This is a genomic window from Flavobacterium sp. AC267, assembly GCF_979258715.1.
Genome location: NZ_OZ409875.1, coordinates 1,845,099 through 1,960,441, shown reverse-complemented (window position 1 = coordinate 1,960,441; position 115,343 = coordinate 1,845,099). Strand labels below are relative to the sequence as shown.

Annotated in this window: 100 protein-coding genes, 5 tRNA genes and 22 pseudogenes (1 of these 127 only partly in view); 67 read left to right on the top strand and 60 right to left on the bottom strand. The window is 33.6% G+C overall.

All coding sequences use genetic code 11. The features are described from left to right. Positions 1-57 precede the first annotated feature (57 nt). The 3 genes and pseudogenes from ACZZ95_RS10105 to ACZZ95_RS10095 form a co-directional block, all read right to left on the bottom strand. Positions 58-1,588: pseudogene (locus ACZZ95_RS10105) on the bottom strand (SulP family inorganic anion transporter). Positions 1,589-1,833: 245 nt separating this feature from the next. Next, complete coding sequence (locus tag ACZZ95_RS10100; RefSeq protein ID WP_463468926.1) at positions 1,834-2,046, bottom strand: hypothetical protein; 213 nt, start codon at positions 2,044-2,046, stop codon at positions 1,834-1,836. Between the two features lie 35 nt (positions 2,047-2,081). Then, positions 2,082-3,071, bottom strand: a complete 990-nt coding sequence (locus ACZZ95_RS10095) for a hypothetical protein (protein WP_463468925.1) — start codon at positions 3,069-3,071, stop codon at positions 2,082-2,084. Positions 3,072-3,493: 422 nt separating this feature from the next. Between ACZZ95_RS10095 and ACZZ95_RS10090 the strand changes: the two genes are divergently transcribed. The 3 genes from ACZZ95_RS10090 to ACZZ95_RS10080 all read left to right on the top strand — a co-directional run bounded on the left by ACZZ95_RS10090 (position 3,494) and on the right by ACZZ95_RS10080 (position 5,645). Then, a complete protein-coding gene (locus ACZZ95_RS10090; RefSeq protein WP_253251045.1) occupies positions 3,494-4,255 on the top strand; it encodes a sensor histidine kinase in 762 nt (253 codons plus the stop codon). Beyond that, positions 4,228-4,941: a LytR/AlgR family response regulator transcription factor gene (locus ACZZ95_RS10085; RefSeq protein WP_463468924.1), complete on the top strand. Its 714-nt coding sequence runs from the start codon at positions 4,228-4,230 to the stop codon at positions 4,939-4,941. The genes ACZZ95_RS10090 and ACZZ95_RS10085 overlap by 28 nt, the downstream gene beginning before the upstream one ends. A 263-nt stretch (positions 4,942-5,204) precedes the next feature. After that, positions 5,205-5,645, top strand: a complete 441-nt coding sequence (locus ACZZ95_RS10080; RefSeq protein WP_463468923.1) for a tetratricopeptide repeat protein — start codon at positions 5,205-5,207, stop codon at positions 5,643-5,645. Positions 5,646-5,702: 57 nt separating this feature from the next. On the opposite strand, the gene ACZZ95_RS10075 is transcribed toward ACZZ95_RS10080, so the two are convergent. Next, positions 5,703-5,981 (bottom strand): DoxX family protein, encoded by a 279-nt coding sequence (locus tag ACZZ95_RS10075; RefSeq protein WP_463468922.1) that lies wholly within the window; start codon positions 5,979-5,981, stop codon positions 5,703-5,705. A gap of 532 nt (positions 5,982-6,513) precedes the next feature. Here ACZZ95_RS10075 and ACZZ95_RS10070 point away from each other — a divergent pair. The 15 genes from ACZZ95_RS10070 to ACZZ95_RS10000 all read left to right on the top strand — a co-directional run bounded on the left by ACZZ95_RS10070 (position 6,514) and on the right by ACZZ95_RS10000 (position 18,401). Next, a complete protein-coding gene (locus ACZZ95_RS10070; RefSeq protein ID WP_463468921.1) occupies positions 6,514-6,855 on the top strand; it encodes a hypothetical protein in 342 nt (113 codons plus the stop codon). Between the two features lie 678 nt (positions 6,856-7,533). After that, entirely contained in the window at positions 7,534-7,851 is a 318-nt protein-coding gene (locus ACZZ95_RS10065) for a GIY-YIG nuclease family protein (RefSeq protein ID WP_463468920.1), read from the top strand. A 304-nt stretch (positions 7,852-8,155) separates the two neighbouring features. Beyond that, positions 8,156-9,391, top strand: coding sequence for a TMEM143 family protein (locus tag ACZZ95_RS10060; protein WP_463468919.1), 1,236 nt, complete (start codon positions 8,156-8,158; stop codon positions 9,389-9,391). 22 nt (positions 9,392-9,413) lie between these two features. Beyond that, positions 9,414-9,929, top strand: a complete 516-nt coding sequence (locus ACZZ95_RS10055; protein WP_463468918.1) for a DUF2199 domain-containing protein — start codon at positions 9,414-9,416, stop codon at positions 9,927-9,929. Between the two features lie 231 nt (positions 9,930-10,160). After that, entirely contained in the window at positions 10,161-10,754 is a 594-nt protein-coding gene (locus tag ACZZ95_RS10050) for a cupin domain-containing protein (RefSeq protein WP_463468917.1), read from the top strand. A 45-nt stretch (positions 10,755-10,799) separates the two neighbouring features. Continuing rightward, positions 10,800-11,264 (top strand): Mpo1 family 2-hydroxy fatty acid dioxygenase, encoded by a 465-nt coding sequence (locus ACZZ95_RS10045; protein ID WP_463468916.1) that lies wholly within the window; start codon positions 10,800-10,802, stop codon positions 11,262-11,264. 104 nt (positions 11,265-11,368) lie between these two features. Further along, entirely contained in the window at positions 11,369-13,210 is a 1,842-nt protein-coding gene (locus ACZZ95_RS10040) for a TlpA disulfide reductase family protein (protein WP_463468915.1), read from the top strand. Positions 13,211-13,327: 117 nt separating this feature from the next. After that, on the top strand, positions 13,328-14,008 hold the full coding sequence (locus tag ACZZ95_RS10035; protein ID WP_463468914.1) for a metal-dependent hydrolase: 681 nt from the start codon (positions 13,328-13,330) through the stop codon (positions 14,006-14,008). Positions 14,009-14,157: 149 nt separating this feature from the next. Further along, the gene (locus ACZZ95_RS10030) at positions 14,158-14,973 is read left to right on the top strand and encodes an alpha/beta fold hydrolase (RefSeq protein WP_463468913.1); all 816 of its coding nucleotides are present in this window, start codon (positions 14,158-14,160) and stop codon (positions 14,971-14,973) included. Between the two features lie 235 nt (positions 14,974-15,208). Beyond that, positions 15,209-15,916: a hypothetical protein gene (locus ACZZ95_RS10025; protein WP_463468912.1), complete on the top strand. Its 708-nt coding sequence runs from the start codon at positions 15,209-15,211 to the stop codon at positions 15,914-15,916. Between the two features lie 63 nt (positions 15,917-15,979). After that, positions 15,980-16,225 carry a hypothetical protein gene (locus tag ACZZ95_RS10020; protein ID WP_463468911.1) on the top strand — a complete coding sequence of 82 codons (246 nt, stop codon included), beginning with the start codon at positions 15,980-15,982 and terminating at the stop codon, positions 16,223-16,225. Further along, entirely contained in the window at positions 16,200-16,583 is a 384-nt protein-coding gene (locus ACZZ95_RS10015) for a dihydrofolate reductase family protein (protein ID WP_463468910.1), read from the top strand. The genes ACZZ95_RS10020 and ACZZ95_RS10015 overlap by 26 nt, the downstream gene beginning before the upstream one ends. A gap of 26 nt (positions 16,584-16,609) precedes the next feature. Further along, positions 16,610-16,801 carry a hypothetical protein gene (locus tag ACZZ95_RS10010; RefSeq protein WP_463468909.1) on the top strand — a complete coding sequence of 64 codons (192 nt, stop codon included), beginning with the start codon at positions 16,610-16,612 and terminating at the stop codon, positions 16,799-16,801. 422 nt (positions 16,802-17,223) lie between these two features. Beyond that, positions 17,224-18,105 carry a hypothetical protein gene (locus ACZZ95_RS10005; RefSeq protein ID WP_463468908.1) on the top strand — a complete coding sequence of 294 codons (882 nt, stop codon included), beginning with the start codon at positions 17,224-17,226 and terminating at the stop codon, positions 18,103-18,105. 77 nt (positions 18,106-18,182) lie between these two features. After that, entirely contained in the window at positions 18,183-18,401 is a 219-nt protein-coding gene (locus ACZZ95_RS10000) for an immunity protein Imm33 domain-containing protein (RefSeq protein WP_463468907.1), read from the top strand. Between the two features lie 319 nt (positions 18,402-18,720). Here the strand turns inward: ACZZ95_RS10000 and ACZZ95_RS09995 are convergent. From ACZZ95_RS09995 to mraZ, 17 genes and pseudogenes are all read right to left on the bottom strand, one after another. Then, a tRNA-Arg gene (locus ACZZ95_RS09995) sits at positions 18,721-18,794 on the bottom strand. Between the two features lie 74 nt (positions 18,795-18,868). Next, positions 18,869-19,318 (bottom strand): GatB/YqeY domain-containing protein, encoded by a 450-nt coding sequence (locus ACZZ95_RS09990; protein ID WP_095953488.1) that lies wholly within the window; start codon positions 19,316-19,318, stop codon positions 18,869-18,871. A 266-nt stretch (positions 19,319-19,584) separates the two neighbouring features. Next, positions 19,585-21,580 (bottom strand): annotated as a pseudogene (gene ftsZ, locus ACZZ95_RS09985) (cell division protein FtsZ). Between the two features lie 86 nt (positions 21,581-21,666). After that, complete coding sequence (gene ftsA / locus ACZZ95_RS09980) at positions 21,667-23,076, bottom strand: cell division protein FtsA (protein ID WP_463468906.1); 1,410 nt, start codon at positions 23,074-23,076, stop codon at positions 21,667-21,669. Between the two features lie 6 nt (positions 23,077-23,082). Next, complete coding sequence (locus ACZZ95_RS09975; protein ID WP_463468905.1) at positions 23,083-23,805, bottom strand: cell division protein FtsQ/DivIB; 723 nt, start codon at positions 23,803-23,805, stop codon at positions 23,083-23,085. Further along, positions 23,792-25,142: pseudogene (gene murC / locus ACZZ95_RS09970) on the bottom strand (UDP-N-acetylmuramate--L-alanine ligase). The gene ACZZ95_RS09975 and the pseudogene murC overlap by 14 nt, the downstream one beginning before the upstream one ends. 210 nt (positions 25,143-25,352) lie before the next feature. Beyond that, entirely contained in the window at positions 25,353-26,438 is a 1,086-nt protein-coding gene (murG, locus tag ACZZ95_RS09965; RefSeq protein WP_463468904.1) for an undecaprenyldiphospho-muramoylpentapeptide beta-N-acetylglucosaminyltransferase, read from the bottom strand. Between the two features lie 45 nt (positions 26,439-26,483). Continuing rightward, the gene (locus ACZZ95_RS09960) at positions 26,484-27,794 is read right to left on the bottom strand and encodes an FtsW/RodA/SpoVE family cell cycle protein (RefSeq protein WP_463468903.1); all 1,311 of its coding nucleotides are present in this window, start codon (positions 27,792-27,794) and stop codon (positions 26,484-26,486) included. A gap of 56 nt (positions 27,795-27,850) precedes the next feature. After that, positions 27,851-28,165, bottom strand: coding sequence for a four helix bundle protein (locus tag ACZZ95_RS09955; RefSeq protein ID WP_463468902.1), 315 nt, complete (start codon positions 28,163-28,165; stop codon positions 27,851-27,853). A 121-nt stretch (positions 28,166-28,286) separates the two neighbouring features. After that, positions 28,287-29,620 (bottom strand): annotated as a pseudogene (murD, locus tag ACZZ95_RS09950) (UDP-N-acetylmuramoyl-L-alanine--D-glutamate ligase). Between the two features lie 62 nt (positions 29,621-29,682). Further along, complete coding sequence (locus ACZZ95_RS09945; RefSeq protein ID WP_095953480.1) at positions 29,683-30,033, bottom strand: four helix bundle protein; 351 nt, start codon at positions 30,031-30,033, stop codon at positions 29,683-29,685. Between the two features lie 52 nt (positions 30,034-30,085). After that, positions 30,086-31,318, bottom strand: a complete 1,233-nt coding sequence (mraY, locus tag ACZZ95_RS09940; RefSeq protein WP_463468901.1) for a phospho-N-acetylmuramoyl-pentapeptide-transferase — start codon at positions 31,316-31,318, stop codon at positions 30,086-30,088. An 81-nt stretch (positions 31,319-31,399) separates the two neighbouring features. After that, positions 31,400-32,864, bottom strand: a pseudogene (locus ACZZ95_RS09935) (UDP-N-acetylmuramoyl-L-alanyl-D-glutamate--2,6-diaminopimelate ligase). Further along, positions 32,861-34,867, bottom strand: coding sequence for a penicillin-binding protein (locus ACZZ95_RS09930; protein ID WP_463468900.1), 2,007 nt, complete (start codon positions 34,865-34,867; stop codon positions 32,861-32,863). The pseudogene ACZZ95_RS09935 and the gene ACZZ95_RS09930 overlap by 4 nt, the downstream one beginning before the upstream one ends. Beyond that, positions 34,858-35,204: pseudogene (locus tag ACZZ95_RS09925) on the bottom strand (FtsL-like putative cell division protein). Before ACZZ95_RS09925 ends, ACZZ95_RS09930 begins: the two are co-directional and overlap by 10 nt. 21 nt (positions 35,205-35,225) lie before the next feature. After that, positions 35,226-36,134, bottom strand: a complete 909-nt coding sequence (gene rsmH / locus ACZZ95_RS09920; RefSeq protein WP_463468899.1) for a 16S rRNA (cytosine(1402)-N(4))-methyltransferase RsmH — start codon at positions 36,132-36,134, stop codon at positions 35,226-35,228. Beyond that, positions 36,109-36,582 carry a division/cell wall cluster transcriptional repressor MraZ gene (gene mraZ / locus ACZZ95_RS09915; RefSeq protein WP_095953475.1) on the bottom strand — a complete coding sequence of 158 codons (474 nt, stop codon included), beginning with the start codon at positions 36,580-36,582 and terminating at the stop codon, positions 36,109-36,111. The genes rsmH and mraZ overlap by 26 nt, the downstream gene beginning before the upstream one ends. Positions 36,583-36,959: 377 nt before the next feature. Between mraZ and ACZZ95_RS09910 the strand changes: the two genes are divergently transcribed. Both ACZZ95_RS09910 and yihA read left to right on the top strand, forming a co-directional pair. Continuing rightward, a complete protein-coding gene (locus ACZZ95_RS09910) occupies positions 36,960-37,724 on the top strand; it encodes an alpha/beta fold hydrolase (protein ID WP_463468898.1) in 765 nt (254 codons plus the stop codon). Positions 37,725-37,766: 42 nt separating this feature from the next. Beyond that, entirely contained in the window at positions 37,767-38,399 is a 633-nt protein-coding gene (yihA, locus tag ACZZ95_RS09905) for a ribosome biogenesis GTP-binding protein YihA/YsxC (protein ID WP_095953473.1), read from the top strand. A gap of 881 nt (positions 38,400-39,280) precedes the next feature. Here yihA and gldC read toward each other — a convergent pair. Further along, on the bottom strand, positions 39,281-39,616 hold the full coding sequence (gene gldC / locus ACZZ95_RS09900; protein ID WP_172426682.1) for a gliding motility protein GldC: 336 nt from the start codon (positions 39,614-39,616) through the stop codon (positions 39,281-39,283). After that, on the bottom strand, positions 39,616-40,572 hold the full coding sequence (gene gldB, locus ACZZ95_RS09895; protein WP_095953471.1) for a gliding motility lipoprotein GldB: 957 nt from the start codon (positions 40,570-40,572) through the stop codon (positions 39,616-39,618). The genes gldC and gldB overlap by 1 nt, the downstream gene beginning before the upstream one ends. A 99-nt stretch (positions 40,573-40,671) precedes the next feature. Here gldB and nadE point away from each other — a divergent pair. Next, positions 40,672-41,480: pseudogene (gene nadE, locus ACZZ95_RS09890) on the top strand (NAD(+) synthase). Between the two features lie 93 nt (positions 41,481-41,573). Continuing rightward, complete coding sequence (locus ACZZ95_RS09885) at positions 41,574-42,203, top strand: response regulator transcription factor (RefSeq protein ID WP_008467169.1); 630 nt, start codon at positions 41,574-41,576, stop codon at positions 42,201-42,203. A gap of 100 nt (positions 42,204-42,303) precedes the next feature. Here ACZZ95_RS09885 and dnaG read toward each other — a convergent pair whose 3' ends face one another. From dnaG to ACZZ95_RS09860, 5 genes and pseudogenes are all read right to left on the bottom strand, one after another. Next, complete coding sequence (gene dnaG, locus ACZZ95_RS09880) at positions 42,304-44,376, bottom strand: DNA primase (RefSeq protein WP_463468897.1); 2,073 nt, start codon at positions 44,374-44,376, stop codon at positions 42,304-42,306. Positions 44,377-44,502: 126 nt separating this feature from the next. Beyond that, positions 44,503-45,531 (bottom strand): hypothetical protein, encoded by a 1,029-nt coding sequence (locus ACZZ95_RS09875; RefSeq protein WP_463468896.1) that lies wholly within the window; start codon positions 45,529-45,531, stop codon positions 44,503-44,505. Between the two features lie 124 nt (positions 45,532-45,655). After that, a complete protein-coding gene (locus tag ACZZ95_RS09870) occupies positions 45,656-46,387 on the bottom strand; it encodes a hypothetical protein (RefSeq protein WP_463468895.1) in 732 nt (243 codons plus the stop codon). Beyond that, positions 46,374-46,935: pseudogene (locus tag ACZZ95_RS09865) on the bottom strand (RNA polymerase sigma factor). Before ACZZ95_RS09865 ends, ACZZ95_RS09870 begins: the two are co-directional and overlap by 14 nt. A 201-nt stretch (positions 46,936-47,136) precedes the next feature. Continuing rightward, positions 47,137-48,114, bottom strand: a complete 978-nt coding sequence (locus ACZZ95_RS09860; RefSeq protein ID WP_463468894.1) for a polyprenyl synthetase family protein — start codon at positions 48,112-48,114, stop codon at positions 47,137-47,139. A gap of 160 nt (positions 48,115-48,274) precedes the next feature. On the opposite strand from ACZZ95_RS09860, the gene ACZZ95_RS09855 reads away from it, so the two are divergent. From ACZZ95_RS09855 to ACZZ95_RS09845, 3 genes are read left to right on the top strand one after another with little or no spacing between them, the layout of a single operon-like run. After that, the gene (locus ACZZ95_RS09855; RefSeq protein WP_463468893.1) at positions 48,275-48,547 is read left to right on the top strand and encodes a hypothetical protein; all 273 of its coding nucleotides are present in this window, start codon (positions 48,275-48,277) and stop codon (positions 48,545-48,547) included. Continuing rightward, the gene (locus ACZZ95_RS09850; RefSeq protein WP_463468892.1) at positions 48,471-49,034 is read left to right on the top strand and encodes a hypothetical protein; all 564 of its coding nucleotides are present in this window, start codon (positions 48,471-48,473) and stop codon (positions 49,032-49,034) included. The genes ACZZ95_RS09855 and ACZZ95_RS09850 overlap by 77 nt, the downstream gene beginning before the upstream one ends. After that, positions 48,982-49,137, top strand: coding sequence for a hypothetical protein (locus ACZZ95_RS09845; protein WP_463468891.1), 156 nt, complete (start codon positions 48,982-48,984; stop codon positions 49,135-49,137). Before ACZZ95_RS09850 ends, ACZZ95_RS09845 begins: the two co-directional genes overlap by 53 nt. A 164-nt stretch (positions 49,138-49,301) precedes the next feature. On the opposite strand, the gene rlmN is transcribed toward ACZZ95_RS09845, so the two are convergent. Continuing rightward, the gene (gene rlmN, locus ACZZ95_RS09840; protein WP_463471652.1) at positions 49,302-50,348 is read right to left on the bottom strand and encodes a dual-specificity RNA methyltransferase RlmN; all 1,047 of its coding nucleotides are present in this window, start codon (positions 50,346-50,348) and stop codon (positions 49,302-49,304) included. Between the two features lie 690 nt (positions 50,349-51,038). Between rlmN and ACZZ95_RS09835 the strand changes: the two genes are divergently transcribed. The 8 genes from ACZZ95_RS09835 (at position 51,039) to ACZZ95_RS09800 (ending at position 55,497) form a co-directional block, all read left to right on the top strand. Beyond that, positions 51,039-51,464 (top strand): YceI family protein, encoded by a 426-nt coding sequence (locus tag ACZZ95_RS09835; RefSeq protein WP_463468890.1) that lies wholly within the window; start codon positions 51,039-51,041, stop codon positions 51,462-51,464. Between the two features lie 5 nt (positions 51,465-51,469). After that, entirely contained in the window at positions 51,470-52,726 is a 1,257-nt protein-coding gene (locus tag ACZZ95_RS09830; protein WP_463468889.1) for a hypothetical protein, read from the top strand. 11 nt (positions 52,727-52,737) lie between these two features. Next, on the top strand, positions 52,738-52,863 hold the full coding sequence (locus ACZZ95_RS09825) for a hypothetical protein (protein ID WP_463468888.1): 126 nt from the start codon (positions 52,738-52,740) through the stop codon (positions 52,861-52,863). Between the two features lie 32 nt (positions 52,864-52,895). Continuing rightward, positions 52,896-53,420, top strand: coding sequence for a hypothetical protein (locus ACZZ95_RS09820; RefSeq protein WP_463468887.1), 525 nt, complete (start codon positions 52,896-52,898; stop codon positions 53,418-53,420). Positions 53,421-53,593: 173 nt separating this feature from the next. Beyond that, positions 53,594-53,782 carry a hypothetical protein gene (locus ACZZ95_RS09815; protein WP_463468886.1) on the top strand — a complete coding sequence of 63 codons (189 nt, stop codon included), beginning with the start codon at positions 53,594-53,596 and terminating at the stop codon, positions 53,780-53,782. Positions 53,783-53,847: 65 nt separating this feature from the next. Beyond that, positions 53,848-53,994 carry a hypothetical protein gene (locus ACZZ95_RS09810; protein WP_463468885.1) on the top strand — a complete coding sequence of 49 codons (147 nt, stop codon included), beginning with the start codon at positions 53,848-53,850 and terminating at the stop codon, positions 53,992-53,994. A 112-nt stretch (positions 53,995-54,106) separates the two neighbouring features. Continuing rightward, entirely contained in the window at positions 54,107-54,748 is a 642-nt protein-coding gene (locus ACZZ95_RS09805; RefSeq protein WP_463468884.1) for an O-methyltransferase, read from the top strand. A 26-nt stretch (positions 54,749-54,774) separates the two neighbouring features. Further along, positions 54,775-55,497: a phytanoyl-CoA dioxygenase family protein gene (locus ACZZ95_RS09800; protein WP_463468883.1), complete on the top strand. Its 723-nt coding sequence runs from the start codon at positions 54,775-54,777 to the stop codon at positions 55,495-55,497. A gap of 195 nt (positions 55,498-55,692) precedes the next feature. Here the strand turns inward: ACZZ95_RS09800 and ACZZ95_RS09795 are convergent, their stop codons facing one another. From ACZZ95_RS09795 to ACZZ95_RS09745, 11 genes and pseudogenes are all read right to left on the bottom strand, one after another. Continuing rightward, positions 55,693-56,256 (bottom strand): phosphatase PAP2 family protein, encoded by a 564-nt coding sequence (locus ACZZ95_RS09795; protein WP_463468882.1) that lies wholly within the window; start codon positions 56,254-56,256, stop codon positions 55,693-55,695. Next, a complete protein-coding gene (locus ACZZ95_RS09790) occupies positions 56,256-56,603 on the bottom strand; it encodes a Sec-independent protein translocase subunit TatA/TatB (RefSeq protein WP_095953582.1) in 348 nt (115 codons plus the stop codon). Before ACZZ95_RS09790 ends, ACZZ95_RS09795 begins: the two co-directional genes overlap by 1 nt. 155 nt (positions 56,604-56,758) lie before the next feature. Then, positions 56,759-59,003, bottom strand: a pseudogene (locus ACZZ95_RS09785) (M1 family metallopeptidase). Between the two features lie 65 nt (positions 59,004-59,068). Next, entirely contained in the window at positions 59,069-59,575 is a 507-nt protein-coding gene (locus ACZZ95_RS09780) for a DUF6702 family protein (RefSeq protein ID WP_463468881.1), read from the bottom strand. Further along, positions 59,572-59,973, bottom strand: a complete 402-nt coding sequence (locus ACZZ95_RS09775; protein ID WP_463468880.1) for a hypothetical protein — start codon at positions 59,971-59,973, stop codon at positions 59,572-59,574. Before ACZZ95_RS09775 ends, ACZZ95_RS09780 begins: the two co-directional genes overlap by 4 nt. Next, complete coding sequence (locus ACZZ95_RS09770; RefSeq protein WP_463468879.1) at positions 59,933-60,328, bottom strand: hypothetical protein; 396 nt, start codon at positions 60,326-60,328, stop codon at positions 59,933-59,935. The genes ACZZ95_RS09775 and ACZZ95_RS09770 overlap by 41 nt, the downstream gene beginning before the upstream one ends. Further along, on the bottom strand, positions 60,318-60,776 hold the full coding sequence (locus ACZZ95_RS09765) for a hypothetical protein (protein ID WP_463468878.1): 459 nt from the start codon (positions 60,774-60,776) through the stop codon (positions 60,318-60,320). Before ACZZ95_RS09765 ends, ACZZ95_RS09770 begins: the two co-directional genes overlap by 11 nt. A gap of 22 nt (positions 60,777-60,798) precedes the next feature. Further along, positions 60,799-61,020 (bottom strand): carboxypeptidase-like regulatory domain-containing protein, encoded by a 222-nt coding sequence (locus ACZZ95_RS09760; protein ID WP_463468877.1) that lies wholly within the window; start codon positions 61,018-61,020, stop codon positions 60,799-60,801. A gap of 13 nt (positions 61,021-61,033) precedes the next feature. After that, positions 61,034-61,708 carry a peptidase associated/transthyretin-like domain-containing protein gene (locus ACZZ95_RS09755; protein ID WP_463471651.1) on the bottom strand — a complete coding sequence of 225 codons (675 nt, stop codon included), beginning with the start codon at positions 61,706-61,708 and terminating at the stop codon, positions 61,034-61,036. An 81-nt stretch (positions 61,709-61,789) separates the two neighbouring features. Beyond that, entirely contained in the window at positions 61,790-61,999 is a 210-nt protein-coding gene (locus ACZZ95_RS09750; protein ID WP_463468876.1) for a hypothetical protein, read from the bottom strand. Beyond that, positions 61,974-62,558, bottom strand: a complete 585-nt coding sequence (locus tag ACZZ95_RS09745; protein WP_463468875.1) for a hypothetical protein — start codon at positions 62,556-62,558, stop codon at positions 61,974-61,976. Before ACZZ95_RS09745 ends, ACZZ95_RS09750 begins: the two co-directional genes overlap by 26 nt. A 164-nt stretch (positions 62,559-62,722) precedes the next feature. On the opposite strand from ACZZ95_RS09745, the gene pepE reads away from it, so the two are divergent. Continuing rightward, positions 62,723-63,430: a dipeptidase PepE gene (gene pepE / locus ACZZ95_RS09740; RefSeq protein WP_463468874.1), complete on the top strand. Its 708-nt coding sequence runs from the start codon at positions 62,723-62,725 to the stop codon at positions 63,428-63,430. 148 nt (positions 63,431-63,578) lie between these two features. Here pepE and ACZZ95_RS09735 read toward each other — a convergent pair. Both ACZZ95_RS09735 and ACZZ95_RS09730 read right to left on the bottom strand, forming a co-directional pair. Further along, positions 63,579-63,651, bottom strand: a tRNA-Gly gene (locus tag ACZZ95_RS09735). A gap of 104 nt (positions 63,652-63,755) precedes the next feature. Further along, positions 63,756-63,828, bottom strand: a tRNA-Gly gene (locus tag ACZZ95_RS09730). 136 nt (positions 63,829-63,964) lie between these two features. Here ACZZ95_RS09730 and ACZZ95_RS09725 point away from each other — a divergent pair. Genes ACZZ95_RS09725 through ACZZ95_RS09715 form a run of 3 tightly spaced genes read left to right on the top strand, consistent with a single transcriptional unit; the run spans position 63,965 to position 65,988 of the window. Further along, complete coding sequence (locus ACZZ95_RS09725; RefSeq protein ID WP_172426681.1) at positions 63,965-64,402, top strand: GNAT family N-acetyltransferase; 438 nt, start codon at positions 63,965-63,967, stop codon at positions 64,400-64,402. A 1-nt stretch (position 64,403) separates the two neighbouring features. Next, positions 64,404-65,801: a L,D-transpeptidase family protein gene (locus ACZZ95_RS09720; RefSeq protein ID WP_463468873.1), complete on the top strand. Its 1,398-nt coding sequence runs from the start codon at positions 64,404-64,406 to the stop codon at positions 65,799-65,801. Continuing rightward, complete coding sequence (locus ACZZ95_RS09715) at positions 65,791-65,988, top strand: hypothetical protein (protein WP_463468872.1); 198 nt, start codon at positions 65,791-65,793, stop codon at positions 65,986-65,988. Before ACZZ95_RS09720 ends, ACZZ95_RS09715 begins: the two co-directional genes overlap by 11 nt. On the opposite strand, the gene ACZZ95_RS09710 is transcribed toward ACZZ95_RS09715, so the two are convergent. Continuing rightward, positions 65,977-66,702, bottom strand: coding sequence for a murein L,D-transpeptidase catalytic domain family protein (locus tag ACZZ95_RS09710; RefSeq protein ID WP_463468871.1), 726 nt, complete (start codon positions 66,700-66,702; stop codon positions 65,977-65,979). The genes ACZZ95_RS09715 and ACZZ95_RS09710 overlap by 12 nt on opposite strands. A 300-nt stretch (positions 66,703-67,002) precedes the next feature. Between ACZZ95_RS09710 and ACZZ95_RS09705 the strand changes: the two are divergent. Together ACZZ95_RS09705 and gpmI are read left to right on the top strand one after the other, a co-directional pair. Next, positions 67,003-69,434: pseudogene (locus ACZZ95_RS09705) on the top strand (DUF5916 domain-containing protein). 140 nt (positions 69,435-69,574) lie between these two features. After that, a pseudogene (gene gpmI / locus ACZZ95_RS09700) lies at positions 69,575-71,092 on the top strand (2,3-bisphosphoglycerate-independent phosphoglycerate mutase). Positions 71,093-71,275: 183 nt separating this feature from the next. Here gpmI and ACZZ95_RS09695 read toward each other — a convergent pair. Further along, positions 71,276-72,529, bottom strand: coding sequence for a DUF445 domain-containing protein (locus tag ACZZ95_RS09695; protein WP_463468870.1), 1,254 nt, complete (start codon positions 72,527-72,529; stop codon positions 71,276-71,278). Positions 72,530-72,774: 245 nt separating this feature from the next. Here ACZZ95_RS09695 and map point away from each other — a divergent pair. The 9 genes and pseudogenes from map to ACZZ95_RS09650 all read left to right on the top strand — a co-directional run bounded on the left by map (position 72,775) and on the right by ACZZ95_RS09650 (position 82,227). Continuing rightward, positions 72,775-73,594, top strand: a pseudogene (gene map, locus ACZZ95_RS09690) (type I methionyl aminopeptidase). Positions 73,595-73,846: 252 nt separating this feature from the next. Further along, entirely contained in the window at positions 73,847-74,629 is a 783-nt protein-coding gene (locus tag ACZZ95_RS09685; RefSeq protein ID WP_095953444.1) for a class I SAM-dependent methyltransferase, read from the top strand. A gap of 101 nt (positions 74,630-74,730) precedes the next feature. Next, a complete protein-coding gene (locus tag ACZZ95_RS09680) occupies positions 74,731-75,402 on the top strand; it encodes a hypothetical protein (protein WP_463468869.1) in 672 nt (223 codons plus the stop codon). A 436-nt stretch (positions 75,403-75,838) separates the two neighbouring features. Beyond that, a complete protein-coding gene (locus ACZZ95_RS09675; RefSeq protein WP_463468868.1) occupies positions 75,839-77,632 on the top strand; it encodes a DEAD/DEAH box helicase in 1,794 nt (597 codons plus the stop codon). A 73-nt stretch (positions 77,633-77,705) separates the two neighbouring features. Next, positions 77,706-78,965 (top strand): type IX secretion system plug protein, encoded by a 1,260-nt coding sequence (locus tag ACZZ95_RS09670; protein WP_463468867.1) that lies wholly within the window; start codon positions 77,706-77,708, stop codon positions 78,963-78,965. A 79-nt stretch (positions 78,966-79,044) separates the two neighbouring features. Continuing rightward, complete coding sequence (gene apaG, locus ACZZ95_RS09665; RefSeq protein ID WP_463468866.1) at positions 79,045-79,431, top strand: Co2+/Mg2+ efflux protein ApaG; 387 nt, start codon at positions 79,045-79,047, stop codon at positions 79,429-79,431. 155 nt (positions 79,432-79,586) lie between these two features. After that, positions 79,587-81,215: pseudogene (gene pruA, locus ACZZ95_RS09660) on the top strand (L-glutamate gamma-semialdehyde dehydrogenase). A 281-nt stretch (positions 81,216-81,496) separates the two neighbouring features. Beyond that, complete coding sequence (locus ACZZ95_RS09655) at positions 81,497-82,048, top strand: hypothetical protein (RefSeq protein WP_463468865.1); 552 nt, start codon at positions 81,497-81,499, stop codon at positions 82,046-82,048. Beyond that, positions 82,006-82,227: a hypothetical protein gene (locus tag ACZZ95_RS09650; RefSeq protein ID WP_463468864.1), complete on the top strand. Its 222-nt coding sequence runs from the start codon at positions 82,006-82,008 to the stop codon at positions 82,225-82,227. The genes ACZZ95_RS09655 and ACZZ95_RS09650 overlap by 43 nt, the downstream gene beginning before the upstream one ends. A gap of 67 nt (positions 82,228-82,294) precedes the next feature. Here the strand turns inward: ACZZ95_RS09650 and rsmG are convergent. Continuing rightward, a pseudogene (gene rsmG, locus ACZZ95_RS09645) lies at positions 82,295-82,925 on the bottom strand (16S rRNA (guanine(527)-N(7))-methyltransferase RsmG). Positions 82,926-83,032: 107 nt separating this feature from the next. On the opposite strand from rsmG, the gene ACZZ95_RS09640 reads away from it, so the two are divergent. Together ACZZ95_RS09640 and ACZZ95_RS09635 are read left to right on the top strand one after the other, a co-directional pair. Continuing rightward, positions 83,033-84,130 (top strand): fatty acid desaturase family protein, encoded by a 1,098-nt coding sequence (locus ACZZ95_RS09640; protein WP_463468863.1) that lies wholly within the window; start codon positions 83,033-83,035, stop codon positions 84,128-84,130. Positions 84,131-84,202: 72 nt separating this feature from the next. Next, positions 84,203-85,394: pseudogene (locus ACZZ95_RS09635) on the top strand (pyridoxal phosphate-dependent aminotransferase). Positions 85,395-85,446: 52 nt separating this feature from the next. Here ACZZ95_RS09635 and ACZZ95_RS09630 read toward each other — a convergent pair. Then, a pseudogene (locus tag ACZZ95_RS09630) lies at positions 85,447-86,465 on the bottom strand (serine hydrolase domain-containing protein). Between the two features lie 384 nt (positions 86,466-86,849). Between ACZZ95_RS09630 and ACZZ95_RS09625 the strand changes: the two are divergent. The 3 genes and pseudogenes from ACZZ95_RS09625 (at position 86,850) to ACZZ95_RS09615 (ending at position 90,074) form a co-directional block, all read left to right on the top strand. After that, complete coding sequence (locus ACZZ95_RS09625) at positions 86,850-87,197, top strand: ferritin-like domain-containing protein (RefSeq protein WP_463468862.1); 348 nt, start codon at positions 86,850-86,852, stop codon at positions 87,195-87,197. Positions 87,198-87,607: 410 nt separating this feature from the next. After that, positions 87,608-88,057, top strand: a complete 450-nt coding sequence (locus ACZZ95_RS09620; protein ID WP_463468861.1) for a hypothetical protein — start codon at positions 87,608-87,610, stop codon at positions 88,055-88,057. Between the two features lie 139 nt (positions 88,058-88,196). Further along, positions 88,197-90,074: pseudogene (locus ACZZ95_RS09615) on the top strand (peptidase U32 family protein). A gap of 48 nt (positions 90,075-90,122) precedes the next feature. Here ACZZ95_RS09615 and ACZZ95_RS09610 read toward each other — a convergent pair. Beyond that, positions 90,123-90,566: a hypothetical protein gene (locus ACZZ95_RS09610; protein WP_463468860.1), complete on the bottom strand. Its 444-nt coding sequence runs from the start codon at positions 90,564-90,566 to the stop codon at positions 90,123-90,125. 1,860 nt (positions 90,567-92,426) lie between these two features. On the opposite strand from ACZZ95_RS09610, the gene purT reads away from it, so the two are divergent. The 3 genes from purT to ACZZ95_RS09595 are packed head-to-tail and all read left to right on the top strand — an operon-like array spanning position 92,427 to position 94,486. Continuing rightward, a complete protein-coding gene (purT, locus tag ACZZ95_RS09605) occupies positions 92,427-93,587 on the top strand; it encodes a formate-dependent phosphoribosylglycinamide formyltransferase (RefSeq protein WP_463468859.1) in 1,161 nt (386 codons plus the stop codon). A 3-nt stretch (positions 93,588-93,590) separates the two neighbouring features. Further along, complete coding sequence (locus ACZZ95_RS09600) at positions 93,591-93,911, top strand: DUF6370 family protein (protein ID WP_463468858.1); 321 nt, start codon at positions 93,591-93,593, stop codon at positions 93,909-93,911. After that, the gene (locus ACZZ95_RS09595; RefSeq protein WP_463468857.1) at positions 93,911-94,486 is read left to right on the top strand and encodes a Crp/Fnr family transcriptional regulator; all 576 of its coding nucleotides are present in this window, start codon (positions 93,911-93,913) and stop codon (positions 94,484-94,486) included. Before ACZZ95_RS09600 ends, ACZZ95_RS09595 begins: the two co-directional genes overlap by 1 nt. Before the next feature lie 77 nt (positions 94,487-94,563). Here ACZZ95_RS09595 and aceA read toward each other — a convergent pair whose 3' ends face one another. The 4 genes and pseudogenes from aceA to ACZZ95_RS09575 form a co-directional block, all read right to left on the bottom strand. After that, complete coding sequence (aceA, locus tag ACZZ95_RS09590; protein WP_463468856.1) at positions 94,564-95,844, bottom strand: isocitrate lyase; 1,281 nt, start codon at positions 95,842-95,844, stop codon at positions 94,564-94,566. A 400-nt stretch (positions 95,845-96,244) separates the two neighbouring features. After that, positions 96,245-96,691, bottom strand: coding sequence for a hypothetical protein (locus ACZZ95_RS09585; RefSeq protein ID WP_463471650.1), 447 nt, complete (start codon positions 96,689-96,691; stop codon positions 96,245-96,247). Continuing rightward, a pseudogene (locus ACZZ95_RS09580) lies at positions 96,683-97,445 on the bottom strand (malate synthase A); the annotation flags it as partial. The gene ACZZ95_RS09585 and the pseudogene ACZZ95_RS09580, both read right to left, overlap by 9 nt. 223 nt (positions 97,446-97,668) lie before the next feature. Further along, positions 97,669-97,848, bottom strand: a complete 180-nt coding sequence (locus tag ACZZ95_RS09575) for a hypothetical protein (protein WP_463468855.1) — start codon at positions 97,846-97,848, stop codon at positions 97,669-97,671. A 209-nt stretch (positions 97,849-98,057) separates the two neighbouring features. Between ACZZ95_RS09575 and ACZZ95_RS09570 the strand changes: the two genes are divergently transcribed. From ACZZ95_RS09570 to ACZZ95_RS09545, 6 genes and pseudogenes are all read left to right on the top strand, one after another. Then, positions 98,058-99,539, top strand: a complete 1,482-nt coding sequence (locus tag ACZZ95_RS09570) for a helix-turn-helix domain-containing protein (protein ID WP_463471649.1) — start codon at positions 98,058-98,060, stop codon at positions 99,537-99,539. A gap of 5 nt (positions 99,540-99,544) precedes the next feature. Beyond that, positions 99,545-99,904 carry a hypothetical protein gene (locus ACZZ95_RS09565; RefSeq protein ID WP_463468854.1) on the top strand — a complete coding sequence of 120 codons (360 nt, stop codon included), beginning with the start codon at positions 99,545-99,547 and terminating at the stop codon, positions 99,902-99,904. A 394-nt stretch (positions 99,905-100,298) separates the two neighbouring features. After that, positions 100,299-100,502: a hypothetical protein gene (locus ACZZ95_RS09560; RefSeq protein WP_463468853.1), complete on the top strand. Its 204-nt coding sequence runs from the start codon at positions 100,299-100,301 to the stop codon at positions 100,500-100,502. Continuing rightward, the gene (locus tag ACZZ95_RS09555) at positions 100,459-101,052 is read left to right on the top strand and encodes an ankyrin repeat domain-containing protein (RefSeq protein WP_463468852.1); all 594 of its coding nucleotides are present in this window, start codon (positions 100,459-100,461) and stop codon (positions 101,050-101,052) included. Before ACZZ95_RS09560 ends, ACZZ95_RS09555 begins: the two co-directional genes overlap by 44 nt. 697 nt (positions 101,053-101,749) lie before the next feature. Beyond that, positions 101,750-102,467: pseudogene (locus ACZZ95_RS09550) on the top strand (pirin family protein). A gap of 148 nt (positions 102,468-102,615) precedes the next feature. Beyond that, complete coding sequence (locus tag ACZZ95_RS09545; RefSeq protein ID WP_463468851.1) at positions 102,616-103,149, top strand: YceI family protein; 534 nt, start codon at positions 102,616-102,618, stop codon at positions 103,147-103,149. 174 nt (positions 103,150-103,323) lie between these two features. Here the strand turns inward: ACZZ95_RS09545 and ACZZ95_RS09540 are convergent, their stop codons facing one another. Next, positions 103,324-104,187, bottom strand: coding sequence for a helix-turn-helix domain-containing protein (locus ACZZ95_RS09540; RefSeq protein WP_463468850.1), 864 nt, complete (start codon positions 104,185-104,187; stop codon positions 103,324-103,326). 236 nt (positions 104,188-104,423) lie between these two features. Here ACZZ95_RS09540 and ACZZ95_RS09535 point away from each other — a divergent pair, with 236 nt between their 5' ends. Both ACZZ95_RS09535 and fabD read left to right on the top strand, forming a co-directional pair. Further along, a complete protein-coding gene (locus ACZZ95_RS09535; RefSeq protein WP_095953425.1) occupies positions 104,424-104,786 on the top strand; it encodes a DUF983 domain-containing protein in 363 nt (120 codons plus the stop codon). 72 nt (positions 104,787-104,858) lie between these two features. Further along, positions 104,859-105,736: pseudogene (gene fabD / locus ACZZ95_RS09530) on the top strand (ACP S-malonyltransferase). 90 nt (positions 105,737-105,826) lie between these two features. On the opposite strand, the gene ACZZ95_RS09525 reads toward fabD, so the two are convergent. The 4 genes from ACZZ95_RS09525 to ACZZ95_RS09510 form a co-directional block, all read right to left on the bottom strand. Continuing rightward, the gene (locus tag ACZZ95_RS09525) at positions 105,827-106,153 is read right to left on the bottom strand and encodes a hypothetical protein (RefSeq protein ID WP_463468849.1); all 327 of its coding nucleotides are present in this window, start codon (positions 106,151-106,153) and stop codon (positions 105,827-105,829) included. Beyond that, positions 106,138-106,332 carry a hypothetical protein gene (locus ACZZ95_RS09520; RefSeq protein ID WP_095953422.1) on the bottom strand — a complete coding sequence of 65 codons (195 nt, stop codon included), beginning with the start codon at positions 106,330-106,332 and terminating at the stop codon, positions 106,138-106,140. Before ACZZ95_RS09520 ends, ACZZ95_RS09525 begins: the two co-directional genes overlap by 16 nt. Positions 106,333-106,464: 132 nt before the next feature. Beyond that, entirely contained in the window at positions 106,465-107,478 is a 1,014-nt protein-coding gene (gene galE / locus ACZZ95_RS09515) for a UDP-glucose 4-epimerase GalE (protein ID WP_463468848.1), read from the bottom strand. Positions 107,479-107,646: 168 nt separating this feature from the next. Continuing rightward, positions 107,647-108,777: a DegT/DnrJ/EryC1/StrS family aminotransferase gene (locus tag ACZZ95_RS09510; protein ID WP_463468847.1), complete on the bottom strand. Its 1,131-nt coding sequence runs from the start codon at positions 108,775-108,777 to the stop codon at positions 107,647-107,649. A 135-nt stretch (positions 108,778-108,912) separates the two neighbouring features. Here ACZZ95_RS09510 and ACZZ95_RS09505 point away from each other — a divergent pair. Then, a pseudogene (locus ACZZ95_RS09505) lies at positions 108,913-110,158 on the top strand (3-deoxy-D-manno-octulosonic acid transferase). Between the two features lie 682 nt (positions 110,159-110,840). Here ACZZ95_RS09505 and ACZZ95_RS09500 read toward each other — a convergent pair. From ACZZ95_RS09500 to mutS, 4 genes and pseudogenes are all read right to left on the bottom strand, one after another. Continuing rightward, positions 110,841-111,221: a DUF1508 domain-containing protein gene (locus tag ACZZ95_RS09500; RefSeq protein ID WP_463468846.1), complete on the bottom strand. Its 381-nt coding sequence runs from the start codon at positions 111,219-111,221 to the stop codon at positions 110,841-110,843. Between the two features lie 274 nt (positions 111,222-111,495). After that, positions 111,496-111,581 (bottom strand) — tRNA-Leu (locus ACZZ95_RS09495). A 15-nt stretch (positions 111,582-111,596) separates the two neighbouring features. Then, positions 111,597-111,669: transfer RNA gene (locus ACZZ95_RS09490), tRNA-Gly, on the bottom strand. A gap of 163 nt (positions 111,670-111,832) precedes the next feature. Then, positions 111,833-114,440 (bottom strand): annotated as a pseudogene (gene mutS, locus ACZZ95_RS09485) (DNA mismatch repair protein MutS). A 157-nt stretch (positions 114,441-114,597) separates the two neighbouring features. Between mutS and ACZZ95_RS09480 the strand changes: the two are divergent. After that, positions 114,598-115,029 (top strand): DUF1573 domain-containing protein, encoded by a 432-nt coding sequence (locus tag ACZZ95_RS09480; protein ID WP_095953417.1) that lies wholly within the window; start codon positions 114,598-114,600, stop codon positions 115,027-115,029. A gap of 77 nt (positions 115,030-115,106) precedes the next feature. Then, positions 115,107-115,343: the 5' end (the start) of an RNA methyltransferase gene (locus ACZZ95_RS09475; RefSeq protein WP_463468845.1), read on the top strand. Its footprint extends 300 nt past the window's final position; only the first 237 of its 537 coding nucleotides appear in the window; its start codon is at positions 115,107-115,109; its stop codon lies off the right edge, out of view.

The window sequence follows — 115,343 nt, the reverse complement described above, 5'->3', positions numbered from 1 at the left end:
GCGTAAGATCAATTCATAATTAACAATTTACAATTCACAATTAATAATTAACCATTATCAAGACACCACTTTATAAGTCGGATCTTCAATAACATTGACATTAATAACCGCATCGGCATTTTTAAGTAATTGCCTGCAATCTGCGCTTAAGTGTTGCAATTCTATTGTTTTGTTTTCTTGATTATATTTTTTGGTCAGATTATTCAAGGCTTCAATTGCCGACATATCTGAAACGCGACTTTCTTTAAAGTCAATAATCACATGATTTGGATCGTTTTTTATATCAAACTTTTCCATAAAAGCCGTTATAGATCCGAAGAATAACGGACCGTAAATTTCATAATGCTTTATTCCTTCTTCATCAACATATTGTCTCGCACGAATTCTTTTGGCACTTTCCCAGGAAAAAACCAAAGCCGAAATAATCACACCAATTAAAACTGCCAAAGCCAGATTGTGCGAGCACAATCGTGATTAAAGCAACCAGAATTCCAACGAAAATATCATGTCTTGGCATTTTGTTGATAATCCTGAAACTTGCCCATTCAAAAGTAGTAATCGCAACCATCATCATAACACCAACTAAAGCCGCCATTGGCAGTTTACCAATTACAGGCGCTCCAAAAAGTATGATTATTAAGATCGTTAACGAAGCAATAATTCCAGAAAGTCTTGCTCTCGATCCAGCGCCAAGATTTACCAAAGTTTGAGCTATCATTGGGCATCCTCCCATTCCGTAGAAAAAGCCGTTTAAAATATTAGAGCTTCCCTGCGCAATACATTCACGATTGCTGTTTCCACGCGTTCCTGTAATTTCGTCGACTAAATTCAGCGTAAGCAAACCTTCCGTCAAACCAACGGTCGCTACAATTACGGAATAGGGAAATATGACTTTTAAAGTCTCAAAAGAAATTGGAATATTCGGAATATGAAATGGAGGAAAACCGCCTTGAACCGAAGCAATATCTTCTACCGTTTTGGTTGGGATATTAAACACAATTACCAAAGCAAAAACTACCATAATAGCAACTAAGGAAGCTGGAACTGCTTTTGTAATTTTAGGAAAAACCAAAACAATCGCGACTGTCAGTACAACCAGTCCGAGCATAATATATAAAGGAGTTCCCTGAAGCCAGGAAACCTGACCGTTTACCAGCGTTTTAAACTGCTCCAGTTGCGACATAAAAATCACAACTGCCAATCCGTTTACAAAACCAAACATAACGAGTCGCGGCACTAACCGAATAAATTTTCCGAGTTTAAAAAGTCCGATACAAATTTGCACTACTCCGCCAAGTGCGACTGCGGCAAAAACATATTCTATTCCGTGCGATTTCATCAGGGCAATCAAAACAATTACCGTTGCTCCCGCTCCGCCAGAGATCATTCCGGGTCTTCCGCCAAATATAGCGGTCACTAAACCCGCAATAAATGCGGCATATAATCCGACCAAAGGCGGAAATCCAGCCAAAATAGCAAACGACAAAGATTCTGGAATCATGGTCATTGCTACGGTTAAACCGGCTAAAATTTCATTTTTATAATTGACCTTCTGGGTAAAATCGAAGAGTTGGAACGCTTTTTTCATGGCACAAAATTAGAAAAATAATATGCAAAAAAAGAACAAACCTTTTCGTAGTGAAAAAGCGTCAGGAAATTATGCGATAAGTTAAAACAGCTGTATTATCGTAACTGTTCTAAAAGGAAAATTAAAATCGAAAGAATAAAACCTACCATCTTGACAGCTTATTTATAGAATAAAATTATTAAGCAAAAATACTTACAAAAGAAACAACTAAAGTCGCGTATTTACACCTGTTTTTCAATATAAATTTAATCGAGTCTCACACAGGTATATCCCAGACAATGTACATAATCCATAATATTATCACACTCGAGGTCAATTCCTTCTACTCTTAAAATTTTATCACAATCTTCCAGATCAAAATTAATTTTATAATTAGGAAATTGAGTTTGAATAACGGCGATTATATAGTCTTTATCAGATTCTTTCTGAACATTCGTTTTAAAAATTTCCACAACCATAGATGACCCTTTTAATTCTTGAAACATATACATCCTTACTTTCGATTAAAAAGATTATACGAAACACCAAATCTAAAATACCCTTGAGTATCTTCTTTTTGGTCGTAAACATATCGGTTTGTCCGTTCTCCTTTCTCGGTAATTCGAGCACTTACGACATTATTAAATCCGCCTTTAACAAATGCAATCAGCTTTGGGGTAAAGCTGTATTCGTATGTGATACCCGATTTTAACTCTAACTGGTTGAGTTCGTAAACACCATGCAAATTTGGGGAATTTAAATTTAGGTAAAAACTTTCAGTATTCAATTCTGTTCCTAAGGAAATTCTTCCATTTTCTAACAATTCCCTTCTAAACAATAATCGTTGGGGAAGAATGAAATCCATGTCCCATTTTGAATTTTTAAATTTATGATTAATCGAGAAAAGCGGCGTAAGCGGTACAATAGACGACGGATCCAGTAATACCAAAACACCCGCAGTAATGGTTGTAGAAGGTGTTCTTTTAAGAACCAAAACAGCAGAAGCAAATCCTTTTATACGCTGTAAATCGTCTTCATTTCCATCGACCGTTGCTGTTGCGCTGTAAATAACCGGTTTATTAAAAAGTGACGACATATAAGTGGCACTTACTGCGCCCGCCCAATAATGGATATCCTGATTTTCTCTCGTATAAGTTTGAGTAGTGCCATAATTGTAAATGTCTCCAAAATCATAACTTTCATATTTATAACGCAGTGAAGTTGTCAAAACAAAACGTTTGGATTTTGAAGCATAAAACGGAAGATTAAAAGTCGCTTTTAGTCGGCTGTGGTTTTCGATTCTTCCTCTTTCCAATTTATTTCCAAATAATTCCGAATCGTAATTCGATGGTCCAAGTTGTTCGTATTGTATGTCAAAAGTCCGCGTTGTGGGAAATTTGTCTACAATTGCTTTTCCGAAGGTTTTCATTCCTGGTTCTTTTTCCTGGGCCATGGTCTGCAAAGAGGTAAATACAACGATTAACGAAATGATTTTTGATTTCATAAACTTGAAAATAGGAGATAAATTTGTTTTTGGAATGAATTATAAATTCGATTCAAAAGTAATTTACAAGCTCCTATTATAATAGCAATTTTATACCAGTGGCGTATGATTTATACGAATGGCGTTGGTATAATTTCCCTCTTACAATTGGTTAAAAACTATACTATTATACTATTTTTGCCGTTATGACGCTTCTTAAAATATATCAGAACTTTTTCCTCCGAAACCTTATCGTCCATACTTTCATCTTTTTTGTAATTTTGGCATGCGTGTATGACGAAATTCGATTAGACGGTCATTCGTGGTCGTATATTATTAGCAAAATAAGTGTTGGTTATTTTCCTTGTATCGTCTGGATTACCATTTTTAATCTTTTCATTATTAAGCGATTTTTATTCAAAAAAAGGGTAAAAGTATTCTTTATGCTTTTTGCTGTTTATTGGACTACTTTTTATTTTTTTATGAATTGGTTTTTTCCGCTTATGGGTTTAGGAAATTTCAAAACGCTTCAAATATTATCACTCATTATCAACGGAATGTTCTTTTATTTTATTCATGTCGTGATTACCAAAAAAATCATGGACATGGACAAGGATATTATGAACTTCAAGTCGGAACTTTCGTTTTTAAAACAACAGCTCAATCCCCATTTTTTATTAAATGCCATGAATAATCTCTACGGAGAAGCATTGGCAGAACCTGATAAAGTTCCAGACAGAATCCTGAATCTTTCCGATTTACTTCGCTATCAGATTGAAGCCACTAAAAAAGATTATGTTTTGGTTGAAGAAGAAATTGCTTTCGTTAAAAAATATATTGAATATTACACTTTTAGAAATGAACGTCTTAAAGTAACGCAGTTTTTTGAAGGCGCTTCTGATCAAATTGAAATTCCGCCTTTATTCTTTTTACCTTTGGTAGAAAATGCCGTGAAGTTTTCTGCTGAAACCGAAGCACCTTTTATTAATCTGGACTTAAAAGTAAAATGTCGAAATTTGACTTTTACCATTAAAAACAATTATCTGGATTCGGGATCAAGGCTGTCGAGCACAGGAATTGGAATTGAAAATCTAAAACGACGTTTAGAAGTTTACGGTCTGCATCATGATTTGAGCTGTAAAAAAGAGAAAAATATGTTTGTTGTAAAATTAAGTATATGGCATTTACCTACCGCTGTCTTATAATCGACGACGAGTCGCCGGCACACAAAGCGCTGGCATCGCACATTTCGAAGTTTGACGATCTGGAACACTCCGGAAGTGCTTTCAGCGGAATGGAAGCAGTAAAAATGCTCAACGAAAACACTTACGATATTATTTTTCTGGATATTAATATGCCCGTAATTTCGGGTGTCGAATTAATGGAATTACAACCCAAAAGGCCACTCACGATTGTTACCACAGCCTATTCAGATTTTGCGCTTTCAGCCTATCAAAACGATGCGATCGATTATCTGCTGAAACCTATTTCGCTGGAAAAATTCTCCAAAGCGATCGAAAAAGCCAAAACATACTATTCGGGAAATACGCTTAAAAAAGAAAATATTCTTACTGAAAAAACATTTTCGTACCGCACCAACGGACAAATGTTTACTATGCCTTTGAGTGATATTTTGTACATAGAAAGTCTGGGTAACTACATGAAACTATATAGCAAAAAACTAAAATCGCCCGTTATTATTTATGGTTCGCTTTCTAATATTGGCGAAGAAATTAACTGCTCCAATTTTATACAAGTCCACCGCTCTTTTATTGTAAATACCAAAGAGATTACAACGGTTACTTTTAAATCGCTTACACTATCTAATGGCGAAATGATTCCTGTAGGAAGGAAATATCAGATTTTATTGGATGGTTTGGCAATTAGATAATTTGCCAATTTAGATAATTAGATAATTTTTGAAAAGCTCAACTTTTTTTGGTTGGGCTTTTTTTGTGTTCGATTTATTATAAAAGTTGTAAACTAAAAAATCTGTAGTTTTAATTTCTATTAATTTTTTGTAATAAAAAACTTATATTTGTGAATTAAAAAAATATAAAACATGATTGGAGACGAAAAAAAATTACTCGAAGAGTATATAGAAATTGCGAATAATTATTTAGGAAAAAAAACATTAAAGAAGCTATAAAATCTATGTCAAAAGCTTATGAACTTTTTCCAGATAATATTGGAGTAATTGGATATTTAGCTGGTCTTGAATGCCAAGAAAAAAACTATGACGAAGAAATAAGGCTAAGGTATAAAATGATAGAAATTATAGAAGCTAAACAATATTCTACCGGCTATATCTATAATGATCTTCATCCTTATTTTATGTTGGGCAATACACTTAGCCTTGTAAAAAGATACAAAGAGGCAATAGAAATTACAAAAAAAGCATTAGCTCGAGTTGAGGATGAAGACTTAAATGTAAAAGCTACTTTGCATTCTAGATTGTGTAATGAATATTTTCAATCAGGTGACTATGAAGAAGCATTACTGTATGCTGACAAATCGCTTGAAGTAGATTCTGAAAATCAACATCTTGAAGAAATAAAAAAGACAATTCTTGAACGTGGGAATTCAAAAAAATAATTAAAAAAAAGCTGTAAAACCAAAAATTTATAGCTTTTTTTTAAAGTTAAGAACCTTCTATTTCCTTCTCAAATACCCAATTGCCCCACTCGACCATAAAGCCCAAAGAATCAAAACCGGCTGAAAAAACAATCGTATCAATCGCGCCTCATCTGTGTTCATTCCTAAAGCATCTATTCCGTTTAAATACTGCGCGATATTTCCTGGAAAAACCAGTACATAAAAAATAGCCAAGAAAATCCCCAGTTTCACTTTATGATTCGTCATAAAAACGAGAGCAAGACCTATAGCCATCTCTGCGATTCCAGAGAGAATAACAACAAGATCTTTATCCATCGGGACCCAATTGGGAACCTGAGCCTGAAATTCTTGTCTTTGGTAGGTAAAATGTCCAATTGCTCGCCATGATCATAAAAATCCCTAATAGAATTCTAAAAAAATTCTGCGTCTTTGTAGTTGATATATTTTCCATATATAAAGAGTATTAATTGTAAAGTTTGTTTATTAGTTAAAAAACTGATAATCAAATTTAAGATAATAGTCGCAAAATAATATTTCAAGTTGTCGATATATTAATTGTATAATCCCAATGTTTAGTATAAATAATGGGCGGTTTCATTGGTCTCAGACAAATTATCATTCTTTGTTAATTTTTTTCTTCAAAAAAAGATCTAATCTGAATAACTTTTCTTACTTAATTAGTTAAATTCGCGTGCTACAAAACCACTAAGAATATTTTATAACCAATGAGCATTTTTAATTTATTTAAACGATCAGATATAGAATGTCCGAGATGCCTCGGAAAAGGATTTGTTGACTGGGATGATATTGTTCGTTTAAATAGACAATTAAAATGGGTTCCAGCTCCATGCGCCTATTGCAACATGCAGGAAGGGTTCCTCTAGAAATGCTTTCTAAGGTTGCTGTAGACTGTATGTACCTTACTATTGACCTGCCAGAAGCTGTAATCGAAAAAATAAAAGAAGGCGACAAAGAAACAATAGAAAAAGGACAGCGACGCGAACTTTTTATTGACAATCTTATTCAATTTGCGGCGTATTATTATCTAACCCAAAATATGGATGCAGAAAGTATTGCCAATTTATATCTAAACACAGAAGAAGAATCTGCTCTTTTTTCTGTAACGCGAGAAGAATTAATCAAATACGTTCAAGGCGTAATCGAACTAAAAAGATCAGAACTGAATTAATTCGCCCAAAGTAAAAAAACTTAGAAACTCAGCCTCTCAGAACCTTAGAACCTCCTCGAAAAAAACCCGTATAAATACGCATAGCCACAACTTTATTAAGTGGTAATATTGCTATGAATAATTTTTAGTTAGAATATAAGTTTTCTTCAAGAGAGCTTTTTAAATTTTTTGTCACTTTTTTTTTGGAACACGAAGTGGAATTTCAAATCGCTGGTAACGATTAGAAATTTCACTTTTTTTTTGTTTTTGATCCTCAGTACAAATTATCTTAGAAAATCTACAGCCATAGTTTTGTCATCATGAGGAACGAAGGATCACACTCGGGAATCGACAAAGATTTGCTGTTTAATTTTCCATACTTCGCACGGTTTGTCATCCTGAGGAACGAAGGATCACACTCGGGAATGGACAAAGATTTGCTGTTTACTTTTCCATACTTCGCATGGTTTGTCATCCTGAGGAACGAAGGATCACACTCGGGAATCGACAAAGATTTGCTGTTTACTTTTCCATACTTCGCACGGTTTGTCATCCTGAGGAACGAAGGATCACACTCGGGAATCGACAAAGATTTGCTGTTTACTTTAGGGAATTACTTTATTGAGTTTCTAGTGTGATCCTTCGTTCCTCAGGATGACAAAAAAATAAAACACGTATATTCGTACAAAAAAAGTAAAAATGTTTAATTCTCAAGATGGGTATCATACTTACTATATTTATATTATTACAAACAAAAATCGATCAACGTTCTATATTGGGGTCACTCAAAATTTAAGAGAAAGACTTAAGCGACATAAGGAAAACATTCAAAATAATGTTAAAACCTTCGCTTCTAAGTACGGCATTGAATTTTTGGTGTATTACGAGAAATTCACTTGGATCCAAGAAGCAATTACAAGAGAAAAAGAATTGAAAGGATGGATTAGAGTAAGGAAAATTGATTTGATAAAAGATTTTAATCCAACTTTTGAATTTCTGAATTATCTTTTTGAATAGTTTTATCATTTTTCACACCTTACAATTTGTTGAATAACTTCACACAGTTTTGTCATAGAAATCAGGATGACAAACCGTGTGAAGCATGGAAAAGCAAACAACCGATCTTTTGTCGATTTCCGAGTGTGATCCTTCGTTCCTCAGGACAACAAAATTGTGCGTGGTATGGAAAATAAAAGCAACCAGCCTTTGCCCCTTTGCTCCTTTGTCCCTCTCTCACTTTACTCCTCACCCCTTTGCCCCTCAAAAAAAAGAAGTACTTTTGCGTTTACTAAACGCCACGGAAATAAAGCCCAAAATCAAAATGACACGAGAACATTATATCCCGTTCAACAAAGAATTTTTACTCGAACAGCAAATTGCGGCTTTCGCCGAAGACAAGCAAAAGGTTGAAGATTTTAAAAAGTTATTTGATATAATCGAACATTATTATCATTACGAATCTTTTAATCTTAACCGAAATCTAAAGCAAAACTACGCACTGTATGATCCAGATTTGAGCGAAAAAGAACGTGAAGGTTTTATTGGCAAAAGTGATTTTTCGGTTTTTAAAGCCACTTTGCTTCAGGTGCTGGAACGCGGCAATTATTACCGAATTAACGAAGAAATCTTAAAAGAAGCATTTGAAGAATCAGACTTAATTGGTTTAAGTCTGGCAATTGATTTTAATGCTTTTAAAGATTACGAACTATACGCCCGAGGGCATCACAAAGCAAAAGAAAAGGTCAAGAAATATTTTTTCTGGAAGAAAGAAGTTGAAATCGAATATTACGATCGCGTTCTTATTTACCTCAATTACAGCGACGCCGATTATCTGGCTCAAAAGAAGGTCAAATTAGGTAAAATGCCTATTGACCCAGGTTCTATCGCTTTGAAAATTTTTAAGCGTGTTCCCAAAAATGATCTAGAAACGATATTTCCAAATGCACTTCCTAAAATGTCTTTGAAGGATAAAATGTTGCTTTGGGTTCCTGGAGTTTTTGGTGGAATTTCCCTTTTAAGTGCCAAGGTAGTTCCGGCGCTTATCAATATGTATGATGCGTATCAAACGGGCGAAACGATTGATTTGTTAAACAGTAAAACTTCCTTAAATCAAGGATTAATTGCTTTGGGAATTCTGGTCGCTTATTGTTTCCGTCAATACAACAATTTTATTAATAAGAAAATCAGATATTCTAAAACGCTTTCAGACAGTTTGTATTTTAAGAATGTCGGAAACAACAGCGGTGCATTCTACTCACTTTTAAATTCATCTGAAGAAGAAGCTTTAAAAGAAACAATCTTGGCTTATGCCTTTTTAAACAGAAGTCAAAAACCATTAACTTCTGAAGAGCTAGACTCGCAAATTGAATCTTGGTTTTCTTCGCACTTAAAAACTGAATTGGATTTTGATGTAAATGATGCTTTACTAAAACTAAAAAGTATTGGCATTGGAAAAGAAACAAATGGAAAATGGCAGGTTATTCCGCTAAACGAAGCGCTTGTCAAAATTGATGAATTGTGGGATAATGTTTTTGAGTACAATCAGAAGTCAGTTTAGAATTATTTAAAGAAAACAAAAAATGTATACCTACAAATGCTCTTGTTGCGGCGAAACTTTTGACGAAATGCCCTTATGTTTTGGCAATGAATTTCCTGCGTACTATTTTTCCATTCCGCCAGAAGAAAGAGAAAACCGAATTAAATACGGCGTAGACTGGTGTTATGTAGATGAAGAACATTTTTTTCACAGCGGGCAATTAACTATTCCAATAATCGATTATCATGAAGATTTAGTTTTTAATGTCTGGACAACAATAAGCGAAGACAATTTTTGTCTGCGAATGGATTTATGGGAAGATCCAAACCGAATTAATCAAGAGCCTTATTTTGGATGGATGCAGACCGATGTTCCTACTTACGGCAAAACAATTTCTCTAAAATCAATTGCCATTGAACAAGGCTTAGGATTGATTCCAGAAATAAAAATGATCGAAGAAAATCATCCCTTAACCATCGATCAGGAAAACGGAATAACCTTTGAAAAAGCGGTTTCTATCGTCGATGAAATTATGAAAATCCAGCACGGTAAAAGCTAAAAACAACTTTTTTACTGATTTCTTTAATCTGTAAAATTAGTATTGAAGCTGTATTCAAAAAAAAAACATATACATCTGAATATCAGCGTTTTTAAATTAAAATAGAAACGATTTTTTACCTAACTTCGTTTCTACTCCCATCAGTATTTTAATTTAAAACCACTTAAATTATGAAAACTCCGTTAAATTCCAGACGTGAAGCCATACAGCATATAAGTTTATTTTCTCGGCGTGCCTGTTTATATCCTTTACTTTCTTCTTGCGAGCAATCCAAAAACAGATAAATCAGATAACACTATTGCATTAAAACCTCCCGTTCCTTTTCTAATTCCTCCTAAAAAGCCCTTAGAAATTGGAGATTTAGGCAGTAATATGAGAACGTTAATTCATAGTTCTCAAACCAATAAGCAATTTTCTTGTGTTGAAGCAGTTCTAGCGCCGAAAAAAATTGCAGGTTCTCCTCATAAACATGATAATCTAGACGAACTGATGTATGTTCTTGAAGGCACTGCATCCGTTTTATTGGGCGACGAAGTAATAAAAGTTTCTGCTGGAAGCTGGCACTTAAGACCCCGAGGAATAGTTCATGTCATTTGGAATTCAGAAAACGAAAACTTACGATTGATTGATATGTATTTTAACCAAAATTTCGAAGATTATCTAGAAGAACTGTATCATAAAATTATACCCGAAGTTATAGAACGTAAAATATCTTTTGAAGATCCAGAAATAGCAAAACGTATCGCCGAACTAGATAAAAAATTTGGATTAACTTATTATCCCGAAAAGAGCGAACCGCTGATTAAAAAATACGGATTAAGCTAAAAGAAATTTTATTAGATTTACCTATCTAACCTTAAAACCAAAACAATGAGAACATTAGAACAATGGTTTGCAGAATATGCCGTAAGTCATCAAAATCCAACAAACAAAGCGATACATTATATTTGTGTTCCCGCGATTTTCTTTTCGATTGTGGGTTTATTAATGAGTATTCCGAGTGGAATTATTGCCAATACTTTAAAACTAAATCTGCCGATTATTGAAAATTGGGCTTTTGTAGTTTTACTTTTTGTTCTTATTTTCTACATTAGATTATCGTTTGCAATGGCTTTTAAAATTGCTGTCTTTTCAGGAATCTGTTTGGTTGTAAACTATTATATCGGACAAGTTGTTCCGCTGTGGGCATTTTCTATTGGAGTTTTCATCATTGCCTGGATCGGACAATTTTACGGACATAATATCGAAGGAAAAAAGCCTTCTTTCTTAAAAGACCTTCAGTTTTTATTGATTGGACCGGCGTGGGTGGTAGAGAATTTGTTTTCAAAAAAATAATTTTTGCTAATATTTTCTTAATAAAACAACAACAGATGTAATAATACATAATTTTACATCACGTTAAACAATTAAGAAATAAACAAACAAAAAACCAAAAACAGATGAAAAAATTTACCATTTTGTTATTCTTTACCGTTGTTAGCACTCTATTTTCTCAAAACGGAAAAATCTATTTAAAAGATTCTAAATTTAAAATTGGTCTTGCAAACACCTATGTTTACGAACCTCCCAAAGGGCTTGTGATAGAAGAAAATTCTAAAGCAAATGTTCTGTATGTTACCGATGATGATTTTTCTGCCGATTTAAATACTCTGAAAAAAAGTGGCAAGTTTTATGAATTCACTACAAAAGTTCCAGATTCTGCCAGACTGATTATGGTAACCATAACCGATTTGCAAAAAGTTGCCGACAACAATAACGATCAAGGTTATTCTGTACTTCTAAGAACTCAAAATGAAACAGAACTGGGTAAAACTTTAGTTAACGAGATTTTCGTTAGAGGTTATAGCAATTATTTTTTAGGCTTAAAAATAGATGTAAAACCAGAAAACCAAGTTGCTAAATATGAAGCAGTCTATGCCAAATATCCGAAATTAAAAGATGATAAAGTTTCTGTAAATTATCTATACATCAAAAAAGCGCTCAACAAAGAACAAGGCGATAAGGATTTATTGGCTTTTGCCGCTAAATGTCTCGAAAAAAATACTGAAGAATATTTAAATCTGGCTTACAGTATTTACCAAGGCAGTAATATGCCCGAAGAAGCAGAAAAACTCGGAAAAGAAATTTCGACCAGATTTCCTGAAGGCAAAAATGAAAGAATGAATTTTATTAGAAAATTCTATGAGCGACCCGATAAAACTGAAGCTTCAATTTTGGAAAGTATAAACGCCTTTAAAACTAAATTTAAAAATTCCCCAAAAGAATCATTAAATTATTTTTATCAAAGTCTGCTGACCGTCTATCTGGATAAAGGCGAATTTGAAAAAGCAATTGCACTTGAACCCCACCTTAAAAATGCCAGCGATATTTACAACAATTTCGCCTGGGGACAATCGGGCGGTGATTTGACTACGCCGGTAAAAAACATTGATTTTGTAACCAAAATTTCTCAAAGATCCGTTTATCTTCTGGAAGAGAAAAGCAAACAAAGTTTCAGTAATCAATATCGTGACCAGTTTAATATGTATGCAGATACTTATGCGCTTTTACTTTACAAACAAGGTAAGTATCAAGAAGCATTTAAATATCAAAATGCAGTTAAAGAAAAAAACGGATTAGACGCTGGAGGAAAAGATCGTTATCTGGCAATGCTTTCTAAAGTTAAAAGTACAGACGAAGTACAAGTTTATGTTGAAGATGAAATCAAAAATAAAGGAGTTACCTCTCCAGCATTTCTTTCGAAACTAAAAGAAATTTATATCGAAAAAAAGGCGCCAATTGCAGAATATGATGCAATTAAGCAAAAATCGGATGTCTTAGCAAAAGAAAACAAAAACAAAGCCCTTCTTGAAAAATTTGGAAGCACAAATGCATCTGATTTTACTTTAAAAAATATGGAAGGAAAAGAAACTAAACTTTCTGATTATAAAGGTAAATTGGTCGTTCTTGACTTTTGGGCGACATGGTGCGGTCCCTGCAAAGCTTCTTTCCCAAAAATGCAGAATTTAGTAACCAAATATAAGGGTAAAGATGTTGAATTTTTGTTTGTTAACACTTGGGAAAATGGCAAAGAAGATGAAATTTTCAAAAAAGTAACCACTTATATAACAGACAAAAAATTTGATTTTAATGTAGTATTTGATTCTAAAGCCGAAGTGGTAGCTAATTATAAAATAGAAGCAATTCCAACCCGTATTCTTATTGGCAAAGATGGAAGCATTTTATTCTCTGATAATTCTAATACGAATCTAGGAGACCTAATTGACGAACAATTAAAATAAATATTTTTTACAATTTTAAAAATTCAAATGCGCAGTACTATATACTGCGCATTTTTTATTGGTATCTTTATTGAACTGAATATCAATAAATTATTAATTTAAAAAAATACATTTATTATGAAAGTAACCTATTACGGTCATTCGTGTTTTTCTGTTTTTGCCAATGAAAAACACCTCCTCTTCGACCCTTTTATTACACCAAATGAATTAGCAAAAGATATTAATGTAGATGAAATAAAAGCCGATTACATTTTTATCTCACACGCGCATTACGACCATATTCTTGACGTTGAAAGAATTGCCAAAAATACTGGAGCGAAAGTTCTTGGTAACTTTGAAATCTATAACTGGCTTTTAAAAAACGGAATCGAAAATGCACATCCTATAAATCCCGGCGGAAAATTAAGCTTCGATTTTGGAACCGTAAAATGTGTAATTGCACAGCATCCAAGCAGTTTCATGGACGGAAGTTACGGCGGTATTGCCTGCGGTTTTGTATTCACGACTTCTGACGGAAATTTTTATTACAGCGGCGATACGGCGCTGACTTTAGACATGAAATTAATTCCCGAATTTACCAAACTTGACTTTGCTGTATTTCCAGTTGGCGACGGTTTAACAATGGGAATTGAAGAAGCAGTCAAAGCCGCAAGACTTGTAGAAGTCAATAAAATATTAGGCGTTCATTATGACACTTTTGGTTTTATCAAAATGGATCACCAAAAAGCTCTAGATGAATTTCAAAAGGCAGATCTTCATCTTTTTTTACCAAAAATTGGCGACACAATCGACTTATAACACTTTTTAAATATCGTGAAAAAATATTTTTTTAGCGAAATAAAACGGAACGATAACGTTGCTTTTTCGTTGAAAGCTGATTTCTAAATATTTTTTCAAAAGGCACTAAAATTGTTTCTTATTTCATTATTAACCAAAAACTTAAAGTAATGAACACATCAAAAATAGACGCTTCAAATTCAGAAACCCAAATTGCGGCTTTCGCCGATAAAAAAATTGCTTATCGTTCTATTGGCAGTGGATTTCCTATTATCTTAATTAATCGTTTTAGAGGAACTCTAGATACGTGGGATCCATTATTTTTAGAACTGCTGGCAGAAAATTATCAGGTTATTACTTTTGATTACTCAGGAATTGGGTATTCGACCGGAAAATTACCAACCGATATTAAAGAAGTCGCCACAGACGTAAAAGATCTTGCCGATTTTCTAAAAATCAAAAAAGCCGTATTAATGGGCTGGTCTTATGGCGGATTAGTAACGCAGGCGGCAACATTTCAATATCCCGAACTTGTAACGCATACTGTTTTACTGGGAACTGGTCCCGTGGGAGAAAGAGTCGTTCCGCTGGAGCAGGCTTTTCTTGATTCTGCCTTAAAACCTATAAATGATTTTAATGATGAAATTATACTTTTCTTCGAACCTGAATCTGAAGAAAGTAAAAAAGCGACAAAGGCTTCTCATGACCGAATTGCCAAAAGAATTGACGTTTCTAAGATTCCATCCACCATGGAAGTATTTCAGCTTTATTTTGCAGGAGGTGAAGGTGCAGTTGCAGACAAAGATAATTTTAGAGATAAACTAAAAACAACACAGACACCTATTTTAATTATTTCCGGAGACCATGATATTAGTTTTGCTGTAGAAAATTGGTACACGCTGACCAAACAGCTTCCAACGTCACAGTTAATTGTACTACCAAAAACAGGGCACGCTCCGCAAAGCATCAAAATATTCCACTGGTAGTAAATTACATCGATAATTTTTTACAGAACACGCAATAAGTTTAATTTTCGGAAAAGTTAAAAAGCTGGGCAAAAGTATTTTTATACTTTCTGCCCGTTTTTATTTCGTTAAAAACCAATTAAAAAAAACAGTACATTAGCAAAACAATTCACTCAAAATCAACAACATAAACAAAACACATATTCTAAAAAAAGTAAAATTCACTACTATTAACTCTTACTTAAAAAAATATCTAATGAAAAGTAGAATAATTATATTGATATTATTTTGTTTTTGCATAACAGCAAAAGCACAAAATAAGTATTTTGAAATTTACACAGATTCTATTGCGCTGAAAAATCAAAACAATGAACTGATTCAGGATATTGAAGCAAAAATAAAACGCATTGAACCTGCTTTTAGCTTTAAAGGACTTACTACAGAAATTCCCACAACGTTCATGTACGGACAATACCGAACCAAGACCAACAAAATCTACCTGCGACCTTGGCAGATAGGCGGGCCGCCTATGGAAAGTTTCCTGACTGAAATTTCGGGAAGTCTTGAAAAAGGAAATTCGCTGGTCGCTTTGTTTTTTTATGGTTATTTTTTACCTCATGAAGTGGGACACGCCTTTCAATACCACGCCAAAAACCTCCCTAAAAATGCCTATGATGAAGAATATCAGGCAAACGAATTTGCAGTTTTATATTGGAGAAGTGTGGGAAGACAAAAAGAATTAAAGCAATGCTATGAAATGGCAAAATTGGTACTCACAAAACTAAAAAACCCAATACCTGAAAATGCCGAACCAAAAAAGTATATGACAGAGCATTATGAAGAATTGGTAAAAGATCCTTACAAATACGGTTATATTCAATTTTCTCAAATCGTAAAAGTAATGGAAGACAAGTCACTGTCTAGTTTTGATAGTTATGTGAAGGAAAAACTCACTAAGAAATAACCGATTTCATCTATTTAAACTGATTTGTTTTTTAAATTTGAATATAAACAAAACCAATATATTATGAGAAAAATAATTGTTTTGTCAATGATTTCATTAGATGGCGTCATGCAGGCGCCAGGCGGACCAAAAGAAGATCAATCAAACGGATTCAAATATGGAGGCTGGGTGGCACCATTTGGGGACGAGGTTTACAATACAGCTGTAAAAAATGAAACAAAACCAGCCGATTATCTTTTAGGCAGAAAAACTTTTGAAATTTGGGAAGACTACTGGCCGAAACATGCTTGCAATTTGGCCGGGAATTAATGAAGGTAATAAATATGTTCTCTCTACAACCAGAAAAGAATCAGACTGGAAAAATTCTAATTTCATCAAAAGTGTTGTCGCTATAAAAAAACTAAAAGAATCCGATGGCGCAGATATTCAAGTTTGGGGAAGCAGTGAACTTGTTCATTTATTATTAAAAAATGATTTAGTAGATGAGCTCCGATTTAAAATTCATCCGATATTATTGGGTAAAGGAAAAAAACTTTTTGATCATAATGCGCATCCGTCAGGATTTACTTTAATAGAAAATACAGTTACTACAACTGGAGTAATTTTAGCCAGTTATAAACGTGCTGGAGAAGTAAAAACAGGAAATGCAGGACAAACTGATAAGTAATTTATTTAAAGTTAAAACATACAACCATGGAAAACAACAAAACTCTTTTATTTACTTTTAGAATTATAGCAATCATTTTAGGCGTCGTTTTATTCAAACAGTTCGATTTTCAAACCCTAAAATTTGAAAAACCAGCTCTGGCAATTGTGTATGCCATTGTATTTGTATTTTCAATTTTTGTTTTGATTAAAAACAGTAAAAAACGAATTGATAAATAAAATTGCGTATTCTGAAAAACATAAAAAAGCCTGTTTCTATTATGAAAGAGGCATTTTTATTTTATTGTGACCTTGGCGGTACAGAATTCGAACCATTTAATGGAAGATTTGAAAATTTTAAATGATGTTTAATTTTTTAATTCGACGTTAATATTATTATTGATTAATCGTGTTTGTGCTGATTCAATAAAGCAACAAGTCCACTGAATTTTATACACTGTCAGTACCAAAAGCATTCAACGAATTAAAAGTTCTTTTGATTATTTATAAGTTTATTATTATATATTTGATAATAAATAAACCCTGACCCTTGTCAGACATATCTACCCAATTTTGGGGTGATAAGTCTGATGTTGTCAGTAGTATAAAAAAGTTATAGGCTATGGCAGAACGTGACAACCACCAAATAACATCTTGACTAAATGATTCCACAAAAAATACAAGCATTATTTGAGTTTATCGATTTTTTGGACAAAAACAAAGCTGAATACATTCAAAAATATATTCCTCTTTGCAATGAACTTAAAGAACTTGATAAACAAAGAAGCGTATTAAAACCAAACGAAAATTATAAAGACAAACAGTCTTACGACAGCATTCAAAAACAAATAGAGGAGAAATTTCAACCTATTACAGATAATATTTACAAACCTATCACAAGTAAATTACGAGAATTAGAAATTTGGTCAGGTGATGATGTTTTTACAAGTATTTGGAACAACAATTTTTCTGAAATATCAGATTTCAAAAGAAATTTTTCAGAAGAAGACTTAATACAAATTTTTCAATACAAACAAAAGTATCTGAGTTTTAGAGCTGAAGCTAACAGCGATTTTCTTTGTATTTCATTTTTACTTTTCAACTTAGACGAAATACTGAAAGAACTTTTTAATTTTTTTAAAGACACAAACGAAAACGAATTTGACAGTTTTGAATCTAAAATAATTGAAGTTAAAAATTTTGCTGAAATAGCAAAAAACCTAAAAGAAAACATCGGAAAAAATGTAAAATATTCTATTCCTAGTGAAACTATTTTTGGAAAAAAACACACAACACCACCGACAAAAACCGCAGACATAAAAAATGAATTTAATGTTTATAATTATAATATGAGAGATAAAATTGAAGTAGGAAATATTTCTAATAACAGCGGACAAATTACTTTAGGTAAAGACAACAAAATAGATGTAAACGCTAATGACGAACTTTCTAAGAAATCTTATAATTGGCAAAAATGGGGAATAATAATAGGTACTATACTTACATTTATCGGAATCATAGTTGCAATCATTTATTCAAATTAATAAAACAAACAACTCAACAAAAACGGAAAAGCCACAGCCCATAACAGCCATTACAACGGATTTGGGCAATTAGCTTAATGGAAAAAGACGAAAACAGAGATTATGTTGACACAGGTTGGAGAATTTTATCAGGAGACGAATCAGATGAATATATGGATAACTCGGAAAATGTAAGTTTAGTTTCTCTTGGAGCTGTTTTATCAATAGACGATTCCTTTATATATTTATTGGAATCTGAAGTCGGAACAAGTTTTGAGCGAAATGAAAAAGGAATTTTTGAAAAAATTAATGAATAAAAATAACTACGGCTAACAGCGGTTTGGCGAGATTAAGACTTTAGGGTTAAGGGGAAGTTGGTTTTGTATTTGGAATAATTTGCTTCGCCTGTTCGCTATCGCTCGGGTCGCAAATCCGAAGACTGGGCGTAATTTAGTCTCAAACCCGCTATGATATTAATTAGATCATCTATGCAGAAAACAAAATCCTTAATGGGATTCGAACCAAAATTACTTGCAAACATTGAGACTTTATACAATTAAAGAAATCACTAAGGGTTTTCGAAACCATAAAAAAAGCCTGCAAAATATACACTTTGCAGGCTTTCATTTTTTATAGTGACCCCGGAGGGGTTCGAACCCCCAACCCTCAGAGCCGAAATCTGATATTCTATCCAGTTGAACTACGAGGTCAATATTTAAAAAATCAATTTTTTAAATTCCAAATTCCAATACTAAATTGGAATTTGGAATTTCTATTTTGGAATTTAAACTAATAATTTCTTTACAATTGCAGAGATTGTTTTTCCTTCAGCAGTTCCGCCTAATTGTGCAGATGCTAATCCCATAACTTTACCCATTGATGCAATTCCAGAAGCTCCAGTTTCAGCAATGATTTTCGCTACAACTGCCTCTACTTCTTCTTCGCTTAATTGAGCTGGTAAAAACTTCTCTATTACAGCAACCTGAGCCAATTCTGGTTCCGCTAGATCTGGACGGTTTTGCTCTGTAAAGATTCTTGCGCTTTCTTTACGTGTTTTTACTAATCTTTGAAGTAATTTAATTTCTTCGTCTTCTGATAATTCTTCTTTAGAACCTGAAGCAGTTGAAGCCAATAGCAATTCAGATTTAATTGCTCTTAATGATTCTAATGCTACTGTATCTTTTGCTTTCATGGCCGTTTTAATCTCGTCCATGATTTGTGTTTGTAAACTCATCTTTTATTTTTTTTATTTAAATAAGCAGTGCTTATAAATTGATATTTGTACTGAAAGCATTTCAACTTTAGATTATTTATTTGTCAGGCTGAGCGAAGTCGAAGCCCTTCTATACTAATACTCCTTTTTAATAAGTTAGGAAGATAATATTTCTTTTATAAATAACCTTTAAAAGTCAAATTTTAAAATTCTGTGCGAAGATAAAAAAAATAACCCGAAAATTAAATCCAATTTTCGGGCTATCCTAATATTATGATGCTAAAAAATTAATCTACGTTGTCGTGCAAAAATGAATTGTTTGAACGTAGTTGTAAATCGTTGTTACTATCTGTTCCAACAGAAATTCTAGAATTCGTATTATTTGATTGTGAATTCGATAAATCAATTCCTAATCTTTTGTAAGCTGGTTCTTTTTCCAACTCGTCAATTCTAGAAACATTATTGTGGAATTTATAATTAAACTCTTTTAGTTTTTTTCTTCTTTCTTCAGCTCTTAAACGAAGTGTTTCTTCAATTGTCAATTCCATTGGAGAAACTTCAGAAGTTGTTGTATAATCAGCCTGGCTTGCAAAATCAGGTCTTGGTTTCAAAGTAATATTTAATTCCTCTGGAACAACATCTTCAACCACTTTTTCAACTGGTTTAGACTTCATTAAATCATTTTCAACTTCCATATATTCTTCTAGAGAATATTTGATAATTCCGTTATCAGAAACTTCTGTTACCGGTACAAACTGTACAGGATCATTTACTTTTATCTCACGAGTTTCATTTGTCAATTCAAACAAAACTTTGTTATCCTCAACAACTGGTTCTCTTTTTACAGGTTCTTGCTTAAACAAAGGAAGATCAAAAGAAAAAGTAGTTTGCTCTTCTCTTTCAAATACTCTCTGTTGCTTGCACAGGCTGTTGTTGTTGTACTGGCTGTTGCTGTACTTGTTGTACAACTGGAGTTTCTGGTGCAGAAATTGTAAAATCAATATCTGTAATTGGCGAAACAATTTCAAAAGTTACATCCAAATTCTTGATAAACTCAGACATTACAACTAACTCTTCCTGATTGATTGCTGGAGCAACAGCTTGAGGAGTTGGAGTAAATGTCTCATCTTCATCCATTAAATCAAACACAACTTTATCTTCCGTTTTTGTTGTAGGTGTATCAACTGTTAAGTCGAAAGAAGTAAGAGGTTTGTTAGTTAAATTATGAACACTTCTCTGCTCATCTTCTAACGTATGAATAATTTTTTTAGGTTCTGTGTTAACGATTTCATTTTGTTGTTCTACATCAAAACCTGTAGCGATAATAGTTACTGCAATAGCTTCACCAAGAGTTTCGTCTTCACCAACTCCCATGATAATATTTGCGTTGTAACCTGCTTCGTCTTGAATGTGATCGTTGATTTCTCCGATTTCATCCAGAGTAATCTCATTAGTTCCAGAAACGATAAGCAACAATACGTTTTTGGCACCTGTAATTTTGTTGTCGTTTAACAAAGGAGAATCCAAAGCCGAAACGATAGCCTCTTTTGCTCTGTTTTCACCTGTTGCCACAGAAGATCCCATGATCGCAGTTCCGCTGTTCGCTAAAACAGTTTTTGCATCACGTAAATCGATATTTTGAGTATAGTGGTGCGTAATTACTTCGGCAATACCTCTAGAGGCAGTTGCTAAAACTTCATCCGCTTTTGAGAATCCAGCTTTAAAACCAAGATTTCCGTATACTTCTCTTAATTTGTTGTTGTTGATTACAATTAAAGAATCGACTTGCTTGCGCAGTTTCTCGATTCCAATAAGTGCCTGCTCCTGACGTACTTTCCCTTCAAATTGAAACGGAATCGTCACGATACCAACAGTTAGTATTTCTCTTTCTTTTGCTAGTTGCGCGATAACCGGAGCAAGACCTGTTCCTGTTCCTCCACCCATACCAGCAGTTATAAATACCATCTTAGTATTTCTATCTAACATTTTTTCGATATCAGAAATACTTTCGATAGCAGACTGTCGCTCAACATCTGGGTTTGCTCCCGCTCCTAATCCTTCAGTCAAATTAACCCCTAACTGGATTTTATTTGGTACTGAACTATTTTGAAGCGCTTGCGAATCGGTATTACAAACGATAAAATCTACGCCTTTAATACCTTGCTTAAACATGTGATTGATTGCGTTACTTCCGCCTCCACCTACACCTATGACTTTGATTACATTTGATTGATTTTTTGGTAAATCAAATGAAATACTTCCAAATTCTGAGTTGCTCATCATCTTTTTGGTTTTTGAAATTCTTATTTAGTACATTTTTTACTTCTTGACTTGGGGCAAAAAGTAATTTCCTTCTCTTATTAATCTAATTATTCTGCGTTGTCTAAAAATTCTTTGATTTTATCAACGTATCGATCAAAAAATGATCTTCTTATTTTATTTTCGGTAGATTCATCCTTAGGTGCGTTGTGGGTCACAACCTCTCTAGTGTCTTCGATAGTTTCTACTCTTTCAACGTAATTTTCTTCTACTTCGTATCGTCGCGTTGGAGTCGGCACATTTCTGTAAACAACTTTTGTTTGTTCATTAACCAATTCCATTCTAACAGCACTTTGCGAACTGTTTTCGATACTGTTCATTACTAATCCAACTGCTGTTGCAAACAACGGACTAGAAATTTCTTCTCCAGAATTTCCAGCTAAGTGCTCATTCGGATATCCAATTCTAGTATCCATTCCTGTGATGTATTCTACCAATTGTTTGATGTGCTTCAATTGTGCGCCGCCACCTGTTAATACAATACCAGCAATCAGTTTTTTGCGAGGATCCTCATGACCGTATGCTTTTATTTCTGCAAAAACCTGTTCTACAATTTCCACCACTCTGGCATGGATAATTTTAGATAAGTTTTTAAGTGAAATTTCTTTTGGTTCTCTTCCTCTTAAACCAGGAATCGAAACGATCTCATTATCTTTATTTTCTCCAGGCCAAGCCGATCCGAATTTTATCTTTAAAAGTTCTGCTTGTTTTTCGATAATCGAACAGCCCTCTTTAATATCATCTGTAATTACATTTCCTCCAAAAGGAATCACCGCTGTATGGCGAATGATACCATCTTTGAAAATAGCCAAATCTGTTGTACCGCCACCAATATCGATAAGTGCTACACCAGCTTCTTTTTCTTCCTGACTTAAAACTGCATCTGCCGAAGCTAAAGGTTCTAAGGTTAATCCAGACAATTCAATTCCTGAACTCTGAATACATCTTCCAACATTTCTGATTGAAGAAGCCTGACCAACTACTACGTGAAAACTAGATTCTAATCTTCCGCCGTACATTCCGATTGGCTCTTTAATTTCAGACTGTCCGTCAATTTTAAATTCCTGTGGTAAAACGTGAATAATTTCTTCTCCCGGTAACATCGCCAGTTTGTTTACCTGATCAATTAGGAGCTGAATATCATTTTCACCAATTACTTCCTCTGGATTATTTCTACTGATGTAATCCGTATGCTGAATACTTCTGATGTGCTGTCCGGCGATACCCACAACCACATCTTTTATTTTGTAACCCGAATTATTTTCTGCTTCGATTATCGCTTGCTGAATCGATTGAATCGTCTGCGTAATGTTGTTTACTACTCCTCTGGCAACACCCAAACTTTTGGATTTACCAATGCCCAAAATCTCCAACTTACCATATTCATTCTTCTTGCCAATCATGGCAACGATTTTGGTTGTTCCAATATCTAGACCTACTGCAATGTTATCTTTTTCCATTTTCTATTATTTAGTGCAAACTACTTGTTCCGTAAACCTAAGGTCAATTTTTTTGTATTTGTATAACGAACTATCTAAAACTGCTTTTTGAAAAAACGCTTTATAGTTTCTAAATTTCTTATCAACATTCATTGTTCTGCCGAAATCTATGAAGTAATCATAGTTTCGATTAAACATTTTTAAGCTTCCATTCGGCATAATCTCTATTGCAATGATGTTTTTTTTCAAAAACGCATCGTCAAAAATTGTGCGAAATAAAGTCGCTAAATCTTCGTTATTTTTTTCATTAATTGCCCCTGAAACAAGAGGAACTCTCGCAGTAAAATTGTCAGACAACGGCATTTTATTACCCTCGTAATCAATATAAAAAGAAGAACCGCCGTCATAAACTCTTGCTATGGGCGTCTTCTGTTTTACTACTGCTTTTAGGACTCCATCAATACTTACAAAAACATTTGACTTCTCAATCATCTCCTGCGTATCGAGGGTTTTCTCTATCTTATTCAAATCTACTTCATCTTTTCTAATACTGGAAGCATCTCTTTTATTTTCTATCAACAATTTATTAACCATTTCCGGCTTCACAAAAAGCGTATTTTCTCCTACAAAAACAACCATGGATTTTTTCAATTTTCGATCGCCGTTTCTATGTCGCGCGAAAGAAAACAGGAAAAGTACTAGTCCGAAAATTAGTATTAATCGAATATTTGTCCAATTAAATATTTTCATTTAAAATCTTTTTAATTGAAGGAACCATTTCTCCAAGATCACCAGCTCCAATTGTTACAATAATTGGTGCATCACTGGCTTTGATTTCACCTAATAAATCGTTTTTTGCAACAATTTTTTTGTTCGAATTCGTCATTTTACCCAAAAGCCACTCAGAAGTCACTCCTTCCATCGGAAGCTCTCTTGCAGGGTAAATATCCATTAAAAATACTTCGTCAAACTGAGACAAACTTGCCGCAAATCCGTCTATAAAATCTCTTGTTCTGCTGAATAAATGCGGTTGAAAAACCGCCAGAACTTTACGCCCTGGATACAACTCTCTAACTGCTTGATGTACAGCATTTATTTCTGTTGGATGATGTGCATAATCATCGATATATACTAAATCTTCAGTCTTAATCTGGTAAGAAAAACGTCTTCTGATTCCGTTGAATGAAGCAATGGCTTTTGCAATAGAGTCGGTCGGGGTGCCAAACGTCTTAGCCATTGCAATAGCCATTAATCCATTCATTAAATTATGTTTCCCTGGCAGTCCAAAATGAAGATCTTTCATAACTTCTGACGGCGTCTGCACATCAAAAACATAACTTCCATCTTCTATTCGAACATTAAAAGCCTTATATACAGCATCTTCATTTATAGCACATTGAACACCTTCTAAAGGCAGTTCTTTTGTAATGAAGAGATTGTTCTTATCTTCTACTTTTGAAGCGAATTCTCTAAAAGAATCTTCAATTGCATCACTTGTTCCGTAAATATCCAAATGATCGGCATCCATAGAAGTCACACATGCGATATCCGGACGTAAATGCAAAAATGATCTATCAAATTCGTCGGCTTCTACAACGGTTACTGTTTTTCCGCTTCCAATTAAATCTCGAATTATAATTTTCGACAATTCCTCCAATGAAAGCTGTTACATCAACACCGCTTTGGAACAAAATATGTCCAAGAATACTAGATGTTGTGGTTTTTCCATGCGTTCCTGCAACTGCAAAACAGAAAGTATCTTTACTTATGATTCCCAGAACTTCAGCGCGTTTTTTAACCTCGTAATGTCTTTCAATAAAATAATTCCATTCTGAATGTGTTTTTGGAACAGCCGGTGTATAAATAACCAGCGTATTCTCTACATAATAGTCGGTTGGAATTAAACCAATGTTTTCTTCAAAATGAATATCAATCCCACTTTCAATCAATTCATTAGTCAGCATAGAAGGTGTTTTATCGTAGCCTGAAACTTGTTTTCCAATAAACTTGAAATAACGAGCCAAGGCACTCATTCCGATACCTCCAATACCAATAAAATAAACGTTTTGTATTTGATTTAAATTCATTTTAATTTTTGCTTTAAGCATTATGTTTTAGGCTTTAAGCCATAAAACTTTATCCTTTAATTTTATTTTTAAAACTAGGTTTCAGTTGGAATTTTTCGTAAAAAACTCATCTTTAAACCCTTATGTTTTCTTTGTTCTAATTAGACTAAATTGCCTAAAATAGCATTCTACTATTTTGTTTCTGTTGTATAATTTTCAATTTAAATTACATTATAACAACTTCTTAATCTCTTCTACAATTTGTTTTGTAGCATCTGGTCTTGCCAGTTTTTTAATATTTGCACTGAGTTGTTTTTGCTTTCCATCGTCTTTCAGCAGTGCTTCAAAAACAATGCTAAATTGCTCGTTTAACTCAGATTCTTTCAACAAAATCGCACCTTTTGCATCCACTATTGCCTGTGCATTTTTAGTTTGGTGATCCTCAGCTACATTTGGAGATGGAATAAAAATCACTGGTTTTCCAACAATACATAATTCTGATACTGATGAAGCGCCTGCACGCGAAATAACCATATCTGATGCCGCATAAACAAAATCCATTCTTTCAATAAAATCAACCACTCGCACATTTTGCTGATTGTGTTTTTTATAATCTTCAAAATATAATTTTCCGCACTGCCAGATTACCTGAACATCCTGTGAAAGAAAATTTTGCAATTCTTTTTCAATTAACTGATTGATTCTTCTAGCTCCTAAACTTCCTCCTAAAACCAGTAATGTTTTTTTATTCGGATCTAAACCATAAAAAGCAACTGCCTCATCACGTTTACTGTCAATATCTATTAAATCCTGACGAACTGGATTTCCAGTGAGAACAATTTTTTCTTTTGGAAAAAATCTCTCTAAATTTTCATAAGCCACACAAATTGCATTAGCCCTTTTACTCAACAATTTGTTCGTTATTCCAGGAAACGAATTCTGCTCTTGAACAACCGTTGGAATTCCTCCCGAAACTGCCGCTTGAAGTAATGGTCCGCTGGCAAAGCCTCCCGTTCCTATTACTACATTTGGTTTAAATTTTTTAATAATTCTTCTTGATTCCAATAAACTCGTTGCTAGTTTAAGAGGAAACATCATATTTTGTAAAGTCAATTTTCGCTGTAAACCAGCAATCCAAAGACCTTGTATTTCGTAACCTGCCTGAGGTACTTTCTGCATTTCCATTTTATCTTTGGCACCTACAAAAAGAAATTCAGCATCTGGAAATTGTAATTTTAATTCATTCGCAATAGCAATCGCAGGATAGATATGTCCTCCTGTTCCTCCTCCGCTAAGTATGAATTTATACTTTGTCATCTTTCTAAAAATTACAATGTTCTAAAATTTATTCTGTTTTCTATTTTATTTGTTTAAAACGGCATTCATCGGATTTCTCGAATTATCTTCTATCGAATACATTTGCTCTTCTTCATATATTTCTTCAGAAACCAAATCTTCTTCTGCTAATTCTTTATCAATTAATCGCCGCAATGCTTCTTTTCGTCTTTCTTTTTCTTGCTTTTCTTCGGCTATTTCTTCGTCTTTTTTCGTCACGCTGATAATTATTCCTAAAGAAAAACACGTCATCCAGATTGAACTTCCCCCACTACTTATTAATGGAAGTGTTTGTCCTGTAACTGGTAATAATTCGACTGCAACCGCCATATTAATCATGGCCTGAAATATCATTGGAAAGCCGAGTCCGACGACAACCAGTTTACCAAATAGCGTATTCGCCTTATGCGAAGCGATCACAAATCGGAACAATAACAACAAATACAAAACTAATATTGAAACCCCGCCTACTAAACCATATTCTTCCACTACAATTGCATAAATGAAATCGGAAGATGATTGCGGTAAAAAATTCTTTTGAACACTTTTACCTGGACCTAATCCGCCAAATCTTCCAGAAGCAATTGCAATTTTCGCTTTCTCAATTTGATAGTCATCTTCATCAGGTTTATCTGTTGTAAAGTTCATAATTCGACTTTCCCAAGTTGACACCCTGCTGAAGAATCTTGAATCTGGAAAAGCTTTTGCTACTAAAAGGAAAAACGCCAGTGCCAAGATTCCCGAACCGATAATAAAACCAATATATTTTAAGGGATATTTTCCAATAAATGTCAGCATAATTACCATTGCAAAAATCAACGCTGTAGTCGAAAAATTGGCTGGCAAAATTAATATCAAAGTAATAAATACCGGCGACCAAAGTTCAATCAACGAAGCTTGAAACGGCTCATTTTCTTCTTTTGTTTTTGACAAATAACGTGCAACATAAATAAACAAAACACTTGTTGCTAAAGTCGAAGTCTGAAACGTAATTCCAATAAACGGCACTTGAATCCAACGACTTGCATTGGCACCTGCAATTACGGTTCCTTTCAACAATGTATACAGCAACAAAAGCCAAACTACTGGAAGCGCAATTTTTGAAATCGCTCTAAAATAATGATACGGAACTTTGTGAACCAAATAAATTATAAGGAAACCTATACAAACGTGCGCTAAGTGTTTTACCAAATAGCCCAAAGTATTTCCTGTTCCGTGCCCTATGTATGCCAGATTACTACTCGCACTAAAAACAGGCATAAACGAGAACAGCGCCAATAAAGCCACAAATGACCATATTACCCTATCTCCTTTTAGTTTGTTTACCAGCTCTTTCATAATCTCAATTTTAGATTTCTGATTTTAGATTTTAGATTACTTAAAATCTAGATTTTTTATTTATTGATTCTTTTATTTACTGTTTTTAAACTGCTTACGAAAATGGCCGTTAATTCATTTCCTTCTTTCCAAATTGTTTCTAATTCAGATCTTGCAATCCACATTTTTTCTTTTATAATTTCTAACCAGAAAAGAGTTTCATCAGCTTCTTCTATAACTATATTCATTTTAGCTATAAACTCTCTTTCGCTTCTTGCTCTGCATACTGCCCTATAATTCGCACCAACAGATGTTCCACTCCTTACTATCTGATTAGTTATTGATCTAATCACATTTGTATTTGGCAATTTTTCAGCCAATTCAATTATCATTAATGAGAATTTTTTTGTTCTCAATTTCATTTCATCCGTCGTCATAATCAAAAAAGAACTTAATATTTTTATAAATCTAAAATTTCAAAGTCTAGAAAAATCTAAAATCTAAACTCTAAAATTATAAATTGTGAACCGCTTGTTTAAATTGCTTTCCTCTGTCTTCATAGCTTTCGAATAAATCGAAACTTGCGCAGGCTGGAGATAATAAAACAGCGTCACCTTTTTCTGTTAATCTTTGAGCAGTTTTTACTGCATCGTTCATATTGTTTACTTCAACCATAATATCAACAACATTTCCAAAAGCATCTATAATTTTACGGTTGTCAACGCCTAAGCAAATTATTGCTTTTACTTTTTCGCGCACCAATGACATTAACTCGTTATAATCATTTCCTTTGTCAACACCTCCAACAATCCAAACGGTTGGAACATTCATACTATCCAAAGCAAAGAAAGTAGCATTTACATTTGTTGCTTTTGAATCGTTGATGTATTGCACGTTTTGTATTTTTAGTACTTTCTCTAAACGGTGCTCAACACCTTGAAAATTAGATAAACTTTCGCGTATTGTTGCATTTCTAATTTGCATCAATTTTGCTACAGAGCTTGTCGCCATTGCGTTTTTCATATTATGTTTTCCTTCTAACGCAATGTATTCTGTTTCCATTGTAAACTCTTCTTGGTTGATCTTTATTTCCATTTTGTTGTTATTTATAGAAGCCCCTTCATCGAATGTTTTAGTCAATGAAAAAGGAATTAATTTTGCTTTTACTTTGTTATTATTCAACCATTCTGCACTTGCCTCATCATCTGCATCGTAAATGAGATAGTCACTTTCGGTTTGATTCATCGTTATCCGGAATTTCGAATCGATATAATTTTGATATTTATATTCATATCGATCTAAGTGATCTGGACTAATATTGGTTATTATTGCAATATCTGGTCTGTAATCTATTATTCCGTCTAGTTGAAAACTGCTTAATTCAAGAACGTATGCATCAAATTTATTTTCGGCTACCTGCCAGGCAAAACTTTTTCCAATATTACCTCCCAAACCAACATTTAATCCTGCCGATTTAAGCAAATGATAAGTCAGCATTGTTGTTGTTGTCTTACCATTACTTCCTGTAATTCCAATAGTCATTGCTTCTGTAAAAGGCGCTCGCAAATTCTATTTCAGACATTACTTTTACTCCAGCCGCAATCAGCTTTTTTACTATTGGAGATTTCTCTGGAATTCCTGGGCTTTTCATCACCACATCTGCATTCAAAATCAAATCTTCTGTATCGTCGCTCCTCTTCCCAGTCAATTTTATTAATGATAAGAACTTCTTTGTAACTCTCTTTTATCTTTCCGAAATCTGATACAAAAACATCATATCCTTTTTTCTTTCCAAGGATCGCGGTTCCTACACCGCTTTCTCCTCCTCCAAGTACTACTAATCTCATAGTTCTTTAATTAAAAATTCAGAATTAAAAATTAAAAATCAGTTGCGACTTTCAATGAATTCCTATTTTCCTTTTAGGGTTAGTATAATTTTCGCTAATATTCTGCAAATTTCATCAGCCTCACCAAAGATGCTGTCGAATTCATTTACAGAGATATAATCTGTTGCTTTTAATAATTTTAACCAATAAATCGTTTCTCTAGCTTCTTTATATGAAATTTCAAGCTTAAATAAAAACTCTTTATCAGAACGTCCTCCAATCGATTCTTCAATGTTTGCTCCAATTGAAGTTCCGCATCTTAAAAGTTGCTTGCTTAAAACAAACTCCTTTTTAGTATTAGTTAGATATTTATATAAATTGATTATTCTAACCGCAAAGAGAAATGATTTCTCTTGAACAATATTCTCCTTCATCCACAAGAACGTGCAACTTTTAATTTTTAATTCTCAATTTTTAATTTAAAATTTATCTCAGTTTTAAAGTAATGATTGATAATATGGCCAACATTACGGCAACAATCCAGAAACGGGTTACAATTTTACTTTCGTGATATCCTTTTTTCTGATAATGATGATGAAGCGGTGACATCAGGAAAATTCTTCTGCCTTCTCCAAAACGCTTTTTTGTGTATTTGAAATAAGTTACCTGTATAATTACCGATGCACTTTCTGCCAAGAAAATACCACAGAATAAAACAATCAATATTTCTTTACGAACTGCAATTGCTAAAACTGCTATAATTCCTCCAATTGTCAAACTTCCAGTATCTCCCATAAATACAGATGCGGGGAATGAATTGTACCAAAGAAATCCAATCAGCGCACCAACAAATGCGGAAATAAACACGGTCATTTCTCCCGAATTGGGGATATACATAATGTTTAGATAATTCGAGAAAATAATATTTCCAGAAACAAACGTAAAAATTCCGAGTGCGAGGACAGAAATTGCCGAGGTTCCAGTCGCGAGTCCGTCGATTCCATCGGTTAAATTAGCGCCGTTTGAAACTGCAGTTATGATGAAAATTACAACTGGAATAAATATTAACCATGCCCATTTTTCATATCCTTCTCCCATAAAAGATAATACTTCAGCATAATCAAATTCGTTGTTTTTTACGAACGGAATTGTTGTTGCTGTAGACTTTTCTTCAATAGGTGCCGGAAGCACAACAGTTGTATTTGCGACCGTTCTAAAAACATCTGTACGGCCTGTATCTGTTCTTACTGTAACGGCAGGATTAAAATAAAGAACTGCTCCAACAATAATTCCTAAACCAACCTGACCAATAACTTTAAAAATACCTTTAAGCCCTTGTTTATCTTTTTTGAATATTTTGATATAATCGTCAACGAAACCAATTGTTCCCATCCACAAAGTTGTTACAATAAGTAAAACGATGTAAATGTTATGAAGCCTCGCAAATAACAAAACTGGAACTAAGGTTGCAAAAATGATGATCAATCCACCCATTGTCGGCGTACCAGCTTTTTCATTTTGACCTGCAAGACCAAGTTCACGCACCGTTTCTCCAACTTGCTGACGGCGAAGAAAATTAATAATTCTTTTACCGTAAATTGTTGACAAAAGCAATGAAAGCATAAATGCCAAAGCTGATCTAAATGTGATATACTGAAACACTCCTGTTCCTGGTACATCTAATGTTTTGTCAAAATATTCAAATAAATAGTATAGCATATATCTTTTATTTTAAATTCCAATTTTGAAACTCCAAATTCCAATTCATTCTGTGGTACTTTCGGATTTAAAAACTGATTGTTATTTATTTAGTTGATTTAAAATTTCTTTTACTGTTTCCATATCATCAAAATGATGGCGAACACCACTTATTTCCTGATAGGTTTCATGTCCTTTACCTGCAATCAGAATAATATCTTTTGGTCGCGCCAATTGACAAGCGGTTTTAATTGCTTGTTTTCTATCCGTAATACGCAGCATTTTTTTGTAATTCTGAGGCTCAACCCCTTTCTCCATTTCGTCCAAAATAACTTCTGGATCTTCATTTCTTGGATTATCCGATGTCAAAATAGCCTTATCACTCAAATCCGAAGCTATCTTTGCCATAATTGGGCGTTTCGTTTTATCACGATTTCCACCGCATCCAACAACAGTAATTAATTGTTCGTTTTTTGTACGAATGTCATTTACTGTTTTCAAAACATTTTCAAGTGCATCCGGTGTATGTGCGTAATCCACGATTGCAGTTATGTTTTCATCTGAAACAATATACTGAAAACGACCCGAAACACTTTCTAAATCAGACAATAAGCGCAACGCTTCAAGACTATCAATTCCAAGCTCTACAGCTGTTCCATAAATAGCTAAAACATTGTAGGCATTAAACGTTCCAATCAGCTTTACCCAAACTTCATTATCATTAACTTTTAACAATAATCCAGACAATTGACTTTCTAAAATCTGCGCTCTGTAATCGGCGTAGGATTTTAAAGCATACGTCAGTTTTTTAGTCGCTGTATTTTGCGAGCATTACAGTTCCGTTTTTATCATCGATATTAGATAAAACAAAAGCTGATTTTGGAAGAGAATCAAAAAATGATTTTTTAACGTCTCTATATTCTGCAAAGGTTGGGTGGTAATCTAAATGATCGTGTGAAAGATTCGTAAAAATCCCGCCCACGAAATGCAAAGCTTCTGTTCTCTTTTGATGAATTCCGTGTGAACTCACTTCCATAAAACAATGTGTAACTCCAGCTTCAACCATTTCATTTAAATAATGGTTAATCGTTAACGAATCTGGTGTTGTATGCGTTGCTGGATATTCTATTTCATCGACCATGATTTTTACAGTTGATAACAATCCAACTTTAAAACCTGCTTTTTGAAATAATTGAAATAATAATGATGCAATTGTTGTTTTTCCGTTTGTACCCGTTACGCCTACTAATTTTAGTTTTGCAGATGGATCTTCAAAATAATTAGCGACCATAAAAGCCAAAGCTGTATTGGTATCTTTTACTTGAATATAAGTAACTTCTTTAACCGTATTTTCTGGAAGCGTATCGCAGATAATTGCTTTTGCCCCTAACTGAATTGCTTTTTCGATGTAATCATGTCCATCTGAAAGTGAACCGCGAATTGCCACGAAAACATCATTTGCTTCAACCTTACGTGAATCGAATTCAACTTTTTGAATAGCAGTTTCTGTTGAACCTTTTACAGATTCAATGGCTACTTTATATAATATGTCTTTTAATACTTTCACGATAATTCTAATACAATTGTTGTGTTCTTGCTAATATTGGTTCCTGCTTGAATCGATTGATTCTTTACTTTCCCCATTCCATTTACTTTTACTTTTAAACCTAAATTCTCCAGTAAAGCAATTGCGTCCATTCCAGGCATTCCTTTTAAATTCGGAACCTGATTGCTTTTTTTATTGGCCTCAACAGTATATTTATCATAACTAGAATCTTGTTTTGGAACGCGAGAATCTAATTTTTTAATTTTATTTGTTGAAGGCGCGTCTGTAAATATTTTTTGAGCGATTCTTTTAAAAACCGGTCCTGCAACATCTGCTCCATAATAATTATTTCTTGATGTATTTGGTTTATGAACCACTACAATACAAGAATATTTAGGATGATCGGCTGGAAAATATCCTGCGAAAGAAGAAGCATAATACATTCCTTCTCTTCCTGCTTTACCATAATTTACCATCGCTGTTCCCGTTTTTCCTGCCATCGAAAAATCTTTCGAATACAACTTAGAACCTGTTCCTTTTTTTACTACATTCTGCAAAACTGCTCTCACTTTTTTAAGTGTTTCAGGCGAACAAACCTTTGGATTAATCACTTCTGTATCAAACTTTTTAATGGTTTTATTCCATTCTTTAATTTCTGATACAAATTGTGGTTTTACCATTACACCATTATTTGCAACTGCATTATATAAGGTCAAAGTCTGCATTGGCGTAACGGAAACTCCATATCCAAAAGCCATCCACGGAAGTGAAACTCCAGACCAGTTTTTATCTTTCGGATGTGGAATAATTGCTCTTCCTTCTCCTTGAAAATGCAATCCTAACGTTTTATTCAATCCAAAATTCTTGATGTGATCTACAAATTTTGCCGGGTTGTTTTTATAGTTTTCATAAACCGCCTGAACCATTACGGTATTTGACGACAGCTCGAATCCGCGGGCTAAAGACACTTTTCCGTAACCGCCTACGTGCGAATCACGAACAGAACGTCCATAATATTTTACTATACCGCCGTGGCTGTCGTAAACCGTACTTGTATCTGCAACTTTGTCTTCTAAAATTGCCATTAAATCAACCAATTTAAAAGTCGATCCCGGCTCGTGAGATTCAGCAATTGCGTAATTTGTTGTTTCGTAATAAGATCCGTCTTCTGCTCTTCCTAAATTTGAAATCGCTTTTACATAACCCGTTTCTGTTTCCATAACGACAACACAACCGTGATCTGCCTCGTAATCTTCCAATTGCTTTAACAAAGCATGATGCGCAATATCCTGAATAAAAACATCTATTGTAGAAATAACATCGTAACCATCAACAGGATCAACTTCATTTAAATCGCGAATTGGTTTCCACTGTCCTTTTGCAATTTTTTGTTTTAAAATTTTACCGTCTTTTCCGTTCAAATAACTTTTAAAAGCCCACTCAATTCCTTTTCCAACTTCTACTCCTGTTGCCGGATCAATTTTATCGTAACCAATTGTTCTTTCAGCAATTTTCCCTATTGGATGTTTTCTAACTGTTTCCTGTTCAACAATAATTCCTCCTTTAAAAGCACCTAAATTAAAAAGCGGAAAACCTTTAATTTTTACATATTCCGTATAACTCAATTTGCGTGCAATCAAGTAATAACGGTTTTTATTTTCTCTGGCTTTTCTTAATTCTTTTTCATAATATCCGCCTGGTCTATCCAAAACAGTTGCCAATGAATCTGATAATGCTTTTACATATTTTTCAAAAGTTTCCTTTTTTGGCGCTTTTGCATCAAATCGAATTTCATAATTCGGAATTGAAGTTGCTAATAAACTTCCATCAGCAGAATAAATATTTCCTTTGTTTGCCGGAATTACAAAATTTCTAACCGTACGCTGTTTGGCCAGTTTTCTATAATAATCTCCTTCGACCCATTGAATATTGGTTAATTTAACAACAATAGCAATTGCCATCAAAAAGATGAAAACTGCTACGAGGTAAATTCTGTAGGATATATGTTTATCTTCTACTGCCATATTCTTTTAAAGAAACTTTTTCTTCTTCTTTTTTAACTTCTATTTTCGTTGGAGGAACGGTTGACGGAAAAATTTGTTTTTCTAACATTTTATCCGAGATCGTTGACTCCATTTTTAATTTCATCAATTCTGAACGTCGATCTACAAATTCAGATCGCAATTCTTTTACTTCATTGTTTAATTTCGCAATTTCAAAAACCTTTTGTTCGTATCGCTGTGTATTTGCAATCATCAAAATGGCCAGCAGAATTATAAAAACAATAAAACGCCAGTTTTTTACCGCATCTTCATGGATCAGAAATCTTGCTTTTAATATGCCAAATACTCCACTTTTCATTTTTTCCTACCTTAATATATATTAGATCTTTTCAGCAATTCTTAATTTGGCACTTCTTGCTCTATTATTAATTTTGATTTCCTCGTTATCTGGGACAATCAATTTTCCAATAGTTTTAAATGGGACTGAAAAGTTTCCGAAAAAATCTCTCTCTGGTTCTCCTTCAAACATTCCGTTTTTGATAAATCTTTTTACCAGACGATCTTCTAAAGAATGATAGGATATTACAGAGAATCTTCCTCCTGGTTTTAAAATTTCTAATGACTGCTCGATAAATTCTTTCAAAACATCCATTTCCTGATTTACCTCAATTCGAATGGCCTGATAAATCTGAGCTAATATTTTATTTCGAACTTTCTCTGGTAAAAATTTCTTCAGAACATCTTTTAATTCGTCTGTTGTTTTGATCGGATAATCTTTTCTCGCCTCCACAATTGTTCTTGCCAAAACCGGCGCGTTTTTCAACTCTCCATAATCAAAAAAAACACGACGTAAATCCTGTTCTTCATATTCGTTAACCACACGATAAGCATTTAAATCATTTTTTTGACTCATCCGCATATCAAGTTCGGCATCAAATCTGGTTGAAAAACCTCTTTCAGGAACATCAAATTGATGTGATGAAACTCCTAAATCTGCCAAGATTCCATCTACTGATTTTACTCCGTGAAAACGTAAAAATCTTTTTATAAACCTAAAATTCTCATTTATCAGCGTAAACCTTTCGTCTGGCAATGCATTTGCAAGCGCATCTTCGTCTTGGTCAAATGCAAACAGCTTTCCGTTTGGCCCTAATCTTTTTAAAATCTCTTTTGAATGACCACCGCCTCCAAACGTAACATCTACATACACACCATCAGGTTTAATATTTAAACCATCTACTGTTGGATGAAGCAAAACCGGATTATGATATTCCATTGTCGTCGTCATTAATATTTCCCATTACTTCTTCGGCTAAATCTGCAAAATCCATATCTTCGCCGCTAATTGATTTTTCGTATAAATCTTTATCCCAAATCTCCACAATATTAACCGCAGATGAAAAAACCACATCTTTAGAAATACTTGCAAAAGCCACCAAATCTTTTGGCACCAGCAATCTTCCTAACGCATCAACCTCAACCACTTTAACACCAGCAGTAAACCTCCTAATGAAATCGTTATTCTTTTTTACAAAGCGATTAAGCTTGTTTATTTTTTTCATCATTACATCCCATTCTTCCATAGGATACAACTCTAAACACGGCTGAAAAACAGAACGCTTCAAAACGAATCCGCTTTGAAGGGAAGCTGTCAATTGCTTTTTCAAAGGAGCAGGCATCATCAGCCTCCCTTTAGCATCGACTTTACATTCATATGTTCCAACAATTGTGTTCAAAAAAACTAGTTAACATGTTATACAGCAAAAATATAAAAAAAAATACCACATTTTACCACTTTATACCACTTTGTTAATAAGTTTAACCACATTCCTACCACTTTTCATAATTCACGTGCAATCAATACCTTAACTATTAATTAACAGATTATTAAATACGTTATTCATTCAAAAAAATAATGCGCTAAATTTCTTAAAAAATTGATTATAATGCAGATTTCTTAACATTTGAAGATTTTAACAAATAGCGCATTAAATACTGATTTTTAGCTAATTATATATTCTACTGAAATTATCTAGTTAAAAAATGGCGACAAAAATTCATTTTTATTTATTTAACCCTATATTTGTCGAAATTGAAATTGGCATTAGATTAGATGGACAAACACTATAAAAAAGAAGGCAAATACAGCTATTTTGAAGCTGGAGAAGGTACACCTATCGTTATTCTGCATGGGTTAATGGGAGGTCTAAGTAACTTTGATGGTGTAGCACAATATTTCCCAACAAAAGGATATAAAGTTGTTATTCCAGATTTGCCAATATATACTCAAAGCATTTTAAAAACTAACGTAAAAAGTTTTGCCAAGTACGTAAAAGATTTTATCACTTTTAAAGGATTTGACAGAGTAATTCTTCTAGGAAATTCTCTTGGAGGACATATTGCTTTATACCATACAAAACTTTATCCTGAAAAAGTTGCCGGACTTGTAATTACCGGAAGTTCTGGACTTTACGAAAGCGCAATGGGAGACAGTTATCCAAGAAGAGGCGACTATGAATACATCAGAAAGAAAGCTGAAGATGTATTTTATGACCCAAAAATTGCAACTCCTGAATTGATTGATGAAGTATACGCAACTGCTAATGACCGGATCAAATTAATCAAAACTTTAACGATTGCCAAAAGCGCAATTCGTCATAATATGGCCAAAGATTTACCTAAAATGGATGTAGAAACCTGCATTATTTGGGGTAAAAATGACTCTGTAACTCCTCCAAATGTTGCAGAAGAATTTGATAAATTATTACCAAACTCAACGTTGTACTGGATTGACAAATGCGGACACGCGACGATGATGGAGCACCCTCAGGAATTTAATGAAGTTCTTAAAAAATGGCTTACTGAAAAGAATTTATAAGTCATTAAATTTATTTTTTAGGAGGTTTTAAAACTAAGAACCATGAAAATTAACACCGCCGAATTTATTATCAGCAATTCTGATGCATCAAAATGTCCGAAGGATTTTTTGCCGGAATACGCTTTTATAGGAAGATCAAACGTAGGTAAATCATCGTTGATAAACATGATTACCAACCATAAGAATTTAGCAAAAACATCTGGAAGACCAGGAAAAACGCAATTAATAAATCACTTTAAAATCAACAACAATTGGTTTTTGGTCGATTTACCTGGTTACGGTTATGCTAAAGTTTCAAAAAAGACAAAATCAATTTTCCAGCAGTTTATTACTGATTATTTTGAAAACAGGGAACAACTAGTTTGTGCTTTTGTTTTGATTGATATTCGTCATGAAGCTCAAAAAATTGATATTGAATTTATGTCATACATGGGAGAAAGCGAAATCCCGTTTTGCATTATTTTTACCAAAGCTGACAAAATCAGTAAAGTAAAAATAGATTCTCATGTTGCCGCTTACAAAAAACAAATGTTTGCTAATAACTGGGCCGAAATGCCTCAGTATTTCATAACCTCATCTACAGAATCAGTTGGTAAAGAAGAACTCTTAACTTATATCGACGAAGTAAATCAGGAAGTTTTTAAAAATAACAGCGACTTTTTGAGTTCTCTTTAAGAGGTTAAATTCCAAAATATAAAAAATCCAAATTCCAATCGTAATGATTCGAATTTGGATTTTTTTATTGAACTATTTTATAATGATACTATTTTAAAATTGCCTAAGTGATTTTTTGAGCCTTTCTTTTATAGTCAGCGCTTTCCATTCCTTAAAGATCAAAGCTTGATATAAAATATAAAACAACGAATTAAAAAACCAAAAATCAAGCAGGAATGGTTCTGTAAAAATTACCGAATCGGTATTACCCGTTAAAAATATACTCAAACTGCTCATTAGATAAATTACCAATCCATTAGAAAAATATAAATAATTAGATTTTACTTTTTTGAAATTCTGGATTAAAAATATTAATCCATATAAAATCAATAAAGCTGTAGTAACACCAATTTCAAACAAATTAAACCTCCAGTAAAGATCGGGCGTTCTATAATATTGTATCGCCAATGAAATCAAAACAGTTATCAGAAAAAACAGAATAACCTGCTTCAATACGACATTGGTAAATAAACTTCGAAAAAAAAATGCTCAGGATAATGAATTGGAAAATAAAATAATAGTGCGAAAGGAAAAAATTTGTCCCCGGCGCCGCAAATCCAATAATATTACAAAGCAGTTCATGCACAAATAAACCAATCAAATAAATCGTAATGATACGATATTGAAAATCTTTGTTTGTTCGAGTGGAATAAAAGAGAATACTATTTAACAGCAAGAAAAATAATCCTACGAGACTTACTAGAAATGGGAACAACATACAATGGGTTTTACGTCACTAAAATAGTCTATAAATTCAAATTCCAATCTTTTATTTAAAAACAAAATTCCAAACTCCAATTATTACGATTGGAATTTGGAATTTTTATTTTTAGGAATTTCTATTATTTCGTCAAATCCAGTTTTTCTGCGAAGTAATCACAAAAATCTTTCATTGTATCTGACATTTTTTCGTCGTCTGTTGCGCGTTTAAAAGTATCCGCCATAGCAACTAAAGTCTGGTGGAAGAAAATTTTCATTTCGTCTACGGGCATATCTTTTGTCCATAAGTCGATACGCATTGTTTCTTTTGCTTTACTGTCCCAAATAGACAGCATAATTGCTTTTGCCTCTTCTGCCTGCACGCCTCCGTCTTGTGCGCTCCATGTTAGTTTTTCCGGAACACGGTTCTCGTCTAATTCTATATTGAATTTAATCTCTGAATTTATTGTATCTGCCATTATTTTTTAGGTTTATATTTTGATTTTTCGAAAATTTCTTTGGGCTCCACTTTAAATAATTCAGCCAAAGAAACACTATTGTTTTTCATGTAAGAACGTACCATCTGCCAGCCAATCCAAGCTCCCACTCGACCCGGAGAATCATTATCTATTTCCAGATAGAATTTTGAAAAAGGGGCCGGTGTCATAAATCGTGTTGTTAATTTTGGATCATCGCTGTAAAGCATTTCTTTTTCTATAAAATAACGCCACATATAGGCTTCATTTTCTTGGCACCATTTAATCTGTTCTGGTGTATATCCTATTTTTTCTGCATCAGTATACTCTGGAAGAAGCAAATCTTTTGCATAAAGTTGTTTTCCTTCAAAAACCATTTGCGCCACTAAGCTTCTATCCGGCATATTTGGAATATTTCGGTAAGAAAAACTAGAAACTACGTCTGGCATTATTTGTCTTTCTTCAAAATTTTCTTTTAAGTAGTTTGGAAACTCATAAAACTTATGATCTTTTCCTAAGTACAATTCCAAAGCCACGATTACCAAACTATCTGCATAAATTGCTTTTGCAGTATAATCCATCTCTCCTATAACTGTAATCACTTTTGGAATTTTAGTTTTAGGAAAATAATATTTTACGTGTTGAAAAAGAGCATCAAATTCTTTACGAACCGGCTCAAAATTGCTGTATTTCTTTTGTACTTCTTCATAAACTTCTTTCCAAATTGGATCGTTCATTTTCTGAAGCCAGATATTATCATCATTACCCGCAGGAAAGAAAAAAGGATACTGCTTTTTTACCTTTGCAAGATCTTGAGGTTTTGTCTCAAAAAACACTTTATCAAAACGTTCTACTTTAATATCTACAGGAATTTCTTCTACTTCTTTTTCTACCTTAGATTTTTGGTCGCAAGACAAAAAAAACAGGCACAGAACCACTGCAAAGCGATAAATTTTCATTTTATTTTAATTAGATTTGTGTTAGCAGAATTTAAAGTAAATGTATACTTGAAATAATTCTGCAAATATACATCCCTGCATTTTAAAACTTAAACTATTATGGCTAAAAAAAGTACAATTCAGACAGAAAAAGTAAATACGCATATTGTAGAGTGGTTAAAAAATTACGCTGGCAGCGGCAAAAGTGAACGGTTTTGTAATCGGAATCTCTGGCGGTGTTGACTCTGCAGTAACTTCAACTTTATGCGCGCAGACAGGACTGAAAGTATTATGTGTAGAAATGCCTATTCATCAGGCAGAAAGCCAAGTGAGCAGAGCAAAGGAACATATTGAACAGCTAAAAAAACGTTTTCCGAATGTTTCTGAGGTTCAAACTGATTTGACAGCAGTTTTTGAATCCTTTAAAAGTGCTGTACCAAAAACGGATGATGACGCAAAAGTAAGCTTATCATTAGCCAATACCCGAGCTCGTATTAGAATGACTTCTTTATACTATTTAGCAGGTCTTCACGGTTTATTAGTTGCCGGAACAGGAAACAAAGTAGAAGATTTTGGAGTAGGTTTTTATACCAAATATGGAGATGGCGGCTGTAGATTTGAGTCCAATTGCCGATTTAATGAAATCTGATGTATATGCTTTAGGAGAATTTTTAGCAATTCCTCAATCAATTTTAACAGTCGCACCAACAGATGGATTATTTGGCGACAATCGTACCGACGAAGATCAATTAGGCGCAAGTTATGACGAACTCGAATGGGCGATGTTAGCCGCGGAGTCAGGAAAAACGGCGGATGACTTCGAGGGGAGAGAAAAATCTGTCTTTGAAATTTATAAAAGATTAAACACCAGCAACAAGCATAAAATGGACCCAATTCCGGTGTGTATTATACCAAAAACGTTAAAATAATTTTTTTTAACATTTGTCTGCAATTAATTACAGAATTTATTTATTAATTTTACAGTTCCAAAAACATGAACAATTCTAAAAAAGGTAAAAATTATGATTAAAGTATGTCTAGCAGACAATCATCCTGTGACGCACTTTGGCGTTAAGTCTTATTTTAAAGACCACGATCAAATTTCAATTGTTGCCAACGTAGGCAATTTTTCAATGGTTAGAGATATTCTTCAGACGAAGGAGATCGACATTTTAATTCTAGATCTAGAATTAGAAGGTCTTTCAAGTATCTTTGAAATTAAATCTATCCTAAAAAATTTCCCAAAAACAAAAATTGTTATTTTCAGTGATCTTGCTGAGCAGATGTACGCTCCAAACGCAATTAAAGCAGGAGTTTCCGGGTATGTGCACAAAACAGAAAAACTAGAAACTCTAGGACATTCTATTATTAAAGTACACGAAGGAAAAATTATCATCAACGAAACAGTACGCAAAAACATGGCACTTATTGCTAAACAAAGCAAAAGCGAGCGTCTGTACAGAAAACTTTCGAATCGCGAGATCGAAGTTTTGCGTTACTTAAGTGATGGAAAGAAAAACAATGAAATCTCTAAAATCTTAAATCTGAACGAAAAAACGATCAGTACTTACAAACTAAGATTATTGACTAAATTAAATGTTACTAATTTAGTTGACTTAGTGAATAAAGCGAAGACTTTAGAAATTATTTAATCCCAAATCGAAGATCTTAATTTTTATTTTTTTAAGTAAATCGAAAATCTTTATAAAAACTCTATCTTATGATTTATCATTCGATAGAGTTTTTTTCTTTTTAATGATAATGATAAGGCACCACTACACGTCCTAATTTCTTTGAAAAATTAACCAGCAGTTTAGAATAATCGACAACCATACCCATAACTTCTGAATTGTCTTCCTGTGGATCTGTCATTATAGAATTTTTCAATTCTGAAATAATTCCAGATACCAAATACCATCTCATAGAAAAGATAGTTTCAGAAACATTCTGCTCAATGGTTTCGCTTTTATGTTTTGGAAAAATATTCTGTCCTTCCCAATTATGAATGGTTAATTTTTCATCTTCCATTAAAATATTGGTTACTTCCTGAGCAAATTCAGGCTGTAAGTGCATCAGATATTTATCCAGACTAAAGGTTTCATTTTGATTGTAAAAATCAATTATATTGGTATAAATATCTTGAAATAATTTATTAGACAATTCTACCTCATCTTCCTGCAGACTTAAATATACTTTTTCGAATACTTTATATTCTCTTTTTTCAGAAACTTCTTTTACATTTCCTTCTTCATCAGCTTTTAGGAAAACGTCTTCAAAATTTTCAACCACACTTCCGTACAAAAGAAGAATTTCAATAATTTTTCTTTCAAAATTGTATAAAATATCTACTTTTTCTTGAGGCGCTTCTGGATAATAGCCAGGTTCTCCCGGATAATCGTCTGGCGGTCCTGTTCTTGGATCTTCTGGATCTCCACCTGAAAAGTTACCTTGGCTTTGTTTTTGGTTTCTAACGACTTCAAAAGGCTTTTGTTCCTGCTTTTGCTTTTTGTTCGCTTCTGCAATATCTTTTTGAATTAGTCGCGCCAAAGTACTTACCAAAACCTGCTCCGAAATATCCATAATTCGGGCACATTCCTGTATATATACTTCTCGTTGAATACGGTCTGGTATTTTAGAAATACTCGTTACCATATCACGAATCAAATCTGCTTTTTTGATTGGGTCATTTTTAGCTTCTCCCATCAAGATCGAAGCTTTAAACTGTATAAAGTCTTTGCTGTTTTCTTCTAAGTAAGCAACTAAATCATCATGTGAATTTTTACGGGCGAAACTATCTGGATCTTCTCCGTCAGGAAAAGAACAAACCCTAACATTCATTCCTTCTTCCAGAATTAAATCGATTCCTCGAATAGAAGCACGTAAACCCGCCGCATCTCCATCAAAAAGTACGGTAATATTTCTGGTCAGACGATTTATTAAACGAATCTGGTCTGGCGTTAAAGCGGTTCCAGACGAAGCCACAACGTTTTCGATTCCGGCCTGGCTAAACTGAATAACATCTGTATAACCTTCAACCAAATAACAATTATTTTGTTTGGCGATAGATTGTTTGGCATGGTAAATTCCGTAAAGGACTTTACTTTTATGGTAAATATCACTTTCTGGTGAATTCAGGTATTTTGCCGCTTTTTTATCATTGGTTAAAATACGCCCTCCAAAACCTAAAACACGCCCCGACATACTTTGAATAGGGAACATTACACGCCCTTTAAAACGGTCAAACGGACGGTCTTCTCTAGCAATGGTCAAACCTGTACTTTCTAAAAACTCTAATTTATATCCTTTCCCGAGGGCTTCTTTCGTCAAAGCATCCCAAGTTTCTGGAGAATATCCTAAATTAAATTTTTTGATGGTTTCATTGGTAAATCCCCTTTCTTTAAAATAAGAATATCCAATTGCTTTTCCTTCTTCTGAATTTAAAAGAACATCTTGAAAATATTTAGTCGCAAATTCAGAAACCAAATACATACTCTCGCGAATATCTGTATTTGCTTTTTCTTCGTCGGTCTGCTCTGTTTCTTCAATTTCAATATTGTATTTTCTGGCTAAATACCGAATCGCTTCTGGATAGGTAAATTGAGAATGTTCCATTAAGAATTTAACAGAATTCCCTCCTTTTCCCGTACTAAAATCCTTCCAAATTCCTTTTGCCGGCGACACCATAAACGAAGGTGAGCGTTCATCAGAGAACGGACTCAATCCTTTGAAATTACTTCCTGCGCGTTTTAAATTCACAAAATCGCCGATAACCTCCTCTACTCGAGCAGTTTCAAAAACAGTATCAATGGTATTTTGAGAAATCAAAGTGTAAAATATTTTTAAAGTTGAGAGCTTGCAAAAATACGCAAATCCTGCTGGAATTTGAATGATTTTTTAAACAAAAAAGCATCTCTATTGAGATGCTCTTTTAACTAACTAAACGACCAATTTTTAGTTTAAATCTAATCGAAGTCCTAACGAAATATTATTCTCTTTGATTAAATTGTTCTGAAATAATGGATTTAAATCGTATTTAAGATATAAACTTAATTCTCTATAGCCGATATACGAACTCAGACCGTAAATAAAGTTATTTACATTGTAATCGCCTTTTATTGTTGTTTTATATTTTAAATCTTCATCTTCAAATTTTAAAATCTGTTTAGATTTCACATTGATTCCAGCATAACCTCCTATTCCAAAACGGAAACTTTTATGAGTTTTAAAATATGTTTTTCCGTTACTTTCAACTGGTTTCGAAAAATCAAATTCTAAATGTACTGGCGCCACCAAATATACATTTCTAAAACGGGATTCGTTTAAATTAACCGAATTAACTTCCAGATTAGTTTGATCTCCATTTACAACAAAACTTCGGTTATCTGTCGGACGAATATTGTTGTACATTAATGAAAGTCCGTATTTTGCGTGAAGCAGGTTATCGTTTTTCATTAACCTTGAGTTATACGTAAAACCCCATTCGTAAAAATGCGACCCTATAAAACTATAGTTGGAGTCCTGAAGTTTTCCGTCAACCATCGTATTATTCAATCCCATTGCGAATACGAATTGCGACGTTGTTCTTTTTTCTCCATGAATAGAATCTTTGTTGTGTTTATAAGACTTCCAGCGAATCATATACACTTTTGACGAATCTTCTTTGATTTTTCCGTCTACCTTTTTCTGCACCAAATCATTCAGTTCATTTTGTGCCAAAGTAATTTTTTCTTCGATAATTACCGCTCTTGCTTCTGCCAGTTCTTTTTTGCGTTTATCGGCCTGTTCTTGTGTAATTTTGCCTTCAGACAATTGAACGTTTACCGCTTCAACTTCTTCCTTTAAAGTTTCTTTCTCTTCTTTGGTAATTTTTTCAATTTTTTGGGCGATTCTTTTCGCTTCCGATTCAAAGGTTTCCTGTCCTATTACTTTACTTACTATTAAAAAGAAGAAAAGTGTAAGATAAATGGTAAAATTTTTCATGATTGATTGTTTTAAATGATTGACTATTGATTGATGATGTATTTAATATTAATTTTTAATTGTGATTGTTAATGATTAATGGTCGCTATTATTCTCATTGATATTGTTATTGAAATTCCCGCCCCTATTCTTGCTGATTTCTATTAGACAAAGCAACTTTAACTTCTTGGAAATTTTTATTGACTTTGGTGATCATTTTTTCTCTAAAAGAAAGTTCGAGTTCACCGTCGACTTGATTTAGCAAATCGGAAGCGTTGATTTTTATTTTTGCTTTTTTAACAGAACTTTCAGCCATAACTTTATGTTCTGCCGTTTGAAGCAATTGATCTACATTCTCTTTTTTAGGATTTTCAGCAGTTATTATTTGATTCGTATTTGATTGATTTTCTTGATTTTTTTTGATGATGATTGAAGACTCCGCTATTTGATTTGATTCCTTTTTAATGGTTTTATTTGAAATTTGATGGTTTGGTTTTTCTGGTTTATTTAAAGTTTCTTCTGAATTTTTAGCCGCAATTGCATTTTTCGTTTCTATTGAGTCAACACTGTTTAAAATTGGCTCTGCAACCGATTCTTTTTCTGCTTCTTTTTCAACAACGACAGTTGTAGGCACTTCTACCGTATTTTTAGTTTGATTAAAAAAGAGAGTTCCAACCAATAAAAATCCGATAAAACTTGCGGCGATGTACAGCCATTTTTTCTTCGGATCTTTTAGTGAGCGAAGTGGAACTGCAGGTTTCTTTTCTTCTGCTACACTCAACATCGCGTCCAATCGATCCCACGCTTTGTCGCTTGGCTCAATTTTTCTCTCGTTTAGTTTTTCACGGAAATCCTTTTCAAAATTATTCGGTTCCATTATCTTGTTTTTTTAAAATAGTAATTTGTGTTTGCAGCATTTTTCTAGCGTGCGATAATTGCGATTTCGATGTACCTTCATTTATTCCTAACATCTTGGCAATTTCATTGTGTTTGTAACCTTCGATTGCATATAAATTAAAAACCATTTTGTACCCGTCCGGCAAAGCATCAATTAAATACTGAATCTGTTCCACTGTAAACTGACTGTCGATTTCGTTAAAGCTTTCTTCCACAAAAAACTCATCTTCGGCAAATTTTACTTTTTTCTGAACTCTTAAATAGGAAATACATTCGTTAACCATAATTCGGCGGATCCAGCCTTCAAAACTTCCTTTGTGTTCGAAATTTTTCAAATTGGTGAACACTTTCATAAAAGCCGTAATCATTACATCTTCTGCCAGCTGAATGTCTCTTATATATTGACGACAGACACTCAACATTTTTGAAGAAAAACGGCTGTAAATCTGCTTGCTGTGCCTGCCGATTATTTTCGACAGCCAGCTTTATGATTTTGGTTTCTTCTTGATGTAAATGAATAATTTTCATTTATAAGCTTTTGGTTTTTGGTTTTAGAAATAGACTTCTATTAGCATAGACGATTGTCGATTTGAAATGGTTGCATCGGTTTTAGAAAATTTCAATAAAAATAAATTCCAAATTCCAACCTATACAAATACACGACTGATTTACAACAAAGTAAACCAATTATCTAGTTAATAAATTTTCTAATTATCTGATTAAAAAAAATTATTTTTTTCTCTCAATAACATAATTCACCATTAAAGTAAGGGCATCTTTGTATTCAGAATCTTCGAAGTTTTGAAGTAAAGAAAGTGCTTCCTGCTGGAATTCGACCATTTTGTTTTCGGCGTAAGCCAGACCATTATTGTTTTTTACAAAGGCAATCACTTCTTTAACGCGTTTTTTGTCTTTGTTGTGGTTTTTGATGGAGTTTATCAGCCACTTTTTTTCTTGCGGCGTACAAGTATTTAAAACGTGAATTAAAGGCAAAGTCATTTTTTGCTCTTTAATATCAATTCCTGTTGGTTTTCCGATGGCTTCTTCGCTGTAATCGAATAAATCGTCTTTGATTTGAAATGCCATTCCGATTAATTCACCAAACTTGCGCATATTCTCAACCTGAACATCGTCTTCAATTACAGATTTTGCTCCAAGTGCACAGCAAGCCGCTATAAGGGTTGCAGTTTTTTTTCTGATAATTTCGTAATACACATCTTCGGTAATATCGAGTCTTCGGGCTTTTTCTATTTGAAGTAATTCACCTTCGCTCATTTCGCGAACAGCAACAGAAATAATTTTCAGTAAATCAAAATCGCCATTATCAATAGAAAGCAGTAAACCTTTTGACAGTAAATAATCACCAACTAAAACGGCAATTTTATTTTTCCAAAGTGCATTAATCGAGAAGAATCCGCGATGGCGATTACTATCGTCTACCACATCGTCGTGTACCAAAGTTGCGGTGTGAATAAGCTCAATTACCGAAGCACCGCGATAGGTTCTTTCGTTTACAGTACCGCCTGAAACCATTTTTGCAGTTAGAAAAACAAACATCGGACGCATTTGTTTTCCCTTACGGTTTACGATATAATAAGTGATTCTATTGAGCAATGCAACCTTCGAAGTCATCGATTCATGGAACTTTTTTTCAAAAAGTTCCATCTCGTTAAAAATAGGTCGCTTTATTTGAGACGTAATATTCATTTAGACTCCAAATATACTATTTTAAATAAAAATACGTTGTGTATTTTAGGTTAGGATTATATTTTTTTATGTCTTAATCTGAAAAAAAACACCAAAAATAGCTCTAACTAATATTGATTTGAATTCATTAATTTAAAAGAAGAACCCAAAACTATTATTTATGAAAACAAAATTTTTATTACTTAGCACTTGTATTACTATGTCTTTTCTCATCAGTTGTAATTCTGATGAAAAAACAAATGACGGAACGGAAACAGCGATTACCAACGAAGAAATTATCAAAAATTCTCAAATCGATGCGACTGTAGATGATGTTACCAATATTGCCGAAGATCAATTTAGCTCACAGTTAAATATTGCTCGCAAAGGCAAGCGGACCAATAAAAAATTTTCTTCCAAGCTGTGCCACTGTTACTACAGTTTTAACCAATAATACTTGGACAAAAACGGTAGATTTTGGTGTAGAAGGCTGTACTTTGAATAAAGGAAATACGGTGAAAGGAAAAATGGTTGTTTCTTTTTCTAATGATTTTAGCGCGTCTACTCAAACTATAAGTTACACTTTTGAAGGTTTTTACCATGACGGAAGAAAACTTCAGGGAAGCAAAAGTATTGTGAGAACAATTAAAGAAACAAGTTTATTAGTGACAGCGCACCCAGTTTCGACGGCTTCAATAGATTTAACCATAACTTTTGATGACGGCGGCGTTTATACCAGAAAAGGAACTTTAATTAAAGAAATGACTTCTGGTTACGATACCTGGTTTGATTGGGACGATAATGTATTTGTTGTTACAGGAAGCGGTTCGACAACTTTCCCGAACGGAGATACTTTTTCGGCAGAGATTACAACTCCTTTGGAATTTAATGCGTACCTGCAGAAAATCTTTCGCAGTAAAAGGAATTGTTTCGGTTACTAAAAATGGTGCATCTGCGACTTTAGATTATGGAAACGGTGAATGCGATACTCTTGCAACAGTAACAAAAGATGGAGTTACAGAAGAAATAGATTTGAAAAAATAAGAATCCTTTTTGCCCAAAAAAAGCATTAAAAACCATTTGTGGCTTTTAATGCTTTTTTTTAAAATCTATTTGTTTCATCAAATGTCCCGACGGGACATATATTACATATAAACATTTTTTTCTACCGATGAAATACTCCTACGGAGTATATTCTGGCGAATATTTTATTCTGCTTCTTTGTTGGCTAGTTGACCACAGGCGGCGTCGATATCTTTTCCTCTGCTTCGTCTTACTTTTACCACTATTCCGCTATTTTCTAATGCTTTTATATAAGCGGCAATAGATTCTTCTGAAGCTTGTTGAAACTCACCATCATCAATTGGATTATATTCAATTAAATTAACCTTACAAGGAACATATTTACAGAATTTTACCAATGCATCAACAGAAGCTTTATCATCATTAATTCCCTTCCATACTACATATTCGTATGAAATTTTACTTTTGGTTTTTCTATACCAATATTCTAAAGCTTCTCGTAAATCTTTTAAAGGAAAGTTTTTACTAAAAGGCATGATTCGCGCACGTGTTTCGTCGATTGCTGAATGCAGGGAAACGGCTAATTTAAACTTCACGTCATCATCTGCCATTTTTTTGATCATTTTAGGAATTCCAGAAGTCGAAACCATAATTCGCTTTGGAGACATTCCTAAACCTTCTTCAGAAGTAATCATATCGATTGCTTTAATGACATTATTGTAATTCATTAAAGGCTCTCCCATTCCCATAAAAACAATATTTGAAAGCGGATGATTGTAATACAAACGGCTTTCTTTATCAATTGCCAGAACTTGATCGTAAATTTCGCCCGGCTCCAGATTACGCATTCTTTTTAATCTTGCTGTAGCACAGAAATTACAATCTAAACTGCGACCAACCTGACTAGAAACACAGGCTGTAGTTCTAGTGTCTGTTGGAATTAAAACAGATTCAACCACAAGTCCGTCATGAAGGCGCACTGCATTTTTTACAGTTCCGTCACTACTTTTCTGCATTGTATCAACTTTAATATGGTTGATTACAAAACTATTTTCAAGCATCGATCTTGTAGTCTTTGCTACATTGGTCATATCCTCAAAACTGTGAGCGCCTTTGCTCCATAACCACTCATAAACCTGATTACCGCGAAAAGCTTTGTCTCCATTTTCAACAAAAAAATCGCGAAGCTGGTCTTTTGATAAGGCCCGTATGTCTTTTTTCTCCATTTGCATGCTCGCAAAGTTAATCACTTTTGTCATTTTTTATCGCTTTTTAGTGCATTCTTAACAAGAGCGCAAAATCGGGAAAGAAAATCGGCTTAAAATTCAAGTATAATTAAGGTATTCATTCTTACTATAAAAATTTAATAAAACTTCGGTTATGATTTTTATCATTCTAATCAAATCACTTTCGGTGATTTTGAAATGGCTCCTCCAAAAGCGACGACTTGGAATTGTTAAAGCTGGAAAAGATTTAACTGTGATTTTAAATATCATTTTAAGCTAAAAACAGCCTTACTCTTATATAGCAAAAGTTCAAAAATTGAGATTTCAACAAAAACTCATAATCTTTTTTACGATAGTAATCGATTTCGAAAAAATGAAAACGATGTAGTTATTAAATACTTATTTAATAAAATTTTAACAATGATTTTTATCATGTGTCAACCTGGTTTATAGGTAGATCTTTGATACAAGTTAACACAACATTCTTAGTACTAAATACAGAATCGACCTAGGTATCAACTTATTTTTTAAAATCAAAAACATGATAAAAATGAAAATTAACAAGATAAAATTATTCGCACTGGCAATAGCATTTTTCGGAATTACGTCATTTGTCTGCAGACACAAAAATCATATACACTAGATGCCAAATCAACTTTTTCTGTTGCAGGCACATCAACACTTCACGATTGGGAAATGAAGTCGGCTTCGGGAACGGGAACAGCGTCACTAAACATCTCAAACGGAAAACTAACAGAGATTGAAGCATTGTCTATAAATCTTTTAGCAGAAAGCATTAAAAGTGAGAAAAAAAGCATGGACAAAGTAGCTTATGAAACTTTAAAGACGGATAAAAACAAAAACATCAAATATGTTTTGAAATCTGCAGAAAAAGTGAATGAAACTACTTGGGAACTAACCGGAACTTACACCATTGCTGGAGTTAGCAAAGTATACAAAACAAATGTAAAAACTACTGTAACAAAAGATGGCTTAAGCCTTCAGGGATCTAACAAAATCACTTTTACAGAATTCGGAATGAAGTCACCAACTGCAATGCTTGGAACTATTAAAACAGGACAAGACTTAACCATAAAATTTAATTTGAACTTTAATTTATAACCGCCATGAAGAAAATTTATAACCTATTTATAACATTAATAAGCACATTTGCAGTTAATGCACAAGTAAGTTTTGGACATATTCAAAATCAAATCCCAAGGAGCCAAAAAGGTATTAATCAGTTTGATGTTAAAAAAGACACTGTTGCTTACAAAGGATTAAGTGTAGATATGGGTGCAGCATTTGCGCTCCAATTTCAAGCTGTAAATTCGTTCAACGATCAACAAAATCTGCCTACAGCGCCTGGTTACAGATTAAATAATTTAGAAAATAATTTCAATTTACCAAATGCCAATTTTACAATTGGAGCACAATTATATGATGGTGTGCGCGTAAATTTAGATGTTTATTTAGCATCTAGACACCATAACGAAACATGGGTAAAAGGCGGTTATTTACAAATTGACAAACTTGACTTCATTAAGAAAGACTTCCTCGCCGATTTCATGCAGTACACAACTATTAAAATCGGTCAAATGGAGAACAACTATGGTGATGCACACTTTAGAAGATCTGATAACGGAAATGCTTTTATGAATCCGTTCGTAGGAAATAATATTATGGATGCATTTATCACAGAAATGGGAGCTGAAGTATATTACAACAGATCAGGTTTTGTCAGCATGATTGGAATTACGAATTCTAAACTAAATCAAAATGTTCAGGAAATTGTGCAGGCAGCGCCAACAGCGACTAAACCAGATAACAATACAACGATCAGTCCTTCAATCCTTGCAAAATTGGGCTGGGACAAACAAATCAACGAAGATTTGAGAATTAGATTAACGGGGTCTTATTATCATACAGCAAATTCTAGCGGAAACTTATATTCTTCAGATAGAGCAGGAAGCCGTTTTTATGGTGTAATGAGCCATTCAGATTATAATATTATAGATCCAGCTACTGGTACTGTTGTTAGTACTGTTGCAAATAATTTTGATCCAACTGCCAACAAGGACACAGGAAGATTTAATCCTGGCTACGGAAACTGGGCAACATCATACATGATAAACCCTTTTATTAAATATAAAGGATTCGAATTCTTTGGAACATTAGAATTTACTTCTGGAGGTGATTTTAAAGGGACAGATGATACGCGAAAAGTAAATCAATACGTTGGAGACATTGTATACCGTTTTGGTGAAAATGAAAGATTTTATGTAGGTGGTAAATACAATTTAGTTGATGGAAAACTGGCAAATGCAAATACCCAGAATATCCAAATAAACAGATTCGAAGTCATGCGGCTGGATGGTTTATGACTAAAAACGTTTTGGCAAAATTAGAATACGTTGATCAAAATTATAAAAACTTCGCGCAATTTAATGGTGCAACACCAAACGACCTTTTCGGAGGAAGCTTTAAAGGACTGATGTTCGAAGCAGTAATTTCATTCTGATACAAATGCTAAGTAGATTTCAAATATTAAGTATGGGTTTAGTAGTTTTCTTTTTCTTAGGAAGTGCTAAACCCACTTTTTTTACAGAAGATACAACCGTGGTAATAAACAAAATTAAAATAGAAATTACCGGACTATCAACTGTGGGCAAATACAATTGCTCTAATACCTTTTCGATAAAGGATACTGTTTATGTAAACTCCATTAAAAAGAACACTTTTAATACCGATATCAAAATGTCAAACTTTGACTGCGGCAACAAAATAATGACTAAGGATTTACAGGGAACTGTAAAAGTGAAAAAATTCCCCAATAGTACGGTCAGCATTTCGGACATTAAACAAAACGGTAAAAACTACAAATGTCGTCTCAACTTTTACATTACAGATAAAACATTGAAATACAAAGATTTTATTTTATACAATTCTGATGATAAAATTCAGGGAACACTTAATTTGAAGTTTTCGGATATAGAATTGGAACCACCAACAAAAATGGCGGGATTAATTAAAGTTAAAGATGACATTGTGATTAATTTCAGTTTATATAAGAACTAAAAAAAAATCTAAAAAAAAATTGAACAGCAGACTTGAAAAGTGAAATTTTGGCACAAGAATTGTTTTGCTCTCAAAAGAAAAATAATCTTACAAAGAGCTCAATCATTTTAAAATGTGTACTTTTATTTTTCAGCCATATAACCTTTAAGTTTATCACCTAAAAAAATGTAATTATGAAAAAACAAATTTTAAGTTTAGCTGTTGTTGCTTTATTAGCATTTGCTGTTCAATCATGCGAGAAAAAAGAACCGAAACCAGCAGAAGACGAATTAACTCTTGGTAACAAAGTTGACTCACTAACAACAGATATTGAAGAAGTAACAGACAGTGCAGTCAGCAAAGCAGAAAGCGCTCGTTGCTAAAGCAAAAGATGCTACACAAACTGCGACCGGCGATGTAAAAGACGCTACTAAAAAAGCAACATCTGATGTTGAAAACAGCCGCAAAAAAAACAGCAACTGATGTAAAAGATGCTACCAAAAAAGGAGCTGAAAAAGTAGAAAATGTCGCTAAAGCCGCAAAAGACGGAACTGTAAAAACAGCCAAAGATGTAAATGAAGCTTTGAAAAAATAAATTTCATCAAAATCTATAGGGAAACCATTCGCGAAAGCGAGTGGTTTTTTTATGCAAAATAGTGCGACAATATTTTTTGTACTTTTGTTATCAAATTACAAGATACTACAACATGCATTTTATATCACAAGAATTAGAAGATTATATTGAACAGCATTCTGAAAACGAACCAGAATTGTTAGCAAAGCTGAATAAAGAAACGTACCAAAAAATACTTTTACCACGAATGTTAAGCGGACATTTTCAAGGACGTGTTTTAAGCATGTTATCTAAGTTGATTCGTCCGGTAAATATTCTTGAAATTGGAACTTACACAGGTTACGTCGCTTTATGTTTATGTGAAGGAATGCAGGAAAACGGACAATTACACACTATTGACATTAAAGAAGAATTAGTTGATTTTCAGCGCAAATATTTTGATGCATCTCCTTGGGGAAAACAAATTTTTCAGCATTTAGGAGAAGCAGTAGATATTATTCCAGATCTAGATGTGAAATTTGATTTGGTTTTTATTGATGCCGATAAAGAAAATTACCTGAATTACTGGGAAATGATTGTTCCGAAAATGAATAAAGGCGGTATTATTTTATCTGATAATGTTTTATGGAGCGGAAAAATTCTTGAACCTGTTCATCCAAATGATGTAAGCACAAAAGTACTCCTAGAATATAATCTTCATCTAAAGAATGACCCGAGAGTTGAAACAGTTTTGTCGCCAATTCGTGATGGCCTGACGGTTTCTAGAGTTTTATAAAACGGCAATTCAATAACTTTTTAAAGATGAATTATAACGTCGAAATAAACACCGAAGGTTTTACAATTATAAATAATGTTTATACCGAAAATGAAATCGAAAAACTGATTTCATTAATTGAAAACACAACTAATAACGACTCTGATAATGCGACATTTAGAAAGTCTCAAGATTTATTTGCTATCAGACAATTTCATAAAGAAATTCAAGAAACCCTGCCGTTTATTTTTAATGCTAATTTGAAAAACATTATCGAATCCAATTTTGGAAAAGGATATTTCATAACCAAATCCATTTATTTTGACAAACCTGAGAAATCAAACTGGTTTGTTGCTTACCATCAGGATTTAACTATTTCTGTTGACAAAAAAATAGAGGTTGAAAATTTTGAAAATTGGACTGTAAAACAAAATCAGTTTGCAGTTCAGCCACCAAAAGAAATTTTAGAAGACAATTTTACGATCAGAATTCATATCGATAAAACAACTAAAGATAATGGAGCTTTAAAGGTTATCAATAATTCACATTCAAAAGGAATATTGAGAATTGAAAACCTTGATTTTGAAAATGAAATAGAAACCATTTGTGAAGTTGAAAAAGGCGGGATTATGATCATGAAACCACTGCTATTTCATGCATCAAACAAGACCACAAATAACGAACGCAGAAGAGTTATTCATATTGAATTCAGCAAACAACAACTTCCAGAAGGATTAGATTGGAGTGAAAAGACAATTCTTCAAAATTAAAACAAAACAGTTAAAAAAGAATAAGGCTTTAGCCAAATACCCGATGTATTTTGGCTAAAGCCTTATTCTCATGAAACTCATTATGTCCAGCTAAAGCTGGAGTCAATTCATTAGGTATATTTTAATATCTTTTCAAAAAACTCAGTCCCGAAATCTGGGGATAGTGTCTTAGAACCTCAGAAACTTTAAAAAAACCTATCCAGGAAAATACTGCGGTTTTAATTTTCTATACACTAAATAAAGTAAAGATCCGAAAACTGCTCCAAAGAAATATCCGGCAAGAATATCGCCTGGATAATGCAAACCTAAATAAATACGGCTGTAAGCAAAAATCAAAGGCCATAAGAATAAGAATCCTAAATATTTGAAGTGGCGTCTTAAAACTAAAAATAAGAAAGTCGCAACTGCCATTGTATTTGTCGCGTGGCCGGAGAAAAAACTATATGATTTTCTAACCTGTACAATTCGAATAACCGAAGCTAAATCTGGATTATTACAAGGACGTAAGCGTTGAAAAGTATGTTTAAATAAATTACAAGTTTGATCTGTAAAAGCAATCAAAATTGCTATAAAAAGCAATAAATATAAAGTTTGTTTACCACCTATTTTTTTATAAATAAAGTAAAAAACTAACAAGAAAAATGGCGTCCAATACAACTGGTTGGTAATGATAAGCCAAAATGTATCATAAGTTTCAGAACCTAATCCGTTAAGATACACAAGAAGATTTATGTCTAATTCCTGTATTTTTTCAAGCATTATCTTTGGCGTTTAATAGGTCCGGAAATGGTGTCAATATCTTCTTTTACCTTATCGATTTCATTGGCCGTGTCTCCTAAAAGACTTCCATTTTCTCCAAGTAAATTAGATTTTGCATTATTAATTTCTGCATTGATGTTTCCAGTAATATCCGTCAAAGATTTAGAGTCAAGACCATTAGCCTCTGCTCCTTTTTGAATTTCACTTTTAATATCATTAGTTGCATTTTTTAATTGAGCCATAGCTTTACCCATAGTACGTGCAATTTCCGGCACTTTATCTGAACCAAAAAGCATTAATACAATAAACAGTATAAAAACTAATTCTCCTCCTCCTATACCAAACATAACTTTTATTTTTGTTGTCGCAAAGATATTAAATTTTGCGACTGTTGAGTTTTAAAATTAACTTAAAAAGTCCTTTAAAATGCATTTTAATAAAAAAGAAAAAGTTCATCAAGCTTTTAAAACCTGATGAACTTTTTTATTATCTTTTTATTTATTTAGTCAAATTTAGATTTTGCTTCTACTTTTGGCCAAGAATTATTAGTAACATCGATGTCTGCTGTTAACAGTTTTGGATCGACTTGGATACTCTTAATTGCTTTAGTTGCAAGCATAAACTTTTTTAGCCGTTTCATTACTTTTTCTCCAGATTTGAGCCGGATATTTGTAATTGTCTTTAGAACCGTCTTCATAAGTAATCTCTACTAAAATAGGCATAATCATACCTCCTGGCTTATTAAACTCTACTTCGTAGAAATATTTAGGAGATTTTATACCCGCTTTTTCCTCAGCAGTAAAAGTCTGATCTACATAATCTGCCAAAGGTTTAAAATCTTCTACTTTTAAAGCTTTTTTCTTCGATGAATTTACTTCAGCATTATCTCCCGAAACTAGATATACGAACGGACCTTTTTCATATCCAAAACGTCCTTTTCGTACTTTAACATCTTTAAGATCTGCTGTTGGTGTATCTGATACGTAATATTGTTTTACTTCTTTAATTCCGATATCTACAAAATCAGTTGAATAAAACCATCCTCTAAAAAACCAATCAAGATCTACTGCAGAAGCATCTTCCATCGTTCTAAAGAAATCTTCAGGGGTTGGATGCTTGAATTTCCATCTGTTTGAATATGTTTTAAAAGCGTGATCAAACAATTCTCTTCCCATAACCACTTCTCTTAAAATATTAAGACCTGTTGCTGGTTTTCCGTAAGCATTGTTACCGAATTGGTGAATTGTTTCTGAATTAGACATAATTGGCTCCAAAAACTTTTGATCACCACTCATGTAAGGAACAATATTTTTTGCAGGGCCTCTTCTAGAAGGGAAATTTGGATCTAATTCTTGCTCTGCTAAATATTCTAAAAACGAATTTAATCCTTCATCCATCCATGTCCACTGACGTTCGTCAGAGTTTACAATCATAGGAAAAAAGTTATGTCCAACTTCGTGAACCACAACACCAATCATTCCGTTTTTAACTTCTTTAGGCGTAACTCCATTTTCGTCTGGACGACCGTAGTTCCAGCAAATCATTGGATATTCCATTCCCTGATCTTCTGCAGAAACAGAAACTGCTTTTGGATAAGGATAATCAAATGTATGAGAAGAATAACTTTTTAAAGTATGAGCGACTGTCATCGTAGAAGTTTCTCCCCAAAGCGGATTTGCTTCTTTTGGATAAACAGATTCTGCCATCACCACTTTGTTATTCAATTTAACAGCCATTGCATCGTAAATAAATTTTCTTGAAGAAGCAATTCCGAAATCACGAACATTTTTAGCGCTGAATTTCCAAGTTTTTTTCTTTTCAGAAAAACCTTTTTCAGTCGCTTCTGCTTCTGCCTGCGTTACAATAACTACAGGTTTATCAAAAGATTTTTGAGCCTGCTCGTATCTTTTTACTTGTTCTGCTGTAAATACTTCGCTTCTATTCATTAATTCTCCTGTAGCATCAATTACGTGATCTGCCGGAACTGTAATATTTACATCAAAGTTTCCGAAAGGAAGAGCAAACTCTCCGCTTCCCCAAAACTGCATATTCTGCCAGCCTTCAACATCATTATAAACTGCCATTCTTGGATAGAATTGCGCAATTACATAAAGTTTATTACCGTCTTTTTCGAATAATTCATATCCAGAACGACCGCCTTCTTTTCTATAATTATTAATATTGTACCACCATTTTATCGAGAAAGAAATTTTTTCGCCAGGTTTTAAAGGAGACGTTAAGTTAATACGCATCATTGTTTCATTGATCGTATACGAAAGAGCATTTCCTTTAGCATCTTTAACCTGCTCAATATTAAAACCACGCTCTAAATCTTTCTTTAAATATTTAGAAGAAAAACCATCAAGAGGAAGTACCTGATTTATTTTTTCACCCTCTGCCAATGAAGATTGTCCATTTACTTTTGCTTGGTTTTGATCCAATTGCACCCATAAATACTCCAGACTGTCTGGTGAATTATTGGTATACGTTACAGTTTCAGATCCGCTTAATTTTGATTTTTTATCGTCTAATTCAATATCAATTTTGTAATCTGCCTGCTGTTGGTAATAAGCAGGTCCTGGAGCTCCAGAAGCCGTACGAAACATGTTGGGAGTTGCCAGCAAATCGTACATTTGGCTAAACTTATTGGTATCGTATTTTCCCTGTTGTCTAACAGGCGGGGTGGTTGCTTTTTCCTGAGCGACCAACATTGCCGGAAAAAGTAATAATAATGAAAGTTTTTTCATAAAAATGTAATGGTAATTTATCAGGTCGTGAAAATAGTAATTAAAATAATAAATTTTAAGATCTACTAATATTTTAACACTTCTTTCCTTGAAGATTCTGTAAAAAGAACACTTCTTTTGGTATCAAACGCTGAAATATGTGTAATGTTTTGCTGTTCTGCATTCCAATCCACTAAAATTGTGTTTGAAATTTCTAATGTTTTCAATTTATCTACATCCTTAATTCTGGAGTAGCAGACCAAAACATCATCTGCTTCAACTTCTTTAGACAAAAAAACAATAGTTTTTGCCTGTCCATTAACTTTGATTGTAAAGTTTTCGGAGAGGTATTTTTTCAATAAATCAATATCTGCCTGTGTTTCTTTACTGGTGCCTACAAATGTTTTTTTACGATATTTTTTTTCCATTGCATTGTTTAAATCGTCAATAAAAATGCGGGAAGTTATCTGCGGCATTTTTTTTTCTGAAGCATAATTTACCTGAAAAACACCAACATAAAACTTATGAAAAGTAAAGGCAGAAGACAATACAAAAACAACTGCCAGCAGACAGTAAACTAATTTATTTCTCATTTTTGAACAGCAGTGACTTTCTTAAATTCTTTATTCTTATTCACCATAAAATCTATCAGCATAAATTTTTGATCCGGATTTACAAGTTGTTTTGAATGTGCATCGTTTGAACAGTACATTAAAAACAATTCTATTTCATCTGGTTTCAGGTTCAATGTTTTAGTGTAAAAATCTTTTGTGAAATTATCTTTAGCATATTCCACAAAAGCAATATCTGTAACTTCTTCTTCTTTTACATCCTCTTTCTTGCTTAGAAGCTTTTTAACATCTTTAAATATTCGCACAAAATCAGTTCCATATTTAATGGTTTGATCAGAAAGCATGGCTTTATTCTCAGGAGTTGAAAGTTTATCATCTTCAAACTGCATATCTACATAATGCTTGCGAATTTTGATCAAGTGATTTTACTCTTAAATCTTTATGAACCACAACTTCTTTAAGCTGATTATTAACCAAATCCAGTTTAAGTTTAAACAGCACCTCAGCACAATCTTTTTCTGTTAAAACGATTTTTTTTGATTGAAATGCCAAACCAGAAAACAACAAAGTGTCTTTTGGGCGTGCCATAATATCAAACAAACCGCCCGCGCCGATAAATGTTCTGACATTTGCGTTAATATTCATTACATAGCCGCTTTCTATAGCTAAAAAATCATTTGTAACTTGACCATGTAATGGTTTTCTTGAACCGTTTTGCCCTAATACAATTTGACAAAATAAGCAGACAACGAGTACTCCTAAATTATTTTTCATTTTCGAGAATTGTTAGATATTTTCTTGCTAGATCTGTGATTAAAAACATACTCATTGTTTTGTTTTTAGTATTCAAAGATACAGCAAATTCAGCATCTTCTATACAAAATAATTGAAATCCTTTTATATAATCCACAGGTATTTTCAATCTTTGCGTATAATAATTCTCATCAAAAAGATATTCTAATTTTCTAAAAAGCGCTTCTTTTTTCTCCACATTTACCTCTTTTTTCAGCATCGCAGTGCGTCCAGAAATTCCATTTAACAATTTATCAACCGAGGTCGAATTTGCTGTGTAAACTTTTCTTTCTGCTGGAGTATATTTTTTCTGTCCGTACGGAATTATTCCCAAATTTTCGGCGGTGATATTTGCATTTTCATTTACAATTACCTCTTTTAATTCCATCTCTTTTACTGCCATTTTAACAAGCAGTAAATTGGTATTCATATCCTCTAATGTAATTCTTCTTTTAAGCGGCTTCTAAGTTTACCGCAGAAAAAACCAAAACCTCTCCTTCTCTGACTGCAATAGAAAAATTACCATCAGAATCTGAAACTGCTGTTACTTGAGTTGTATTATTAATGATATTAACACCTTCAATTGGCGTTGACTGTTCCATTATCTTTCCTAATAATTCTTTCGAATTGTTCTTTTGTCCAAAACCAATTTGAACAAAAATTAGAAGCGACATAATGGATATATTTTTATTTATTTTCACCAGCAATTATTTCTTTATACTTTTCCGCCAATTCCCCTAAAAGAAATTCCATAGAAGTTTTATTCTTAGAATTCATAACAGCACAAAAACTGTCATTTTCGACCGCATAAAATTTAAATTCATTTACATTTTCTTTAGGTATTTTCAACTGTTGAATGAAATAAACCTCATCAAACAAATAACCTAATTTTAAAAAATTCTTTTCTTTTTTTTCTATTTCAACATTTGCCTTTAATCTTTTAGTTCTGCCATTTATTTTATTAATTAAAGGATCAAGTCGCATAGATCCTCCCAAAAGCCCCAACAACATAACAGGTTTAAAATCTCCTGCTGTTGCCAATTGCCTTTCTGCTTGCGTATATTTTCTTTGCCCCCGCGGAATAATTCCTAAATTTTCTGCAGTAATACCCGCATTCTCATTTATGACAACTTCATCCAAAAGCACTTCTTTTGTTGTCATTGCCACAATCAGAATTTCTGAAGACGCCATATCTTCTTTTGTAATTCTTTTTCTAACAGGATTTAAATTAACCGAAGAAAAAACCAAAACCTCATTTTCTCTTATAGGAATAGAAAAATTACCTTCGGCATCTGAAATTACGATCGCCTGAGAATTATTATTAACAATAGTAACACCTTCAACCGCTTTTGAGTTCTGCATCACCTTTCCATACAATTGCTTAAATTCTGTCTGCCCAAAATTAGTTTGAGCAACAAAAAGAAAAAAGCAACTGATATGGTTTTATTTGTTTTCACCAGCAATTATTTCTTTATACTTTACTGCCAGTTCTCCCAATAGAAACTCCGTAGAAGTTTTGTTTTTAGAATTCAAAATCACGGTAAACTTATCATTTTCTACAGCATAATATTCAAACCCTTTTACATATTCTGCCGGAATTTTTAATCGGTCAATAAAATGTTCCAAACTAAACATATTTTCCAAAAGCTTCATGAAAAACTCTTTTTTCTCCACCGCTACTTCTTTTTTCAGCATTGCTGTTCTTCCTGAGAAAAAATTCAACAGCGGATCTGCAGAAATTGAGTCGCCAACCATTCCGCCTCCATTTGCCGTGGCGTTCAGCGCAGTTGCCGTTTCCAATTTTCGTTCGGTCAGCGGTATATTTTTTCTGCCCTTGCGGAATTATTCCTAAGCTTTCGGCATTAATATTATCATATCTTTTTATTACAACTTCTTGAAGCTGATACATGACCATATTAAGATTTACAGTAAAATTAAGATTGGAAAAATCTTCGGGTTTCAGCATAATTCTTTTCTCCTTAAATGTTATTGAAGAAAAAACCAGCACATCATCTGCTTTTGCCAAAATAGAAAAAGAGCCAGAATCACTTGTTGATACCGTTTCTTCTGTCTGCGCATTAATCACATAAACACCATCTAAACTTGAAGTGTTAGCCGCTATTTTACCAGTAAAAAGAGAGCGTTCTTGAACCTGAGATAAGCAAGCCTGCCCCACAATAACAAATAAAAAACAAGTAATTTTTTGAATCAAAATGAAATATATTAGAAATATTCTTAAAACGGTAAAAATATCTTAATATCCTCCAAATTTAGTATTAATGACATGGTAAAAATATGTTAATTAAAACAATAAAAAAACATACAAAAACAGAGTTTTTAATATCTTTAACCAACAAAATTTGAGTTAAAAAAATCATGAAAAGTATCATTATTGCAAGCACATCTACTTTGCACGGAGGTGAATATTTAGAATACCTTTTACCCACTTTAGAAGTACATTTTAAAAACTGCAAAACAATATTATTTATTCCTTATGCACGCCCAAGCGGTATTTCGCATGACGAATACACACAGAAAGCCGTACAAGCATTTGCTAAAATTAATATTGACGTTAAAGGAATTCACGAATTTGAAGATCCGCAAACCGCTGTAAAAGAAGCAGAAGGAATATTTACAGGAGGCGGAAACACTTTTTTACTGGTTAGTCAGCTTTACAAAAATAACATCATGCAGTTAGTTGCAGAAACAGTAAAAAACGGCACTCCTTATTTAGGATCAAGCGCAGGTAGTAATATTTGCGGTTTATCGATGCAGACTACAAACGACATGCCTATTATCTACCCGCCAAGTTTTCAAACCTTAGGATTAATTCCTTTTAATTTAAATCCGCACTATTTAGATGCCGATTTACAGTCTAAACACATGGGTGAAACACGCGAAACACGAATCAAAGAATTTCATGCATTCAATTCGATTCCGGTTTTAGGTTTAAGAGAAGGAAGCTGGCTGGAAGTTAAAGGTGAAAAAATAATCCTGAAAGGCGATTTGAAAGCGAGACTTTTCAAGAAAAACGAAACACCGCAGGAATTAGAAACAGAAAGTGATTTGAGCGGCTTAAAATAAAATTCCAAATATTTTTTAAATTCCAAATTCCAAATCTTTAGAATTTACTTCTTTATTAAACTTGGAATTTGGAATTTAAAAATATTGAAATTTAAGTAAATTGGTTTAAAAACAAAAAAGCCTCAAACAATGTTTGAGGCTTTTGAAGAGCGAAAGACGAGGCTCGAACTCGCGACAACCAGCTTGGAAGGCTGGAGCTCTACCAACTGAGCTACTTTCGCATTAACAGGGTGCAAATATAAATAATTAAATCTTTAAAAAAAAATAAAATCAAAAATCATTTACTTTGACAAAAAAACCGAAACTAAAAATTCTGGTTTCTTAGAGCGAAAGACGAGGCTCGAACTCGCGACAACCAGCTTGGAAGGCTGGAGCTCTACCAACTGAGCTACTTTCGCATTGGTGGTGCAAATATAAAAAAGAAAGTTAAGTTCAAAACAAGCTTTTTCGCAAAAAAAATCAATTAAAATCAACATTTTTTTATAACTTATTTAAAATTAAAAAGTTATAAAACCAATATTTTTCAAAAAAATCATGATTACAATCAAAGAAATTACATCAAAAGAAACTTATGCCGTACGTCAGCCTGTTTTAAGAAAAGGAAAACCTATAGAAAGCTGTATTTTTGAAGGAGACGACTTAGAAACCACACATCATTTTGGTTTATTTGATAATGAAAATTTAATAGGAATTATTTCCTTATTTAATAAAATCAACACTATATTTGCCGAACAAAATCAAGCTCAAATTCGAGGGATGGCAGTTTTAGAAACGCATCAAAAAATGGGATTTGGCGAGGCTTTGGTTAGACATTGTGAAACCTACTGCAATGAAAACAAAGTCGATTTGATTTGGTTTAACGCCAGAACAACAGCTGTTGGCTTTTATCAAAAAATGGATTACCAGCCCCAAGGTGAGCCTTTTGATATTCAAGACGTTGGCGAACATTATTTGATGTTTAAAAAATTATAGAATGAAAAAACTTTACTTCGTATTAGTAATATCTGTTTTAATGGGATGCAAAAAAGATGTCCCGAAACCTGCTCCTATCGTCAAAAAAACGGTACCAGCAATCATACTTACTGACGAAAGAAAAGTTGAAATAGATACTGCAGTAATAAGCACTTTTAAGAGCGAAACGCTAAAACAATTCTATATCGCATCTGAAAACAAAACGGTTTGGGGAAATCTGGAAAAGAGAACTTATGTCTTGTCTCAATTACAAAAATCAGATGAATTAGGCTTAGAACCAGAAGATTACAAGGCATCACAGTTAAAAAAGTTTGAAAGCAAAGTAAGTTCCCTGAGCGATTCTGACTTAGCTACTTATGATATATTGCTGACTTATAATTTTGAAAAATATTTAAATCATTTACACAAAGGAAAACTTGATCCTAAAAAAATCTACACCGACTGGGATTTAGATGAAAAAGTACTTGACATTAATTCTGTTCTTATCAAAGCCTTCAACAACAATAAACTAGATAGTATTGTTAAAAATGTCCAGCCTAAAACTCAAATCTACAAACAGCTTTTGAAAGCACTAGAAATCGTAAATACTTTTCCAGATGATGAAATAGAAGATATTAAATCAGCTGAAAAAATCACTTTAAACGATACCAGCGCCGCTTTAATAAACATTAAAAAAAGACTGTTATTTTGGAAAGATATGTCTGGAAAAGACAGCCTTACAAGAATTTACAACAAAAAAACTTTTGAAGCAGTTAAGAATTTTCAAGAAAGACACGGCTTGGCTTCGGATGGGGTTATTGGCGCAGGAACAATCAGTGCCTTAAATTATTCTAAGGAAAGAAGAAAAAAGCAGATCATTGCCAATCTCGAACGCTGGAGATGGTATCCTGATGAATTAGCCGAAAACTATTTTATCATTAATATTCCCGATTACAATTTAAATGTAGTTGAAAACCAAGACACAACTTTGGTTCGAAATGTTGTTGTTGGAACAAGTAAAAGAAAAACACCTATTATTACCTCTGTCTTAAAAACAGTAGTTTTTAATCCGACTTGGACAGTTCCTCCAACAATTTTGAAAGAAGATGTTGTTCCCGCAATGAAACGAAACCGAAATTATCTGGCTAAAAAAAACATTACTATTTATGATACGTCTGGAAATGTCGTTGAACCAATAGCGTGGAATGAAAACAAACCTAATAATTATCGTTATGTACAAAGTCCCGGCTACAATAATTCGCTGGGCTTAATGAAAATTTTATTTCCAAATCATCATAGTGTTTATTTGCACGATACCAATCATCGTAACATCTTCGGGCGAAATAACCGTTCTATGAGCTCAGGTTGTGTGCGTGTTGAGAATCCGCTGGAACTGGCGCAAGCATATTTTGGATGTTGAGGGAAATTGGCCTCAAGACAGAATTGATACTATTATTGCTTCTAAAAAAACAATGAGTTTCAAAATCACAAAAAAATATGCTTTGTATCAATGGTACTGGACAGCATGGAGCAAAAAAAATCAGCTCTTTTTTAGAGCTGATATTTATAATCTAGATTCGGATTTATATGCTAAATTAAGAAATTAGCCTCTCTTCCATCGCGAAACTTCTTGATGGATGATAAATGTATAAACACGATTTATCTCTTATTAACTGAATAATTTCACTTGTCATTTCTACTGGAAGAGCAGGACAACCTTGGCTTCTTCCTAATCTTTTGTGGTCTCTGATAAATGATTCAGATACATAATCTGCACCGTGCATTACAACACCTCTTTGGCGTGCGTTGTCATTCACTCCATCTTCCAGACCATCCAAACGTAGAGAAGCACCATGTTTTCCTTGGTATATTTCTCCAGTAGAATAGAAACCTAAACTACTCTTGAATGAAGAATTAAGATTTGAAAATGCAGAAGCAAATTCTTCTCCAGTATTTCTTCCATGAGCTACAAGCGAATTAAACAAGATGGTATTGCTTGTCAAATCAATTACCCACAAACGTTTTGTGTTTGAAGATAAGCTGAAATCAATAAGCGTTAAAATATTTTTCTTGATAACTCCTTTTTCTTTCAATAAGTAAAATCCCTTTAAAGCTTCCGAGAAAGTTTTAAGCTCAGGCATCTTGTAGTTATTGGAATTTAAAGTGTTATAAACGCTTTCAATTTTCGAATCAACTGTAACTTTTTCAACTTTAGCAATTGACTTTACGACAGCGTTTGTTTTAAGATCGGTAGTGTTCTTTGAATCTTTTCCAAAAGATAACAGCAAAAACACAAATAGTGGATAGATTTTGTAAATCATTGAATTTCTTTAGGTTAAACAAAAACTTGGGTATGGCAAAAATATAAATAATTCATTCCTTGCAAAATACAATCCTGATTTTCAGGCCTTTTTTACTTAAACTTTAACATTATTAACATAAAAACGCTGGTTATGTAAGATTTCTTCTTACGCTAAAAATCATAACATTTCGACCAATTTTCTTAAAAAAAGGTGAATAAAATGGAAATTTTGAAACGAAAAGTGTAACAAGTGAAACAAATTCTAGTCTATTATTTCTATATTAAAGTAATTTTGTCACTATTTCCCATCAAAATATTCATGAAAAAAATAATTTTCTTTAGTTTTCTATTATCCGCTCTGTGCAGTTACGGTCAAAAAAAAGCAATTCAGGCAAAAGTAACTTCACAAAATATTTCTATTGACGGAAAATTGGATGAACCAGCGTGGGAAAATGCATCGATTGCTTCTGACTTTATAATGCTGGAACCAGACAACGGAAAATCTATTCCTTTTGAAAAAAGAACAGAAGTAAAAGTTTTATATGATAATGATGCTGTATACATCGTCGCTATGATGTATGATGATGAACCTTCTAAAATTTTAAAAGAAATTTCACAGCGAGACAACTTTGGTACCGCAGATCTTTTTGGTGTTTTTATAAATGGTTTTAATGATGGTCAGCAGGATTTTATGTTTTATGTTTCTGCCGCAGACGTTCAGGGAGATTGTATTATGACCGATGCCAATGGTGAAGATTATTCGTGGGACGCTGTTTGGATCAGTAAAGCTTCTATAAAAGAAAATGGATGGGTTGTTGAAATTAAAATACCATATTCAGCATTACGCTTTTCTGCCGAGAACAAACAAACTTGGGGAATTAACTTTTTCAGGGAAATAAAACGAGAGCGCTTTAAATATACTTGGAATTTTATAGACCGTAAAATAGGAACTTTTACGCAAAGCAGGCGGGAACTTTAGAAGGAATCGAAAATATTAAACCTCCTACTCGATTGTTTTTAATGCCTTATGCATCGTATTATTTAAATGCAGGAGACGGACAAAAGACTTACGGAACTCTAAAAGGCGGAATGGACATTAAGTACGGAATAAATGATGCTTTTACTATTGATGCGATTTTAATTCCTGATTTTGGACAAACAAAATACGACGATCAGATTTTAAATCTCGGTCCTTTTGAACAGCAGTTTAATGAAAACAGAGCTTTTTTTACAGAAGGAACAGATTTATTCAGCAAAGGAGAGATGTTTTATTCGAGAAGAATTGGAGGCGCGCCGTCAACCGATCCTTCATTAAATGAAAATGAAGAAATTATCGAATTACCAGTCGCTGTAAATCTTGTAAACGCATTAAAGGTCTCAGGAAGAACCAAAAACGGACTGGGAATTGGAGTTTTAAATGCCGTAACAGAAAAGACTTTTGCCACCATAAAAGACAATACTACCGGAGAAACGAGACGCGAAATTGTTGAACCTCTTACTAATTATAATGTATTGGTTTTGGATCAGCGTTTCCGCAAAAACTCATCTGTTACTTTTATTAATACGAATGTTAGCCGTAATGGTCATTTTAGAGATGCAAACGTTACGGGATTGGCGTGGGATTTAAATACAAAAGCAAATACCTATAGTTTATTTGGAAATGCTAAATACAGTTTTATCAATGATATTGAAGATAAGAAAGGTTTCTATTCTACAGTAGGACTGTCTAAAACAAGCGGAAAATATAGATACAGCTTTGGTTCTGATTTTGTTAGTAAAGACTTTGATCCTAACGATCTCGGAATTAATTTTTACACCAACTATTATAATTTTTACGGAAATGCCAATTATAGAATTCTGAATCCAACCAAAAAGTTCAACACTTTTAGAATTAACTATAATATGTATACAGAATTCAACAAAGAATCTGGAAAATTACAGGACAATAGTATCAATACCAATCTAAATTTAACAACAGTAAAAAACAACTATTACGGAACTGGAATTACTTTTTATCCAATGGAAATTTGTGATTATTACGAACCGCGTGCAGAAAATAGATACGTTACCATTCCACGAAAAATAGAAACTTGGGGAAGTATTTCGACCAATTATAACCATAAATTTGCCGTTGATTTAAACGGAACTTTTAATGTTTTTGATGAATCTGAAAGAATAACGTACGGTTTTGATATTGGCCCGAGATATCGTTTCAGTGATAAATTACTATTGACTTACTTCTTTAGTTATTTGAGAAAAAACAACAACAAAGGTTATATTGATCAAATCGATGCTGATGACAACCAAAGCACTCCAAACGAAATAATATTTGCAAACAGAAATGTGATTACGTATTCGAATACTTTAGGAGGTAAATATGCGGTAAACAGTGCGATGACAATTAATTTATCTGTTCGCCAATATTGGTCTTATGCCGATAATAAAAACATTCTAACTCTAGAACCAAACGGAGATCTAACTCCATATCCGGAATATACAACGAATAAAAATTCAAGTTTTTATTCTTGGAATGCCGATTTATCATTCTCTTGGTGGTTTGCACCTGGAAGTCAGCTTTCTGCATTATACAGAAACAATGCGTCTAATTTTGAGCGAATTATTGATAAAGATTTCAAACACAATGTTTCTGGACTTCTAAATAATGACGCCCTAAAACACATCTTTTCTGTAAGTGTCAAATATTTTATTGACTATAATGCTGTCAAAAATAAAGTCGGAAAAAGAGCTTAGTGTGAATTAATTTTAAAAAATAAAGACTTCTATAATTAAATTAGTATTTTTTATAAGACTTCATTTTATTAAACATAAATGTAACAAAGCTTTCTTTGCCAATTTTAGAAATGACTTATCTTTGTAGAAAACAAAAAGTAATGAACAAAAAAGTTATCCTTATGATTTTAGATGGTTGGGGAAAATCTCCTGACCCTAAAGTATCTGCAATAGACAATGCAAATGTTCCTTTTATAAACAGTCTTTACCAAAATTACCCAAGCGCGCACTTAGAACTGACGGTTTAAATGTTGGTTTACCAGACGGACAAATGGGAAACAGCGAGGTTGGACACATGAACCTTGGCGCTGGAAGAATTGTTTATCAAGATTTAGCAAAAATTAACTTAGCGGTAGAACATAAAACTTTAGCAAAAGAACAAGTTTTAATTGATGCTTTTACTTACGCTAAAAACAATAATAAAAAAGTACACTTTTTAGGATTAGTTTCAGATGGTGGTGTTCACTCACATACTTCACACCTTCAGCGCTTAATCGATGCTTCACAAGAATATGGTTTAGATCAAGTTTATGTTCACGCATTTACAGATGGACGTGACGTTGATCCTAAATCTGGAGCAAAATATATTCATGATTTAGACGAATATATTAAAGATACGCCGGTAAAAATTGCTTCTATCATTGGACGCTATTACGCAATGGATCGCGACAGACGTTGGGAGCGCGTTAAATTAGCTTATGATTTAATAGTTAACGGAATAGGAATTCCGTCTACAAATCCAGTAGCAAGCGTTCTTGACAGCTACGCACATGAAGTGACTGACGAATTTATCGCTCCAGTTGTAATTGTTGATGAAGAGCAAAAACCATTAGCAACAATTGTTGAAGGCGATGTGGTAATCTTCTTTAACTTTAGAACTGATAGAGGTCGTGAACTTACAGAAGTACTTTCGCAAGAAGATTTCCACGAGCAGAACATGCACAAACTAAACTTGTATTATGTAACATTGACAAACTACGACGAAACGTACCAAAACGTAAAAGTGGTTTACAATAAAGATAATATTACTGAAACCCTTGGTGAAGTTTTAGAGAAAGCAGGTAAAAAACAAATCAGAATTGCTGAGACAGAGAAATATCCGCACGTAACATTTTTCTTTTCTGGCGGAAGAGAAACTCCTTTTGAAGGCGAATCAAGAATTTTGAGAAACTCTCCAAAAGTGGCTACTTACGATTTACAGCCTGAAATGAGCGCTTATGAATTGACAGACGCTCTCGTTCCTGAATTAAACAAAGGTGAAGTTGATTTCGTATGTTTAAACTTCGCAAATGGCGACATGGTTGGACATACTGGAATTATGGAAGCCGCAATCAAAGCTTGTGAAGCTGTAGATGTTTGTGCGAAACGAGTTATCGAAGTCGCTCTTGCTAACGATTATACAACTATTGTAATTGCCGATCACGGAAACTGCGAAACGATGATTAATCCTGACGGATCTCCAAATACAGCACACACAACAAACCCAGTGCCGATTATTTTAGTTGACAAACAATTGAAAAGTATTCAAGATGGTGTTTTAGGCGACATCGCTCCTACTATTTTAGAATTGATGGGCGTGCAGCAGATCAAATGCAATGACTTGTCATTCATTATTATAGAAAACAAATTTTAACTATACAAAAAGAGGCTAATTTTTTAAATTAGCCTCTTTTTTTTATAAGCTTTTTTGTCATTTCGACTGAAAGGAGAAATCACACTCGGGAATCGACATGCAAAATCGCCAATCTTTGTAGAGCTTCTAGTGTGATTTCTCCTTTCAGTCGAAATGACAAAAATTGTGGTTACATTATAAAATAATGATACAACTGCTCAACACCATAAATAATTAATCCAATAATTCCGCCAACTAAAGTTCCGTTGATTCTGATATATTGAAGATCTTTTCCGATTTCCAATTCTAATTTTTCCGAAACCTCTTTTCCGTCCCAGCTTTTTACAGTTGAAGAAATTAAATCTCCAATTACTTTTTTGTTATTCAAAAGAACCGAAAGCAAATCGTTTTTAATGAAATTATTGATTTTGTCAATCATAATCGGATCTTCTTGAATTCCGTTTCCGAATGTTTGAATTAAATTCGAAATACTGTTTTTAATAGAAGATTCATCTCTTTTATTTAAATCATTTGTTATGGAGAGTTTTATCTCATCCCAAATTCCGTTGATATAATCCTGAACTTCCTTTTTTCCAACAAAACCAAGAATCATGTCATTGATTTTGACCCTCATTTCTTCTGAGTTTTTCACCTTTTCCAGAAAATCAAAAATATACTCATCAATCTTTAAACGAACAGCACTTTCTGGTTTCTTTGCTTCATTTAAAAAATCCTGTAAACCGTTAAAAACACCTTCTGTAATGCTTTTATCAGCCAATCCGAAGCTCAAAAGCGGTGTAGATGCCTTTACTTTCTGTCTGATTAAGTCTTTATTATTGGTCAATTCATCACTGATGACTTCGAGAAGATTGGTCAGCATTTGATTTTTCAAATCACCTTTCTGCAACGGTTCTAATGCAACGGCAACCCAATTTCCAAAATTTATTCCTTCCATTTTTGCCGCAAATTGAACCTGAATAAACCTTTTAACATCTTCATCTTTTATTGTTCTTAAAATACCTGGAATAATATTGACCGCAACCGCATCTGCAATTTTATTGGCATTTTCTGACTGCGAAAGCCAGTCTGATGCTTTTGTGGCAAAGTTGAATTCGTCCAGTTTAATTTCTAATTTTTCCCGATTCAAGAATTCTTCAGAAACAAAATTTCCGAGATTTTCGCCTATCTCGTTTTTCTTAGTCGGAATAATTGCTGTATGCCAAATGGGAATTCCTAAAGGATGACGAAATAATGCTACAACTGCGAACCAGTCTGCAATACCGCCCACCATCGCCGCTTCACTAAAAGCCTGAAGAATTGGTATTTTAAAATAAATGGCAATTATGAATAGTAAAACTGCGACACCTAAAAGTGCCAAAGCATTTCTTTTCATTTTCTTTAAAGCCTTTACCTTTACTATATCTTGATCTGTAGTAGTTTCCATGATTACAAAACGTTTTTACTACTAATTTAGGGCTTTTTTCTGAGATCGCTCTTCATTCTTAGTCTTTAAATAGCCACGAATTCACGAATTTTATTTAAAAACTGTGGTCAAAAATTTGAAATAAAAAAAATTTGCGAAATCAACATTCAAATTTAATTTGTCTAATTCGTGAATTCGTGGCAAAAAATAACTCGAAAAATTTTAATTAAAAATTGTACTTTTGCCAACTGAAAATCTGAAAAAATATGATCATCCAAAAAACCAGAGAGGAAATCGAATTAATGCGCGAAAGTGCTTTGATCGTATCAAAAACATTAGGAATGATTGCTTCTGAAATTAAAGAAGGAGTTACTACATTATATCTTGACAAATTAGCCGAAGAATTTATTCGTGATCACGGTGCTGTTCCAAGCTTTTTGGGATTGTACGATTTCCCGAATTCTCTTTGCATGAGTCCAAATGCTCAGGTTGTTCATGGAATTCCTAATAATGTTCCGCTAAAAAATGGTGATGTAATTTCGGTAGACTGCGGGGCTTTTAAAAATGGTTACCATGGAGATCACGCTTACAGTTTTGAGATTGGCGAAGTTGCTCCAGAAGTAAAAAAACTTTTAAGAGTTACTAAGGAATCTTTATACGTTGGAATTAGAGAATTTAAAGCAGGTAATCGTGTTGAAGATGTTGGAAATGCGATTCAAAAATATACGGAAGCTCACGGTTACGGAGTTGTTCGTGAATTGGTAGGACACGGTGTTGGGCAAAAAATGCACGAAGAACCAGAAATGCCAAACTACGGAAAACGCGACTAGCGGAAAACTTTTTGTTGAAGGAATGGTTGTTGCAATTGAACCTATGATTAACATGGGAACAAGAAACATCAAACAATTAAAAGACGGCTGGACAATCCTGACTGCTGACGGAAAACCAAGTGCACACTTCGAACATGATGTAGCTTTAATTGATGGAAAACCAGAATTATTATCGACTTTCCAATACATCTACAAAGCTCTAGGAATCGAAAGCAAAGAAGAAGATGAATTCAGACAGGTGCCTTTAGTATTATAACATGGTTTTCAAGAATTAACACGAAATAACATTTTGTCAACTTTTTTATTTTTGATGAAATTATTTTAGAACTAAAAGAAAACATTAAACTATTTAGATGCCTCTAAAAAACAAATTAGGATTACTAATTAATTTGGAGAGGATAGGAATACAAAAAAATAATACTTTAACCCCAAATCAAGGTTCGTGAAATTTCACCCGTAAAATTAATTCGTGTTAATTTGTGAAATTCGTGTTCAAATTTATTTAACTGTGAAAAAACTATTCAAATTAGTACTTAATACAATCCCGCGTCCATTATTAATTCGTTTGAGTTATGTGGCGCGTCCTATTTTAGCTTTCTCATTAAGGGGAGATAAATTTACTGATCCTATTGATGGCAGAAGCTTTAAATCTTTTTTGCCATACGGATACGGAAAACAGCGTAATAATGTGCTTTCGCCAAGTACACTTTCTTTAGAAAGACACCGTTTGCTTTGGCTGTATTTAAACGATCAGACTGATTTTTTTACAGCACCAAAAAAAGTACTTCATTTTGCTCCGGAACAAGCTTTTTACAAATTATTCCGCAAGCAGAAAAACTTGGATTATACCACAACCGATTTGTTTTCGCCTTTGGCAGATGTAAAAGCAGATATCTGTAATTTACCTTTTAAAGACAATGAATACGATGTGATTTTATGTAATCACGTTTTAGAACATATACCAGATGACACTAAAGCGATGCAGGAATTATTCCGCGTTTTAAAACCAGGCGGAATGGCAATTTTGCAGATTCCTCAGGATTTAAACCGTGAAGTCACTTTCGCAGACGATTCGATTACAGATCAAAAAGAGCGCGCTAGAATATTTGGGCAATACGATCACGTTCGTATTTATGGACGCGATTATTTTGACAAATTAAGAAGCATTGGTTTTATTGTAATCGAAGAAGATTACACCAATAAAATTGCACCAGAATTGGTTGAAAAATATTGTTTGGCAAAAGGCGAAATTATTCCGCTTTGCTTTAAACCTGAAAACCAAAACAATTAGATTTTCACCATATAAGTTCATTTAAAAAGGTTTTCAAATAGTAGTATTTTGAAAACCTTTTTAATTTATAAGCCTTCCCAAATCAAAACTAAACCCTACTCTTGAAACCTTCAAAATCATTTCAATTTTGTTTTGACATCAGTTTTGAAAAAAATCTGAATGCCTTTATTCCAACAGCATATATTGTTGAGAATACAACCGAAATCAAATATCTAGACAAAAAAGCAACTGCCGGCGTACTTGAAAGTTTCGGACTTGTTTTTGAAAATCTGGATTCAAACACCAAAAGAATCCTCACAGCCTGTGAATCTTTAAAACCTGAATTCATTTTTAAAAAATTCAGCGCCAAAATCAAATCGGCAAAGACAATTACTGATTTGCAAAAAGATTCTAAAATTGATTTTGCAATTCGGCACCATCTAAAATTTAACTTGAGCTCTTTTTTCGCTTTAATTGTACAAGAGCAATTTCCATTATGTGTAAACATTGGACCCGAAAAGGATTTTTACCGTTCAAGAGTCGATGTAAGTCCGCTTTATTTTGAGCCTCAAATTCAATTTGACAAACATATTAAAGGAATAACATATACCCTTTCTTTAAAAGAAAACGAAACTTCTTTTTTACCCATGAACAGCAATGTTGATATCCTTTTGGATGAACCAGGCTGGTTAATTGTAAATAAAAAATTAGGTCAGTTAAAAGATTTAAACGCAAAAAAGCTTTCTCCATTTTTAAAGAAAAAAATCAATCGAAATTCCATCAAAATTAGTTGATGATTATTTCAAAAGCTTTATACCAGAAATAGCCAAAAAAATAGACATTGAAGCAACAGGTTTTGAAGTCGAAAATCGCGATAAAATTATTTCATGCGCGATTCAGCCTGTTCATGACTTTTTCAAAAACTGTTATTATCTCAATCTTTATTTTGATTATAATGGTTATTCGTTTGATGCCTCTAAAACAAAAAAAACACATTCGTTTGTTGATTTTAGTATTGCCAATCAGCCTAAAATCATTCAATTTAAAAGAAATGCAGACGAAAGTTTATATACAGACAAATTAACTTCGCTTGGTTTAACAATAATCAAAAATGAATTCTATGGACTGAATTCAAAAACTGAAAATCCCGATCCCTATAGCAACATTCAATTTATTATAGATCATAAAGAAGAACTGGAGAATTCAGGATTTACAATTCAGAATCTAAAATTGGAAAGCAAAGAAATCGTTACTGAAAACCATGCTATTTCAGCTGCAAAAGAAACAAAAGAAGATTGGTTTGACATTAAAATAATCATTACAATTGGGACTTACACAATCAATTTCAGCGAAATTATTCCCAATATAAAAAGTAAAGAAAGACTCTTTTTACTGCCTGACGGAAATTACTTTTTGATTCCGTTAGAATGGTTCAGCAAATACGGTTCTATGGCAAAATTGGCCAAAACAGAAAACGGAAAGTCGCTTTTGCGTAAAAGCAATTTTACCGCTTTGGATGCCATTCCCGAAATTAAAGACGATGTTACTTATAAAGCTGAATATAAAGCTTCAGATTTACTAAAAGCAACTTTGAGACCTTATCAAATTGATGGTGTAAAATGGCTTTTAGGACATTTCAACTCCAACTTAGGAGCCTGTCTTGCTGATGATATGGGACTTGGTAAAACATTGCAGACTTTAGCCGTTTTGGTTGCCGTACAAGAACAATTGGGTTTTACGACCAGAACCAGCAATTTTGATTTGTTTGCAAACGAAACCACCATAGAAAGAGAACCGCTTAAAGCTTTGATTGTTTTACCTTCTTCATTGGTTTTTAACTGGTACAATGAAGCGGGAAAATTTACACCGCACTTTTCAAAAATGCAGTATGTGGGGAACGACAGAAAATTACTAGCGCATCGGTTAGCTTCAACCGATTTAATTTTTACGAGTTACAGCATCATTCATCGTGATATTTCGGTTTTAGAAAAATATGATTTCCGCTATTTAATTTTAGACGAAAGTCAATACATTAAAAACAAAAATTCTAAGATTTTCAAGGCGATTAACAAAATAAGTACTGCGCATAAAATTGCATTAAGTGGTACTCCTATCGAAAATTCGCTTGACGATTTATGGTCGCAAATGCAGTTTATAAATCCGGATATTCTAGGAACTTATAATTTTTTTGCAGAAAATTTTAAAATTCCGATTGAGAAAAAACAGGACGAAAACAGCTTATTTGAATTAAAAAATCTTGTTCAGCCCTATATTTTACGCCGAACGAAAGAACAGGTTTTAAAAGATTTACCCGAATTATCAGAGCAGATTTATTATTGTGATATGGATCCTGAGCAGGAGAAATTATACGAAAAAGAAAAATCTAAAGCTCGTAACTTTTTATTGAAAACAGATGGTTCAAGTCCTGATAAAATCAGCATTATTAATACGCTGATGAAATTAAGACAATTGAGCAACCATCCTAAAATGGTAGATCAGGAATCTGAAATTGATTCTGGAAAATATATTGCGGCAACTAATTATCTGGATAATTTAGTCAAAGCAAAACAAAAAGTGATTATTTTCAGCTCATTTGTTACTAACCTGAAGTTTTATACCGATTGGTGCAGGGAAAATAAAATAGAATATTGTGAAATTACAGGTGAAACTCCTGCGGGTAAAAGAGAGCAACAGGTAAACTTATTTCAGGAAAAAGAAAATCCTTTATTATTTTTTATTTCACTAAAAGCTGGAGGCGTTGGTTTAAATATTACCAAAGCTTCTTATGTTTTATTTTTGGATCCTTGGTGGAATCCTTTCGCAGAAAAACAAGGCGTTGGAAGGGCGCACCGAATTGGACAGTTGAATAAAGTAAACGTTATACGATTTATTTCTAAAAATACGGTAGAAGAGAAAATAATCAAATTGCAGGAAAATAAAAAACTGCTGTCTGATTCGCTTTTAGAAGAAAGTTATATTAATGATGAAATTGAAGCAAATTTAGAATACATTTTGAATTCGTAATAGGCGAACCAATAATACCGCTTCTTTTTCGTTATATAAAATTGTTATATTTACAATCTTACAACGTAATGAGATGTCAAAATTTTTATATACAAGCTTTATTCTGCTTTTTATTTTTACTTCGGCGAAAGCCCAAGAAATACAAACTGAAGTAGTTCCTCCGTACAATATCAAAACCGTTACTTTTGTTCAAAATGGCGGGAATGTTGTTCCTATATTTCCATTAGGTTCAACATTTGAGTTCCAGTTTGATGATTTATTTGCAAGTGAAGCCAATTATTATTTTGAAGTTACTCATTGTGATTACAACTGGAAACCATCGGATATTCCGAAAACAGATTATTTAAGCGGTTTTGACGGCCAGAGAATTACAGATTATTCTAATTCTTTTAATACCCTTCAAATTTATTCGCATTATCGACTTCCATTTCCAAATCAATTTGCAACACAAATAAGGCTTTCAGGAAATTATATTCTAAAAATATTAAATGAAGATAAAGAAGTTATTTTTTCTAGAAAGTTCATTTTATACGAAGAACATTCTACGGTCGTCGCTCAGGTAAAACGAAGCCGAAACCTCAGCAATATTGATTTTAAACAAAATATTGACTTCGCGATTGTTTCAAACGATATTACTTTTCAGACTCCAACACAAAACGTAAAAGTACTTTTATTACAAAACGGAAATTTTAATACTGCCATTAAAAATATTGTACCGCAATACACTATAGGAAATCAATTAGTATATAAATACGACAAAGAAACCCAATTCTGGGGCGGAAATGAGTTTTTATATTTTGAAAACAAAGACATTCAGGCGACAAATAATAATGTTGGCCGTGTAGGTTCTAATAATGATATTTATAATGCTTATTTGTACACCAATCAGGCCAGAGGAAATCAGATTTATACCAATTACGAAGATGTAAACGGAAACTTTGTGGTTAAAAACATCAATGGTTCTAACAATGATATTGAAGCAGATTATGCATGGGTTTATTTTACACTTTCGGCACCTGCTTTCAGATTAAACAAAGACATTTATATTACTGGAATGTTCAATAATTACAGCCTTTCGCCAGAATATAAAATGGATTATAATACAGACAAAGGAGTTTTTGAAAAAGCCGTTATGATTAAGCAGGGATTTACAAATTTCCAATACACTGTTGCCAATAAAAATGGGGTTATAGACTACGAAAATGCTATCGACGGAAACTTTTATCAAACTGAAAATGAGTATACAATTCTGGTCTATTATAGAGAAGCAACAGATCGTTATCAGCGTGTTATTGGCAAGGGAAATGCTAACTCTATCAATATAGTCAACTAAAACAAATGTTAAGGTTCTAGATTAAATGATTTTTTTTTGTAGCTTTGCCATATAACACTCACATATATACGGCTTTAGTATGGTTTCTCAGATAACAAGAGGCATAAAAATATCTGTTTTGACTAGTTTTGAAGGTACTTACTTCAAAAACTACAAGATTCATTTTGCTTTTAGTTATGTAGTTACAATCGAAAACCATAGTAAAGATTCTGTGCGACTGACTTCACGTCATTGGGAAATTTTCGATTCACTAAACGATTTAGAAGTAGTAGACGGCGAAGGTGTAATTGGTAAAAAACCAGTTTTAAAACCTGGCGAAAACCACACTTATAGTTCAGGCTGTTTATTATCCTCTCCTTATGGTGCTATGAAAGGTCATTTTAATATGATCAATTTTACTACAACAAAAACATTCAAAGTAATTGTTCCTACTTTTAGAATGTGTGCTCCTTTTGCTTTAAATTAAGGCATCGCCTGCGAGCAATCTTTTTTATCGTTATCTTAATCATAAAATTGTCAATTTATTAATTTATCCTTTGTACTTTTGTGCACCGTTAGATTATTCGTAACAAATCAAATTTTCTAACATTTAAATTATCTAATAATCTAATTTTAAATAACATGCTTAAAGGATTTTTTCATGTACCAAAAGCGGTAAACGAGCCTGTAAAGAGCTACGCACCGAACTCCCCAGAAAAAGCGACTGTTCAGGCAGACTTACACTACATTGTGGAATTCTCAAATCGACGTTCCTTTATATATTGGAAGCGAAGAAATCAAAACTGGAAACACAAGAAACATTACAGCTCCCCATGATCACAAACACGTAGTTGGAAAATATCATTTAGCTGAAAAACAACATATTGAAAAAGCAATTGCTAATGCACTAGAATCTAGAAAAGCATGGGCAGATATGGCATGGGAACAACGTGTCGCTATTTTCTTAAAAGTCTGCAGAACTTATCGCAGGACCATACAGAGCTCGTATCAACGCGGCTACAATGATTGGTCAATCTAAAAATATTCACCAGGCAGAAATCGATGCTTCTTGCGAATTAATCGACTTTTTACGATATAATGTTGAGTTTATGACTCAAATCTACAACGATCAGCCAAAATCAGATTCAACTGTTTGGAATCGTTTAGAATACAGACCTTTAGAAGGTTTTGTTTATGCAATTACTCCTTTTAACTTTACTGCTATCAGCTGCAAACCTTCCTGCAAGTCTTGCTATGATGGGTAATGTTGTGGTTTGGAAACCAAGTGACAGCCAAGTATTCTCTGCAAAAATCATTATCGATGTTTTCAAAGAAGCTGGAGTTCCTGACGGAGTTATCAATGTAGTTTTTGGAGATGCTTTAATGATTACAGATACTGTTTTGGCAAGCCGTGATTTTGCTGGTATCCACTTTACAGGATCAACTCATGTATTTAAAGATATTTGGGCTAAAATTGGAGCAAACATTCACAATTACAAAACATATCCAAGAATCGTTGGTGAAACTGGAGGTAAAGATTTTATTATTGCACACCCAAGCGCAAACGTAAAACAAGTTGCTACAGGAATTACTCGCGGTGCTTTTGAATTTCAAGGACAAAAATGTTCTGTTGCTTCAAGAGCTTATATTCCGCAAAGTTTATGGCCAGCTGTAAAAGAACAATTGATTGCTGATGTAAAATCTATGAAAATGGGTTCTCCTGAAGATTTTGGAAACTTTATTACAGCAGTTATTCACGAAGGTTCTTTTGATAAATTAGCAAGTTATATCGACCAAGCTAAAAAAGACGCTGATGCAGAAATCATTGTTGGTGGAAATTACGATAAATCTGTTGGATACTTTATTGAGCCAACTATTATTGTAACGACAAACCCTAAATATACTACAATGGCAACCGAATTATTCGGACCAGTAATTACTATTTATGTTTACGAAGATGCTAAATGGGAAGAAACTTTAGAATTAGTTGATACTACTTCTGAGTATGCTTTAACTGGAGCAGTATTTAGCCAAGATCGTTATGCTATTGAAGTAGCAACAACGAAATTGCAAAATTCAGCTGGTAACTTCTACATTAATGACAAACCAACTGGAGCAGTTGTTGGAATGCGACCATTTGGAGGCGCTAGAGCTTCTGGAACTAACGATAAAGCAGGTTCTGCATTGAACTTACTACGTTGGGCTTCTCCAAGAACAATTAAAGAAACTTTTGTAACTCCAGAAGATTACAGATATCCATTTTTAGGATAATTTTGTTTCATCCCGATAGCCGGGAAAGGTTTCAATATATAAAGCCGAATCTTAATAAGATTCGGCTTTTTGCATTTTATCTCCATTTGAATTCATACAAAATACTCTGTAAAACGAATGAATTTATTTTTTGTAGTACTTTTCTTATTTTATTGATTTCCAGTGAACTAGCTCTCTCAAAAAGCTTATTCTGATACTTTTAAAACTTTTTGTGCCTTTAAAAAAAAAAACACCACTTTAAATTTGTCCAATAAAATTCAACTTAACAAAAAGAAAAAAATATGAGAAATTTAAACAATGTTCCAAAGGTAATAATGGAATCAAAAAGTATTGGACACCCAATTGATTTTAGCTGGACAAAAAAGAAAATTGATAAATTCCTAGATCCAATTGAAGGAAATGAAGATTTAGAAAATCTTTTAATGCAGATCAATCACAAAGCTTCTATGGGATTGACTGCGGCATTACTAGAATGGATTTACTGGCGTTTTACTGGTTATACAGTTGCAACAAATGATACTCAAAAAAGAATTGAAGCGCTTTGGTGCTCGGTTAATAATCGAGAGCAGACAAATCCATTGCTATTTGATCTTGATCTTAACCTTCCTGCATCGGGTTCAGTAAATGGCGTTTTATGGATTGCGTTAATGAATGTAAGAATGATTGATGTTCGATATAGAAAGGGTTCTTATTTTTTACAAAGTGAACTTATTGGACTTGTTCTTCTTGCCCGCCACATTACTCCAAAAAGAAAAAATTTGATAACTGGTTCAGTCAGGTTATTACAGAATTGGTTCATTCCCATTCTTGTACTTATAGAAATCTTGAATTAGACGAGACTGATGAAGCAGTATACGACTCATCTAATGAACCTGTTTTATGCCGTGAATTTTTCTTTGATTCAGAATTTAAATATAGTAATGAAGAAGCTGAAAATGCACTTCATAATTTTATTGATAATTTAGACCTTAAATCGAATCCTTTTTTAGTCTTTTCTAGAAAAGCATCTTAATAGTAAAACTATTAATTCAAAAAATAACCCGAAAGAATTCTTTCGGGTTATTTATTTTATACTGAATTTAAGCTTTAAATTTTAGAGGAACATGCACCACTTTTTTTGGTTTCAAAAAATTCATCATCAAATAATGCCGCTAAATCATACAAAGTCGCATTTGGAAAATCTTTTAATTCTTCTTCTAAATCTCCTCCTTTTAAATATAGGATTCCGTTTTTCAAAGTATGTTTATGCTGTTTTTTGATTTTATCTTTTATCCAAGAAACAAAATCAGGCATATTGGTTACAGCACGACTTACAATAAAATCGAAATCACCTTTTACCAATTCGGCGCGTTTTTGTTCTGCTTTTACATTTTTTAATTCCAATGCATCAACGACACCTTGAACCACTTTTATCTTTTTAGCAATAACATCAATTAAATAAAAGCGCGTTTCTGGAAAAAGAATAGCTAGCGGAATTCCAGGAAAACCACCTCCGGTTCCAACATCCAAAACTGTTGCTCCAGGTTCAAACTTCATGATTTTAGCAATTCCTAAAGAATGTAAAATATGTTTTGTATACAAGGAGTCAATGTCTTTACGAGAAATCACATTGATTTTCTCATTCCAATCGTGGTATAAAAAGTCTAATTTTTGAAATTGTTCGATTTGAAGATCGGTCAAATCAGGAAAATATTTCAATATCTCATCCATTGCTGTAAATTTTTAACAAAAGTACTACTTTACGATTGAAATATTTAACTCAATTTTGCAAATTGAGAATTTATAATAATTACCTTTGAAAACTATTTAAATTTATTATGAATAACACTGCACCTACATTTGCAAGGCAAGACAATCTGAAATTTTTCAGAACACTTAACTCACGGGTAAACAATTACTTTAAGGAAAATAACATTCAGAAAACTGGAAACTGGAAGCTACACTTAAAAGCCGTTATTCTATTCGCAGTTTTTTTAACTCCGTATTTTTTAATCCTTACATTAGAAATGCCTTTCTGGGTAATCTTGCTTTTATCAATCGTAATTGGTATTGGAATGGCTGGTGTTGGAATGAATGTTATGCACGATGGTAATCATGGTTCCTATTCAAATAAAAGCTGGATCAATAAATTTATGGGAGGAACAATTTATGTTCTTGCTGGAAATGTTTACAACTGGCAGGTACAGCACAATGTACTTCATCACACGTATACAAACATTCCAGGTCACGATGAAGATCTAGATGCAGGAAGAATTATCCGTTTTACAAAAGATGCAAAATGGCATAGTTTCCACCGTTTTCAACATTACTATTCTGTTTTCTTATATGGTTTATTGACTTTCAATTGGGCAATCACAACCGATTTTAAGCAAATGAGAAATTATCTTAAAAGAAAATTATCTTATGGAGAACCAAAAAGCCCAAAAATCCTTTGGACAACTTTAATCATTACAAAAGTAATCTACGTTTCAATCTGGATTGTATTGCCAATGGTAATTGGAATTACATGGTGGAAAGTTTTAATTGGATTTTTTGTTATGCACTATACAGCTGGATTAATCTTGAGTGTTGTTTTTCAATTAGCGCACGTTGTTGAAGAAACTACAAATCCTTCTCCAAATGAATTAGGAGAAATGGACAATACATGGGCGGTTCACCAATTGTATACTACAACTAATTTTGCTCCAAAAAATGCAATTGTAAACTGGTACACTGGCGGATTGAATCACCAAATCGAACATCATATTTTTCCAAATATTAGTCATATTCACTATGGTAAAATTGCAAAAATCGTAAAGGAAACTGCAAAAGAATGTAATTTACCATACTACGAATATAAAACAATGAGAAGTGCTATCGTGACTCACTTCAAGCATTTACGTGACTTGGGAATGAAACCTGAATTATCTGTTTAAACTAAAAAAATCTATTAATAATTAACCTTCCTTAATTAGCGTGGAAAATTAAGGACATTCAAAAATTTTATAATGAATCATATTCTTTCGGACAGAATCAACAACTTAGCGACTTCACAAACATTAGCTATGGTCGCTTTAGCTCGCGAACTAAAAGCTCAAGGAAAAGACATTATCAGTTTAAGTTTAGGTGAGCCTGATTTCAATACGCCTGACTTTATTAAAGAAGCCGCAAAAAAAGCAATCGACGATAATTACAGCACATATTCTCCAGTTGATGGATACCAAGATCTAAAAGAAGCAATCTGCAGAAAATTCAAAAGAGATAATGGTTTAGAGTACAAACCATCTCAAATCGTAGTTTCTACAGGTGCAAAACAATCTTTATACAATATTGCACAAGTAATGTTAAACGATGGTGACGAAGTTATTTTACCAGCACCATACTGGGTTTCTTATTTCGAAATCGTAAAATTATCTGGCGGCTGTTCCTGTTGAAGTTCCAACGTCTGTAGAAACAGATTTCAAAATTACTCCAGAACAATTGGAAGTCGCGATCACGCCAAAAACAAAAATGATGTGGTTTTCTTCTCCTTGTAATCCTTCAGGTTCTGTTTACAGCAGAGAAGAATTAACAGCTCTTGCAAAAGTTTTAGAAAAACACCCAAATATTTACGTAGTTGCAGATGAAATTTATGAGCACATTAATTTCTCTGGAACTTTCTGCAGTATCGGTTCAATTCCGGGAATGTTAGAAAAAACAATTACTGTAAACGGAGTTGCAAAAGCATTCGCAATGACAGGATACAGAATTGGATATATTGGTGCTCCTGAATTTATCGCAAAAGCGTGTACAAAAATTCAAGGACAAGTAACATCTGGAGCAAACTCTGTGGCACAACGCGCTACAATTACTGCTGTAGATGCTGATCCAAGTGTATTAAACGAAATGGTTCAGGCTTTCCACGGTCGTAGAGATTTAGTTGTTGGATTATTGAAAGAAATTCCAGGAGTAAAAATCAACGTTCCAGAAGGTGCTTTTTATGTATTCCCAGACGTTTCTTCTTTCTTCGGAAAAACATTAAGAGGAACTGAAATTAAAGATGCAAACGACGTTTCGATGTATCTTTTAGCAGAAGCAAATGTTGCAACTGTAACCGGAGACGCTTTTGGAAATCCAAATTGTATTCGTTTCTCTTACGCAACAAGCAACGAAATTTTAAAAGAAGCATTACGCAGAATCAAAGAAGCTTTGACTGCTTAATATCATAAATAATAAACTAAAAGGGTGTTTTTTCGAAAACACCCTTTTTTAATTAGTCAATTAACAGTGAAGCAATCTCTGTTGTAATTGCCGTTGGAGAATTACATTCGCAGTTACTCAAACCAACCACATAAATTTGTTCCGAAGGTTCGTAAATTCCCATCGATTTAAATCCAAAAATACTACCGCCGTGTTCGCGTACGGTTTTATTTTTCACTTTTTCTAAATGCCAGCCATATCCATAATCAATTTTTGTCCCGTTATTTAAGTTATAATTCGTAAATGCTTTTTCGGTAAAAGAAGAACTTAATAAGACATTCTCATTAAGCGCATTCTGCCATTTCAACATATCATCAACGTTAGACATGATTGCGCCCGTAGCATACGGAATAGAAAAGCTAATATAATTCGTATTTACATAACCTTGCTTATCACGATAACCCGAAACCCTGTTTTTAATAATTCGCTCGTGGCTTGCATAAGACGTATTCTCCATTCCTAATTTCCTAAAATACGTTCCGTGATAAAATCACGATACGTTTGTCCAGAAACAATTTCGATAATATAACCTAAAAGCACATAACCAGAATTACAATATTTATACTGTTCTCCGGGCTTAAAATCCATTGGTTCGTTTTTAAAAAAATCTACCAACTCTTTTGGAGACAAATCCTCTCTGGCAATATTTTTTATTGCTTTCATACTCGTAAAATCCTTAATGCCTGAAGTATGCGTCAGCAAATGATGAATCGTAATCACATTCCCATTCGTTGGATAATCGGGAATAAACTTTGTGATTTCATCATTCAAGTTAAGCTTTCCTTCCTCAGCCAGCATTAAAACAGAAACAGCCGTAAACTGCTTCGTCATAGAATCAATTTCAAAAATAAACTCGGGTTTCATTTTTACATTCAATTCCAAATCTGCCATTCCAAACGCTTTTCTGTAAACCACTTTTCCGTTTTTCACAGCCAAAAAACCAGCTCCGGGAATTTCAGGTTTAAATTTTGTACTTATTACACTATCTATTCTACTTTCTAAATTCTGCGCCGACAAACCCGAGCAAGCCATTACAAATAGAACAATAAACGATCTTAAGATTTTTTTCATTTTGCGATTATTAGTTTGATTGATGAAAGCTTTGACGGCATCAATCAACTAAAGGTTACAACAAAAAAGCATTTAGAAATTAGGGGCGTGTCCCTCCGGGCCGGGCTATTCGTTACAAGTCCTCGCACTTCCTTCGTCAGGCTGTGGGCTTTCCACTGCTATCCCTCACGCAAAACGTAAAACGAGAAGATTCATTTTCAAAAAAACTCCTACATCTTTATAAAATAAAAAACAACTTTCAAAATTCCCATTCCACAATATTGTAAAACAACAAGTACAATCCTGTAAAACAGAACACTTTATAATCGCCAACTTTGTAATGTATTAATTTAAAAACTATTAGTCATGATACATACAGATGAAACCACAAAAGAAACAGTTAAAACTTTAGAAGGATTAATTTCAATTCTAGAAGACGGAAAACTAGGATATACAAATGTTGCAGAACACGTAGAAAATCCAGCAATGAAAACTGATTTTCTGGAATACGCACGTGAAAGAGCGTTATTTATTGTAGAGTTACAAGACGAGATCAATAAATTAGGAAAATCGACAGATACTTCTGGAGGCGGACCATTAGGAGCTTTACACAGAACTTGGATTGATATTAAATCATCTTTTACAGGCGGAGATACAGAAGCAATTATTAATGCCTGCGTAACTGGTGAAGAAGTCTGCAATCGAAAAATATAAAAATGCACTCGAAGAAAATCACCTTGAACACAATCAAGTTTCTATTGTTTCAAAACAATTAAACAGTATTCAAAACACTTTATCACAAATTAAAATAAAAGCGAACTAAACGATTCATGCTTTTTTTTTGGAAAACTGCTCAGTCTTCGGATTGGGCAGTTTTTTTGTTTTGCCAAATTGAAAAGAATTCCTAGATTTACTTCGTTTAATTTAATAAAAAGCATCGAATGAATTTAACTTACGGAGCTTTTTTAACTCTTTAATTATCTGATATTATAAATACACAGCCCAAAGTAGGTAAATCTATTCAGGCTTCAATTGGTTTCGCATCCTATATATTTGTATTTAATTTTCCTATCAATTAATCTAATCATAAACAATATATCTTTGGGAAATGATCAGGAAAAAATATGAGAACAATTTTAAGATTATCATTTCCTTTAGCAATTATCTTTTTTATACTTTTTACAAAATGGTGGATTGCTGATATTGTTGATGGAGCTGATGCCATTATGTATGGATTTCCCTTAGTCTATAAATCACCAGCATTTCATACTTCTATGGCTCAGCAATACTTTATAATTGAATTCGTAATTGATTTTCTTTTTTATTTTATAACTGTTTCAATAATATTATTTCTTATAAACAAATCGATATCCAAAATAAGACGAAAACGAACACTACTTATAACCATTTACATAATTGCAGGATTATTATTTAGCATAGAGATAGTATTTGCAACCATTTTTGAAACAAATTTTTCAATCAAAAGAGATTTTGATATAGAGGTAAAACATACCGGATTTAAATTTTATTTCTCCAATACAGAAAGAGTAAAATTTAATAAGATTCATCAATAAGAAAATATCTTACTCATCATCATTCCATATTAAGTTAACAATTTCAAAAAAATCGCTTCAGCATTAGCAAACTCGAAATATTTATAAGAACTTTGCACACTTTTTTCCGTGAATACCACAAAAGCCTAAAGTTCTAAAAATGAAGAAGAAAATTGAAATATTAGCTCCTGCTAAAGATTTAATTGGAGGAATGGCACGCCATAAATAGTGGCGCCGATGCAGTTTATATTGGTGCGCCGCAATTTGGAGCACGTTCTAACGCCAACAATTCTATTGAAGACGTTCTCGCTTTAGTACAATATGCGCATTTATTTAATGCTCAGGTTTTTGTTGTTATGAATACCATTTTGTACGATAACGAACTTGAAACGTGTCGCTCAATGATTTGGGAATTATACGACATTGGTGTCGATGCTTTGATTATTCAGGATATGGCGATTATGGAAATGGACTTACCTCCTATCGTACTTCACGCCAGCACACAAGCCAATAATCGTGACGCCGATAAAATTAAATTCCTTAAAGATGCCGGAATCAAACGTGTGGTTTTAGCCCGAGAATTAAACCTGCATCAAATTAAAACAATATACGACGAGGCAGATGTTGAATTAGAATTTTTCGTAACCGGTGCTTTATGTGTTTCTTTTAGCGGAAACTGTTATATGAGTGTGGCTAACGGAGAACGCAGCGCGAACCGTGGCTCTTGCGCACAAAACTGCCGTTTACCCTATAACCTTATCGACGGAAACGGAGAAACTTTAATCAAAAACAGTCACTTACTTTCTATAAAAGATTTAGATATTTCAGAGCAGATTCCGAATCTTATTGAAGCCGGAATCGTTTCTTTTAAAATTGAAGGAAGATTAAAAGATGTCGTTTACGTAAAAAACAACGTTTCGTATTTACGTCAAAAACTAGACAGCTATTTAGAAGGAGCCGGAAGCGAAAAATACATGAAAGCTTCTTCTGGAACTTGTACGTATACTTTTGACTCTTCTTTAAACAGAACCTTCAACCGCGGCTATACGGATTATTTTGTAAACGAAAGACACAGCTCAATTGGTTCTTGGGAAAGCCCAAAATCAAAAGGACAATATATTGGTAAATTAATTAGAACTGTTGGAAACGCTTACGAAATCGAAAATGGCGAACTATTAAACAACGGTGACGGACTTTGTTTCATCAACGAAAATAACGAAGCCGACGGAATCTACGTAAACAAAGCCGAAAACGGTAAAATTTACCCGAACGTCCTTAAAGAAGTAAAAGACGGAACTTTCATCTACAGAAATAACGATGCTCGCTTTCATCAAAATTGTGGAAAGAGAAGATAGTGCCGTTCGAAAACTAAGCACAACTTTATTACTTACAGAAACAGAAACTGGTTTCGAATTAATCGCAACCGACGAAGACGGAAATGTAAGCGTCGTAAATTTAGAACACACAAAAGAGCAGACAAAAACTGGCGAATCAATCGAAGAAAACATCAAAACACAATTAGCAAAAACAGGTTTCACGCCTTATACAGCTAATGAAATTAATATTATGTTTTCTCAAAACTGGTTCCTTCCTATTTCTAAAATCAACGAAATGCGAAGAACCGTTTATGATCAGTTAACCGAAATTCGTTTAAAAAATTACAAACGCGAAGAACACCAAATAGTAAAAACCTCACATCCGTATCCTGAAACTAAACTTGATTTCATGTACAATGTATCAAACAAAGTCGCTCGTAAATTCTACGAACGCCACGGTGTTACCGAAATCGAAAAAGCATTCGAATTACAATGGGATCCAGGAAAATCTCGTGTAATGACAACCAAATACTGTATCAAATACGAATTAAAAAAATGTCCGATACATCAAAAAGACATTGTAGGCGTTAAAGTAAAAGAACCATTAGTATTGAAACAAGGCGAATTGGAGTACAAACTAAAAATTCAACTGCAAACCCTGCGAAATGGAAATTTGGGAAAAAGATGCCGAATTTGAAATCGAGGAAGATCACTTCCATTAAAATAAAAAAAAGCGATACTCAAAAAGTATCGCTTTTTTATTTACCAATTTATTTCTTCTTTGTGGTTTTCGCTTTTGGCGGTGTCACCTTTATTTTTGTAGCTTTTAATTCTGATTTTGGTTCTGCTTTTGGTTCAGCTTTCTTCGCCGGTTTCATATTATACAAATTCACAACTTTCTCAATATCCTCATATTTGTATTCCTTATCTTGTATTTTTTTTACAATTTCAGGTTTATCACTAAAATAATAAGCACCATATTCTTTAAAAAAAACATTAAAACCAATAGATGCACCATTTGAACTTACAGAAACCAATATAGGATAATCTTCATTACTCCTTTTCATATAGTGGTTAACTTCTTTACTAACCACTTCCATTTTAGATTCTTTTATCTTTTCATTAGTCACTTCATCCTTTACCTTAACTTCCTTAATTCCGTATTCCAAGTCGCCTAAATACAAAGACACTTTTCCAATAATAGTTTTACACAACCAGTTTTCCTTAATAACCTTAAATGCTGTACCCTTCTTTTTGTATACTTTCGTTTTCGTCCATAAAAAAGTGTAAGATAATTTTTTATCCGCATCAAAAATCTGAATCGAATCTATCTCTTTGGTCGCATATTTTTCATTCTTATCTCCTACTTTAATTTTTACTTTTTTATCTTCAAAATCAGGAAAATGAACTATACCGCTAACAGTTTGTTTGTCTTTTTTAAAAATTACAGCATCTGCTTTCTGCTGTCCTAATCCAAACCTATATATTACGATTTGAGAACTAGCTTTGCTGATGTAATGAACAAAGCGCTCATTATCAAAAAAAATTTTACTTTCATTATCTTGGGGTTTAATTTGTAAGCCGGCAAATATATAAATATAGAATCGCTTTAAACAACCTTTTAAAACAGTAATGAATTAAGTTATGCCATAATTATTAACAAAAATTTCTTCACAAAAATAATCTGGGCGTGTCCCTCCGGGTCGGGCTATCCGCTTCAAGTCCTCGCACTTCCTTCGTCAGGCTGTGGGCTTTCCACTTCTATCCCTCACGCAAACGGGTAAACAAGAAAATTCATTTAAAAAAAAGTGTCACCCTGAGCGAAGTCGAACGCTTGCATAACTAGAAAGGGCTTCGACTCCGCTCAGCCTGACAATAAAAAAGTCACAAAAATGAATTGCCTCCAGCTTTAGCTGGAGCTCAAAAAGAAGCTCAAAATTAGGCTTTAGCCAAACCACGAATTTTGGCTAAAGCCACTAACTTAATAAATTACCAACCTCCAGCTAAAGCTGGAGGCAATTCAATCAACCAAAGTATAAATCTGCGAGATCTGCGAGAAACTCTCAGCATCCTATTTTAATAATAAAAAGGACAATATATGATAGCTTTTTTGCGATCAGACATACGGTACGCAGACGCACTGCAGTGCGTCTCTACATCAATACATACAAATATTTTACTTTGCGTTTTACATAATTCTTTGCGAACTTTGTGGCTGAAAAATTAATCTGCTGAATCTGCAAAATCTGCGTCAGATTCTTTGCGAACCTTGCGATTAGACACTCATTAAGTAGACACACAGCAGTGCGTCTCTAAATCAATACATACGAATATTTACTTTGCGAACTCTGCGTAATTCTTTGCGAACTTTGCGGTTAAAATATTAAATCTGCCGAATCTGCAAAATCTGCGTGAGATTCTTTGCGAACTTTGCGACTAGACACACATTACGCAGACGCACTGCAGTGCGTCTCTACATCAATACATGCGAATATTTCCTCTGCGTGCTTCGCGTAATCCCTTGCGACCTTTGCGGTTAAAATATTAAATCTGCCGAATCTGCAAAATCTGCGTGAGATTCTTTACGAATTTTGCGACTAGACACACATTACGCAGACACACTGCTGTGCGTCTCTACATCAATACATGCGAATATTTTCCTTTGCGTGCTTCGCGTAATCCCTTGCGAACTTTGCGGTTAAAATATTAAATCTGCCGAATCTGCAAAATCTGCGTGAGATTCTTTGCAAACCTTGCGACTAGACACACATTACGCAGACGCACTGCAGTACATCTCTACATCAATACATACGAATATTTTCCTTTGCGTGCTTCGCGTAATCCCTTGCGAACTTTGCGGTTAAAATATTAAATCTGCCGAATCTGCAAAATCTGCGTGAGATTCTTTGCAAAACTTGCGATTAGACACCCACTAAGTAGACGCACTGCAGTGCGTCTCTACATCAATACATACAAATATTTTACCTTGCGAACTTTGCGTAATTCTTTGCGAACTTTGCGGTTAAAAACATTTTTCGCTACTTTTACTACTCCATTTTTTACAACACTCCAAAATGAAAATACTACTCCTAGGTTCAGGTGAATTAGGCAAAGAATTTGTCATCGCCGCACAACGAATCGGACAAACCATAATTGCTGTTGATAGTTACGAAAATGCTCCAGCAATGCAAGTAGCTCACGGATTTGAAGTTATCAATATGCTCGACGGCGAAGCGCTTGACCGAATCGTAGCCAAACACCAACCAGATTTTATAGTTCCCGAAATAGAAGCCATTCGTACCGAACGTTTTTACGATTACGAAAAACAAGGTATTACTGTTGTTCCTTCAGCGAAAGCGGCAAACTTTACCATGAATCGCAAAGCCATTCGTGATTTAGCTTCAAAAGAACTTGGCTTAAAAACAGCCAAATATCAATACGCAACATCAGCCGAAGAATTGCAAAAAGCCGTTCAGGAAGTTGGAATTCCGTGTGTGGTAAAACCTTTAATGTCTTCTTCTGGAAAAGGACAATCGACAATCAAAACAGAAAGTGATATTGAAAAAGCGTGGCAATATGCCGTTGCAGGTTCGCGTGGTGACGTTATCGAAGTAATTGTAGAAGCTTTTGTAGATTTTCATTCAGAAATTACCCTTTTAACGATTACGCAGAATAATAATCCCACTTTGTTTTGCGCGCCAATTGGCCACAGACAAGAACGCGGCGATTATCAGGAAAGCTGGCGACCGGCACAAGTTTCTGAAGCTGATTTATACGAAGCGCAGGACATGGCAGAAAAAATTACCGAAGCGCTCGGAGGTGCCGGACTCTTTGGTGTTGAATTTTTCTTAACCAATGACGGCGTTTATTTCTCTGAACTTTCTCCGCGACCTCATGATACCGGAATGGTAACTTTAGCCGGAACGCAGAATTTCAATGAATTTGAATTGCACTTAAGAGCGATTTTAAGCCTGCCAATTTTTGAAATTACTCTAGAAAAAGCCGGAGCAAGTGCCGTAATTTTAGCATCTGAAGATTCTACAAATCCCACTTTTACCGGAATCGAAAAAGTAGTCGCTTTACCCAAAACCGATTTCAGGATTTTTGGTAAACCAACTTCAAGACCCTATCGCAGAATGGGAGTTGTTTTAAGCGACGATACATTGGCTACTCCAATCGAAAAAGTAGTAGAACGCGCCAAAGAAACGGCAAAACTAATAACTGTAAATTCTTAAAAAATGAAAAAACTAATATTCATGATTTTCCTGTTTATCGGAATTTCAGCTCAAGCACAAGACAAAAAGAAATTTGATAAACCAACAATTGTAGAAGCTTCTTGCGGAGAATGCCAATTTGGAATGAAAGGCAAAAGTTGTGATTTAGCAGTTCGCATCGACGGAAAAACCTATTTCGTTGACGGCACAACTATTCATGATCATGGCGACGCACATGCCGATAACGGATTTTGTAATGCTGTTAGAAAAGCTTCTGTAACAGGAACAATCGAAAAAGATCGTTTTAAAGCAACTTCATTTACCTTAATCGACGATAAAAAATAATGGAGTTAATTCTTGAAAACATTGCCAAACACGTTTCATTGACGCCAGAAGAGCAAGCACTTTTTTTATCGAAACTAGAAACGAATATTTATAAGCCTAAAACAATTTTATTAAATGCCGGCGAAGTCTGCAAACATTCTTATTTTGTAAATTCAGGAATTTTAAGAAGCTTTAACATCAACGATAACATTGTAGAACATGTTTTATCTTTTGCCTGCGAGGGCTGGTGGATGAGCGATATGTACAGTTTTTTTTCGCAAAAACCCGGACAACTTTTTATTGAAGTTTTAGAAGAAGCAGAAGTAGTTTCTTTATCCAAAGAAAATCAGGAACAATTGTATTTAGAGATTCCTAAATTAGAGCGCTTCTTTAGAATTTTAATTGAGAATTCATTAGTTGCCAATCAACAGCGATTAATGGACAATTTAAGTTTACCAGCCGAAGAACGTTTTGAAAAGTTTACCACCAAATATGGATCTCTTGTTCATAAAGTTCCTCAAAAACAAATTGCTTCTTTCATTGGCGTAACGCCAGAATTTTTCAGCAAAATGAAAGCTCGACTTTTAAAAAAATAAGATTTTCCGCCACGAATTCACGAATTTTACTCACAAAGATTGTCAAAAATAATTCGTGAATTCGTGGCGGAAAAAAATTAAAATTGCTCAACCTCCGTAGAATGCTTCATCGCTGTTATTGAAGATCTTCCTATCATAACCGTATTTTGAACGGCGTCAAAATAAGAAGTCCCAACGAACGCTTGATGTTTTACCGCTCTAAATCCGTTTTTCTGTAAAGCAAATTCACGTTCCTGCAATTCAGAATATCCCGCCATTCCGCGTTCTTTGTATGCTTTAGACAATTCGAACATACTCGTATTCAAAGCATGAAATCCTGCCAAAGTAATGAACTGAAATTTATAACCCATTGTCGCCAAATCTTCTCTAAAGGTTTCCATTTCTGCAACCGTTAATTTTGCGACCCAATTAAAAGACGGAGAACAATTGTATGCCAGCATTTTATCTGGAAATTCTTTTATCATAGCGTCTGCAAACTTTTTCGCATAAACCAAATCTGGATTACTGGTTTCCATCCAAATCAAATCGGCATAAGGCGCGTAGCTTAAACCTCTAGCAATTCCTTGCTCGATTCCGTTTTTTACGTAGAAGAAACCTTCAGCAGTTTTTTCGCCAGTTAAAAATTTCCTGTCTCTTGGATCAGCGTCGCTTGTTAATAAATTTGTTGCATCAGCATCTGTTCTGGCAACGATTAAAGTGGAAACTCCCATAACATCTGAAGCCAAACGTGCCGCTATTAATTTATTAATCGCTTCTTGTGTTGGCACCAAAACTTTTCCGCCCAAGTGTCCGCATTTTTTGGCAGAACTTAGCTGATCTTCAAAATGCACTCCAGAAGCTCCAGCTTCAATCATTGATTTCATTAATTCGAAAGCATTTAGGTTTCCTCCAAAGCCAGCTTCGGCATCAGCCACAATTGGAACTAAATAATCTTTTTTATCCTCACTATTATTTACGGTCTGAATTTGGTCAGCACGCAACAAAGCATTATTGATTTTTTTCACTACCATCGGTACGCTGTTTACTGGATAAAGTGATTGGTCCGGATACATTTCTCCTGCCAGATTTGCATCAGCCGCAACTTGCCAGCCGCTTAAATAAATCGCTTCTAAACCCGCATCGACTTCCTGAATTGCCTGATTTCCAGTCAATGCGCCCAACCCGGCAACATAATCCTGACTTTTTAACTTTCTCCATAATTTTTGCGCTCCCATTTTTGCAATAGAATGCTCAATCTGATAAGAACCCTGAAGCGTTACTACTTCACTCGCAGTGTATGGGCGTTCAACCCCTTTCCATCTCGGGTTCGTAATCCAATCGTTAATCAATTCCTGAATTCTGTCTTCTGTTGTTTTCATAAATAGTTTAAGTTAAAGTGGTTAGTAAGTGTATAGTTTTCAGTCTCAGTTTTCAGTTTTGAACTGAGACTTATTTTTTCTTTGAGTTTAATTTTTAAACACATAGAGACATAGTCCATCTTTCTGGTTAAAGGTGTTTCACTTGTTTAAACAAACATAGCTATGTGTGAAAAACTAGTTTTTTTTAAAATTCTCTAAAAATTTAATTTTAAAGAACCATAAACCTATGTTTCTATGTGTTTAAAAAATAAACGCAACATTTATAAAAGAATTAAAATCTGCGTTATCTGCTACGCGAGCGATAGCGAACTGGCGAAGCAAATCTGCGTAAAAAAATATTCTCTCGCAGATTTAGCAGATACTGCAGATTTTTAATTTCTAATTCTCAATTTTTAATTGTTTATAGGTATTTGTAACATGGAATCGTCAAGAAATCGACGAAATCAGTATTTACAACTAATCTTTCCAATACTTTTTCAGCCAATGGAAATTGCTGTTTTTCGTGATTTTCTTCACCCAATTCTTCTTTGATTTTTCTGAATTCTTCTAAAGCTAATTCGTGATAATAAGCCAAATCTAATTTTCGTCCATTATCTAAAACCACTTTATTCTGAAGCCATTGCCACAATTGCGATCTCGAAATTTCAGCCGTTGCGGCGTCTTCCATTAAATTATGCAATGCGGCGGCGCCTTGTCCATTCAGCCATGAAGCGAGATACAAAACGCCAACATTTATATTTTTACGAACACCGTTTTCAGTAATGATTCCGATTGGTGGTTCAATCAGATCCCCTTCTGTGATTTTTCGATATTCTCTTTTAATATGAATCTGATTTGGAGTCGGCATTCCTTTATCAAAAATTTCTTTTGCCAGTGACACTAAATCCGGATGCGCCACCCAAGTTCCGTCGTGACCGTTTCGAACTTCACGTTCTTTATCGGTTTTTACTTTCGCGAAAGCGACAGCATTTGCTTCTTCATTATTGCGAATTGGAATCTGCGTGACCATTCCGCCAATCGCATGAATCCCGCGTTTATGACATCTTTGAATTACCAAATTGGAATAAGCATTCATAAAAGGCGAAGTCATATTTACCTGATCGCGATCTGGAACGATGAATTTTGGATTTTTTTCTAAACTTTTTGATGTAAGAGAAAATATAATCCCAGCGTCCGCAATTCAAGCCTACGATATGCTCTTTCAATTCATAAATAATTTCATCGAGCTGAAAACTTGCTGTTATGGTTTCAATTAAAACCGTCACTTTTATGGTTCCTCTTTTCAGTTTCAAATAATCCTCAGTAAAATTAATTACAGTATTCCACCAGTGCGCTTCCAGATAATGTTCTAATTTCGGAATGTAGAAATAGGGTCCTGAATTATTTTCTAAAAGTCTTTTATGATTATGAAAAACATACAAACCAAAATCTACTAAAGACCCCGAAACTTCTTTCCCTTCAATTAAAAGATGTTTTTCAGGCAAATGCAATCCTCTTGGTCGAACAATCAGTGTTGCGATTTTTTCATTTAAATGATAGGACTTTTGTTTCACCAAATTAGTAAACGTAATGGTTTTGTTGACTGCATCAATTAAATTCATTTGCCCCTCCATTAAATTTTGCCAGGTTGGAGAAGTACTGTCTTCAAAATCGGCCATAAAAGTCTTTGCTCCCGAATTCAAAGCGTTGATAATCATTTTGCGATCAACCGGTCCGGTGATTTCTACTCTTCGATCCAACAAATCTTTCGGAATTTCGCCTGCTGTCCAATTGCCTTCTCTAATACTTTTGGTTTCTGGAATAAAAACCGGCATGATTCCCTGATCAAAATTGACTTGTTTTTGATCGTAGCTGCAAAAGCAATAGTTTTCGCTGTGATTCGAATTTTCTATGCAGTTCAGTTATAAAAGCAATTGCTTCTTCGGTCCAGATCTTTGGATAACGAAGCTTCTTTTCGGCTAAAAACTCCATTGCCGTTTCGGTAATTTCTAATTGGTTTTTCATAGTCGCTGGTTTTTATTTTTAATTGGTCAGCTATGCAATCGCTTAGTCTATTTTGCCTTCCAAAAGACAATAATTTAATTAGCGATGTCATAGCTAATATATTTTATACTACAATGTTACAAAAAGTTTTTTATAAAAATAGCGAACGTTCGCTAAAATTTAAAAATATTTTTTTGGCGATTATTTGTAAATCAGTTACATTTGATATTATGGATATCGAAAAAGACTATATAAAGCTGATATTTGGACTTAAACTCAAGCAGGTCAGAACCCAAAAAAATCTTTCTCTTTTTGGTCTGGCCAAATTGACGAATCTTTCAAAATCGTATTTAAATGAGATTGAAAAGGGGAAAAAATATCCAAAAACAGATAAAATTCTTCTTTTGTGTCAACATTTAGATGTTCCTTACGATCAATTAGTGTCTTTAAAACTCGATAATAATCTCGCTCCCATTGGCGAAATTTTAAAATCTGGAATTTTAAAAGAGATTCCGCTTGAGCTTTTCGGAATTCAAGAAGCCGATTTAATTGATATTATTGCTAATGCTCCAGCAAAAGTCAACGCCTTTATTAGTACAATTATTGAAATTGCCCAACATTATAATTTAAGTCGCGAAAGCTTCTTTTTAGTCGCTTTGAGATCGTATCAGGAAGCGCACAGTAATTATTTTGAAGATTTAGAAGAGAAGGTAATTGCGTTTTCGAAATCCTTTCAAATTAATTTAGATTCTAAAATAAGGATTGAAGAATTAGAAGCGATTTTAAAAGAAGAATACGAATACAACATCAAAGAAATTGCTTTTACAGATCAGGAAGCTTTGGGTGATTTGCGATCGATTTATGTTCCGAAAAGCAAAACTTTATTACTTTCAACAGAACTCGACGGGTCGCAGAAAGCTTTTATTTTAGCAAAAGAAATTGCTTATAATTATTTAAAAATTTCAGACCGATTATTGACTTTCAGCTGGATTAAGTTTGAAAATTTTGATCAGGTTTTGAATAATTTTTACGCTTCTTATTTTGCAGGCGCTTTGTTATTGCCAAGAAAATTGGTTGTAGACAAAATCAACAATTTCCTAACTAATGAAAAACCGAATCCAGAAGAATTTGTTTCGTTAATTGAAAGCTTTGAGGTTTCGCCAGAGTCCTTTTATCAGCGCTTAACCAATTTATTACCGAAAGATTTTCAGCTGAAAAATTTATTCTTTTTAAGAATGTCACACCCCATTGGCTCGGATATTTATCAGATAAAAAAGGAACTTCACATTACGAATCAGCAGGAACCGCACGCTAACGAAACTAACGAGCATTATTGCAGAAGATGGGTTTCTGTAAAAACCATAAATGAAGCTATAAGTCAAAACAAATCTCATTTTTTTGATGCTCAAATTTCGAGTTATGTGCATAGCGGTAATGAATATTTGGTTTTTTCATCAGCAACAAAAGACCCTTTTGTAGAAAATAATATTCGCGACATTTCTGTTGGAATTTTAATTAATCCAACAATGAAAAAGAAATTTAAATTCATTGAAGGAAAACCTCTTATTAAACGAATTGTTGGCGTTACGTGCGAAACTTGCTCCGTGAAAGATTGTTTAGAAAGAGCCGCTCCTCCAATTGCCTTGGAAATAAAAAAACGCCACGACAACACGGATTTTGTTGTCCAGCAGTTTATTAATCAATACAGTTAGAAATCATGAAATATTTATTTATAATAGTAACCCTGCTTTCTATTAGCATAAACCAGAAAACAGACAAACTTAACGGGCGTTATAGTTATTTTATAGAAGAAAACAATTCGTATATCCAAAAAGATAAAATTACTTTTAAGGATAGTATTTTTGTGTTTGATAACAAGTTTATGCCCAAAGGAAAAATTTCTTATGGTAATACAATACTATTGGACAATTTCATCAATACAGATTTGATTATCAGCATTTCGAAAGATCAAATTCAAAAAGATACGATTCCGTTTTATATGCATGACAGGAAAAGTTCCTCTGTTAATTATCTTGATGAAGTGATTGGAAAAGGGAAATTGGTTAAGATAAAATAGTTTAGTTTTTTATATAATCTTGCAAAGTCGCGAAGTTTTATTTTCTTTGAACGCAATTGCTTAACGCAATCTTGTCATCCTGAGGAACGAAGGATCACACTCGGAACTCGGCAAAGATTGGCGATTATGCAGGTGGAATTTCTTGTGTGATCCTTTGTTCCTTAGGATAACAAATTGGAACCTTAAAGCCTTCTTGTTTTGAATTCAGGCAACTTCTTAAAACAAAAACTTCTCATTTAGCCCTGATACATCAGCTTATAGTTAATGCCGTTAAATCATTTTTTAATCTTTTATTTTTTGTAGTTTCGCTTCTTAAAAAGAAAGAATAATTTTACAAAATTTAGACGCCTAAAAAGTAACATCTAAATATAACCTGATTAAACTGTTTTTAATTATGAAAAAATTGAATGACACTATTCCTGAATTATTACAAAGAGGTTTAAATGCACAAGACGACCATTTACGCACTCCGCTAATTTTGGCAGTAATTACGAACGATATAGAAAGAGTTAAAGAATTATTAAAGCTTGGTGCTGACGTTTCAATTGTTGATTATGGAGGAGAAAATATATTACACTGTCGTCATTGCACGGGATAATTTAGAAATACTAAATATTATTCTTGACACAAATATCGATGTCAACCTGAAATCTATGGGTAAATATTTCAGTAGTACTGCCCTTCATTGCGCATCTGCAAAAGGATCACCAGTATCGGTACCAGTACTTCAAACGTTGCTGGAACATGGAGCAGATCCAAACATACAAGATAAGAAGAAAATGACTGCTTTGCATTGGGTTGTAGCATTTCAAGAGGAATTGGAAGCATTAAAAATTCTTTTGAAGTTTGGAGCTAATGTGAACAATAGAAACAATCAAGGAGTTACAGTATTAATGTCAGCGGCTATAAATGGAATTTTGGAATGTGTTCAAATTCTCGTTCTGGCTGGAGCAGAAATGAATGTTGCGGCAAAAGATGGTTTCACCGAACTTATGTGTGCCGCTTATTATGGCCATGAAGAAATTGCAAAATACCTGCTGGCAAATGGCGCAGACAAAAACGCGATAGCAAAAAAAGGAGAAACAGCACTTTCTATTGCTAAAAAGAAAAACTTTAATAGTATTGTTGATATACTCGAATCAAACTAAAATTTATTAATTTACAGATGAACTAATTCCATCACAATCTTGTAATCCTGAGGAACGAAGGATCACACTCGGAACTCGGCAAAGATTGGCGATTATGCAGGTGCAATTTCTTGTGTGATCCTTCGTTCCTTAGGATGACAAAACCGCGTGCTTACTTTGAGACTAAATGATTTTTTAGCAAAAACGTTGAAGGAACAAATCTTTGTCGAGTTACTTGCGGATATCTTTCCTTGGTCGAGATGACAAAACCGTGTGGTTACTGTGAGACCAAATAATTTTTTTAGCAAAAACTTTGAATAAACATATCTTTGTCGAGCTTCGAGTGTGATCCTTCGTTCCTCAGGATTGTACAAACTGGAACCTTTGAACCTCTGCAACTTTGAGTCTCTGCACCTTCTTATAAAAATGAAACTTCTAATTTAGCCCCGATAGAACTGGAAATCCTTTTATGCTGGGGTTCAGCATAAAAGATTGGAAGGTATAGCGGGACTTCAGGTCTTTTGAAAACCAAAATTTCTGTCGCCAAAAAACAAGAAAAACCTTTGAACCTTTGTAAATTTAAGTCTTTGCACCTAAAAACCTTAGCCTCTTAGAACCTCAGAAACTTAGAGCCTTAAAGAACTTAATCTAGATTAAGTGCTTTTCCTTGATGTTGGTCGTAAATTTGTACCATAATAATAACACAAAGGAAAACATCATGGAAAATATAGTATTACATAAAGCAGAAACAAGAGGAAACGCAAATCATGGATGGTTGAACGCTTATCACAGCTTTAGTTTTGCGAGCTGGTACAATCCAGATAGAATTCAGTTTGGAGCACTTCGTGTTTTAAACGATGACACGATTGCTGGGGGAATGGGTTTTGGAACGCATCCTCACGATAATATGGAAATCATTACGATTCCGTTAGAAGGTGATTTAGCTCACAAAGACAGCATGGGAAATACTGAAATCATTAAAAATGGAGATATTCAGGTTATGAGTGCGGGTACTGGAGTGCAAGCACAGTGAGTTTAATCCAAATGCAGATCAGCAGACTAAATTATTACAGATTTGGTTGTTTCCAAATAAGAGAAACGTTACGCCGCGTTACCAGCAAATTACTTTGGATGTTGCAGACAGACACAATAAATTATCTCAGATTTTATCTCCAAATGCAGATGATGAAGGTGTTTGGATTCACCAAGATGCCTGGTTTAACATGGGGAATTTTGATTCTGGCGTAAGTACTGAATATAAAATCAAAAAAGAAGGAAACGGAGTTTATGCTTTTGTTTTAAAAGGAAACGTTACGATCAACGGTCAGGAATTAAATACTCGTGATGCTGTTGGAATTTCAGGAACTGATATTTTAAACATTCAGGCAAATACTGATGCTGAATTTTTATTGATGGACATTCCGATGAACTATTAATTCGACAGCAATTTTTCAAACAACAAAAACAATACAAACGGACAAAATTATTCCTTTTCATTTCTTAATATAGGTTAAGTGCCGAATGAAGACACCTGATGTAACTTTGTCCTATCAAAATGAAATTAATTATTTAAAAATAAAAATTATGGCAACTACAAAATGGTCAATTGACCCAACTCACTCAGAAATTGGTTTTAAAGTTAAACACATGATGTTTACAAATGTTTCAGGAAAATTTGGAACTTACGATGCAACAATTACTACAGAAGGAGAAGATTTCGAAAACGGCGCGATTGAATTTTCTGGCGATATCGCTTCTATCGATACTGCAAATGCAGATAGAGACGGGCATTTAAGAAGTGCAGACTTTTTTGATGTAGAAAACAATCCAAAATTAACTTTCAAAGGTTCATCTTTCAAAAAAATTGATGCTGGTGATTACCAATTAACTGGTGATTTAACGATCAAAGGTGTTTCTAAAGAAGTGAAATTTCCTGTAGAATTTAGCGGTATCATGACTGATCCTTGGGGAAATACTAAAGTAGGTTTAAGCATAGAAGGAAAAATTAATCGTAAAGATTGGGGTTTAAACTGGAACTCAGCTCTTGAAACTGGAGGAGTTTTAGTTGGAGAAGAAGTAAAATTAAACATTGAATTACAATTTGTAAAACAAGCTTAATTTTAAAAATAGGTTTTAATTTGGTTGGTTAAAAAGCCTGCTCTTTTTAGGAAGTGCAGGCTTTTTTGTTTTTTGACTTGCCACGAATTACACGAATTTTCACTAATTTTTTATCTGCTAAGTGTACAAAAATTAATTCGTGGAAATTCGTGTAATTCGTGGCAAACTTAAAAATCATCGCACAGTATTTCGAAATTCTGTTGGTGACAATCCTGTTTGTTTTTTGAAGAATCGAGAGAAATACGAATAATCTTCGTAACCCACTTTAAAGGCGACTTCATTTACTGCTAATTGTTTATCAATCAGCATTCTTTTTATTTCGAGAATTACGCGGTCGGTAATCACTTCTGTCGCGGTTTTTTGGAGAATTTCATTGCAGATTCTGTTCAAATGCTTCAAAGTGATATTTAGTTTTTCTGCGTAGAAAGACGGCAGTTTTTCAGCTCTGAAATATTCTTCTAAAAGTGATTCAAATTTATTGATTTTAATATTGTACGAATGGGTTTGATGTGAATAGGTTTCGCTGTACTTTCTCGAAATTTCGATGTGAATGCAATCCAGCAGATTCAACAATTTATCCAATTGCAATTTATTATTTTGAAGATTTTCCTCAATCAATAAATTAAAATACGGAAGAATTTTTGGCATTTCATTTTCTTCAAAAACCATCTCAGGACGATTATGAATCGAATGATAAAAATTATAATCGTTGATATTTTTCTGTCCGAAATATAAATTATATAATTCCTGCGAAAAGATAATTACAAAACCTTCAATATCTTCAGACAAATTCCAATGATGCATTTGTCCTGGTCGCAAAACAAACAAACTTCCTCTTTTTATTTCAAATTGATCAAAATCGACCTCGTGTTGTCCTGAACCATTGGTGAAAAACACCATTAAATACGAATCATGACGATGTGGTTCTTCGACAAAGCTGTGACTCTTTAAATGTTCTTTAAATGTATTTACATAAAAATCACGATGAATATCATTGCGACTAAAATTCTGTACGCTGTAAATGGGATATCTTTTCATAACACGATTAAATTTTAGATTTTAGTCCCGAAGCCTCGGGATTAGATTGTAGATTTTTGGAATTTGGAATTTGGAATTTGGAATTTGGAATTTGGAATTTGGAATTTCTTTTTTTGGAATTTCTTTTTTTGGAATTTCAAACAACATGTCCTTATTGTGCTATAATACGCGAAGATATAAAAAAGACTTTTATCTTACTCTGAATTACCTTTGTATAAATAAAAACCATCAAGATCATGTCAAGTGCATTAACTCATATTCTAAGCAACGAATGTCCTGTTTGTCATAAAGGAAAAGTTTTTAAAGACAATAATATTTTTCTAACTTTTGGTTTACCAAAAATGAATGAATACTGCAGTCATTGCAATTACAAGTTCCAAAAAGAACCGGGATATTTCTTTGGCGCCATGTACGTAAACTACGGATTAACAGTCGCTCAAGGAATTGCAACTTATTGTATTGCTCAATTTTTCTTCGATCAAACATTTGATTTAAGAATCATTCCTATTATTGCTGTTGTCATTACTTTACTCACTTCTTTTAATCTCCGATTTTCAAGATTAGCATGGATTTATATGTTTAAAGATTATACGAGCTAAAAAAATACTATTTTTGCCTTCCAATTGAAACTAATTTTCAATTTTAAAAAAAGTAAAAATTAAATTAGACAAATGAAAGCATACGTATTTCCAGGTCAGGGCGCGCAATTTACAGGAATGGGCAAAGACTTATATGAAAACTCGGCTTTAGCCAAAGAATTATTCGAAAAAGCCAATGAAATTTTAGGTTTCAGAATTACAGATATTATGTTCGAAGGTACTGCCGAAGAACTAAAAGAAACTAAAGTAACGCGACCGGCTGTATTTTTACACTCAGTTATTTTAGCAAAAACTTTAGGCGAAGATTTTAAACCAGAAATGGTTGCAGGACATTCTTTAGGCGAATTTTCAGCATTGGTTGCCAACGGAACTTTATCTTTTGAAGATGGTTTGAAATTAGTTTCTCAACGCGCTTTGGCAATGCAAAAAGCGTGCGAAATCACCCCATCTACAATGGGCGCTGTTTTAGGCTTAGCGGATAATGTTGTTGAAGAAGTTTGCGCTTCTATTGACGGAGTTGTGGTTGCGAGCAAATTATAACTGCCCAGGACAATTGGTAATTTCTGGAGAGACTTCAGCTGTTGAAAAAGCTTGTGAAGCGATGAAAGCGAGCAGGAGCAAAACGTGCTTTAATTTTACCTGTTGGAGGAGCATTTCACTCACCAATGATGGAGCCAGCAAGAGAAGAATTGGTGCAGACGATTGAATCAACTACATTCTCTACTCCTATCTGCCCTGTTTACCAAAACGTTACTGCAAATGCAGTTTCTGATGCAGACGAAATCAAAAAGAACTTAATCATTCAATTGACTGCTCCTGTAAAATGGACTCAATCAGTTCAGCAAATGATCGCCGACGGCGCTACTTTGTTTACTGAAGTTGGTCCAGGAAAAGTATTAGCTGGTTTGATTAATAAAATTGATAAAGAAGCTGTTACTGCTAATGCTTAATTTTTAAGTATTCAGTCTCGGTTTTCAGTTTTCAGTTATCGATATTAAATAAAAAATCCTCATGAACTAAATGTTTATGAGGATTTTGTTTTATAGCTCTTTTGCTTCTTCGCTGTAATTATTTGTAATTCCTGTTATTACATAATTTTGGTTTCTTTTCTCAAAGAAAATATACCAAGTTGTTCTGACAGTTGGCTTGTAAAAAATATAATTTGAACCTAAATATTGAAGTGCTTTTGGGGTTTTCTTATGAGGAGTTTTTTTTATTCTTTCTGGTATTGCATTATGTATATCAGAAACATAATCTTCTGCAGATTCAATAAAACCAAAATATTCTTTTTTATATAACGTTACAACTAAATCATCTAGGTATCGAATTACTTCTGGCGTAAAAATAACTTCTATTTCCCCCACCATTCTCTAATTCTTCTAATAGATTCAGCCTTTGCTTGTTCCGGCGTTAACCCTCTTGCAAACTCAGCATCAAAATCAAAAGTTTCAGGATCTATTCCTTTAAATTTAGGTTTTTGAATTTCGTATTCTACTCTAGGCTCTTCAACCTTATCATTTTTTTTATCTTCTTTTTTCGAATTCATAATTCCTACAATTTTATCTTACAAAATTACAAAATAAATTGAATTAAAATAAAAATCCCAAATGATAAATTCATTTGGGATTTTTTATATTTAGTTTTCAACTAAAAACTTAAACTGCGACTGAAGACTAAACTAAGAGCGAACTTTCTGCTCCCATTTCCAAGCACTTGCCATTGCTTCGTCTAAACTTAATTCTGCTTTCCAGCCTAAAACGTTGTTTGCTTTATCTGTATTTGCATAAGCTTCGGTGATATCGCCTTCGCGACGAGGCTTAATTACGTATGGCAGTTTTTTATCGCTTACTTTTTCAAAACTCTGAATTACTTCCAAAACAGAACTTCCTGTGCCAGTTCCCAAATTAAACGTTTCAACCTTCGCTAAATTCTTTTTATTGAATAAACGCTTCAAAGCAATTACGTGCGCTTTCGCTAAATCGACAACGTGAATATAATCACGAACTGCGGTTCCGTCCGGCGTTGGATAATCATTTCCGAAAACAGATAATTCCTGACGCAGTCCCATTCCTGTTTGTGTTATAAACGGAACCAAATTTTGAGGAACTCCTAAAGGTAATTCTCCAATTTCTGTACTTGAATGTGCTCCAACCGGGTTAAAATAACGCAATAAAATCGCGCTGATATTAGTCACTTTAGCAGTATCTGTAATAATTTCTTCTCCAATTTGCTTCGTATTTCCGTAAGGAGACATTGCTGTCTGAACTGGAGCATCTTCTGTAATTGGCATTTTTTCGGCTTGACCGTAAACTGTACAAGAAGAACTAAAAATAAAACTTGCTTCCGGTTTTTGCTGTAATTCTTGTAAAAGATAAACTAAACTACTAATGTTGTTTTCATAGTATAATAACGGTCGCTCAACACTTTCTCCAACTGCTTTTGACGCTGCAAAATGAATAACCCCAGTAACATCATTGTGTTTTTTAAAGAAATCCTGAACGGCACTTTTTTCTCTTAAATCAATTTTTTCGAATAAAGGCGTTTTCCCCGTAATGGCAGTAATTCCTTTTAAAACATCTTCTGAAGAATTCGAAAGATTATCAATTATTACCACTTCAAAACCTTCATTTTGCAATTCGACTACCGTGTGAGAACCAATAAACCCAAGTCCTCCTGTTACTAATACTTTCATATATTTTTTTTAGATTATAGAAAATAGAATAAAGAATATAGATTTCAATTTCTATAATTCTTTTTCTATCATCCTTTATATTTCTATTCTCCTTATTCTATTCTCTTTGTTCTATTTTCTTTATTCTATTTTCTCTATTCTATTTTCTCTATTCTATTCTCTTTATTCTTATTTTAAAAACTCTAAGACAGAATCTGTAATAAATTTAATTTGTTCATCATCAAGTTCTGTATGCATTGGCAAAGCAATTACTTCTTGAACCAATTGATTTGTAACTGGAAATTGCTCTTCTTTATAACGAGGATCCACATATGCTTTTTGCGAATGCAATGGAATTGGGTAATAAATCGCACATGGAATTCCTTTGTCTAATAAATATTGCATTAAAGCATTTCGATCAGCATCTATAATTCTTAATACATATTGATGAAAAACATGATCATTTTCATCTGCATCAAAATCTGGTGTAATAATATGTGCATTTCCTGCAAAAGCCGCATTGTATTTTGAAGCCGCTAAACGACGCGCTTCATTATATTGATCCAATAAAGGAAGTTTTGCATTTAAAACCCCAGCTTGAATACTATCCAAACGAGAATTCACCCCTACAACATCATGATGGTATCGCTCGTACATTCCGTGATTTACAATTCCGCGGATTACATGCGCTAGTTTATCATCATTTGTAAAAATAGCACCACCATCTCCATAACATCCTAAATTTTTAGAAGGAAAGAAAGAAGTTGTCGCAACATGACCAATTGTACCCACCTTGCTTTTTGCTCCAGATTTAGAAATATAATCTGCACCAATTGCTTGTGCATTATCTTCGATTACATATAAATTATGCTCAGCGACAATTTCCATAATCGCATCCATATTAGCGACACGGCCAAATAAATGTACAGGAACAATTGCTTTTGTTTTTGGTGTGATTGCTTTTTTAACAGCGTCGATATCAATATTCATATTTACCATATCAACATCAACCAAAACTGGTGTTAATTGCAATAATGCAATTACCTCAACAGTAGCGACAAAAGTAAAATCGGCTGTAATAACCTCATCACCTGGCTTTAGGTCCAATCCCATCATTGCGATTTGCAGGGCATCAGTTCCATTTGCACAAGGAATAACGTGTTTTGCACCTAAATAATCTTCAAGATTTTTTTGAAATTGATGAACTAAAGGTCCGTTTATATAAGTATTTGTATCTAAAACCTCTTGAATTGAAGCATCTACAGTAGATTTTATTTTTTCATATTGACTTTTCAAGTCAACCATTTGAATTTTTTTCATTTTGAATACTATTTAAAAAGTAAAGATTCTATTATAGATAGAAATCTCTAAAAGGAGGAACAAAAATAGTTATTAATAGCTTCAAACCAATGAAAATAGTCGAAAGAAATGTAATTTAGTCGCAAAAATTATTACATGCTTTTTTTATACAATTTAGTCGTTTCTTTAGCGGGGTTTTTCCTTAGAATCATAGCGTTGTTTAGTCCAAAAATCAAGCTTTTTGTTGAAGGCCGAAAAAATGTCTTTGCAATTTTAGAAGAAAAAATAAAACCCGAAGACAAAACGATATGGTTCCATTCGGCTTCACTTGGCGAATACGAGCAAGGACTTCCTGTGATTGAAAAAATCAAAGAAAAATATCCTTCACATAAAATTATTGTAACCTTTTTTTCCCCTTCTGGATACGAAGTGCGTAAAAATAACACAGTTGCAGATATTACTATTTACCTTCCGTTAGACACAAAAAGCAATGCAAAGAAATTTTTAAAACTAGTTCATCCCGAACTTGCTTTTTTTATTAAATATGAATTTTGGCTCAATTATTTAAAAGAATTAGAGGAAAGCAAAACTCCAACTTATTTGATTTCAGGAATTTTCAGAGACAATCAAATGTTTTTTAAATGGTACGGAGGTTTTTACAGAAAAGCTTTAAAAGCATTTACTTTCTTTTTTGTCCAAAACGAAAGTTCTAAGCAAAAAATTCAATCCATTGGATTTGATAATGTAATTGTTTCCGGCGATACACGTTTTGATCGCGTTGTCGCCATTTTAGAAAGAGACAACAAACTGGATTATATCGAAAATTTCAAAAACAACAAAAAGACCATCGTCATTGGAAGTTCATGGCCTAAGGATGAAGTTTTAATAGCCGAATATATCAATCAAGCACCTGATGATGTTAAATTTATCATTGCCCCACACAATATTAAAGCTGATCAAATTTCAAACCTTAAATCACAAATTACAAAATCAACGGTTTTATTTTCAGAAAAAGAAAATAAGGATTTATCAAGTCGCGATGTTTTTATAATCGACACCGTTGGCCTTTTAACGAAGATCTACAGTTACGGAACAATTGCTTATGTGGGCGGTGGATTTGGAAATCCTGGAATTCACAATATTTTAGAACCTGCTTGCTTTCGGAATTCCAATTGTAATAGGACCTAATTATTCTAATTTCGCAGAAGCTATTTCTCTAGTAAACCTAGAAGGATGCACGGTTATTTCTAATATTAAAGAACTAAAAATCACTTTCGACCAACTACTACTTGATAATGAAGTATTTACAACTAGAAGCAGGATTTGTAAATCATTTATTCAAGACAATCAAGGAGCAACAGAAACCATTATAAAAAGCGTTTTAAAACCTCTTGAATCTTAAATTTTAGATCGATTACAGACTTTTTGCGATAATTAAATCCATAAAAATATATTTTTTGCACATTTGAAAGAATCGAATATTCTATAAAAAACAAAATAAACCACAACAAACGCAATTAAAAGAGCCAAAACAGCGATAGAATTTTCAACAAAAAATAAATTAGACAAAACATACCATAATATAATTTATTTTTGTTATTTTGGCATATTATTTGATAACTAAGATAATCGTGAGTAAGGAAAATATTTTAAAAAAAAAGTGAAAAAATATTTTACGTATTAAAAAATTTATATCTTTGCCACGAATTAATAATTAACCTTTTATAATAAAGTAAGATGAAAAAAGTATTTTTAAGTTTAGCTGTTGTTGCTGTTTTAACTGTTGTATCTTGTAAAAAAGCTGACAGCTGCTCGCTTCAGAAGTCGCTGTAGATTCTACTGCTGTTACTGTTGATTCAGTCGCTGCTGTTGTTGATTCAGTCTAGCTGCAACTGTTGATTCTGCTTCGCTGCTAAAGTTGATTCAGTCGCTGCTAAAGTAGAAGAAGTAAAAAAATAATTAGAACCTAAGTTCTAACGATTTTAAAACCATCTTTTAGATGGTTTTTTTTATGATTAATTTCGACATTAATCCTATTTCAATAATAATAAAAAAAAGCGTTTACAAATTGTAAACGCTTTTTTTTATTCCGCAACTTCATCTTCATTTTCCTCATCTTCATCACCAAAAATAGATTCACTTGACGAGAAATCCAAAATCTCCGATTTAGAAGAATAAGTCACAATCTCTTTTATACCTTTTTGCAAAAGCAATTCAGTACTGTATTTTCGACTTGTAGCAAAGTGAACTTCACCCAGCATCAATTTAAAAAAATACTTACCTCCAGACCCTTTAAACTTCAAAAACCTTGCAAGATCAATATTCTTCTTAAACTTTTCAATATCCTCCTCACACTCAAATCTCAATTCATAACTCAAACTCGTAAAGATAACCTTCCCCCTGCGCGAAGTAAATGTAAATTTATACTCATCATTAAACCGCTTGCTAATTACAAAAGCCCCCATTTACAATTTTAGATTTTAGATTGTTGATTGTTGATTGTTGATTGTTGATTGTTGATTGTTGATTGTTGATTGTTGATTGTTGATTGTTGATTGTTGATTGTTGATTGTTGATTGTTGATTGTTGATTGTTGATTGTTGATTGTTGATTGTTGATTGTTGATTGTTGATTGTTGATTGTTGATTGTTGATCACATATAAATTTACTGCGTAAATTTATTATTTCAAATTTAAATTTACACAATAAAAAAAGCCTCTTCAAAAGAAGAGGCTTTAGTACTCAGAGCGGGACTTGAACCCGCACGAACATTGCTGTTCACTGGATTTTAAGTCCAGCGTGTCTACCAATTTCACCATCCGAGCATAATATGGTTTTTGAGCGAAAAACGGGGCTCGAACCCGCGACCTCGACCTTGGCAAGGTCGCGCTCTACCAACTGAGCTATTTTCGCGTTTCAAATTCTATTTAAGAACTCTGCAATACTCAACTTGTTTCGTATTGCGAGTGCAAATTTAGGACATTTATTCAATTAAACAAGCGTTTTTTGAAAAAAAAGTTTACTTATTTTATAATGTTCTGATAACCTAAACTTTAAACTTGAAAATTTTTTGAAATTATTTTTTAACCAGCATTCTTTTGATTTCATTCAGCTTCATCAATGCTTCAACTGGTGTGATTGCATTAATATCTAGACTCAAAATCTCTTCTTTTATTTCTTCTAATAATGGATCATCCAAATTAAAGAAACTCATCTGCATTTCATCATTAGTCGCTTTTATTCCATGTAAAGCGTCACTCGAATGATTCTTCTCCAGCTTCTTTAAAAGTTTTTGTGCTCTAGAAATAACAAGTCGCGGCATTCCAGCCATTTTTGCTACGTGGATTCCGAAACTATGTGCACTTCCTCCTTTTACAAGCTTTCTAACAAACAAAACAGTATCTTTTAATTCTTTTACCGCGACGTTAAAATTCTGAATTCTAGGCATCGATTCTGTCATTTCATTCAACTCATGGTAATGCGTCGCAAAAAGTGTTTTTGCCCTGCCTGGATGTTCGTGCAAAAATTCGGCAATTGCCCAAGCAATAGAAATTCCATCATACGTACTAGTTCCTCTTCCAATCTCATCTAAAAGAACCAAACTACGATCTGAAATATTATTCAAAATCGAAGCCGTTTCATTCATTTCAACCATAAAAGTAGATTCACCCATCGAAATATTATCGGAAGCTCCTACTCTGGTAAAAATTTTATCCACAATTCCCATTCTAACGCTGTCTGCAGGAACAAAACTCCCCATCTGCGCCAAAAGTACAATTAAAGCTGTCTGTCTTAAAATAGCCGACTTACCAGACATGTTCGGACCCGTGATCATAATCAACTGCTGTGTTTCTCTATCAAGAAAAACATCATTTGCAATATAAGGTGTTCCTACCGGCAATTGTTTTTCAATTACTGGATGTCTTCCGTTTTTAATATCCAATTCAAACGTTTCGTCAATTTCTGGCTGTACATATTGGTTTTCAACTGCCATTTGCGTAAACGAACACAAACAGTCTAACTGCGCGACCAAATAAGCATTCATTTGAACCGGCTTAATATAAGTGCTAATCCAAGCTACTAATTGCTCAAAAAGCTCGCTTTCTATTTTATATATCTTTTCTTCAGCTCCTAAAATCTTGGTTTCATATTCTTTCAACTCTTCCGTAATATAACGTTCTGCGTTTACCAAAGTCTGTTTACGAATCCATTCTTCTGGAACTTTATCTTTATGCGTATTTCGAACTTCGATATAATATCCAAAGACATTATTAAATGAAATTTTCAATGAAGAAATCCCCGTTCTTTCTGATTCTCTTTTTTCAATTCCTTCCAAAAATTCTTTTCCAGAAGTTGAGATCGCACGAAGCTCATCCAATTCTTCACTAATCCCGCTTGCAATTGCATTTCCTTTTGAGATTGCAACCGGCGCATCTTGATTTAAGGTAGTTTTAATTTTTTCGCGAAGAAGCTCACAAGCATGCAGACTATCTCCAATTACTTTCACCGCTTCCTGCGGACTTTCGAGCGCAAGTGTTTTTATCGGAATAATAGCGCCTAGGGATTCTTTCAAATAAACAATTTCTCTAGGCGATACTTTTCCTGCTTGCTATTTTAGAAATCAAACGTTCCAAATCTGAAATCTGCTTAATTTGATATTGAATATTATGCAGAATTTCTGGATTCGATTTCAAGTAAGCCACAACTTCATGTCGGCTTTTCACTTTATTTGCATCTTTTAAAGGAAGCGCAAGCCAGCGTTTTAACAAACGTCCTCCCATTGGAGAAAGTGTTTTATCTATAACATCCAAAAGCGTAACTGCATTTGGATTATAACTATGGTATAATTCTAAGTTTCTAATCGTAAAACGATCCATCCATACATACGCATCTTCTGCAATACGCTGAATCGCCGTGATATGCTGTACACGATTGTGTTGTGTTTCTGATAAATAATACAAAATAGCACCAGAAGCAATAATTCCTTCTTTCAATTCCTCAACCCCAAACCCTTTTAAAGAAACGGTTTGAAAATGTTTTGTCAGTGTTTCTAAAGCATAATCTTCTTTATAAATCCAGTCTTCTAGATAAAAACTATGAAAATCTTCACCAAAAGCACTTTTAAAATCGCCTTTATTATTCTTTGGGACCAAAACCTCACTTGGATTAAAGTTCTGTAATAATTTATCAATGTATTCGGCATTTCCCTGAGCAGTTAAAAACTCTCCTGTTGAAACATCCAAAAAAGCAACCCCAATATTTTTATTGGCAAAATAAACAGATGCTAAAAAGTTATTTGATTTTGAATGCAATACTTCATCATTTAAAGAAACACCAGGAGTTACAAGTTCCGTTACGCCTCTTTTGACAATTGTTTTAGTCATTTTTGGATCTTCAAGCTGATCACAGATTGCTACTCGAAGTCCAGCTTTAACTAGTTTTGGCAGATAGGTATTTACAGAATGATGCGGAAAACCAGCCAGAGCTGTTTCAGTTTCAGACCCTGCTCCTCTTTTAGTTAGTGTTATTCCTAAAATTTTTGAAGCTCTAATGGCGTCTTCTCCAAAGGTTTCATAAAAATCTCCTACTCTGAAAAGCAGACATGCATCAGGATATTTAGCCTTGATTTCGTTGTACTGTTTCATTAAAGGTGTTTCTTTCACCACTTTCTCTTTAGTTGCCAAATTATTATGTTTTAAATGAAAAATTAAGACAGCGAATTTAAGATTTTTTGACGGCATATCGAAAACTTCAAAAATTAAAATATTTTAAGATATTTTTAGGTTGTGATTTAAGATTTTTACATAGCTTTGTTTATCATTAAAAAAGACCCTAGAAACAATGAAAAAAATAATTTTATTCGCTATGTTAGCTGTAGCTGGTATTACGGCTACGAATGCACAAACAACTAAAAAAGCTAAGACTGCTAAAGTTGCAAAAGTTGAAGGAGCTGGAATGGCTTTTGAAACTGAAACTATCGATTACGGAACTATCGCTCACAATGCTGATGGAAAACGTGAGTTTGTTTTTGTAAACAACGGAACTAAACCATTGATTATTACAAACACTCAAGGATCTTGCGGATGTACTGTTCCAACTACTCCAAAAGAGCCAATCGCACCAGGTGCTAAAGGTGTTATCGGTGTAAAATATGCTACTGACAGAGTTGGTGCTTTTACAAAAACGGTAACTGTTACTTCTAACGCAGAAGGACAGCCTACAAAAACCCTTACTATTAAAGGTACTGTTTTACCAGATCCAGTAAAAAGCTAATCTGAAAAACATTTAAAATAAATCGAAAAAGCTTCCTTATCTTTGGAAGCTTTTTTTATGACTTGAATTCAACACCAATGAGAAAACTCGAAAACAGCGAACTGGACCGCAAATCAATTGAAGATTTTAAGAAATCTGAAAAAACACCTCTAATATTAGTTTTAGATGATATCCGAAGCCTTCATAATATTGGTTCTGTTTTTAGAACTGCAGATGCGTTTTTGATCGAAAAAATAATCTTATGCGGTATTACTGCAACTCCTCCAAATAAAGAAATTCATAAAACTGCTTTAGGTGCAACTGAAACTGTCATT

What these genes read in the sequence shown, in the direction of transcription:
- ACZZ95_RS09860 (WP_463468894.1), bottom strand. Translation starts at nt 48,114, where the DNA reads ATGAATATTACGTCTCAAATAAAGCGACCTATTTTTAACGAGATGGAA.
- aceA (WP_463468856.1), bottom strand. Translation starts at nt 95,844, where the DNA reads ATGAAAACAACAGAAGACAGAATTCAGGAATTGATTAACGATTGGATT.
- ACZZ95_RS10045 (WP_463468916.1), top strand. Translation starts at nt 10,800, where the DNA reads ATGAGAACATTAGAACAATGGTTTGCAGAATATGCCGTAAGTCATCAA.
- ACZZ95_RS10000 (WP_463468907.1), top strand. Translation starts at nt 18,183, where the DNA reads ATGGAAAAAGACGAAAACAGAGATTATGTTGACACAGGTTGGAGAATT.
- ACZZ95_RS10015 (WP_463468910.1), top strand. Translation starts at nt 16,200, where the DNA reads ATGCTTGCAATTTGGCCGGGAATTAATGAAGGTAATAAATATGTTCTC.
- ACZZ95_RS09480 (WP_095953417.1), top strand. Translation starts at nt 114,598, where the DNA reads ATGAAAAAAATAATTTTATTCGCTATGTTAGCTGTAGCTGGTATTACG.
- ACZZ95_RS09800 (WP_463468883.1), top strand. Translation starts at nt 54,775, where the DNA reads ATGAATTATAACGTCGAAATAAACACCGAAGGTTTTACAATTATAAAT.
- ACZZ95_RS09770 (WP_463468879.1), bottom strand. Translation starts at nt 60,328, where the DNA reads ATGAAAAATAATTTAGGAGTACTCGTTGTCTGCTTATTTTGTCAAATT.
- ACZZ95_RS10070 (WP_463468921.1), top strand. Translation starts at nt 6,514, where the DNA reads ATGCGCCTATTGCAACATGCAGGAAGGGTTCCTCTAGAAATGCTTTCT.
- ACZZ95_RS09510 (WP_463468847.1), bottom strand. Translation starts at nt 108,777, where the DNA reads ATGAAAAAAATTCAAATGGTTGACTTGAAAAGTCAATATGAAAAAATA.
- ACZZ95_RS09845 (WP_463468891.1), top strand. Translation starts at nt 48,982, where the DNA reads ATGCGTACCTGCAGAAAATCTTTCGCAGTAAAAGGAATTGTTTCGGTT.
- ACZZ95_RS09760 (WP_463468877.1), bottom strand. Translation starts at nt 61,020, where the DNA reads ATGTCGCTTCTAATTTTTGTTCAAATTGGTTTTGGACAAAAGAACAAT.
- ACZZ95_RS09720 (WP_463468873.1), top strand. Translation starts at nt 64,404, where the DNA reads ATGAAAAAACTTTACTTCGTATTAGTAATATCTGTTTTAATGGGATGC.
- rlmN (WP_463471652.1), bottom strand. Translation starts at nt 50,348, where the DNA reads ATGCAAATGGAGAAAAAAGACATACGGGCCTTATCAAAAGACCAGCTT.
- ACZZ95_RS09620 (WP_463468861.1), top strand. Translation starts at nt 87,608, where the DNA reads ATGAGAACAATTTTAAGATTATCATTTCCTTTAGCAATTATCTTTTTT.
- ACZZ95_RS09500 (WP_463468846.1), bottom strand. Translation starts at nt 111,221, where the DNA reads ATGGGGGCTTTTGTAATTAGCAAGCGGTTTAATGATGAGTATAAATTT.
- ACZZ95_RS10090 (WP_253251045.1), top strand. Translation starts at nt 3,494, where the DNA reads ATGCTTTTTGCTGTTTATTGGACTACTTTTTATTTTTTTATGAATTGG.
- yihA (WP_095953473.1), top strand. Translation starts at nt 37,767, where the DNA reads ATGAAAATTAACACCGCCGAATTTATTATCAGCAATTCTGATGCATCA.
- ACZZ95_RS09955 (WP_463468902.1), bottom strand. Translation starts at nt 28,165, where the DNA reads ATGATAATTGAATTGGCTGAAAAATTGCCAAATACAAATGTGATTAGA.
- ACZZ95_RS09545 (WP_463468851.1), top strand. Translation starts at nt 102,616, where the DNA reads ATGGCAACTACAAAATGGTCAATTGACCCAACTCACTCAGAAATTGGT.
- ACZZ95_RS09805 (WP_463468884.1), top strand. Translation starts at nt 54,107, where the DNA reads ATGCATTTTATATCACAAGAATTAGAAGATTATATTGAACAGCATTCT.
- ACZZ95_RS09820 (WP_463468887.1), top strand. Translation starts at nt 52,896, where the DNA reads ATGGGTTTAGTAGTTTTCTTTTTCTTAGGAAGTGCTAAACCCACTTTT.
- ACZZ95_RS10030 (WP_463468913.1), top strand. Translation starts at nt 14,158, where the DNA reads ATGAACACATCAAAAATAGACGCTTCAAATTCAGAAACCCAAATTGCG.
- pepE (WP_463468874.1), top strand. Translation starts at nt 62,723, where the DNA reads ATGAAAAGTATCATTATTGCAAGCACATCTACTTTGCACGGAGGTGAA.
- ACZZ95_RS09595 (WP_463468857.1), top strand. Translation starts at nt 93,911, where the DNA reads ATGGAGTTAATTCTTGAAAACATTGCCAAACACGTTTCATTGACGCCA.
- ACZZ95_RS10025 (WP_463468912.1), top strand. Translation starts at nt 15,209, where the DNA reads ATGAAAAGTAGAATAATTATATTGATATTATTTTGTTTTTGCATAACA.
- ACZZ95_RS09795 (WP_463468882.1), bottom strand. Translation starts at nt 56,256, where the DNA reads ATGCTTGAAAAAATACAGGAATTAGACATAAATCTTCTTGTGTATCTT.
- ACZZ95_RS10085 (WP_463468924.1), top strand. Translation starts at nt 4,228, where the DNA reads ATGGCATTTACCTACCGCTGTCTTATAATCGACGACGAGTCGCCGGCA.
- ACZZ95_RS09625 (WP_463468862.1), top strand. Translation starts at nt 86,850, where the DNA reads ATGATACATACAGATGAAACCACAAAAGAAACAGTTAAAACTTTAGAA.
- ACZZ95_RS10010 (WP_463468909.1), top strand. Translation starts at nt 16,610, where the DNA reads ATGGAAAACAACAAAACTCTTTTATTTACTTTTAGAATTATAGCAATC.
- ACZZ95_RS09960 (WP_463468903.1), bottom strand. Translation starts at nt 27,794, where the DNA reads ATGAAAGAGCTGGTAAACAAACTAAAAGGAGATAGGGTAATATGGTCA.
- ACZZ95_RS09655 (WP_463468865.1), top strand. Translation starts at nt 81,497, where the DNA reads ATGAGAAATTTAAACAATGTTCCAAAGGTAATAATGGAATCAAAAAGT.
- ACZZ95_RS09640 (WP_463468863.1), top strand. Translation starts at nt 83,033, where the DNA reads ATGAATAACACTGCACCTACATTTGCAAGGCAAGACAATCTGAAATTT.
- ftsA (WP_463468906.1), bottom strand. Translation starts at nt 23,076, where the DNA reads ATGGAAAAAGATAACATTGCAGTAGGTCTAGATATTGGAACAACCAAA.
- ACZZ95_RS09725 (WP_172426681.1), top strand. Translation starts at nt 63,965, where the DNA reads ATGATTACAATCAAAGAAATTACATCAAAAGAAACTTATGCCGTACGT.
- ACZZ95_RS09520 (WP_095953422.1), bottom strand. Translation starts at nt 106,332, where the DNA reads ATGAATTCGAAAAAAGAAGATAAAAAAAATGATAAGGTTGAAGAGCCT.
- purT (WP_463468859.1), top strand. Translation starts at nt 92,427, where the DNA reads ATGAAAATACTACTCCTAGGTTCAGGTGAATTAGGCAAAGAATTTGTC.
- ACZZ95_RS10035 (WP_463468914.1), top strand. Translation starts at nt 13,328, where the DNA reads ATGAAAGTAACCTATTACGGTCATTCGTGTTTTTCTGTTTTTGCCAAT.
- ACZZ95_RS10060 (WP_463468919.1), top strand. Translation starts at nt 8,156, where the DNA reads ATGACACGAGAACATTATATCCCGTTCAACAAAGAATTTTTACTCGAA.
- gldC (WP_172426682.1), bottom strand. Translation starts at nt 39,616, where the DNA reads ATGGCAGATACAATAAATTCAGAGATTAAATTCAATATAGAATTAGAC.
- ACZZ95_RS09930 (WP_463468900.1), bottom strand. Translation starts at nt 34,867, where the DNA reads ATGGCAGTAGAAGATAAACATATATCCTACAGAATTTACCTCGTAGCA.
- ACZZ95_RS09695 (WP_463468870.1), bottom strand. Translation starts at nt 72,529, where the DNA reads ATGGAAACTACTACAGATCAAGATATAGTAAAGGTAAAGGCTTTAAAG.
- ACZZ95_RS09855 (WP_463468893.1), top strand. Translation starts at nt 48,275, where the DNA reads ATGAAAACAAAATTTTTATTACTTAGCACTTGTATTACTATGTCTTTT.
- gldB (WP_095953471.1), bottom strand. Translation starts at nt 40,572, where the DNA reads ATGAAAATTTATCGCTTTGCAGTGGTTCTGTGCCTGTTTTTTTTGTCT.
- ACZZ95_RS09780 (WP_463468881.1), bottom strand. Translation starts at nt 59,575, where the DNA reads ATGAGAAATAAATTAGTTTACTGTCTGCTGGCAGTTGTTTTTGTATTG.
- mraY (WP_463468901.1), bottom strand. Translation starts at nt 31,318, where the DNA reads ATGCTATACTATTTATTTGAATATTTTGACAAAACATTAGATGTACCA.
- ACZZ95_RS10075 (WP_463468922.1), bottom strand. Translation starts at nt 5,981, where the DNA reads ATGGATAAAGATCTTGTTGTTATTCTCTCTGGAATCGCAGAGATGGCT.
- ACZZ95_RS09815 (WP_463468886.1), top strand. Translation starts at nt 53,594, where the DNA reads ATGAAAAAACAAATTTTAAGTTTAGCTGTTGTTGCTTTATTAGCATTT.
- ACZZ95_RS09875 (WP_463468896.1), bottom strand. Translation starts at nt 45,531, where the DNA reads ATGAAAAATTTTACCATTTATCTTACACTTTTCTTCTTTTTAATAGTA.
- ACZZ95_RS09575 (WP_463468855.1), bottom strand. Translation starts at nt 97,848, where the DNA reads ATGAAAAACCAATTAGAAATTACCGAAACGGCAATGGAGTTTTTAGCC.
- ACZZ95_RS10065 (WP_463468920.1), top strand. Translation starts at nt 7,534, where the DNA reads ATGTTTAATTCTCAAGATGGGTATCATACTTACTATATTTATATTATT.
- ACZZ95_RS09525 (WP_463468849.1), bottom strand. Translation starts at nt 106,153, where the DNA reads ATGGTGGGGGAAATAGAAGTTATTTTTACGCCAGAAGTAATTCGATAC.
- murG (WP_463468904.1), bottom strand. Translation starts at nt 26,438, where the DNA reads ATGACAAAGTATAAATTCATACTTAGCGGAGGAGGAACAGGAGGACAT.
- ACZZ95_RS09560 (WP_463468853.1), top strand. Translation starts at nt 100,299, where the DNA reads ATGAAAAAATTGAATGACACTATTCCTGAATTATTACAAAGAGGTTTA.
- ACZZ95_RS10100 (WP_463468926.1), bottom strand. Translation starts at nt 2,046, where the DNA reads ATGGTTGTGGAAATTTTTAAAACGAATGTTCAGAAAGAATCTGATAAA.
- ACZZ95_RS09945 (WP_095953480.1), bottom strand. Translation starts at nt 30,033, where the DNA reads ATGAAGGAGAATATTGTTCAAGAGAAATCATTTCTCTTTGCGGTTAGA.
- ACZZ95_RS09870 (WP_463468895.1), bottom strand. Translation starts at nt 46,387, where the DNA reads ATGGAACCGAATAATTTTGAAAAGGATTTCCGTGAAAAACTAAACGAG.
- ACZZ95_RS09540 (WP_463468850.1), bottom strand. Translation starts at nt 104,187, where the DNA reads ATGAAAAGATATCCCATTTACAGCGTACAGAATTTTAGTCGCAATGAT.
- ACZZ95_RS10095 (WP_463468925.1), bottom strand. Translation starts at nt 3,071, where the DNA reads ATGAAATCAAAAATCATTTCGTTAATCGTTGTATTTACCTCTTTGCAG.
- ACZZ95_RS10040 (WP_463468915.1), top strand. Translation starts at nt 11,369, where the DNA reads ATGAAAAAATTTACCATTTTGTTATTCTTTACCGTTGTTAGCACTCTA.
- ACZZ95_RS10055 (WP_463468918.1), top strand. Translation starts at nt 9,414, where the DNA reads ATGTATACCTACAAATGCTCTTGTTGCGGCGAAACTTTTGACGAAATG.
- ACZZ95_RS09600 (WP_463468858.1), top strand. Translation starts at nt 93,591, where the DNA reads ATGAAAAAACTAATATTCATGATTTTCCTGTTTATCGGAATTTCAGCT.
- ACZZ95_RS09910 (WP_463468898.1), top strand. Translation starts at nt 36,960, where the DNA reads ATGGACAAACACTATAAAAAAGAAGGCAAATACAGCTATTTTGAAGCT.
- rsmH (WP_463468899.1), bottom strand. Translation starts at nt 36,134, where the DNA reads ATGACGACGACAATGGAATATCATAATCCGGTTTTGCTTCATCCAACA.
- ACZZ95_RS09790 (WP_095953582.1), bottom strand. Translation starts at nt 56,603, where the DNA reads ATGTTTGGTATAGGAGGAGGAGAATTAGTTTTTATACTGTTTATTGTA.
- ACZZ95_RS09885 (WP_008467169.1), top strand. Translation starts at nt 41,574, where the DNA reads ATGATTAAAGTATGTCTAGCAGACAATCATCCTGTGACGCACTTTGGC.
- ACZZ95_RS09555 (WP_463468852.1), top strand. Translation starts at nt 100,459, where the DNA reads ATGGAGGAGAAAATATATTACACTGTCGTCATTGCACGGGATAATTTA.
- ACZZ95_RS09835 (WP_463468890.1), top strand. Translation starts at nt 51,039, where the DNA reads ATGAAGTCGGCTTCGGGAACGGGAACAGCGTCACTAAACATCTCAAAC.
- galE (WP_463468848.1), bottom strand. Translation starts at nt 107,478, where the DNA reads ATGAAAGTATTAGTAACAGGAGGACTTGGGTTTATTGGTTCTCACACG.
- apaG (WP_463468866.1), top strand. Translation starts at nt 79,045, where the DNA reads ATGGTTTCTCAGATAACAAGAGGCATAAAAATATCTGTTTTGACTAGT.
- ACZZ95_RS09975 (WP_463468905.1), bottom strand. Translation starts at nt 23,805, where the DNA reads ATGAAAATATTTAATTGGACAAATATTCGATTAATACTAATTTTCGGA.
- ACZZ95_RS09755 (WP_463471651.1), bottom strand. Translation starts at nt 61,708, where the DNA reads ATGCAGAACTCAAAAGCGGTTGAAGGTGTTACTATTGTTAATAATAAT.
- ACZZ95_RS09750 (WP_463468876.1), bottom strand. Translation starts at nt 61,999, where the DNA reads ATGAAGCTTTTGGAAAATATGTTTAGTTTGGAACATTTTATTGACCGA.
- ACZZ95_RS09570 (WP_463471649.1), top strand. Translation starts at nt 98,058, where the DNA reads ATGGATATCGAAAAAGACTATATAAAGCTGATATTTGGACTTAAACTC.
- ACZZ95_RS09710 (WP_463468871.1), bottom strand. Translation starts at nt 66,702, where the DNA reads ATGATTTACAAAATCTATCCACTATTTGTGTTTTTGCTGTTATCTTTT.
- ACZZ95_RS10020 (WP_463468911.1), top strand. Translation starts at nt 15,980, where the DNA reads ATGAGAAAAATAATTGTTTTGTCAATGATTTCATTAGATGGCGTCATG.
- ACZZ95_RS09535 (WP_095953425.1), top strand. Translation starts at nt 104,424, where the DNA reads ATGTCAAGTGCATTAACTCATATTCTAAGCAACGAATGTCCTGTTTGT.
- ACZZ95_RS10005 (WP_463468908.1), top strand. Translation starts at nt 17,224, where the DNA reads ATGATTCCACAAAAAATACAAGCATTATTTGAGTTTATCGATTTTTTG.
- ACZZ95_RS09585 (WP_463471650.1), bottom strand. Translation starts at nt 96,691, where the DNA reads ATGCCGACTCCAAATCAGATTCATATTAAAAGAGAATATCGAAAAATC.
- ACZZ95_RS10080 (WP_463468923.1), top strand. Translation starts at nt 5,205, where the DNA reads ATGTCAAAAGCTTATGAACTTTTTCCAGATAATATTGGAGTAATTGGA.
- ACZZ95_RS09765 (WP_463468878.1), bottom strand. Translation starts at nt 60,776, where the DNA reads ATGAATACCAATTTACTGCTTGTTAAAATGGCAGTAAAAGAGATGGAA.
- ACZZ95_RS09990 (WP_095953488.1), bottom strand. Translation starts at nt 19,318, where the DNA reads ATGAGTTTACAAACACAAATCATGGACGAGATTAAAACGGCCATGAAA.
- ACZZ95_RS09830 (WP_463468889.1), top strand. Translation starts at nt 51,470, where the DNA reads ATGAAGAAAATTTATAACCTATTTATAACATTAATAAGCACATTTGCA.
- ACZZ95_RS09565 (WP_463468854.1), top strand. Translation starts at nt 99,545, where the DNA reads ATGAAATATTTATTTATAATAGTAACCCTGCTTTCTATTAGCATAAAC.
- ACZZ95_RS09810 (WP_463468885.1), top strand. Translation starts at nt 53,848, where the DNA reads ATGTTGAAAACAGCCGCAAAAAAAACAGCAACTGATGTAAAAGATGCT.
- ACZZ95_RS09670 (WP_463468867.1), top strand. Translation starts at nt 77,706, where the DNA reads ATGTCAAAATTTTTATATACAAGCTTTATTCTGCTTTTTATTTTTACT.